The sequence below is a fragment of the Massilia agilis genome, from assembly GCF_024756255.1.
In the GTDB taxonomy this organism is placed as follows: domain Bacteria; phylum Pseudomonadota; class Gammaproteobacteria; order Burkholderiales; family Burkholderiaceae_D; genus Telluria; species Telluria agilis.
Map to the genome: position 1 here is coordinate 568,575 of NZ_JANUHB010000003.1, position 109,864 is coordinate 678,438.

At 66.9% G+C, this 109,864-nt stretch carries 89 protein-coding genes (1 of these 89 running past the window's edge); 55 read left to right on the top strand and 34 right to left on the bottom strand.

Features of this window, described 5'->3' with window-relative positions; all coding sequences use genetic code 11:
• From clsB to NX774_RS16210, 6 genes are all read left to right on the top strand, one after another.
• Nucleotides 1–133, top strand: partial view of a cardiolipin synthase ClsB gene (gene clsB / locus NX774_RS16185; RefSeq protein ID WP_258823262.1) — the end only. It extends 1,028 nt beyond the left edge of the window; only the last 133 of its 1,161 coding nucleotides appear in the window; the start codon falls outside the window, past its left edge; it ends in the stop codon at nt 131–133.
• 18 nt (nt 134–151) lie between these two features.
• A complete protein-coding gene (locus NX774_RS16190) occupies nt 152–529 on the top strand; it encodes an RNA-binding S4 domain-containing protein (RefSeq protein WP_258823263.1) in 378 nt (125 codons plus the stop codon).
• Nucleotides 530–692: 163 nt separating this feature from the next.
• Nucleotides 693–1,571, top strand: coding sequence for a hypothetical protein (locus NX774_RS16195; protein ID WP_258823264.1), 879 nt, complete (start codon nt 693–695; stop codon nt 1,569–1,571).
• 99 nt (nt 1,572–1,670) lie between these two features.
• Complete coding sequence (locus NX774_RS16200; protein WP_258823265.1) at nt 1,671–2,033, top strand: DUF805 domain-containing protein; 363 nt, start codon at nt 1,671–1,673, stop codon at nt 2,031–2,033.
• Between the two features lie 5 nt (nt 2,034–2,038).
• Complete coding sequence (locus NX774_RS16205) at nt 2,039–4,243, top strand: FAD-binding protein (protein ID WP_258823266.1); 2,205 nt, start codon at nt 2,039–2,041, stop codon at nt 4,241–4,243.
• Entirely contained in the window at nt 4,240–5,265 is a 1,026-nt protein-coding gene (locus NX774_RS16210; protein ID WP_258823267.1) for a hypothetical protein, read from the top strand. The genes NX774_RS16205 and NX774_RS16210 overlap by 4 nt, the downstream gene beginning before the upstream one ends.
• Before the next feature lie 28 nt (nt 5,266–5,293).
• Here the strand turns inward: NX774_RS16210 and NX774_RS16215 are convergent, their stop codons facing one another.
• A complete protein-coding gene (locus NX774_RS16215) occupies nt 5,294–6,208 on the bottom strand; it encodes a hypothetical protein (protein ID WP_258823268.1) in 915 nt (304 codons plus the stop codon).
• Nucleotides 6,209–6,514: 306 nt separating this feature from the next.
• Here NX774_RS16215 and NX774_RS16220 point away from each other — a divergent pair, with 306 nt between their 5' ends.
• The 5 genes from NX774_RS16220 to NX774_RS16240 all read left to right on the top strand — a co-directional run bounded on the left by NX774_RS16220 (nt 6,515) and on the right by NX774_RS16240 (nt 13,590).
• Nucleotides 6,515–7,129 carry a TetR/AcrR family transcriptional regulator gene (locus NX774_RS16220; RefSeq protein ID WP_258823269.1) on the top strand — a complete coding sequence of 205 codons (615 nt, stop codon included), beginning with the start codon at nt 6,515–6,517 and terminating at the stop codon, nt 7,127–7,129.
• A gap of 48 nt (nt 7,130–7,177) precedes the next feature.
• The gene (locus NX774_RS16225; RefSeq protein ID WP_258823270.1) at nt 7,178–8,968 is read left to right on the top strand and encodes an acyl-CoA dehydrogenase C-terminal domain-containing protein; all 1,791 of its coding nucleotides are present in this window, start codon (nt 7,178–7,180) and stop codon (nt 8,966–8,968) included.
• Nucleotides 8,969–9,079: 111 nt separating this feature from the next.
• Nucleotides 9,080–11,476: a 3-hydroxyacyl-CoA dehydrogenase/enoyl-CoA hydratase family protein gene (locus tag NX774_RS16230; RefSeq protein ID WP_258823271.1), complete on the top strand. Its 2,397-nt coding sequence runs from the start codon at nt 9,080–9,082 to the stop codon at nt 11,474–11,476.
• A 25-nt stretch (nt 11,477–11,501) separates the two neighbouring features.
• Nucleotides 11,502–12,698 (top strand): acetyl-CoA C-acyltransferase, encoded by a 1,197-nt coding sequence (locus tag NX774_RS16235; protein ID WP_258823272.1) that lies wholly within the window; start codon nt 11,502–11,504, stop codon nt 12,696–12,698.
• A gap of 112 nt (nt 12,699–12,810) precedes the next feature.
• A complete protein-coding gene (locus tag NX774_RS16240; RefSeq protein ID WP_258823273.1) occupies nt 12,811–13,590 on the top strand; it encodes an enoyl-CoA hydratase in 780 nt (259 codons plus the stop codon).
• A gap of 133 nt (nt 13,591–13,723) precedes the next feature.
• Here NX774_RS16240 and NX774_RS16245 read toward each other — a convergent pair whose 3' ends face one another.
• The 4 genes from NX774_RS16245 to NX774_RS16260 all read right to left on the bottom strand — a co-directional run bounded on the left by NX774_RS16245 (nt 13,724) and on the right by NX774_RS16260 (nt 16,483).
• Complete coding sequence (locus NX774_RS16245) at nt 13,724–13,957, bottom strand: hypothetical protein (protein WP_258823274.1); 234 nt, start codon at nt 13,955–13,957, stop codon at nt 13,724–13,726.
• A gap of 114 nt (nt 13,958–14,071) precedes the next feature.
• The gene (locus tag NX774_RS16250; protein WP_258823275.1) at nt 14,072–14,782 is read right to left on the bottom strand and encodes an MOSC domain-containing protein; all 711 of its coding nucleotides are present in this window, start codon (nt 14,780–14,782) and stop codon (nt 14,072–14,074) included.
• Nucleotides 14,783–14,792: 10 nt separating this feature from the next.
• Complete coding sequence (locus NX774_RS16255) at nt 14,793–15,677, bottom strand: dihydrodipicolinate synthase family protein (protein WP_258823276.1); 885 nt, start codon at nt 15,675–15,677, stop codon at nt 14,793–14,795.
• 23 nt (nt 15,678–15,700) lie between these two features.
• Complete coding sequence (locus NX774_RS16260; protein ID WP_258823277.1) at nt 15,701–16,483, bottom strand: aldolase; 783 nt, start codon at nt 16,481–16,483, stop codon at nt 15,701–15,703.
• A 129-nt stretch (nt 16,484–16,612) separates the two neighbouring features.
• Between NX774_RS16260 and NX774_RS16265 the strand changes: the two genes are divergently transcribed.
• The 19 genes from NX774_RS16265 to NX774_RS16355 all read left to right on the top strand — a co-directional run bounded on the left by NX774_RS16265 (nt 16,613) and on the right by NX774_RS16355 (nt 39,667).
• Complete coding sequence (locus NX774_RS16265) at nt 16,613–17,164, top strand: helix-turn-helix domain-containing protein (RefSeq protein ID WP_258823278.1); 552 nt, start codon at nt 16,613–16,615, stop codon at nt 17,162–17,164.
• Nucleotides 17,165–17,348: 184 nt separating this feature from the next.
• Nucleotides 17,349–18,596 (top strand): MFS transporter, encoded by a 1,248-nt coding sequence (locus NX774_RS16270; RefSeq protein ID WP_370660440.1) that lies wholly within the window; start codon nt 17,349–17,351, stop codon nt 18,594–18,596.
• Nucleotides 18,597–18,623: 27 nt separating this feature from the next.
• Nucleotides 18,624–20,009 (top strand): NarK family nitrate/nitrite MFS transporter, encoded by a 1,386-nt coding sequence (locus tag NX774_RS16275; protein WP_258823279.1) that lies wholly within the window; start codon nt 18,624–18,626, stop codon nt 20,007–20,009.
• 18 nt (nt 20,010–20,027) lie between these two features.
• The gene (locus tag NX774_RS16280; protein ID WP_258823280.1) at nt 20,028–20,687 is read left to right on the top strand and encodes a carbonic anhydrase; all 660 of its coding nucleotides are present in this window, start codon (nt 20,028–20,030) and stop codon (nt 20,685–20,687) included.
• Between the two features lie 133 nt (nt 20,688–20,820).
• A complete protein-coding gene (locus NX774_RS16285; RefSeq protein ID WP_258823281.1) occupies nt 20,821–24,516 on the top strand; it encodes a nitrate reductase subunit alpha in 3,696 nt (1,231 codons plus the stop codon).
• 3 nt (nt 24,517–24,519) lie between these two features.
• Nucleotides 24,520–26,076, top strand: coding sequence for a nitrate reductase subunit beta (gene narH / locus NX774_RS16290; protein WP_258823282.1), 1,557 nt, complete (start codon nt 24,520–24,522; stop codon nt 26,074–26,076).
• Nucleotides 26,073–26,741, top strand: a complete 669-nt coding sequence (gene narJ / locus NX774_RS16295) for a nitrate reductase molybdenum cofactor assembly chaperone (protein ID WP_258823283.1) — start codon at nt 26,073–26,075, stop codon at nt 26,739–26,741. Before narH ends, narJ begins: the two co-directional genes overlap by 4 nt.
• Nucleotides 26,742–26,754: 13 nt before the next feature.
• A complete protein-coding gene (narI, locus tag NX774_RS16300; protein WP_258823284.1) occupies nt 26,755–27,438 on the top strand; it encodes a respiratory nitrate reductase subunit gamma in 684 nt (227 codons plus the stop codon).
• 12 nt (nt 27,439–27,450) lie between these two features.
• Nucleotides 27,451–28,197: a peptidylprolyl isomerase gene (locus NX774_RS16305; RefSeq protein ID WP_258823285.1), complete on the top strand. Its 747-nt coding sequence runs from the start codon at nt 27,451–27,453 to the stop codon at nt 28,195–28,197.
• A 17-nt stretch (nt 28,198–28,214) separates the two neighbouring features.
• Nucleotides 28,215–29,189: a GTP 3',8-cyclase MoaA gene (gene moaA / locus NX774_RS16310; protein WP_258823286.1), complete on the top strand. Its 975-nt coding sequence runs from the start codon at nt 28,215–28,217 to the stop codon at nt 29,187–29,189.
• Nucleotides 29,190–29,264: 75 nt separating this feature from the next.
• Nucleotides 29,265–31,211, top strand: coding sequence for a type IV pili methyl-accepting chemotaxis transducer N-terminal domain-containing protein (locus NX774_RS16315; RefSeq protein ID WP_258823287.1), 1,947 nt, complete (start codon nt 29,265–29,267; stop codon nt 31,209–31,211).
• Nucleotides 31,212–31,243: 32 nt separating this feature from the next.
• A complete protein-coding gene (locus NX774_RS16320) occupies nt 31,244–31,900 on the top strand; it encodes a response regulator (protein WP_258823288.1) in 657 nt (218 codons plus the stop codon).
• A gap of 309 nt (nt 31,901–32,209) precedes the next feature.
• Nucleotides 32,210–33,421 (top strand): cytochrome-c peroxidase, encoded by a 1,212-nt coding sequence (locus tag NX774_RS16325; RefSeq protein WP_258823289.1) that lies wholly within the window; start codon nt 32,210–32,212, stop codon nt 33,419–33,421.
• A 19-nt stretch (nt 33,422–33,440) separates the two neighbouring features.
• On the top strand, nt 33,441–34,781 hold the full coding sequence (locus NX774_RS16330; RefSeq protein WP_258823290.1) for a porin: 1,341 nt from the start codon (nt 33,441–33,443) through the stop codon (nt 34,779–34,781).
• 10 nt (nt 34,782–34,791) lie between these two features.
• A complete protein-coding gene (locus NX774_RS16335) occupies nt 34,792–35,328 on the top strand; it encodes an FMN-binding protein (protein ID WP_258823291.1) in 537 nt (178 codons plus the stop codon).
• Nucleotides 35,325–36,140: an FAD:protein FMN transferase gene (locus NX774_RS16340; RefSeq protein ID WP_258823292.1), complete on the top strand. Its 816-nt coding sequence runs from the start codon at nt 35,325–35,327 to the stop codon at nt 36,138–36,140. Before NX774_RS16335 ends, NX774_RS16340 begins: the two co-directional genes overlap by 4 nt.
• 3 nt (nt 36,141–36,143) lie before the next feature.
• Nucleotides 36,144–36,611 carry a DUF4405 domain-containing protein gene (locus NX774_RS16345; RefSeq protein WP_258823293.1) on the top strand — a complete coding sequence of 156 codons (468 nt, stop codon included), beginning with the start codon at nt 36,144–36,146 and terminating at the stop codon, nt 36,609–36,611.
• Between the two features lie 193 nt (nt 36,612–36,804).
• Nucleotides 36,805–38,460 (top strand): acid phosphatase, encoded by a 1,656-nt coding sequence (locus NX774_RS16350; RefSeq protein WP_258823294.1) that lies wholly within the window; start codon nt 36,805–36,807, stop codon nt 38,458–38,460.
• 256 nt (nt 38,461–38,716) lie between these two features.
• Complete coding sequence (locus NX774_RS16355; RefSeq protein WP_258823295.1) at nt 38,717–39,667, top strand: DUF4142 domain-containing protein; 951 nt, start codon at nt 38,717–38,719, stop codon at nt 39,665–39,667.
• Between the two features lie 99 nt (nt 39,668–39,766).
• Here NX774_RS16355 and NX774_RS16360 read toward each other — a convergent pair whose 3' ends face one another.
• Genes NX774_RS16360 through NX774_RS16385 form a run of 6 tightly spaced genes read right to left on the bottom strand, consistent with a single transcriptional unit; the run spans nt 39,767 to nt 45,371 of the window.
• A complete protein-coding gene (locus NX774_RS16360; protein WP_258823296.1) occupies nt 39,767–40,804 on the bottom strand; it encodes an HD domain-containing phosphohydrolase in 1,038 nt (345 codons plus the stop codon).
• Entirely contained in the window at nt 40,797–42,788 is a 1,992-nt protein-coding gene (locus NX774_RS16365) for an ATP-binding protein (protein ID WP_258823297.1), read from the bottom strand. The genes NX774_RS16360 and NX774_RS16365 overlap by 8 nt, the downstream gene beginning before the upstream one ends.
• A complete protein-coding gene (locus NX774_RS16370; RefSeq protein WP_258823298.1) occupies nt 42,785–43,198 on the bottom strand; it encodes a type 2 periplasmic-binding domain-containing protein in 414 nt (137 codons plus the stop codon). Before NX774_RS16370 ends, NX774_RS16365 begins: the two co-directional genes overlap by 4 nt.
• An 8-nt stretch (nt 43,199–43,206) precedes the next feature.
• Nucleotides 43,207–44,247, bottom strand: coding sequence for an outer membrane beta-barrel protein (locus NX774_RS16375; protein ID WP_258823299.1), 1,041 nt, complete (start codon nt 44,245–44,247; stop codon nt 43,207–43,209).
• A gap of 27 nt (nt 44,248–44,274) precedes the next feature.
• Complete coding sequence (locus NX774_RS16380; protein WP_258823300.1) at nt 44,275–44,910, bottom strand: FMN-binding negative transcriptional regulator; 636 nt, start codon at nt 44,908–44,910, stop codon at nt 44,275–44,277.
• Nucleotides 44,910–45,371 carry an OsmC family protein gene (locus NX774_RS16385; RefSeq protein ID WP_258823301.1) on the bottom strand — a complete coding sequence of 154 codons (462 nt, stop codon included), beginning with the start codon at nt 45,369–45,371 and terminating at the stop codon, nt 44,910–44,912. Before NX774_RS16385 ends, NX774_RS16380 begins: the two co-directional genes overlap by 1 nt.
• A gap of 87 nt (nt 45,372–45,458) precedes the next feature.
• Here NX774_RS16385 and NX774_RS16390 point away from each other — a divergent pair, with 87 nt between their 5' ends.
• The 4 genes from NX774_RS16390 to NX774_RS16405 are packed head-to-tail and all read left to right on the top strand — an operon-like array spanning nt 45,459 to nt 50,198.
• On the top strand, nt 45,459–46,022 hold the full coding sequence (locus NX774_RS16390) for a DNA-3-methyladenine glycosylase I (protein ID WP_258823302.1): 564 nt from the start codon (nt 45,459–45,461) through the stop codon (nt 46,020–46,022).
• A gap of 7 nt (nt 46,023–46,029) precedes the next feature.
• On the top strand, nt 46,030–47,700 hold the full coding sequence (gene mnmC1, locus NX774_RS16395) for an FAD-dependent 5-carboxymethylaminomethyl-2-thiouridine(34) oxidoreductase MnmC1 (RefSeq protein WP_258823303.1): 1,671 nt from the start codon (nt 46,030–46,032) through the stop codon (nt 47,698–47,700).
• 45 nt (nt 47,701–47,745) lie between these two features.
• Entirely contained in the window at nt 47,746–48,468 is a 723-nt protein-coding gene (locus tag NX774_RS16400) for a sensor histidine kinase (protein ID WP_258823304.1), read from the top strand.
• Nucleotides 48,465–50,198: a tetratricopeptide repeat-containing response regulator gene (locus tag NX774_RS16405; RefSeq protein WP_258823305.1), complete on the top strand. Its 1,734-nt coding sequence runs from the start codon at nt 48,465–48,467 to the stop codon at nt 50,196–50,198. The genes NX774_RS16400 and NX774_RS16405 overlap by 4 nt, the downstream gene beginning before the upstream one ends.
• Here NX774_RS16405 and NX774_RS16410 read toward each other — a convergent pair.
• Complete coding sequence (locus tag NX774_RS16410) at nt 50,195–53,443, bottom strand: patatin-like phospholipase family protein (protein WP_258823306.1); 3,249 nt, start codon at nt 53,441–53,443, stop codon at nt 50,195–50,197. The two genes, NX774_RS16405 and NX774_RS16410, sit on opposite strands and share 4 nt — an antisense overlap.
• A gap of 259 nt (nt 53,444–53,702) precedes the next feature.
• On the bottom strand, nt 53,703–54,392 hold the full coding sequence (locus NX774_RS16415) for a PhaM family polyhydroxyalkanoate granule multifunctional regulatory protein (RefSeq protein ID WP_258823307.1): 690 nt from the start codon (nt 54,390–54,392) through the stop codon (nt 53,703–53,705).
• Nucleotides 54,393–54,504: 112 nt separating this feature from the next.
• Here NX774_RS16415 and NX774_RS16420 point away from each other — a divergent pair, with 112 nt between their 5' ends.
• Together NX774_RS16420 and NX774_RS16425 are read left to right on the top strand one after the other, a co-directional pair.
• On the top strand, nt 54,505–55,623 hold the full coding sequence (locus NX774_RS16420) for a DUF3108 domain-containing protein (protein ID WP_258823308.1): 1,119 nt from the start codon (nt 54,505–54,507) through the stop codon (nt 55,621–55,623).
• 1 nt (nt 55,624) lies between these two features.
• On the top strand, nt 55,625–56,377 hold the full coding sequence (locus tag NX774_RS16425; RefSeq protein WP_258823309.1) for a DUF3108 domain-containing protein: 753 nt from the start codon (nt 55,625–55,627) through the stop codon (nt 56,375–56,377).
• 339 nt (nt 56,378–56,716) lie between these two features.
• Here NX774_RS16425 and NX774_RS16430 read toward each other — a convergent pair whose 3' ends face one another.
• Entirely contained in the window at nt 56,717–57,895 is a 1,179-nt protein-coding gene (locus tag NX774_RS16430; RefSeq protein ID WP_258823310.1) for a TIGR02391 family protein, read from the bottom strand.
• Nucleotides 57,896–58,378: 483 nt separating this feature from the next.
• Between NX774_RS16430 and NX774_RS16435 the strand changes: the two genes are divergently transcribed.
• From NX774_RS16435 to NX774_RS16445, 3 genes are read left to right on the top strand one after another with little or no spacing between them, the layout of a single operon-like run.
• On the top strand, nt 58,379–59,755 hold the full coding sequence (locus NX774_RS16435; protein ID WP_258823311.1) for a hypothetical protein: 1,377 nt from the start codon (nt 58,379–58,381) through the stop codon (nt 59,753–59,755).
• Nucleotides 59,748–60,458 (top strand): hypothetical protein, encoded by a 711-nt coding sequence (locus tag NX774_RS16440; RefSeq protein ID WP_258823312.1) that lies wholly within the window; start codon nt 59,748–59,750, stop codon nt 60,456–60,458. The genes NX774_RS16435 and NX774_RS16440 overlap by 8 nt, the downstream gene beginning before the upstream one ends.
• A gap of 8 nt (nt 60,459–60,466) precedes the next feature.
• Nucleotides 60,467–63,292, top strand: a complete 2,826-nt coding sequence (locus tag NX774_RS16445) for an ATP-binding protein (RefSeq protein ID WP_258823313.1) — start codon at nt 60,467–60,469, stop codon at nt 63,290–63,292.
• Between the two features lie 141 nt (nt 63,293–63,433).
• Here the strand turns inward: NX774_RS16445 and NX774_RS16450 are convergent, their stop codons facing one another.
• The 4 genes from NX774_RS16450 to NX774_RS16465 all read right to left on the bottom strand — a co-directional run bounded on the left by NX774_RS16450 (nt 63,434) and on the right by NX774_RS16465 (nt 66,288).
• Nucleotides 63,434–64,678: a cytochrome-c peroxidase gene (locus tag NX774_RS16450; protein ID WP_258823314.1), complete on the bottom strand. Its 1,245-nt coding sequence runs from the start codon at nt 64,676–64,678 to the stop codon at nt 63,434–63,436.
• Nucleotides 64,675–65,145 carry a FixH family protein gene (locus NX774_RS16455; protein WP_258823315.1) on the bottom strand — a complete coding sequence of 157 codons (471 nt, stop codon included), beginning with the start codon at nt 65,143–65,145 and terminating at the stop codon, nt 64,675–64,677. Before NX774_RS16455 ends, NX774_RS16450 begins: the two co-directional genes overlap by 4 nt.
• 120 nt (nt 65,146–65,265) lie before the next feature.
• A complete protein-coding gene (locus NX774_RS16460) occupies nt 65,266–65,775 on the bottom strand; it encodes a CcdC protein domain-containing protein (RefSeq protein WP_258823316.1) in 510 nt (169 codons plus the stop codon).
• A 9-nt stretch (nt 65,776–65,784) separates the two neighbouring features.
• On the bottom strand, nt 65,785–66,288 hold the full coding sequence (locus NX774_RS16465; protein WP_258823317.1) for a CcdC protein domain-containing protein: 504 nt from the start codon (nt 66,286–66,288) through the stop codon (nt 65,785–65,787).
• Between the two features lie 105 nt (nt 66,289–66,393).
• Between NX774_RS16465 and NX774_RS16470 the strand changes: the two genes are divergently transcribed.
• Nucleotides 66,394–66,561 (top strand): hypothetical protein, encoded by a 168-nt coding sequence (locus NX774_RS16470; protein ID WP_258823318.1) that lies wholly within the window; start codon nt 66,394–66,396, stop codon nt 66,559–66,561.
• Here the strand turns inward: NX774_RS16470 and NX774_RS16475 are convergent.
• Both NX774_RS16475 and NX774_RS16480 read right to left on the bottom strand, forming a co-directional pair.
• Nucleotides 66,558–70,967, bottom strand: coding sequence for a translocation/assembly module TamB domain-containing protein (locus tag NX774_RS16475; protein ID WP_258823319.1), 4,410 nt, complete (start codon nt 70,965–70,967; stop codon nt 66,558–66,560). The two genes, NX774_RS16470 and NX774_RS16475, sit on opposite strands and share 4 nt — an antisense overlap.
• Entirely contained in the window at nt 70,967–72,742 is a 1,776-nt protein-coding gene (locus NX774_RS16480) for an autotransporter assembly complex protein TamA (RefSeq protein WP_258823320.1), read from the bottom strand. Before NX774_RS16480 ends, NX774_RS16475 begins: the two co-directional genes overlap by 1 nt.
• 140 nt (nt 72,743–72,882) lie before the next feature.
• Here NX774_RS16480 and queC point away from each other — a divergent pair, with 140 nt between their 5' ends.
• Together queC and NX774_RS16490 are read left to right on the top strand one after the other, a co-directional pair.
• The gene (queC, locus tag NX774_RS16485) at nt 72,883–73,593 is read left to right on the top strand and encodes a 7-cyano-7-deazaguanine synthase QueC (RefSeq protein WP_258823321.1); all 711 of its coding nucleotides are present in this window, start codon (nt 72,883–72,885) and stop codon (nt 73,591–73,593) included.
• A gap of 15 nt (nt 73,594–73,608) precedes the next feature.
• A complete protein-coding gene (locus NX774_RS16490; protein ID WP_258823322.1) occupies nt 73,609–74,352 on the top strand; it encodes a metallophosphoesterase family protein in 744 nt (247 codons plus the stop codon).
• 115 nt (nt 74,353–74,467) lie between these two features.
• On the opposite strand, the gene NX774_RS16495 is transcribed toward NX774_RS16490, so the two are convergent.
• A complete protein-coding gene (locus NX774_RS16495; protein ID WP_258823323.1) occupies nt 74,468–74,845 on the bottom strand; it encodes a hypothetical protein in 378 nt (125 codons plus the stop codon).
• Between the two features lie 207 nt (nt 74,846–75,052).
• Here NX774_RS16495 and NX774_RS16500 point away from each other — a divergent pair, with 207 nt between their 5' ends.
• The 3 genes from NX774_RS16500 to NX774_RS16510 all read left to right on the top strand — a co-directional run bounded on the left by NX774_RS16500 (nt 75,053) and on the right by NX774_RS16510 (nt 77,780).
• A complete protein-coding gene (locus NX774_RS16500) occupies nt 75,053–75,292 on the top strand; it encodes a hypothetical protein (protein WP_258823324.1) in 240 nt (79 codons plus the stop codon).
• A 65-nt stretch (nt 75,293–75,357) separates the two neighbouring features.
• Nucleotides 75,358–77,298, top strand: coding sequence for a GAF domain-containing sensor histidine kinase (locus NX774_RS16505; protein ID WP_258823325.1), 1,941 nt, complete (start codon nt 75,358–75,360; stop codon nt 77,296–77,298).
• Between the two features lie 170 nt (nt 77,299–77,468).
• Nucleotides 77,469–77,780 (top strand): hypothetical protein, encoded by a 312-nt coding sequence (locus tag NX774_RS16510; protein WP_258823326.1) that lies wholly within the window; start codon nt 77,469–77,471, stop codon nt 77,778–77,780.
• 13 nt (nt 77,781–77,793) lie between these two features.
• Here NX774_RS16510 and NX774_RS16515 read toward each other — a convergent pair whose 3' ends face one another.
• Together NX774_RS16515 and NX774_RS16520 are read right to left on the bottom strand one after the other, a co-directional pair.
• Entirely contained in the window at nt 77,794–79,296 is a 1,503-nt protein-coding gene (locus NX774_RS16515) for an HD domain-containing phosphohydrolase (protein ID WP_258823327.1), read from the bottom strand.
• 198 nt (nt 79,297–79,494) lie between these two features.
• Nucleotides 79,495–80,247, bottom strand: a complete 753-nt coding sequence (locus NX774_RS16520) for a DNA-formamidopyrimidine glycosylase family protein (protein ID WP_258823328.1) — start codon at nt 80,245–80,247, stop codon at nt 79,495–79,497.
• A gap of 167 nt (nt 80,248–80,414) precedes the next feature.
• On the opposite strand from NX774_RS16520, the gene NX774_RS16525 reads away from it, so the two are divergent.
• Nucleotides 80,415–80,888: a DUF3016 domain-containing protein gene (locus tag NX774_RS16525; RefSeq protein WP_258823329.1), complete on the top strand. Its 474-nt coding sequence runs from the start codon at nt 80,415–80,417 to the stop codon at nt 80,886–80,888.
• Between the two features lie 220 nt (nt 80,889–81,108).
• On the opposite strand, the gene NX774_RS16530 is transcribed toward NX774_RS16525, so the two are convergent.
• The 9 genes from NX774_RS16530 to mepK form a co-directional block, all read right to left on the bottom strand.
• Nucleotides 81,109–82,191, bottom strand: a complete 1,083-nt coding sequence (locus NX774_RS16530) for a hypothetical protein (RefSeq protein WP_258823330.1) — start codon at nt 82,189–82,191, stop codon at nt 81,109–81,111.
• Nucleotides 82,188–82,721 (bottom strand): hypothetical protein, encoded by a 534-nt coding sequence (locus NX774_RS16535; RefSeq protein WP_258823331.1) that lies wholly within the window; start codon nt 82,719–82,721, stop codon nt 82,188–82,190. The genes NX774_RS16530 and NX774_RS16535 overlap by 4 nt, the downstream gene beginning before the upstream one ends.
• A gap of 21 nt (nt 82,722–82,742) precedes the next feature.
• On the bottom strand, nt 82,743–83,336 hold the full coding sequence (locus tag NX774_RS16540) for an RNA polymerase sigma factor (RefSeq protein ID WP_258823332.1): 594 nt from the start codon (nt 83,334–83,336) through the stop codon (nt 82,743–82,745).
• Nucleotides 83,337–83,457: 121 nt separating this feature from the next.
• Entirely contained in the window at nt 83,458–83,898 is a 441-nt protein-coding gene (locus tag NX774_RS16545) for a thioesterase family protein (RefSeq protein ID WP_258823341.1), read from the bottom strand.
• Nucleotides 83,899–83,907: 9 nt separating this feature from the next.
• Nucleotides 83,908–85,380: a PQQ-dependent sugar dehydrogenase gene (locus NX774_RS16550; RefSeq protein ID WP_258823343.1), complete on the bottom strand. Its 1,473-nt coding sequence runs from the start codon at nt 85,378–85,380 to the stop codon at nt 83,908–83,910.
• Nucleotides 85,381–85,459: 79 nt separating this feature from the next.
• On the bottom strand, nt 85,460–86,764 hold the full coding sequence (locus tag NX774_RS16555; protein ID WP_258823345.1) for a M20/M25/M40 family metallo-hydrolase: 1,305 nt from the start codon (nt 86,762–86,764) through the stop codon (nt 85,460–85,462).
• 101 nt (nt 86,765–86,865) lie between these two features.
• A complete protein-coding gene (locus NX774_RS16560) occupies nt 86,866–87,165 on the bottom strand; it encodes a hypothetical protein (protein WP_258823346.1) in 300 nt (99 codons plus the stop codon).
• On the bottom strand, nt 87,162–87,953 hold the full coding sequence (locus tag NX774_RS16565) for a hypothetical protein (RefSeq protein ID WP_258823347.1): 792 nt from the start codon (nt 87,951–87,953) through the stop codon (nt 87,162–87,164). Before NX774_RS16565 ends, NX774_RS16560 begins: the two co-directional genes overlap by 4 nt.
• A 3-nt stretch (nt 87,954–87,956) precedes the next feature.
• Nucleotides 87,957–88,517 (bottom strand): peptidoglycan L,D-endopeptidase MepK, encoded by a 561-nt coding sequence (gene mepK / locus NX774_RS16570; protein WP_258823348.1) that lies wholly within the window; start codon nt 88,515–88,517, stop codon nt 87,957–87,959.
• A gap of 298 nt (nt 88,518–88,815) precedes the next feature.
• Here mepK and NX774_RS16575 point away from each other — a divergent pair, with 298 nt between their 5' ends.
• Nucleotides 88,816–90,552 carry an ArnT family glycosyltransferase gene (locus NX774_RS16575; protein WP_258823349.1) on the top strand — a complete coding sequence of 579 codons (1,737 nt, stop codon included), beginning with the start codon at nt 88,816–88,818 and terminating at the stop codon, nt 90,550–90,552.
• Between the two features lie 157 nt (nt 90,553–90,709).
• A complete protein-coding gene (locus NX774_RS16580; protein ID WP_258823350.1) occupies nt 90,710–93,481 on the top strand; it encodes a M16 family metallopeptidase in 2,772 nt (923 codons plus the stop codon).
• Nucleotides 93,482–93,611: 130 nt separating this feature from the next.
• Here NX774_RS16580 and NX774_RS16585 read toward each other — a convergent pair whose 3' ends face one another.
• The gene (locus NX774_RS16585) at nt 93,612–95,318 is read right to left on the bottom strand and encodes a M1 family metallopeptidase (protein ID WP_258823351.1); all 1,707 of its coding nucleotides are present in this window, start codon (nt 95,316–95,318) and stop codon (nt 93,612–93,614) included.
• A gap of 125 nt (nt 95,319–95,443) precedes the next feature.
• Between NX774_RS16585 and NX774_RS16590 the strand changes: the two genes are divergently transcribed.
• Nucleotides 95,444–96,034, top strand: a complete 591-nt coding sequence (locus NX774_RS16590) for an isochorismatase family protein (protein WP_258823352.1) — start codon at nt 95,444–95,446, stop codon at nt 96,032–96,034.
• A gap of 109 nt (nt 96,035–96,143) precedes the next feature.
• On the opposite strand, the gene NX774_RS16595 is transcribed toward NX774_RS16590, so the two are convergent.
• Nucleotides 96,144–97,133 carry an LLM class flavin-dependent oxidoreductase gene (locus tag NX774_RS16595; protein WP_258823353.1) on the bottom strand — a complete coding sequence of 330 codons (990 nt, stop codon included), beginning with the start codon at nt 97,131–97,133 and terminating at the stop codon, nt 96,144–96,146.
• 118 nt (nt 97,134–97,251) lie between these two features.
• Here NX774_RS16595 and NX774_RS16600 point away from each other — a divergent pair, with 118 nt between their 5' ends.
• The 6 genes from NX774_RS16600 to NX774_RS16625 form a co-directional block, all read left to right on the top strand.
• The gene (locus tag NX774_RS16600) at nt 97,252–98,538 is read left to right on the top strand and encodes a serine hydrolase domain-containing protein (protein ID WP_258823354.1); all 1,287 of its coding nucleotides are present in this window, start codon (nt 97,252–97,254) and stop codon (nt 98,536–98,538) included.
• A 138-nt stretch (nt 98,539–98,676) separates the two neighbouring features.
• On the top strand, nt 98,677–100,356 hold the full coding sequence (locus NX774_RS16605; protein ID WP_258823355.1) for a DUF4214 domain-containing protein: 1,680 nt from the start codon (nt 98,677–98,679) through the stop codon (nt 100,354–100,356).
• A 127-nt stretch (nt 100,357–100,483) separates the two neighbouring features.
• A complete protein-coding gene (locus NX774_RS16610) occupies nt 100,484–101,104 on the top strand; it encodes a hypothetical protein (RefSeq protein WP_258823356.1) in 621 nt (206 codons plus the stop codon).
• Between the two features lie 325 nt (nt 101,105–101,429).
• Nucleotides 101,430–103,073: a TolC family protein gene (locus NX774_RS16615; protein WP_258823357.1), complete on the top strand. Its 1,644-nt coding sequence runs from the start codon at nt 101,430–101,432 to the stop codon at nt 103,071–103,073.
• A 26-nt stretch (nt 103,074–103,099) separates the two neighbouring features.
• Nucleotides 103,100–103,900, top strand: coding sequence for an efflux RND transporter periplasmic adaptor subunit (locus NX774_RS16620; protein WP_258823358.1), 801 nt, complete (start codon nt 103,100–103,102; stop codon nt 103,898–103,900).
• 18 nt (nt 103,901–103,918) lie between these two features.
• A partial coding sequence (locus tag NX774_RS16625) for a DUF4347 domain-containing protein (protein WP_258823359.1) occupies nt 103,919–109,864 on the top strand: 5,946 nt, incomplete at its 3' end.

Here is a 109,864-nt window from a genome sequence, read left to right on the forward strand (position 1 = left end):
CGGCATCCTGGATGGGGTACCGGTCGCGCTGGAAGACATGCGCCAGCTCGGCTGGCTGCGCCGCACCAGCTACGGCCTGGCGTACCGCTTGTACAAGCTCGCGATGCGGCTGTTCTCGGTCGGCTACGCGTAAAGGATCAGGTAACAGGAAATGGAAGACAACGTACGAATCGACAAATGGTTGTGGGCGGCCCGTTTTTTCAAGACGCGCTCGCTGGCCGCCGACGCCGTGGACCGCGGCCGGGTCAAGATCGGCGGCGAGCCGGTCAAGCCGGCCCGTGCAGTCAAGGTGAACGACAAGATTTTCGTGGACAACGGCTCGGACCGATGGGAAGTGGTGGTGCTGGGCGTTTCCGGCGTGCGCGGCTCGGCCACGGTGGCCCGCGCCCTGTACAGCGAAACGGAGGAGAGCATCGTACGGCGCGAGCGCGACAAGGAAGCGCGCCGCCTGTTCCCCGAGCCGGGCAGCTCGATCAAGGGCCGGCCGACCAAGCGCGACCGCAGGGCGATCGAACGGACCCGAAGCTAGGCGTCGCGCAGAGGCGCTTTCCTTTTCCATTTTAGGAGCAGATGAGCCGTGTGACGGTTGGGGAGATTTTCGTTCAAAGTTGCGGTGTACATTACGGCAAGGCCGCGATAATTACTGACGGCTGGATTTGTCGACGAGATCCTCAATAGAAAAATCAGGGCAAATGGCAGAGGCAGCGGGCAAGATTACCTGGCGGCGGGTTTTTTGGTGGTCAGTCATTGCCTACTTCGTGGGAAAACTCGTGGCGCGCTGGCTGTATCCCGATGCGCTCACGATGCCCCAGGTGTGGGGAGTGGTCATCTTGCTGCCCGCGCTTAGGGCGGCAATGGAGCTGAGATACGCGTTGGCCAGGTATCTTGCATGTCGACAAAGGGGCAGAGATGTTCGGTCAAGCCTGCCTGCGCTGCTACCGGTCGGGTTCGCGGGATTCGTGCGTTTCAACTACATCCAACTGTTTGGTTTTTTGCAGCGACGAGCGCCTTGCCCGAACTACGATGACGAATTCGAGCACTATAAGAAGAGCCAGCACTCGACCGTTATTTTGATTGCCCTCATCGCGTGTGCGGTGGAACTACCCATCAGCGCCACAGTTATCGGATTTGTCGCGCACGGTTCCGAGTCGGGGTCTCCGGCACACGTCATTCTTTTATCGTTTAGTCTTTTCGCCGTCCTCTGGCTCGTTGGGGATCGTTATCTGGTCAGCAGGAGCCGACATGGGCTGGCAGGTGACAAGCTCTACCTTAACGTCGGCGCCCGCTTTGAGGCCGAGATTGCGCTAGCGTCGGTCCAGGATGTACGGTTGCTGACCCAAAAAGAAGCGCAAGAGTCTCGGGCCGCCTGGATCAGGCGCAACGGCTGCAATCCGTCGGAAACCATCATGGCGACTCCCTTCGACCAGCCTAATTTGGCCATCAGTCTGGACGTCCTATCCCATCCGCATATCGAGGCGTACGGGATTCCCCGAGAACAGGTTCGGTCACTTCTGGTTTACGTGGACGACCCGCAAAGCTTTGCGAAGAAGGTGCAAGAACGGCTATCGTAGTCGTCAATCAGTCCGGTCTTAGCTTTGGGCCACTGCCAAAACTGATAGGTTTTTCTGAGTATTAACAGGTGCTAGTATCGCGCCAACCTGTTGATACTCATGCAACTACTTACTGCCTATACCGTTCGCTTCGGCCGCATTTCGCGCGCCACCTGGTTCGCGCGCCTGCTCGCGCTGACGCTGTTCTGCACCGCCTTTGGCATGCTCGCCGAATGGTCGGTCGGGAGCGGCGGCGCTGCACTCGTGGCCTTCATGTTCGTGTGGTGCGCGGCTGCTGTCTCGGCCCAGCGCCTGCACGACTGCGGCGTGTCCGGCTGGTGGCTGCTGGCGCTGCTCTTTCCGGTGATCGGCCCGGCTTGGCTTGCATGGCAGCTCCTGCGCCGGGGCGAGGCTGGCACCAACGCATACGGGGACAACCCGGCGGTGCGCGAGGATTACCTCCAGGTGGATATTGCGAGGTAAGGGCCATGGCAACCGTCAACGATGTCACACAGCTCAACCGCATCGACGTGCTGGCCATTGCCACGCCGCGCTCGACCTGCGAATTGCAGGATGTGTTGAGGAACACGACGCTGCCCATTTCGATCGGCGGCGGCCACTTCAGCATGGGCGGCCATACCGCGTCGCCCGGCAGCTTGCACCTGGACCTGCGCCAGATGAATGCCGTGCTGGCTTTCGATCCGCATCTGCGCAAGATCCGCGTACAGGCGGGCATCCGGTGGTGCGACATCCAGCGGCTGATCGATCCGCATGGCCTGGCGGTGAAGATCATGCAGACCTACGCCAACTTCACCGTGGGCGGCGCATTGTCGGTGAACGCGCACGGGCGCTACATGGGGCTTGGGCCGGTCGTGCTGTCGGTGAGGACGATCCTGCTGGTGCTGGCGGATGGGACGGCGAAGCACGCCAGCCCCAGCGAGAACCAGGAACTGTTTTACGCGGCCATCGGCGGCTACGGCGCGATCGGCATCATCTCGGAGGTCGAACTCGAGCTGGTCGAGAACGTGCGGGTGGAACGCACCAACCGGAAGATGGCGACCGGGAACTATCTCGCATGGTTCAAGGCGCAGGTGCGCGACGATCCGGATGCGATTTTCCATAATGCCGACCTGTATCCGCCGCATTACACCGCGGCGCGCGCCGTCACCTGGCGCCGTACCGAACGGCCGGCCACCACCAGCGCGCGCCTGCAGCCGCTGCGCCGCCTGTACGCGCTGGAGAAGTACTTCCTGTGGGCGATTTCGGAAACACCGTTCGGCAAGCTACGGCGCGAATACCTGATCGACCCGCTGCTCTTTTTGCGCAAGAAGGTCCACTGGCGCAATTTCGAGGCGGGCTACGACGTGGCCGAGCTGGAGCCCATGGGGCGCAGCATGCGCACCTACGTCCTGCAGGAGTACTTCGTCCCGTGCGAGCGCCTGATGGATTTCGTGCCGCGCATGGCCGCGATCCTGGGCCGCCACAAGGCCAACATCATCAACATCTCGATCCGGCACGCGCTGGCCGATCCGGGCACGCTGCTGGCGTGGGCGCGTGGCGATACCTTCGCCTTCGTCCTGTACTACAAGCAGCGCACGCGCAACAGCGCCAAGGAACGCGTTGCGGTCTGGACCCGTGAGCTGATCGATGCGGTCATCGAGTGCGGCGGCACCTATTACCTGCCTTATCAGCTGCACGGCACCGACGAGCAGTTCCACCGCGCCTATCCGGGGGCTGCGCAGCTCTTTGCGCTGAAAAAGGAACTCGACCCAAGCTACCGCCTGCGCGGCGCATTGTGGGACAAATACTATATGCCGACCCTTGCCGAACCCGTGGACGATCAGCCATCGCTGTTCCGGTCCGTCTATGGAAATGCCCGGTCCGCCGACCGCTTCTACGCCTTTTTGCAGAACATCTTCCACCTGTACCCGGAGGACCGTTTTCATGCCCTCATCAAGGACGCGGTCGCGAATGGGACGGACGACGAATCGATCTACCGCGACATCCAGGCGCGCCTGCCTTCCATCACGCCGCCCTTGTCGCTGCTGCGCTATGCGCTTCCGGCCCTGGCCGTGCAGAAGAGGGAAATCGGCGGCCAGACCGCACAGCTGGTCGGCACCCGCGCGCTGCGCGGCTATGTCGAAATCGGTTCCACCGGCCGCTATGTCGGCGCGCTGAAAAAGCGGCTGAACCTGTCGGGACCGGTTACGCTGGTGCACGACAAGGCGCCGACCAATTCGCCGGCCGACATCGCCGAGCGTGGCGGACTGCGCAAGGCGGGCAAGTTCGCTGCGCTGGATGACTACGCGCAGCTCGCGCTGCCACCGGAAAGCGCAGACCTCGTTTCCTGCTTCATCGGCCTGCACCACATGAAGCCGGAACGACTGATGCCGTTCCTGCGCTCGATCGCGCAGGTGCTGCGGCCGGGCGGCTATTTCGTGGTGCGGGACCACGACGTGACCAGCGCGCAGATGCACGACTTCGTCTCGCTCGCCCATTGCGTGTTCAATGCGGGGCTGGGCGAGCGCTGGGAAACCAATGCGACGGAGCTGCGCCACTTCGACAGCGCGGACAACTGGATCAGGAAGATCGAGGCCGCCGGCTTCACCCACACCGGCGCGCGCCTGCTGCAGCAGGGCGATCCCTCGGACAACCTGCTGATGGCATTCACCCGCAACAGCGTGCTGGCATGAAGACCCGATTCCTTGCGCTGTTGGTCGCCGTGCTCCTGTGCGCCGCAAGCGCGTTCGCGGCCGACAGCCCTGTCGCCCCAAGCCAGCGGCGCGGCGTCGAACAGACCTTCCTGACCTATCCGGAATGGTTCCTGGTGCACAGCCCCGCCGAGTATGCCGCCTGGGTCGCCGCGCATCCCGCGCACGACTTTCCGTTCGTCGGGCACACGCGCCAGATCTGGTCGAGCTACGCCAGCGTCACCGGCGAACAGCTGCGCCGGCATTACCCGTCCAATCTTGGCTACCACGTCATGATCATGGTGATCGCGGGCAGCACCACACTGGAGTACGCCTTGCGCTCGGCCTACGAGAACACGATAGGTCGCCTGAGCTGGAGCCTGTCGACCGGCGAGCTCACGGCGGAGGACCGCTATGGTGCGCGGGCGGCCCAGGAATATGTGGACTTCATCCGCAAGGAGCCGTGGTACCTGTTCGATTTCACCGCGCGCCTGGAGGGGCTGTGGGCGACGACGCCGGCGCTGGGGCCCAACATAATCCGCAAATGGGAGCGGCGTTATGCGTTGACGAGCGAGTACGCGGTCAAGGCGGTGTACGGCAAGCTGATCGAGCTGGCCACGCGCGCGGCATACGATCCCGCGCTGATGACCACCCAGGTGGTGGTCGACCGCGCGCCATCGCAACTGCCGCGGGACGTCAAGCTGGTGCGCAGCGTGGAGGACGGCCGCGCGGTACTGGACCTGCCGCGCTACTACGGCTTCCGGATCGCGGCAACCGAGCTGGCCAAGGCAGGCGCCACCTTGCAGGATATCGCGGGGAACACGGGCGACATCCTGGTGACGGTCTGGCTCAACGCCGACCAGCCCGTTCCCGCTGGCGGCGCGCGCGTGCTGTTCGAGCAGCCCTTGCTGACCATGCCCGGCAAACGGCGCGTGGCGCTCGTGCTGCCCGTTTCCAGCCTGTCCGCGTTCCTGCTGCGCGCCGACGCATCAGGCGTGAAGGTCGAGCACGTGTACGACTACTGAAGGCGCCACGGTTGCGCGACGCCTGCCGTTAACTCTCCTTGGGTAATGCCGCACTCATTTTCTGGTAGATGAGGTAGGTGAGCGAAGCAACGAAGAATGAGGCGACCCAAAGATATCCGCCGGCGGCCAGGCCGAGCGATGGATCTGGCGTGCCAGGACTCTGGCAGCCGGGAGCGCCAGGAACCAGCGCTGCCAGCGATATGAGCGCGGTCATGATGGGTACCAGTGGACTGAGTCGCACGTTATCGAATGCAAGATGCCAGAGGACAACGAAGAGCGCCAGGTTGAGGTACCACCGGTACTCGTGACCTACGGCGAGAAGCGCGCCGGCCCAGCCAGTGGTCAAGACCTCGAGGCCGGTGGCGCTCCTTGCTGTGGCGCACGTGAATGCAGGAAGCGCGAGGCTCAGGGCATATATTGCCAGAGCCGCAATCAATCCTCCCCACCGTACAAGCCGCAGCCGTCGCTGAAGGTCTTGCGGGGCAACCGGTCCAGCAATGATGGCGCTGAAACAGCGCTGGTTCGCCGAAGCTGGTCGGTGGGCGATGTAAGCAATTGAGGCGATAACGATCGATGCTACCCAAAGATACCCGCCGATTCCCAATCCGGATGACTCGCCCGGCGCGCCGCCTCCGACCAGGCAGCCTGGATGATGGACAAAAGCCGTGGCGAGTGCCGCGAGCGCAGTGAGGCCAGGCAGAAAGCGGTTCTTTCCGACCGAGTTCAAGGCCAACGCGCCGATCATGAAGAAAAATGGAATGTTGACGAACCACCATGGCGAAAGCGCGAGCAAGCCAAACCAGCCTATGAGCAATACATACCAACCGTAAAAGCTGTCGGCCCTGCCACATTGAAACGATGGGGACGCGAGGCTTGCCACATACAGCAGGAGCGCCACCGTCACACATGTCTTGCGGGGAAATCGGGCACCAAACGAAGCCATGGAAAATGTTCGCAATGTTGTCTACCCTTGGTGCAGAATGGATATCGTTTTCGCCTGCTCTGTGGCCTTGCTGGAAAGCAGACGCCTGTAACGGCCCAGTGTACGAGAAGTGTTGCTTCCGTGGCAAGGATGGTTTTCCGCGCCCTGGATTGCCGGGACCTTCACACAGCTTCTCTGTGTTCTATCAATAGAACCGCACCTCTAAATTCCCTGTTTGACATTTCGGCTTCGGTAGATAATAGTACGAGCGTTCGGATTTTTTTCGATCGTTCCTGGGGTACTATTATTAACACTTCGACAAAATTCATGCGCAAGGGCGAAATGACGCGGGCGGCCATCCTGGACGAGGCGCTCCAGCTCGCCAGCCGCGACGGCCTTGAGGGGCTGACCATCGGCGTGCTGGCCGACCGGATGAACATGAGCAAATCCGGCGTGTTCGCGCACTTTGGCTCGCGTGAAGACCTGCAGATGGAGGTGATACGGCTGTACCACCACCGCTTCGAACAGGAAGTGTTCTACCCCAGCATCAGCGAGCCGCGCGGCATGCCGCGCCTGGTCGCGATGTTCGAACGCTGGGTCAAGCGCGTGTCCGTCGAAATCGCCTCCGGCTGCATCTACATCAGCGGCGCGGTCGAGTACGACGACCGTCCCGGCCCGATCCGCGAGCAGCTGGTGTCGATGGTGCAGGCGTGGCAGAACGCGCTGCTGCGCTGCGTGCAGCAGGCGATCGACTGCGGTCACCTCAAGAGCGACACCGACGCCCAGCAGATGGTGTTCGAAATGTACGGCCTGATCCTCGCCTTGCACCACGATGCGCGCTTCCTGCGCATCCCCGGCGCAACCGAGCGGGCCCGCCGCGGCTTCGAGCGGCTGATCGAGAATTACCGCAACACCGACAACCAACCGGGCCAGCAAGCCTGAGCACCGCCCAACGCCACATCCACATATAACATCAGTCAGGAGAACAACATGGGTCAGTACGTCGCGCCAATCCGGGACATGCAGTTTGTGCTGCATGAACTCCTCAACGTCACCGAGGAATTCAAGAACCTGCCGCGCTACCAGGAGATCGACGCCGACATCATCAACCAGGTGCTGGAAGAGGGCGCGAAGTTCACGCAGGAGGTGCTGTTCCCGCTGAACCACAGTGGCGACCGCGAGGGCTGCCACTACGACAAGGAAACCAAGAAGGTCACCACGCCGAAGGGTTTCAAAGAAGCGTATAAACAGTATGTCGAAGGCGGCTGGGCCGCGCTGGCGTGCGACGCGGAGTACGGCGGCCAGGGCCTGCCGGTCTCGCTGAACAACTCGTTCTACGAGATGCTCAACTCGTCCAACCAGGCATGGTCGATGTACCCGGGCCTGTCGCACGGCGCCTACGAGTGCCTGAAGGAGCACGGCACCGATGAGCAGAAAACCGTGTACCTGCCCAAGCTGGCTTCGGGCGAGTGGACCGGCACCATGTGCCTGACCGAGGCGCACTGCGGCACCGACCTGGGCCTGTTGCGCACCAAGGCCGAGCCGCAGGGCGACGGCTCCTACAGCATCACCGGCTCCAAGATCTTCATCTCGGCCGGCGAGCATGACATGTCCGAGAACATCATCCACCTGGTGCTGGCGCGCCTGCCGGACGCGCCCACTGGCTCGAAGGGCATCTCGCTGTTCCTGGTGCCCAAGTTCATTCCGGATGCAAGTGGCCAGCCGGGCGCGCGCAACGGCATCGCCTGCGGCGCGATCGAAGAGAAGATGGGCATCCACGGCAACGCCACCTGCCAGATGAACCTGGACGGCGCAAAAGGCTGGCTGATCGGCCAGCCGAACAAGGGCCTGAACGCGATGTTCGTGTTCATGAACGCAGCGCGCCTGGGCGTGGGCATGCAGGGCCTGGGCCTGACCGAAGTGGCGTACCAGAATGCGCTGGTGTACGCGAAAGACCGCATCCAGATGCGCAGCCTGTCCGGCCCCAAGGCGCCGGACCGCCCGGCCGACCCGATCATCGTGCACCCGGACGTCCGCCGCATGCTGCTGACCGCCAAGGCCTATGCCGAAGGCGCGCGCGCCTTCACCTCGTACGTCGCGCTGCAGATCGACCGCGAACTGAACCACCCGGACGAGGAAGTACGCAAGGAAGCGGCCGACGAGGTGGCGCTGCTGACCCCGATCGTCAAGGCCTTCCTGACCGATAACGCCTGGATCTCGACCTCGGAGGCGCTGCAGGTGTACGGCGGCCACGGCTACATCGCCGAGTGGGGCATGGAGCAGTACGTGCGCGATGCGCGCATTAACATGATCTACGAAGGCACCAACACGGTGCAGTCGCTCGACCTGTTGGGCCGCAAGATCCTGATGGACAACGGCGCCAAGCTGCGCAAGTTCGGCGAGAAGATCAAGTCCTTCGTCGAGGACAACGGCCTGTCCGAGGAGATGAGCGAATTCGTCACCCCGCTGGGCGAACTGGGCGAGAAGGTCACCAAGCTGACCATGGAAATCGGCATGAAGGCCTTCCAGAACCAGGACGAAGTGGGCGCCGCCGCCGTGCCGTACCTGCGCGTGGCCGGCCACCTGGTGTTCAGCTACTTCTTCGCGCAGATGGCGAAGATCGCGCTGGAGAAGAAGGACTCGGGCGACCGCTTCTACGAAGCCAAGCTCGCCACCGCGCGCTTCTACTTTGCGCGCCTGTACCCCGAGACCGCAATGCTGATCCGCCAGGCCCGTTCCGGCGCATCGAACCTGCTGGCGCTCGACGCAGAACTGTTCTAAGACCACCATCACGTCGTTCCGGCGCAAGCCGGAGCCCATGCTGAGCGTGAATGCCAGCTCAGCATGGGTCCCGGCTTCCGCCGGGACGACGGCTAACTCAAGGAAAACAATATGACTAATTTCATCGTCAAGAAAGTGGCTGTCCTGGGCGCCGGCGTGATGGGTGCCCAGATTGCCGCGCAGTGCGTCAACGCCAAGGTGCCTGTGGTGCTGTTCGACCTGCCGGCCAAGGAGGGTGCCAAGAACGGCATCGTCCAGCGCGCCATCGAGAACCTGAAGAAGCTGAGCCCCGCCCCGCTGGGCAACAAGGAAGACGCCGACCTGATCCTGGCCGCCAACTACGAGGACAACCTCGACGTGCTGGCCGGCTGCGACCTGATCATCGAAGCCATCGCCGAGCGCATGGACTGGAAGCACGACCTGTACAAGAAGGTCGCCCCGCACATCGGCCCGAACGCGATCTTCGCGACCAACACTTCGGGCCTGTCGATCGAGAAGCTGTCCGAAGGTTTTGACGCCGAGCTGAAGGCACGCTTCTGCGGCGTGCACTTCTTTAACCCGCCGCGCTACATGCACCTGGTCGAGCTGATCCCGACCGCAGCGACCCGCCCGGAGATCCTCGACCAGCTCGAGACCTTCCTCACCACCACCCTGGGCAAGGGCGTGGTGCGCGCCAAGGACACCCCGAACTTCATCGCCAACCGCGTCGGCATCTTCGGCATGCTGGCCACGATGCACGAAGCAGAGAAGTTCGGCCTGTCGGTGGACGTGGTGGACGACCTGACCGGCGCCAAGCTGGGCCGCGCCAAGTCGGGCACCTTCCGCACCGCCGATGTGGTGGGCCTGGACACGATGGGCCACGTCATCAAGACCATGCAGGACAACCTGGCCGATGACCCGTTCTTCAGCGTGTACAAAACGCCGGACGTGCTGGCCAAGCTGATCGAGAAGGGCGCGCTGGGCCAGAAATCGAAGGCCGGTTTCTACAAGAAGGTCGGCAAGGACATCATGCGCCTAGACTTCGCCAGCGGCGAATACGTGCCGGGCGGCGCCAAGGCTGCCGACATCGTTGGCCGTATCCTGAAGGAGAAGGACCCGGCCAAGAAGATGAAGGCGATGCGCGAATCGACCAACCCGCAGGCGCAGTTCCTGTGGGCGATCTTCCGCGATGCCTTCCACTACATCGCCGTGCACCTGGAGAGCATCGCCGACAACGCGCGCGACATCGACTTTGCGATGCGCTGGGGCTTTGGCTGGAGCACCGGTCCGTTCGAGACCTGGCAGGCGGCTGGCTGGAGCACCATCGCACAGTGGGTCAAGGAAGACATCGACGCGGGCAAGGCGCTGTGCAATGCGCCGCTGCCGGCCTGGGTGTTCGAAGCCCCGGTTGCCGAGAAAGGCGTCCACACCGCGGAAGGCTCGTATTCGCCGAGCCGCAAGACCTACGTGCCGCGCTCGACCCTGCCCGTGTACGAGCGCCAGGAATTCCGCGCGCCCGTGCTTGGCGGCGGCGGCAACGATCCGAAGACCTTTGGCACCACCGTGTTCGAGGATGACTCGGTACGCCTGTGGCACACCGGCGACGATGTGCTGATCTTCTCGAGCAAGACCAAGATGCACGTCATCGGCGATGGCGTCACCAAGGGCCTGAAGCGCGCGATCGCGGAAGCGGAGCAGAACTACAAGGGCCTGGTGATCTGGCAACCGGATTCGGCGGAAGGCGGCGCATTCTCGGCCGGCGCAGACCTGCAATCGGCCCTGCCGGCCTACATGGCCGGTGGCGCCAAGGCGATGGAGCCGCTGGTGCGCGAACTGCAGGACACCTTCATGGCGATGAAGTACTCGAACATCCCCGTGGTGGCGGCCGTGGCCGGCCTGGCGCTGGGTGGCGGCTGCGAAATGGTCCTGCACGCGTCCAAGCGCGTGGCTGCCCTCGAGTCGTACATTGGCCTGGTGGAAGTGGGCGTGGGCCTGGTGCCGGCCGGCGGCGGCCTGAAGGAGTGCGCGGTGCGCGCGGCCAATGAGGCCAAGGGCAACGACATCCTGCAGTTCCTGAAGAACGGCTTCACCAACGCGGCCATGGCCAACGTGTCCAAGTCGGCGCTGGAAGCCAAGGCGATGGGCTACCTGAAGGAAGACGACATCATCGTCTTTAACATCTACGAGCTGCTGCACGTGGCCAAGACGACCGCGCGTTCGATGTTCGACGCCGGCTACCGCGCGCCGCTGCGTCGCCCGGTCCCGGTGACCGGCCGCTACGGCTGGGCGACGATCCGCGGCCAGCTGGTCAACATGCGCGACGGCGGGTTCATCTCGGCGTACGACTACCACCTGGGCGACACCATCGCCGAGATCGTGACCGGCGGCGACATCGACCAGGGCAGCTACGTGTCCGAGCAGTGGCTGCTCGACATGGAGCGCCGCGCCTTCATCGCGCTGCTGTCCAACCCGAAGACCCAGGAACGCATCATGGGCATGATGCAGACCGGTAAGCCGGTGCGCAACTGACGCTGAACAGAACAGGACGACCAACATGAGCAAACAACTTCAAGACGCATACATCGTCGCAGCGACCCGTACCCCGATCGGCAAGGCGCCGCGCGGCGTGTTCAACAAGACCCGTCCGGACGACCTGCTGGTGGCCGCCATCCAGGGCGCAATGAAGCAGGTGCCGAACCTGGACCCGAACGTGATCGTCGACGCCATCGTCGGCTGCTCGTTCCCCGAGGCCGAGCAGGGCTTCAACGTGGCGCGCCAGGCCGTGGTGCTGGCGGGCCTGCCCAAGACCGTGGGCGGCGTCACCGTCAACCGTTACTGCGCATCGGGCATCACCGCGCTGGCCATGGCAGCAGACCGCATCCGCGTGGGCGAGGCCGACGTGCTGATCGCCGGCGGTGTTGAGTCGATGTCGATGGTGCCGATGATGGGCCATCACCCGTCGATCAACATGCGCGTGTTCGAGGACGACAACGTCGGCCTGGCCTACGGCATGGGCCTGACCGCCGAGAAGGTGGCCGAGCAGTGGAAGGTGTCGCGCGAAGACCAGGACGCATTCGGCCTGGAGTCGCACCGCCGCGCCATCGCCGCGCAGCAGGCCGGTCTCTTCAAGGACGAGATCACGCCGGTCGAAGTCGTGAACCGCAAGCCGGACCTGGCCAGCGGCGAGATCAAGATCAGCCGCCGCATGGTGGAGCTGGACGAAGGCCCGCGCGCCGACGCCAGCATGGAATCGATGGCCAAGCTCAAGCCGGTGTTCGCGGCCAAGGGTTCGGTCACGGCCGCGACCTCGTCGCAGATGTCCGACGGCGCCGGTGCGCTGATCGTGGTGAGCGAGAAGATCCTCAAGGAGCACAACCTGACCCCGCTGGCGAAGTTCTCGTCGTTCGCGGTGCGCGGCGTGCCGCCCGAGATCATGGGCATCGGTCCCAAGTTCGCGATTCCGGCGGCCTGCGCCGCGGCGGGCATCAGCCAGGACCAGCTGGACTGGATCGAGCTGAACGAAGCGTTTGCCGCGCAGGCGCTGGCCGTGATCCGCGACCTGGGGCTGGACACCAGCAAGGTCAACCCGATGGGCGGCGCGATTGCGCTGGGCCACCCGCTGGGCGCGACCGGCGCCATCCGCGCCGCGACCGTGGTGCACGCGCTGCGTCGTAACAGCCTGAAGTACGGCATGGTGACGATGTGCGTGGGCGCGGGCATGGGTGCGGCTGGTATCATCGAGCGCGTCTGATCGACTTGTAGCAGACCGCGTGGGCACGGGTGCCCACCCTACAGTGTCAAGGTAGGGTGGGCACTCGTGCCCACGCGGTTTTCACGCGACTAAAAAACTGGGGAGACACTGCATGGAAATTGTGACGACCAAGGCCAACGGCATCCTGGCCATTGAATTCAACCGTCCGGAGCGCAAGAACGCGATCACCGGCGCCATGTACAAGGCCGTGGCAGACGCGCTGCTGGACGGCGACCAGGACAGCGTGGTGCGCGCCGTGCTCATCACCGGCAAGCCGGAGATATTCACCGCCGGGAACGACCTGGACGACTTCCTCAACAACGTGAAGCCGGAAGACGGCTCGATGGGCATCGACCGCCCGGTGTTCCAGTTCATGCGCGCGCTGGCGGGCATGAACAAGCCGGTGGTGGCGGCCGTGTCGGGCGCGGCTGTGGGCATCGGCACCACCATGCTGATGCACTGCGACCTGGTGTACGCGGCCGATAACGCCAAGTTCTCGCTGCCGTTCTCGCAACTGGGTCTTTGCCCGGAATTCGCTTCGTCGATACTGCTGCCGCAGCTGGCAGGCTACCCGCGCGCGGCCGAGAAGCTGCTGCTGGGCGAAGCGTTCGGGGTGCAGGAAGCGTTCGAAATGGGCCTGGTCACGCGCGTGCTGCCGGCCGGCGAATTGGCCGCGTTCGTGCAGCAGCAGATGGCCAAGCTGGTGGCGCTGCCGCCGGCATCGATCCGCGCCACCAAGGCGCTGATGAAGCGGCCGCGCACCGATGCGATCAACGACACCATGGCCGTCGAGAATAAGCAGTTCGGGGCGATGCTGCTGGGCGCCGAGGCGAAGGAAGCGTTCACCGCCTTCTTCGAGAAGCGCAAGCCCGATTTTTCGAAGTTCGACTGAACGCGGTAGGGTGGGCAGGTCTTCCTGCCCACGCGTTCAGCGCACGCTTGTGTGGCCTGAACGCTTGCCCCGGAGTGCTTGCGTCGCTTGAACGCGTGGGCGGGAGACCCGCCCACCCTACGGGAGCTTCCGGTTACTTCTGGGGTGCGGTGGCTTGCAGCCCGTCTTTGAAACCCTGCGTCATGTCGGGCAGGGCGACCAACCACAGATAGCTGCCGGCAGCCAGCGCGATCGCGAGGCCGAACAGCCGTGCGCGCACCGCTTTGTTGCGGCCCTGCCGGGACGGGTCGGGCTCGCCGCATTTTGGACAGGCGGTGGCCTTTGGCGAGACTTCGGAATCGCATTGCCTGCATGAGACGAGTGCCATGATCTCCTCCTTTTACTTTTGACTTATCGTTTCATCATGTTTGCGGATCGGCCAGCGCGTCAATGCCCTAGCGCGGCTCATCCTGACGAATCATCCACCGCAGCAATGCGCAGGTCAATTCGCATCGCATAGGTGCCGCTTGCCGGCGGGGCCGGACAGGCGCTCGGTCCAGTCCTCGGTCTGGCCGCTCGCCAGGCGGCGCGCGAAGAGTTCGCGCCAACTCGAGGGCAGCGCGGCAAGAGCGGCCAGCTCGCCGAGCACCTGCGGGCGAGTGTCCCTGTCGTACAGGGCCGCGATGATGCGCGACAGTGGCCACGCAGGATGCGGGCGCTCCAGCAGCACCAGCGCGTCCCCTGCGGCCACCCAGCCCGGCGCGAGCACGCGGTAGTACCAGCCCGTTCGCCCGCTGCGCTGGACCAGCGCGGCCATCGCAGGTTCGGCGAACCGCAGGTTCAGCTTCCAGCAGGGCTGGCGCGACTGCGATACCTGTACGATGGCGTCACCCAGGGCGAGCACGTCGCCGATGCACAGGTCCGCTTCGGTGCACCCGATGGTGGACAGGTTTTCCCCGAAGGCGCCGGAGCGCGCCAGCGATGCGCGCATACCGATGCGCGAGATCCACCACGCGTAATGCTCCAGTGCGTAGTGGTGCAGCGCTTTTGCGGGGCCGCCGTGGCGCCGAGTGTCGGCCTGGGCATCACCTTCCAGTCCGCTGCGGCCAAGCCAGCAGGGCGCGTCCAGCGCTTGCTTGGCGATGCCGCTGGCAGCAACGGCCCCCAGCGGCGCCACCGGGCCGGCCAGCAGGGTTGTTACCGTCCAGCGCATCGCGGTCCGGTCAGCCGCGCAGGTTGGCCAGGATGGTGGCCAGCTCCGCCGTCTGCATGTCGCCCAGCGGCTGCAGCGGCGCGCGCGGCGCGCCGGCGTCGAAGTCGAGCAGCTTCAGGCCAGCCTTGACAGTGGTGGGCAAGCCGCCCCTGACGATGAACTGCAGCAGCGGCAGCTGGCGATAGAACAGCTGTCGTGCGCGTGGCAGGTCGTTGGCCTGCATCGCCTCGTACAAGGCCAGCGGCAGCTCGGCGTTCAGGTTCGGCGCGGCGGTGCACCAGCCCGTCGCTCCCGCGGCCAGCGCGGCCAGCGCGAGCGGGTTGCTGCCGTTGTAGAACGGGATGGCGCCGTCGGTCAGCTGCGCGAGCCGGTGCATGCGCTGCACGTCACCCGTGCTCTCCTTGACCATGGTGACGTTCGGGACCGCGCGGCAGATGCGGGCGATCAGTTCCGGCGACATGTCCACGCCGCTGGTAGCCGGGTTGTTGTACAACATGATCGGAATCGAGATCGCTTCGGCGATGCGCGCGTAGTGGCCGAGGATCTCGGCCTCGTTCAGCTTCCAGTACGAGACCGGCAGCACCATGACCGCATCCGCGCCGGCCTGCTCGGCAAAGCGGGCGCGGCGGATGGCGTTATCGGTGGTCAGGTCGGAAATGCCCACCACGACGGGCACGCGCCGGCCCACCGCGCGGATCGCGGTGTCGGCCACGCAGTCCCATTCGTGGTCCGACAGGTAGGCGCTTTCTCCTGTGCTGCCGAGCGGGGCGATGGCATGCACGCCGCTGCTGACGAGGCGCTCGACCAGCGCGGCCAGTGCCGGCGCATCCACCTCATTGTTGTGGGTGAACGGCGTGACGGGATAGGCGATGATCCCTTTGAATTGTTTGGTCATGATTGTTCCTTTGTCGTGTGGGCTCAGGCCAGGCAGTCGGCGTGGCGGCGCAGGGCGCGCCGCGCGTAGTAGGCGAAGGTGACGCTGTCGCGCTTGGGCGTGGAGATCCAGTCGTGCGCCTCGCGCGCCAGCGCTTCGGGCAGCGGCTTGATGGCGCCGGCGCTCATGGCCAGCAGCTGCAGGCGCGCGGCGCGTTCGATCAGGATCGCCAGCATGCAGGCTTCCTCGATGGTCTTGCCGACCACCAGCTGGCCGTGGTGGGCCAGCAGGATGGCGCGCTTGTCGCCCAGGGCGCGGGCGATGATCTCGCCTTCCTCGTTACCGACCGGGACCCCGGGCCAGGCTGGCAGGAAGGCGCAGTCGTCGTATAGTGGGCAGGTGTCCATGTGCGAGACGGCCAGCGGTTCTTCGAGCATCGACAGCGCGGCCGCATGGGTCGGGTGGGTGTGGATGATGCAGTTCACGTCCGGCCGCTGGCGATAGATCCAGGTATGGAAGCGGTTGGCGGGGTTGGGAATGCCGCGCCCGGCCAGCACCTTCAGGTCCTGGTCCACGTGGATCAGGTTCGACATCGCGATCTCGTCGAAACCCAGGCCAAGCTGCTGGGTGTAGAAACTGTCGCCGCCTTCGGCGCGGCAGGTGATCTGCCCGGCCAGCCCGGAATCGTGGCCGGCGTCGAACAAGACGCGGCAGGTGAGCGCCAGTTTCTGGCGCGCGCTCCAGCCGCTGTCGCCGAATTCCTGGGCAAGGCGTTGCTGGGCGATGGAGACAAGCTCCTGTTTGGATAGGGTCAAGGTATCAGCCAATTGGTTCTCCTGTTGCTCGATGAATGGCGTTCCCCCGCCCGGCGGGCCCACCCGACTGGAAACGAAGTGAATCATAGGACACGACGTGTCCTACTGTACAATAGATTTTCCATATCGTGGGTGCAGGCTATGACTATCAGGCTGAAACTGCTGCGCAAGCAGAAGGGCTGGTCGCTCGAGGTGCTCGCCGAGCAGACCGGCCTGACCAAGAGTTACCTGTCGAAGGTGGAGCGAGGCGTGAGCGTGCCGTCGATCGCGGTCGCGCTCAAGCTGTCCAAGGCGCTCGGCGTCGAGGTGGGCGACCTGTTCTCCGAGGCGCGCAACCGCGAGGCGGTCGTCATCACGCGCGCGGCGCAGCGCACGCGCATTGGCGACCCAAAATCGAGCGCGCGCAAAGTGGAGGGTATTGCCACCGAGGTGGCTCCCAAGCGCATGCTGCCTTTCGTGGCCTGGCCGTCCGCCGAGTTCTCGGCGTCGGGTTACAAGGAGCATGAAGGCGAGGAGCTGCTGTTCGTCCACCGCGGCGCCATCGAGCTCGAATTTCCCAACGAGACCGTGCGCCTCGACGAAGGCGACTCCGTCTACTTCAATGCGCTGATCCCGCACCGGATGCGCAGTGTCGGCCCGGTGCAAGCGGAGGTGCTCGTCGTCGTCAGCAACGACGAGGAAGACGGGGCCTGACGCCTGCGAAGCACGAACGAACCTTCGCATGCTACGAACGGACTAGTCCCCCTCTTGTCGTACTAGCCCATCCGGCGCATCGGACTAGGCAGCCTGCAGGGTCTCGTGCAGCCCTCTGGCGAATGGTCCGCGCAGCCAGCCACAACTAAGCTTTCTCCATCCGTTATTGGGATTGGAGAAGCACGTGTCTATTCAACGCAAGCCCCTGTCTGTCCTCATCAGCAGTACCTTTGCCTTCACCATCTGTTTTGCGGTCTGGATGATGTTTGCGGTGCTGGGCATCCCCATCAAGACCCAGCTTGGCCTGAACGAAACGCAGTTCGGGCTCCTCGCGGCCACGCCGGTGCTCACCGGCTCGCTGGTGCGCGTCCCGCTTGGGATCTGGACCGACCGCTACGGCGGGCGCATCGTCCTGTTCGTGCTGATGCTGTCCGCCGTGATCCCGGTCGCCCTGATCAGCTACGCCACCGAATACTGGCAGTTCCTGCTGCTGGGCCTTGGCGTGGGCCTGGCTGGCGGCTCGTTCTCGGTCGGCACGCCGTACGTGGCGCGCTGGTTCTCGAAAGAGCGCAAGGGCCTGGCGATGGGCGTCTTCGGCGCCGGTAACTCGGGCTCGGCGCTCACCAAGTTCGTCGCCCCGGCCATCATCGCAGCCTGGGGCTGGCAGGCGGTGCCGCGCGTGTTCGCGATCGCGCTCTTCGCCACCGCCGTCATCTTCTGGCTGTTCTCGTACACCGATCCGTCGCACGTGGGCACCGGGGGCTCCAGCTTTGCCCAGCAGCTCAAGGTGCTCAAGGACCCGCGCGTGCTGCGCTACTGCCAGTACTACTCGGTGGTGTTCGGCGGCTACGTCGGGCTGGCGCTGTGGATGACCAAATACTACGTGGCCGAATACGGCTTCACGATGTCCACTGCCGCGCTGCTTGCCGCCTGCTTTTCGCTGCCGGGCGGCGCTGTGCGCGCGGTTGGCGGCTGGATCTCCGACAAGTACGGCGCCTACAAGGTCACCTGGTACGTGATGTGGGTGATGTGGGTGTGCCTGTTCCTGCTGTCGTACCCGCAGACCAGCATGACCATCAAGACCGTCAACGGCGCGCTGAACCTGAACCTGGCCTTGACCCCGTGGATGTTCACCGCGCTGCTGTTCGTGGTCGGCGTGGCCATGGCGATCGGTAAAGCCTCCGTCTTCAAGTTCATCGGCGACGAATTCACCGACAACATCGGCGCCGTCTCGGGTGTGGTGGGGCTGGCCGGCGGCCTGGGCGGCTTCATCCTGCCGATCATGTTCGGCGCCCTGGTCGACCTGACCGGCGTGCGCTCCAGCGCATTCATGCTGCTGTACGGGACGGTCTGCGTATCGCTGGTCAGCATGCACTTTTCCTTCAAGCCCGCGCGGGCCGGCGCTGCCACGCTCGCGCCCCGCGCGGCTTGAGCCTTGATTCCTTTTGGGGAGTACAACATGAGCAAATACCTGATACAGACCTGGGAACCCGAGTTCCCGGCATTTTGGCGCGACACCGGCAAGAGTACGGCTGACCGCAACCTGTGGATCTCGATCCCGGCCCTGCTGCTGGCCTTCGCCGTGTGGATGGTGTGGAGCGCGGTGGTGGTGCACCTGCCGTCGATCGGCTTCAAGTTCAGCACCAACCAGCTGTTCTGGCTGGCCGCGCTGCCCGGCCTGTCCGGAGCAACGCTGCGCATCTTCTACTCGTTCATGGTGCCCATCTTCGGCGGGCGCAAGTGGACCACGATCTCCACTGCCTCGCTGCTGCTGCCCGCCGCCGGCATCGGCTTTGCGGTGCAGGACCCGAACACCAGCTACCCGACCATGCTGGTGCTGGCGCTGCTGTGCGGCTTCGGCGGCGGCAACTTCGCTTCGTCGATGGCCAACATCAGCTTCTTCTATCCCAAGGCGCAGAAGGGCTACGCGCTCGGCATGAACGCGGGCCTGGGCAACCTGGGCGTATCGGTGGTGCAGTTCGTGGTGCCGCTGGTGATCACGGGCGCGGTGTTCGGCGCCCTCGGCGGCGAGTCGCAGGCCGTGGTCAAGAACGGCGAGACCAGCCAGATGTGGCTGCAGAACGCGGGCTTCATCTGGGTGCCGTTCATCCTGCTCGCTACCCTGGCTGCGTGGTTCGGCATGAACGACCTGGCCCCGGCCAAGGCCTCGTTCAGCGAGCAGGCCGTGATCTTCAAGCGCAAGCACAACTGGCTCATGTGCTGGCTGTACACCGGCACCTTCGGCTCGTTCATCGGCTATTCGGCGGCGTTCCCGCTGCTGATCAAGAGCGAATTCCCGGACGTGAACCCGCTGCAGTATGCGTTCCTGGGCCCGCTCGTGGGCGCGCTGGCGCGCGTGGCCGGCGGCTACATCTCGGACAAGCTGGGCGGCGCACGCGTGACGCTGTGGACCTTCCTGGTGATGATCGGCGCGGTGATGGGCGTGCTGTCGTTCGCGCCGGCGCACGGCGCGGCCGGTAACTTCCACGGCTTCTTCTGGATGTTCATGCTGCTGTTCGCCGCCTCGGGCGTGGGCAACGCATCGACCTTCCGCATGATCCCGGTGATCTTCATGACCGAACGCCAGCGCGAGGCGGCCGGCAAGGACAAGGCGGCGCAGGACCAGGCGATCGTGGACGCCAACAAGGAGAGCGCCGCGGTGCTCGGCTTCACCTCGGCCGTGGCGGCCTATGGCGCCTTCTTCATCCCGAAGAGCTACGGCACCTCGATCGCACTGACCGGCAGCCCGAACGCGGCGCTGTGGGCCTTCATCGCCTATTACGTGACCTGCGTCGTGATCACCTGGTGGCACTACGCGCGGCGCAACGCGCCGATGCCCTGCTGAGGCAGGGCGGGGCTGCCCATGGAAGACATCGAACGCTTCATCGAAGGCTTCGGCCGCTTCCAGAAGCAGTATTTCGGGGCCGGCCACCCGCTGTTCGCGTCCCTGCGCGAGGGGCAGCACCCATCCACGCTGGTGATCGGCTGCTGCGACTCGCGCGTGGACCCGGCGCTGCTCACCGACAGCGCGCCGGGCGACATGTTCGTGGTGCGGAACATCGCCAACCTGGTCCCGCCATGCACGCCGCAAGCCCCGCCGGGCGTGAGCTCGGCGATCGAGTTCGCCGTCTGTAACCTGCAGGTCGAGCGCGTCATCGTGCTCGGCCACGCGCGCTGCGGCGGCATTGCCGCACTGATGGCGCCGCGCCAGCTGGCGCCGGAAACCGATTTCGTCGGGCGCTGGATGAAGATCGCCGAACCGGTGCGGCAAAGGATCGAAAGCGGCTACCAGCACCGCAGCCCCGATGAGCGGCGCCGCCTGCTCGAGCAGGCCAGCATCCTGCAATCGCTGGACAACCTCATGACCTATCCGTGGATCGCCAGCCGCGTGGCGCAGGGCTCGCTCAAGCTGCATGGTTGGTACTTCGACATGGAATGCGGCGCGCTGATGGCCTACTCGGCGCGCCAGCAGTGCTTCCTGCCGATGGTGCCGGCGGCGCAGGCCGGGCCGCGGGCGGCATAGGCATTTAGCGCTAGACGGACTAGTACTTCCAGAAGCGCGCATTCGCCTGTTATGCGAATACCCATCAGACAGGCCGCTGCTTAGACTGCCTACTGACGTTTTGACCCCTACAAGGCGCAAGCCTGGAGAGCAGATGAGTCACTTTTTGGATCGATTGAAGTTCTTTTCCCGCGAGACCTTCGCGGATGGCCACGGCGCCGTCGTGGCCGAGGACCGCACCTGGGAGAAGGCATACCGCCAGCGCTGGCAGCACGACAAGATCGTGCGCTCGACGCATGGCGTGAACTGCACCGGTTCGTGCAGCTGGAAGGTCTACGTGAAGAACGGCCTGATCACCTGGGAGACCCAGCAGACCGACTACCCGCGCACCCGTCCCGACCTGCCCAACCACGAGCCGCGCGGCTGCCCGCGCGGCGCCAGCTATTCGTGGTACGTGTACTCCGCGCAGCGCGTGAAGTACCCAATGGTGCGCGGCCGGCTGATGAAGATGTGGCGCCAGGCGCGCATGTCGATGGACCCGGTGTCGGCCTGGGAGTGGGTGAGCCAGGACCCGGACCGCGCGCGCCAGTACAAGTCGGTGCGCGGCCAGGGCGGTTTCGTGCGCGCCACCTGGGACGAGGTGAACGAGATGATCGCCGCCGCCAACGCGTTCACGGTCAAGCGCTACGGGCCGGACCGCGTGGTCGGCTTTTCGCCGATCCCGGCCATGTCGATGGTGAGCTACGCCGCCGGCACGCGCTACCTGTCGCTGATCGGCGGCGTGGCGCTCAGCTTCTACGACTGGTACTGCGACCTGCCGCCGGCAAGTCCCCAGGTGTGGGGCGAGCAGACCGACGTGCCGGAATCGGCCGACTGGTACAACTCGACCTTCCTGATGGTGTGGGGCTCGAACGTGCCGATGACGAGGACGCCCGACGCCCACTTCTACACCGAGGTGCGCTACAAGGGCACCAAGACCGTGGCGGTGTCGTCCGACTTTGGCGAGATGGCCAAGTTCGGCGACATTTGGCTCGCGCCCAAGCAGGGCACCGACGCTGCGCTGGCGATGGCGATGGGCCACGTGATCCTGTCCGAGTACCATGCCACCGGCAAGTCCGAGTACTTCCGCTCGTACGCCAAGCAGTACACCGACTTCCCGATGCTGGTGCTGCTCAAGGAGCACGAGGGCAAGCTGGTGCCGGACTACTTCCTGCGCGCCTCGCACCTGGCCCGCAACCTGGACGAAACCAACAATCCCGAATGGAAGACGCTCGTGATCGACGAGGCCAGCGGAGACATCGTGGCGCCCACCGGTTCGATCGGCTTCCGTTGGGGCGAGAGCGGCAAGTGGAACCTGGAGCAAAAGAGTGCGAACGGCACGGCCATCGACCCCCTGCTGTCGCTGGCTGGCTGCCGCGACGAGATCGCCGTGGTCGGCTTCCCGTATTTCGGCGGCGATGACCATGACCCGCTCCTGCTGCGTAACGTGCCGGTCAAGCACCTGCAGCTGGCCGACGGCAGCATCGCCAAGGTGGCGACGGTCTACGACCTGACGCTCGCGAACTACGGCGTGGACCGCGGCTTTGGCGGCGCCAACGTGGCGCGCGACTACGGCGACGACGTGCCCTACACGCCCGCCTGGCAAGAGAAGCACACCGGCGTGAAAGCCGCCGACGTGATCACGGTGGCGCGCCAGTTCGCGGACAACGCCGACAAGACCCGTGGCAAGAGCATGGTGATTGTTGGCGCGGCGCTGAACCACTGGTACCACATGGACATGACCTACCGCGGCATCATCAACATGCTGATGATGTGCGGCTGCGTAGGCCAGTCCGGCGGCGGCTGGGCGCACTACGTGGGCCAGGAGAAGCTGCGCCCCCAAACCGGCTGGACGCCGCTGGCGTTCGCCCTCGACTGGCAGCGCCCGTCGCGCCAGATGAACGGCACCTCGTTCTTCTATGCGCACACCAGCCAGTGGCGCCACGAAAAGCTGCCTGCCTCCGCGATCGCCGCGCCGACCGCCGGCAGCGAGGTGGAAAGCATGGCGCTGATCGACTTCAACGCCAAGGCCGAGCGCCTCGGCTGGCTGCCGTCGGCGCCGCAGCTTGAAACCAACCCGCTGGACGTGACCAGCCGGGCGCGCGCCGCCGGGCAGGATCCGGTGCAGTTCGCGGTGGAGCAGATGCGCCAGTCCAAGCTGAGCTTCTCGTGCGACGATCCGGACAACCCGGCCAACTTCCCGCGCAACATGTTCGTCTGGCGCTCGAACATCCTGGGCAGCTCGGGCAAGGGCCACGAGTACTTCCTCAAGTACCTGCTCGGCACGCAGAACGCCGTCAACAGCGACGAATCGGACTGCATCAAGCCGCGCGACGTGAAGGTGCGCCCGGCGGCGGAGGGCAAGCTGGACCTGCTGGTGGTGCTCGACTTCCGCATGTCCACCACTTGCCTGTACGGCGACATCGTGCTGCCCACCGCCACCTGGTACGAGAAGGACGACCTGAACACGTCGGACATGCACCCGTTCATCCACCCGCTGTCCGAAGCCGTGCAGCCGCTGTGGCAGTCGCGCTCGGACTGGGAGATCTACAAGGGCATCGCCAAGAAATTCAGCGAGATTGGCGGCGAACTGCTGGGCAAGTGCGAGGACCTGGTGCTCACGCCGCTGATGCACGACACCCCGGGCGAACTGGGCCAGCCGTTCGATCCGAAGGACTGGCGCGCCGGCGAATGCGAGCCGGTTCCGGGCAAGACCATGCCGGCGATGACCGTCGTCGCGCGTGACTACGCCGACGTGTACCGCAAGTACACCTCGGTCGGCCCGCTGCTCGAGACCGTCGGCAACGGCGGCAAGGGCATCTCGTGGAAGACCGGCCACGAGGTCGAGCTGCTGCGCGGGATTAACCGCACGGTGCAGGAGGAGGGCGTCTCGAAGGGCCAGCCGCGGCTGGACAGCGCGATCGACGCGGCCGAGATGATCCTGGCGCTGGCGCCGGAGACCAACGGCCATGTTGCGGTCAAGGCATGGGAGGCGCTGTCGAAGATCACCGGGCGCGACCACACCCACCTGGCCAAGCCGCGCGAGCACGACACGATTCGCTTCCGCGACGTGCAGGCGCAGCCGCGCAAGATCATCTCCTCGCCCACCTGGTCGGGGCTGGAGTCGGAAGAGGTCAGCTACAACGCCGGCTACACCAACGTGCACGAGCTGATCCCCTGGCGCACGCTCACCGGGCGCCAGCAGTTCTACCAGGACCACCGCTGGATGCGCGACTTTGGCGAGGGCTTTTGCGTGTACAAGCGCGCCATCGACACGCGCACCATCGCGCCGATGCTGGGCGCGCGCCCGAACGGCAACCAGGAGATCGTCCTCAACTGGATCACGCCGCACCAGAAGTGGGGCATCCACTCGACCTACTCGGACAACCTGCGCATGCTCACGCTCTCGCGCGGCGGTCCCCACGTGTGGGTGTCGGAGGCCGACGCCAAGCAGGCCGGAATCGTGGACAACGACTGGATCGAGGTGTTCAACGTGAACGGCACGCTCACCGCGCGCGCCGTGGTCAGCCAGCGCGTGCCGCCCGGGATGACCCTGATGTACCACGCCCAAGAAAAGATCGTCAACGTGCCCGGCGCGGAGACCTCGAAGATGCGCGGCGGTATCCACAACTCGGTGACACGCGCGGTGATTAAGCCGACCCACATGATCGGCGGTTACGCGCAGCTGGCCTGGGGTTTCAATTATTACGGCACCGTCGGTTCGAACCGCGACGAATTCGTCGTGGTCCGCAAGATGGCCAAGATCGACTGGCTCGAGCGTCCGATGCCCGGCGCCGCCACGGGAGAGTAAAGCATGAAAATCAGAGCGCAAATCGGGATGGTGCTCAACCTGGACAAGTGCATCGGTTGCCACACCTGTTCGGTCACCTGCAAGAACGTGTGGACCAGCCGTGACGGCGTCGAGTACGCATGGTTCAACAACGTCGAGACCAAGCCTGGCATCGGCTACCCGAAGGAGTGGGAGAACCAGGACAAATGGCAGGGCGGCTGGAAGCGCAATGCCAACGGGCGCATCGAGCCGCGCCAGGGCAGCCGCATGCGGATCCTGGCAAACATCTTCGCCAACCCGAACCTGCCGTCGATCGACGACTACTACGAGCCCTTCACCTACGACTACGAGCGCCTGCAGAACGCGCCGCTGTCGGAGACGCCGCCCACCGCGCGCCCGGTCTCGGTGATCACCGGGCAGAAGATGGACAAGATCGAGTGGGGCCCGAACTGGGAGGACGACCTGGGCGGCGAGTTTGCCAAGCGCAGCCGCGACAAGCTGTTCGACGACATGCAGAAGGACATGTACGGCAAGTTCGAGAACACCTTCATGATGTACCTGCCGCGCCTGTGCGAGCACTGCCTGAACCCGGCCTGCGTGGCGTCGTGCCCGTCCGGCTCGGTGTACAAGCGCGAGGAGGACGGCATCGTGCTGGTGGACCAGGACAAGTGCCGCGGCTGGCGCATGTGCATCTCGGGCTGCCCGTACAAGAAGATCTACTACAACTGGTCTTCGGGCAAAGCCGAGAAGTGCACCTTCTGCTTCCCGCGCATCGAGGCCGGCCAGCCGACCGTGTGCTCCGAGACCTGCGTGGGCCGTATCCGCTACCTTGGCGTGCTGCTGTACGACGCCGACCAGATCGAGGCCGCGGCATCGGTAGCCGACGAGCGCGACCTGTACCAGGCGCAGCTGTCGATGTTCCTCGACCCGAACGACCCCAAGGTGATCGAGGAAGCGCGCCGCCAGGGCATTCCGGAATCGTGGCTCGAGGCCGCGCGCAAGTCGCCGGTGTACAAGATGGCGGTGGACTGGAAGATCGCCTTCCCGCTGCACCCGGAGTACCGCACCTTGCCGATGGTCTGGTACATCCCGCCGCTCTCGCCGATCCAGGCGGCGGCCGAATCGGGCCTGCTCGGCAAGAACGGCATCCTGCCCGACACCGCCTCGCTGCGCATCCCGGTGCAGTACCTGGCCAACCTGCTCACCGCGGGCGACAAGACGCCGGTGCTGCGCGCGCTCGACCGGATGCTGGCGATGCGCGCCTACATGCGCGGCAAGCACGTGGACAAGCAAGAGGACCTGGACCTGCTGGCCCAGGTCGGCCTGACGCGCGAGACGGTCGAGGACATGTACCACATCATGGCCATTGCCAACTACGAGGACCGCTTCGTCATCCCCAGCAGCCACAAGGAGATGGTCGAGGACAGCTTCAACGACAAGGGCTCGTGCGGCTTCAGCTTCGGCAACGGCTGCTCGGACGGCGTCAGCGAAGCGAGCCTGTTCGGCAAGAAGCAGCAGGGCTCGACGATCTTCGTGTCGATGCCCAAGTCGCGCAAGAAGAAGCAGGAGGAATCAGCGTGAGCGCCTACGCCTTCGACGCGCGCTACTACCGCGCGCTGGCCGCCCTGCTGCAGTATCCGGACGCGGCGCTGGTCGCGGCGCTGCCCGAGATCGCGGCCGCGCTGCATGCCGGTTCGCCCCTGCACGAGAAGGTCGCGCCGCTGCTCGGGCACCTGCGTGACGGCGAGCTGATCGAGCTGCAGCAGGAATACGTCGGCACCTTCGACCGCAACCCGTCGCATTCGCTGCACCTGTTCGAGCACATCCACGGCGAGTCGCGCGACCGTGGCCAGGCGATGGTGGACCTGATGCAGGAATACCAGCGCCACGGCCTGAAGATGGAGGGCGACGACCTGCCCGACTACGTGCCGCTGTTCCTCGAGTTCCTGTCGCTGCTGGACGAAACACAGAGCGCGAACCTGCTGGGCGAGGCGGTGCACGTGCTGGCACACGTCGGCCGCAAGCTCGCGCAGCAGGGCAGTCCGTACGCCGGCGTGTTCGCCGCGCTGGAACTGCTCAGCAGCGTGGCGCCGGCCGAACTGGACGTGCAGCCGGCGCGCGACATGGACGAAGCGCTCGAGACCTTCGGGCCGGGCGCGGACGGCGCCGAACCGCTGCTCGGCAGCGCCGCGGGCGGCGTCCAGCCGATCAATTTCTATCCGCAGCGCCCACGCAAGACAGTCTGACAAAGGAAGGGACATGGACTACCTGCACAACTTCATATTCGGGATTTACCCCTACATTGCGCTCGCCGTGTTCCTGCTCGGCAGCCTGGTCCGCTTCGACCGCGAGCAGTACAGCTGGCGCTCCGAGTCGAGCCAGCTGCTGCACCGGGGCAGCCTGCGCCTGGGCAGCACGCTGTTCCACGTCGGCGTGCTGGGCCTGTTCTTCGGTCACGCCGTGGGCCTGCTCACGCCGGTCGCGGTGTGGGACGCGCTGGGCGTGAGCCACCAGGCCAAGCAGATGGTGGCGATGGTGGCCGGCGGCGCGATGGGCAGCCTGTGCCTGATCGGCATCCTGGTGCTGCTGGCGCGCCGCTTCGGCAGCGAGCGGCTGCGCGCCATCACCACCGCGCGCGACAAGCTGGTGCTCGGCTGGATCCTGGTGGCGCTGTCCCTGGGCCTGGCGTCGATCTTCGTCTCGGCCTCGCACACCGATGGCCATGTGATGGTGCAGCTGATGACCTGGGCGCAGCACGTGGTGACCTTCCGCCAGGATGCCGCCGGCTTCCTCGTTGACGTGCCGCTGGTGTTCAAGCTGCACCTGTTCATGGGCATGTCGCTGTTCCTCATCTTCCCGTTCACCCGGCTGGTGCACGTGTGGAGCGGCTTTGGCGCGGCAGGCTATCTGCGCCGCGCGTGGCAACTGGTGCGCGTGCGCTAAAAAGGAGCGATCATGGGAATCAGCGTCAATGGCGTGGACATCACGGACGAGCGCATCCAGGCCGAACTCGCCTGGCACCAGCAGGCTGCCAATCCGCTCGGCGAGAGCGTGCACGAAGTGGTCCTGCGCACCCTGCTGCTGCAGGAAACGGAGCGGTTGGGTGTGATCGGTAAAACCGAGGACGACCGCATCGAGGCCCTGTTCGCGCGCGAAGTGGCCGTGCCCGAGCCGGACATGGAGAGCTGCCTGCGGTTCTATACGGCCAACCTCGAACGCTTTGCGCCCAGCCCGTTGGTCGAGGCGCGCCACATCCTGTTCCAGGTCACGCCAAACGCGCCGCTGGCGCTGCTGCGCGAGACCGCCGGCGCGGTGTTCGACGAACTGCGCCGCGACCCGGACCGCTTTGGCGAGCTGGCGGTGAGGTATTCCAACTGCCCGTCGGGCGCGCAGGGCGGCAGTCTTGGCCAGCTTTCGCGCGGCCAGTGCGTGCCCGAGTTCGAGCAGGTGCTGTTCCGCCTTGCCGAAGGCCAGTTCGCCCCGCGCCCGGTGGAATCACGCTTCGGCCTGCACATCGTGCAGGTCACGCGCCGGATCGATGGTGCGCCGTGGCCGTTCGAACTGGTCAGGCAGCGCATCGCCGACCACCTGTCCAGCAGCAGCTGGCAGCGCGCGCTGCACCAGTACCTGCGGCTATTGGCCGGACGCGCCGCGATCGAGGGCATCGAACTCGATGGCGCGGCCACGCCGCTGGTCCAGTAGCGCAGAAGGGGGACGGAATGTTACGTGACCGCTTTGGCCGCTCGATCGACTACCTGCGCCTGTCGGTGACCGACCGCTGCGACCTGCGCTGCACTTACTGCCTGCCGGCCGGCTTCAAGGGATTCGAGGAGCCACAGTCCTGGCTCACATTCGACGAGATCGAGCGCGTGGTCGCCGCGTTCGCGCGGCTGGGCACCTCGCGCGTGCGCCTGACCGGCGGCGAGCCGCTGCTGCGCCGTGGCCTGCCGCAGCTCGCCGCGCGGCTGTCGTCCCTGCCGGGCATTCGCGACCTGTCCCTGTCCACCAACGGCACCACGCTTGCGCGGCACGCGCGCGCGCTGCGCCAGGCCGGGGTAGGGCGCATCAACGTCAGCCTCGATTCGCTCGACCGATCCTGCATGGCCAGCATCACCGGGCGCGACAGCCTGCCGCTGGTGCTGGCCGGCCTGCGGGCGGCGCAGGAAGCGGGCTTTGACCCGATCAAGATCAACATGGTCGCGATGCGCGGCGTGAACGAGAGCGAGATCGAGGACATGGCGGCGTTCTGCATCGAGCGCGGCTTCGTGCTGCGCCTGATCGAGGCGATGCCGGTGGGCGACACCGGGCGCGGCGCATCGTTCCTGAGCCTGGCCCAGGTGCAGGCCCGCTTGCGCGAGCGCTTTGCGCTGGTGCCCCAGGCGGTGGAGCTGGGCGGCGGACCGGCGCGCTACCTCGCCACGCCCGATGGGCGCGCCAGCATCGGCTTCATCACGCCGATGTCGCAGCACTTCTGTGCCACCTGCAACCGCGTGCGGCTGGGCGTGGACGGCACGCTCTACCTGTGCCTGGGCCAGGACGACAGCGTTGCGCTGCGCCCGCTGCTGCGCGGCGGCGCCAGCGACGGCGAACTGGAGGCCGCGATCCGCGCCGCGGTACAGCGCAAGCCGCAGCGGCACGAATTTGAAGAAAGGCCGGAAAAGGTAATCCGGTTCATGGCGCAAACGGGTGGCTAGATGGTAGGTTGATGGCATGGACCGCGCGTATATACTGTCGGGAACGGGCGCAGCGCCCTCATGAAAGAAGCGGCAATGTCGGAAACTGAGCGGGTACCGGTACGGCGTTCACTGTCGACGAAGATCGTCGGCGTACTTGTCGGCTTCCTGGCCGTGGCCCTGGTCATGATCGGGACCACGCTCTACCTGTCCTGGCAGCTGCAGGGCAGCGCCGCGGCCATCAACGAAACCGGCAAGCTGCGCATGGCGAGCTACCGGCTGTCGCTGGAACTGGCCCGTTCGGCGCGCGGCGAACGCGTCGAGGCCGCCGACGAGGCGCGCCACCAGCTGGACGCCCTGGGCACGGCCATCTGGCAGCTGCGCAAGGGCGATCCCCAGCGTCCGCTCGTGCTGCCCCCGGCGCAGCCGATCCACGCGCAATTTTCCCGTGTCTCGGCCTACTGGAACGACGCGGTGCGGCCGGCTGCGCTGTCCGTGCTGGCGGCCGCACCAGGCAGCCAGTCGATGCAGGCGCTGGTGCACTGCGAGGCGCTCATCGACGGTTTCGTCAGGGACGTCGATGCGCTGGTGCGCGCCATCGAAACGGACAGCGAGCGCCGCATGTTCTGGCTGCGCGCCTCGCAAATGGCGCTGCTGGCGATGGCGGTGGCCAGCACGGTCACGCTGGTGTACGTGCTGTTCGGCCTGATCGTGGCGCCGGTCATGCGCATCCACCAGGGCATCATGCGCATGAGCGGTGAGGATTTCAGCGTGCGCGTGGCGGTGGACAGCGACGACGAGTTCGGCCAGGTGGCGCACGGCTTCAACCAGATGGCGGCGCGCCTGCAATCGCTGTACGGCGACCTCGAGGGACTGGTGCGCAGCAAGACCGCCGCGCTGGAAGCGCAAAACGGCGAGCTGGCGCTGTTGTACGACAGCGCGGCCTTCCTGCAGCAGCGCCTGCCGGTGGATGCGATGTGCGAGGGCTTCCTGGCGCGCCTGATGGAGTACTTCAAGGCCGATGGCGGCTCGGTGCGCGTGCTCGATCCCACCCGCGGCAACCTGCACATGGTGGCGCACAAGGGCATTCCGGCGCGCCTGGTCGAGGCCGAGCACTGCCTGAAGGTGGGCGAATGCCTGTGCGGCGAAGCGGTCGTGAAGAAGGTGGCGCTGGTGCACGACCTGCGCCAGGCGCCGGCCGGGCCAACGCTCGAATGCCGGCGCGCCGGGTTCCAGACCGTGTCGGTGTTCCACATCTTCGCGCACGAGCAGAACCTGGGCTTTTTCAACCTGCACTTCAAAAGCGCCCGCCAGTTCGACGAGCGCGAGCGCGCGCTGCTCGAATCGATGGGGGCGCAGCTGGGCGTGGCGATCGAGAACGAACGCTATTTCGTGCGCGAGCGCGAGATGGCGATCTCGGAAGAGCGCAACCTGGTCGCGCGCGGCCTGCATGACAGCATTGCGCAGGGCCTGAACTTCCTGAATTTGCAGGTGCAGATGATGGAGCAGTCGCTCGCGGCCAAGCGGCTGGACGAAGCCTGCGACATCGTGCCTGCGCTGCGGGCGGGCGTGGAGGAGAGCTACCAGGACGTGCGCGAGCTGCTGCTGAACTTCCGCAGCCGCCTGCACGAGGGGAACCTGCTGGCGTCGCTGCAAATGACGATCAATAAGTTCCGCCAGCAGGCCGGCATCGTGGTGGAATTGCAGAGCGATGGCGAGGACGGGCCGCCGTTCCCGGGCGAGCAGCAGCTGCAGATCCTGTTCATCGTGCAGGAGGCGCTGTCGAACGTGCGCAAGCACGCCGGCGCAAGCCGGGTGCTGGTGCGCCTGCATGACCGTCACGATTTCGTGCTCTCCATCGAGGACGACGGGGCGGGCTTCGATGCGTCGGCGGTCCTGGAGCGCAAGGACAGCCAGGTCGGGCTGCATATCATGCGCGAGCGCGCCGCGCGCATCGACGCCACGCTGGACATCCAGTCGGCGCCGGGAGAAGGCACCAGGGTGACGCTACGGCTGCCGATGGAAATGCGGCACGCCGCTTGAACAAGGGGGATTTCGTGCAAACCGAAGAGACCGTGAAACCGATCAGCGTGCTGCTGGTGGACGACCACGCGCTGTTTCGCAGCGGGATCCGCTCGCTGCTGCAGCGCCAGGGCGAATTTGCCGTCGTGGGCGAAGCGCCGGACGGCGTGGAAGGGGTCAAGCGCGTGCGCCAGCTGCGGCCGGACGTGGTGCTGCTGGACCTGAACATGCCGGGCATCTCGGGCGTCGAGACGCTGCAGCTGATGCTGCAGGAGTGCCCCAGCTGCAAGGTGCTGATGCTGACGGTGTCCGAAGAGGCGCACGACCTGACGCTGGCGATCCGCGCCGGCGCCAGCGGCTACCTGGTCAAGAACATCGAGACCGACTTCTTGGTGCGCGCGATCCGCCGCGCCGCCGCCGGCGAGAAGGTGGTGGCGGAGTCGATGACCGGCAAGCTGATGGACCAGATCACGGCCGGCGGCGCACCCGCGCGCCCGCCATCGGAGCTGGACAAGCTGACCGTGCGCGAGAAGGAAATCCTGGCCTGCCTGGCACGCGGCGACAGCAACAAGGCGATCGCGCGCGCGCTCGACCTGGCCGAGAGCACGGTCAAGATCCACGTCCAGAACGTGCTGCGCAAGCTCAAGCTGGCCAGCCGTGTGCAGGCGGCGGTGTTTGCCGTTGCAAACCAGGCGCAGCTGCACGACTGAGGGGCACCGCGGCCGGTTTTCTGTGCAGGCCGCCTGCGTAAATTGTTGACGTCGTCCCCGCGCAGGCGGGGACCCATACTGAGTGTCACGCCACGCAGCTGCAGCAAGAGCATGCTCAGCATGGGTTCCCGCCTTCGCGGGAACGACGTGCTGAAGTTTCCACATCACGCAGGCAGCAACATCCCCATTTTTCGCCACAAACGATGACCAATCTCATGGGTCATTGCTTCTATTTCGCAACAAAGTATTGCAATCGGCATGACCGCAAATTAGAATCATTCTCATTTAGATTTGCGCTCATCCCCCAACATGCTCACCACACCACGCCTCTCGCCCCTGCTTGCGGTGCTTACCGCCGTTGCGCTCACTGCCTGTGGCGGGGGAGGCGGCGGCAGTCCGGCCCCGGTGCAGGCGCCGGTTGAATCGGTGTCCTCCTCGCTGAGCCAGGCCGCGGCGCTGGGCGAAAAAATCTTCAGCGACGTGTCGCTGTCGGCCTCGGGCAGGCAGTCGTGCGCGAGCTGCCACAATCCGGCCAACGGGCACGGCCCGACCAGCGGCCTGGCGGTGGAGCTCGGCGGGCCGGACGGTTCGGTGGTCGGGTTCCGTGCCGCGCCGTCGCTGCGCTACATGCAGGCCACGCCCGCCTTCCATTTCGAGGCGGACGGCACGCCGGTGGGCGGCTTCACCTGGGATGGCCGCGCGCAGACGCTGGCCGAGCAGGCCGAGCGCCCCTTCCTGGCGCCGCACGAAATGGCCAATGCCAGCAAGGCCGACGTGGTGGCCAAGCTCAAACAGGCCACCTACGCCGACCAGTTCCGCGCCGTGTTCGGCACGGCCATCTTCGATAACGCGGAACAGGCATTCAGCCGCATCCAGTTCGCGCTGCAGCAGTTCGAGAAGGAAGACCCGCGCTTCACGCCCTTCGATTCGAAGTACGACCAGTTCCTGGCCGGCAAAGTGATGCTCAGCGATGCCGAGCTGCGCGGCCTGGCCTTGTTCAACAACCCGAACAAGGGCAACTGCGCGGCCTGCCATACCAGCGCGCGCGGCGCCGACGGCAGCGCGCCGCTGTTCACCGACTTCAGCTACGACAACCTGGGCGTGCCGCGCAACGCGCGCATTCCGGCCACCAGCAACCCGGCTTACTACGACCTGGGCCTGTGCGGCCCGGACCGTACCGACCTGACGACGCGCACCGACCTGTGCGGCGCGTTCAAGGTGCCGACCTTGCGTAACGTGGCCACCCGCAAGAGCTTCTTCCACAACGGCGCGTTCTCGAACCTGACCGACGTGGTGCGCTTTTACGTGACGCGCGACACCAATCCCGAGCGCTGGTACCCGACCGGGCCGGACGGCGTGGTGCAGAAGTTCAACGATTTGCCGCCGGAGTACCGCAAGAACGTCAACACCAGCGAGGCGCCGTACACCCGCCAGCCGGGCATGGCGCCGGCGCTGGACGAAACTGAGATCGCCGATCTTGTCCAATTCCTGGGCACGCTGACCGACGGCTACCGACCATAAACATTCACGGAGAAGAACAATGAACAAGAAATTGATCGCTGCGGCGCTGGGCGCCGCCTTCCTGGCCCCGATCGGCGCCATGGCGCAGGAAACGGACCTGGCAAAACGGGTGGAACAGCTGGCGGCCGAACTGGAGAAGGTGAAGGCCGAGCTGGCCGCGCAGAAGGCCCAGGCTGCCGCCGCGCCTGCGCCGGCGCCCGCGCCTGCCGCCCCCGCGATCCGGGCCGCCGGCGCGCCGCTGCAGGCCCCATCCAACGCGCCGGCGCCCATCGCGGCCGTCACCGCCACGCCGGCCAGCGCCATGACCCAGGACACCGTGCTGACCGGCTACGGCGAAGTCAACTACAACCACCCGGTGCGTAACGCCAGCGGCTCGCAAACCGACGTGCGCCGCGCCGTGATCGGCTTCCAGCACCGCTTCGACGAGAAGACCAAGCTGGTGTCCGAATTCGAATGGGAGCATGCCGTCGCGTCGGCCGAAGACCAGGGCGAGGCCGAGGTCGAGCAGCTGTATGTGGAACGCGAATTTGCCGGCGGCCTGCGCGCCAAGGCCGGCCTGTTCCTGATGCCGGTGGGCCTGCTCAACCAGAACCACGAGCCGACCGCGTACTACGGCGTGGAGCGCAACTTCGTCGAGACCCGGATCATCCCGACCACCTGGCGCGAGGCCGGCGTGGGCCTGACCGGGGAATTTGGCGAGGGCTACACCTGGGACGCGGGGCTGACCACCGGCTTTGACCTGACCAAGTGGGACCCGGCCTCCAGCGAAGGCCGCGAGTCGCCGCTGGGCTCGATCCACCAGGAAGGCCAGCTTGCCAAGTCGCGCGACCTGGCGCTGCACGGCGCGCTCAACTGGCGCGGCTATCCGGGCCTGCTGGTGGGCGGCTCGGTCTTCACCGGCAAGGCGGGCCACGCAACGGCGGGCTTCCCGGCGCAGGGCGCACGCGTGACGCTGTGGGACCTGCACACCCGCTACACGCCGGGCGCATGGGACCTGTCGGCGCTGTGGGCCTACGGCCGCATCACCGACACCAACGCCCTGAACGCCACCTTCGTCGGCAACCCGACCCCGGTGCCCAGCAGCTTTGCAGGCTGGTACCTGCAGGCCGCGTACAAGCTGTGGCAGAAGAGCGATTTCACCCTCAGCCCGTTCGCGCGCTTCGAGAGCTTCAACACCGCGCGCAGCTACAGCGCGCTGCCGGCGGGCCTGGGCGTGCCGTCCGCAGGGTATGAGCGCGTTGCCACCGTGGGCGCCAATCTCCTGGTCGGGCAGGGCGTGGTGCTCAAGGCCGATTACCAGAAATTCCGTGACGATAAGTCGCAAGACCGGGTGAACCTCGGCGTCGGCTTCTCCTATTGAGGTATCCACTATGCGTTACGTGCCCCTGACCCTGCTCGTCGCCGGCGCCGCCAGCGCGCCGGCGTTCGCCACGCAGTACCTGAGCCCGGAACAGGCGCAAAAGCTGATGTTCCCCGAGGCCGATGCGTTCAAGCCGCACCCGTTGGCGCTGGACGCGGCGCAGATGAAGCAGGTCGAGCAGCTGTCCGGCCTGCCGGCGCGCTCGGTGCAGTGGCGCGTGGTGGGCGCGTACAAGGGCGACGCGCTGCTCGGCTACATGGTGCTGGACGACGTGGTCGGCAAGTTCGAGCTGATCTCGTACGCGGTCGGCATCAATTCCGACGCCAGCGTGCGCCAGGTCGAGATCCTGACCTACCGCGAAAGCCATGGCGGCGAAGTGCGCCTGGCCGCGTGGCGCAAGCAGTTTGTCGGAAAGACTGCCAAGGGCGGCGGCCTGGCGATCGGCGGCGGCATCCAGAACATCAGCGGCGCCACGCTGTCGTGCACCCACATCACCGACGGGGTGCGCCGCATCGCCGCCGTGGCCCAGGTGGCGCTGGCCAAATGATCCGCCGCGCGCAGCCCTGGCTGGGCACGATGGTCGAGGTGACCATCCCCGACGCGCACGACCTTGCGGCGGCCGATGCCGCGTTCGCCGAGGTGGCGCGCGTGCACAGGCTGATGAGCTTTCACGACGCGGCCAGCGACGTGTCGCGCGTGAACCGTGCCGACCCGGGCGATGCGGTCGAAGTGGACGCCGACACCTGGCAGGTGCTGCGCATCGCGCAGGAGCTTGCCGAGCTGTCCGGTGGCGCGTTCGACATCGCCTGCGCGCCGCGACTGGTGGCGTGGGAGGTGCTGCCGCCGCCGGCGCCCGCGCGCCCGCAAGCGCGTCCCGTGCAGGAAGTGATCGCGCTTGAAGAGGGCAAGCGCGTGCGCAAGCTGGCGGCGGGCTGGATCGACCTGGGCGGCATCGCCAAGGGTTACGCCGTGGACGTGGCGGTAGCCGCGCTGCGCCAGGCCGGCATGGCCTCGGGCTGCGTCAACGCCGGTGGCGACTTGCGGGTGTTCGGCCCGTCCCCGATGCCGGTGGCGGTGCGCTCGCCGGCCGCGCCGGGACAGGCCGCATCGCGTATCATGTTGGCCGACGAAGCGCTCGCCACCTCGGCCAGCTATTTTTCGCGCCGCAGCAGCGGTGGCCGGCAGGTCAGCGCGCTGGTCGATGCGCGCGACGGCAGGGCGCTGGTCGCCGACCGCAGCGCCTCGGTGCGCGCGCCGCGCTGCGTGCTGGCCGATGCGCTGGCCAAGGTGGTGCTGGCCACTGGCGACGCCACCCATCCGGCGCTGCAAGCATGCGGCGCCAGTGCTTTTTTGGTGTGAACCATGACGCAAAATCCTCCCGCCGCGGTGCGCCCGCGGCTGTCCTTCAAGCTGGAACGCTGGCACCGGCGCGCCATCTACACCACCGGCGCCGTACTGCTGGCCTCCGGCGCGGCCTGGCTGGTGCTGCGCTATTTCCTGCGTCCGGTGAGCGAGTTTGGCGAAACCGTCAACCCGTTCGAGCCGTGGGCCATGAAACTGCACGGCCTGGCCGCGATGGTGGCGCTGTTCTTCATGGGCAGCCTGATCCACGTGCACATCCGCCGCGCGCTCAAGTCCGGCCGTAACCTGGTGACGGGATGGATGATGATCGCGACGCTGCTGCTGCTGGCGCTGACCGGCTACGGCCTGTACTACGTAGCCGGCGAAGCCGACCGGCCGCTCTGGTCCGCCGTGCACTGGATCGTGGGCCTGGCGGTGGCCGGGCTCTTCGTGCTGCACATCGTGGTGGGACGCAAGAGCGTCCAATAAACTGGTGCCGGTATATTTCCCGACCGCCGACGCCGGTAGGGCGGCCGCCGCCGCCAACCCGCATTGCCGCTGCGAGTGCCGCCATTGTCGCCACCGGATGTGACAGGCATTTGACGACGGTTTGGTTCTTCAAGGCAAAACGCGGATAATCATTGCTCCCTTGGCGCCACGCCAGCAAGAACCAGGAGAGCAAGTGCAAGACCACGATTCCGAGCAGCCGGGCGACGACCTGCCCGACAACCCATCGCGCCGCCGCATTTTCCAGGCCGCCGCCGCAGCCGGCCTGTCGGCCACCTTGCCGGGCGTGGCCGACGCGGCCAGTGCCCATGCCAGCGCGGCCAAGGGCCTGGACGCCAAGCTCAAGGCGCAGGTGAAGAACGTGGTCGTGATCTTCCTCGAGAACCGCAGCTTCAACAACCTGTTCGCCAACTTTCCCGGCACCGCCGCGCCGCTGTCCGGCGTGAGCCGGGAGGCGAGCGTCCAGCGCGACCGCGACGGTTCGGTGCTGCCGGCCTTGCCGAAGGTCTGGGGCGGCATGGTGCCGGAGCGGCAGAACATCGGCGGCAAGGATTACGTGATCGCAGAGAACCAGGTCTCGGGCCTGCCCAACGCGCCGTACAAGCTGAAGGACCTGGAGGGCAATCCGCTGCCCGAAGGACTGGTCACGCGCGACCTGTGGCACCGCTTCTACCAGAACCAGATGCAGATCAACGGCGGCAAGAACGACGGCTTCGCTGCCTGGTCGGATGGCGGCGGGCTGGTGATGGGCTACTACGGCGAGACGCAAAAGAACCTGGGCCTGTGGCAGATCGCGCGCGAATACACCTTGTGCGACAACTTCTTCATGGGCGCCTTCGGCGGCTCCTACCTGAACCACCAGTTCCTGATCGCGGCGCGTCCACCGGAGTACTTCAACGCCGCCTCGACCCCGGCCAGCAAGACCATCGCGGTGCTCGAGGACGGGCCGCTTGGCGTGCGCCTGAAGACGTCGGCCAAGTCGCCGCGCTCGGCGCTGGACGGCCCGCCGCAGTTCGTCAACGACGGCAACATCACCCCGGACGGCTACACGGTCAACACGATGGCGCCGCCGTACCAGCCCAGCTGGGTCAGGCCCGGTCCGGGCGGCGACCCGTCCACGGCCGACCCGCGCGATCCGGACGTGCTGCCGCCGCAAACCTACAAGACCATCGGCGACCTGCTGTCCGAACGCGGCGTGCCGTGGGCATGGTATGCCAGCGCCTGGCAGGCCGCGCTGGAGCACCGGGGCGAGGGCAGCAAGCCGAACTTCCAGTACCACCACCAGCCGTTCAACTACTTCCGCCAGTACGCGCCCGGCACCGCCGCGCGCGCCAGGCACCTGCTCGACGGCGGCCTGGGCGACAGCCCGATCTCGAACCGCTTCCTGGCCGATGCGATCGCGGGCCGCCTGCCGGCGGTCACCTTCTACAAGCCGCAGGGGAACCTGAACTTGCACGCCGGGTACTCGGACATCGAGTCGGGCGATGCGCACGTGGCCAACGTGATCGAGCACCTGAAGAAGTCGCCGCAGTGGAAGAACATGGTGATCGTGGTGACCTTCGACGAGAACGGCGGCTGGTGGGACAACGTGGCGCCGCCCAAGGGCGACCGCTGGGGGCCGGGCTCGCGCGTGCCGGCGATCATCGTGTCCCCGTTCGCGAAGAAGGGGGCGGTGGACCACAATTTCTACGACACCACCTCGATCCTGCGCTTCATCACGCGCCTGCACGACCTGCCGCTGCTCGAAGGGCTCGCCGCGCGCGACGCCGCCTTTGCCCAGCGTGGCGCACGCGGGCCGGGCGACCTGACCGCCGCGCTCAGCTTCCGCTGACCGTTGCCATCGCCGTCAAAGCCAGGCCGCGCGCCTGGCTTTTTTTCGCCCTGCCGTTCATAAACTTTCCTGTTGGCTAACGGGCGCTGTGGAAAAAAGTGTCGGGATACACTGCGACAGCCCGATATTGTGAGCTTGATATCGTCCGTCGCACCGCGGTTCCTTTACGAACTCGCAAGCGATCGTGATTGTCAAAATGAACAGGAGCGGGGCGCCCGGTCGCGCCTGCCCCACCACAAACCTACAGGAGAACATCATGCACAACAATAAAGTGTTGAAGAGACTGCTGACCGTCACCGCCGTCGCGGCAATGTTCAGCACATTCGGTGTGTATGCGCAGACCACCAGCGGCAGCGCAAGCACCTCGGGCAGTGGCCAGGACGCCACCGCCGTGCAGGGCAAGACCACGCGTGAAGGCACTGCCGGCAGCACCGACAGCCGCGGCAAGGACGAGCAGATGCGCGGCACCAGCGGCGCCCAGGGCAGCACCAGCGCCGGCAGCCAGGGCGGCATGACCGGGGTGCAGGACACCACAGGCGCCGGCGCGTCGTCCACCGCCACCGGCAAGACCACGCGCGAGGGCACGGTCGGCAACACCGACAGCCAGGGCATGGAAAAACGCCAGGGCAAGAGCAGCTCCCACAGCAGCAAAGGCTCCAGCGGCAGCCAGGGCAACTCGGGCAGCAGCGCCACCACCGGCGGCGCCGCGGCGGCGGGTGCAACGGCGGCCGGCACCACGGGCAAGAGCACGCTGGCCAAGGGCGACGAGACCATCCTGAAGAACATGGCGCAGGCCAACATTTCCGAGATCGAGGCCGGCAAGCTGGCCCAGAGCAAGAGCTCGAACGACCAGGTGAAAAGCTTCGCCCAGCAGATGATCGACGATCACACCAAGGCGCTGAACGACGTGCAGCAGCTCGCGCAGCAGAAGGGCGTCACCCTGCCCACCGAGCCGGACGCCAAGCACAAGGCGATGGCGACCAAGCTGCAGGCCATGAGCGGCGACGCCTTTGACAAGGCCTACATGGCGCAGGCCGGCGTGGCCGACCATAAAAAGGTGCACAGCATGCTGCTGAGCGATGAGAAAAAAGCCAAGGACCCGGACGTGAAAGCGCTGGCGTCGAAGATGGCGCCGGTGGTCGAGCAGCACCTGAAGTCGGCCCAGCAGATGCCGGCGCCCAAGTCGGGGACGACCTCGGGCAAGTAAGCGTCGTTCCGGCCACAAGCATCGGCACGTCGTGCCGAGAAGGTGCTGCGAATGCGCACGCCCGGCACGGGTCCCTGCCTTCGCCGGGACGACTGTGCGCTAGCGCTCCCCTGAAGCTGCGGCGGCGGCCGCTTCCGGGCTGTATTCACGCATGATGGCCGCGATCGCGCCACGTTCGGCCAGACGTCCGAGCGCATCGACCACTTCCGGATCGAGGATGGACCCGGCCTGGGAGCGCAGCAGCTCCAGCGCCGCCGCCACGCTCCACGGCTCCTTGTAAGGGCGGCGCGAGGTCAGCGCGTCGAACATGTCCGCGACCCGCACGATGCGTGCCGACAGCGGGATCTGCTCGCCTTTCAGGCCCTTCGGGTAGCCGCTGCCGTCGATGCTCTCGTGGTGGCACACCGCGATGTCGCGCGCCATCTCATAGAACGGGTTTTCGCCGAGGATGCGCAGGCCGTATTCGGGATGGCGCTTCATGACCGCCCACTCGCCGGTGTCGAGCTTGCCCGGCTTCTTGAGGATCTCGTCCGGGATGTACAGCTTGCCCACGTCGTGCAGGATGCTCATCACGCCCATATGGCGCGCCGCCTCCGGTTCCAGCCCCAGCTCGATGGCCAGCGCCTGCGTGAAGTACTGCACCCGCTGCACGTGAAAGCCGGTGTCGAGGTCCTTGCCCTCGCAGGCCACCGACAGCATGGACACCGCATCGAGGTAGGCGCGTTCAAGGTTGCGGTTGGCGTCCTGCAGGCGCCGCCCCAGGCTCAGGCTCTCGAGCGCGCGCACGACGGTCAGGCGCAGGTTCTCCGGCTCCCACGGCTTGGTGATGTACTTGTAGATGCCCGCTTCGTTCACGCAGCGCACCAGCGACTCCATGTCGGAATAGCCGGTCAGCAGGATGCGGATCGCCTCCGGCTGCTGTTCCATCGCGAACTTGAGCACCGCGTCGCCGGTCACGTCCGGCATGCGCTGGTCCGAGATCACGAGGTCGATTTTTTCCGTGCGCAGCAGTTCGATCCCGGCCGCGCCGGAAGCGGCGGTGAAGATGCGGTATTCGCGGCGGAAGGCGCGCGACAGGCTGTCGAGAATGTCCGGTTCGTCGTCGACGAACAGCAGTTTGAACTTGTCGTTATCCATGGCTCGCGGTCTCCTGTTGAATCGTTGCGGTCGTCAAAGGCCGCATGCGGATCGCCACCGTGAACGTGGCGCCCTTGCCCGGCTCGCTGCGCACGTCGATGCGCCCGCCGTGCTTCTCGACGATGCCATACGAAATGGACAAGCCGAGCCCCGTGCCTTCGCCGACCTTCTTGGTGGTGAAGAAGGGGTCGAAGATCTTGTCGATCACGTCCGGCGGTATGCCCTTGCCGCTGTCGGTAATGCTGACCTGCGCGAACTCGCCATCGCGCCGGGTGGCGATCTGCAGCGTGCCCGGGCCGTCCATGGCCTGCAAGGCGTTGTAGATGATGTTCATGAACACCTGGTTGATCTGGCCCGCGAAGCACACCACCGGTTCGTTGAGTCGATAGTCCTTGCTGACCGTGATGCGGTTCTTGATCTGGTGATGCAGCAGCGCCAGCGTGTCGTCGATCCCGTCCTCCAGCCGCACGCTTTTCAGTTCGGCCTCGTCCAGCCGCGAGAAGCTGCGCAGGGAGCTGACGATCTCCTTGATGCGCGCGGCGCCGGATTTGCCGCTGCGGATGATCTTGACGGTGTCTTCCTTGATGAAGTCCAGGTCGATCGCCCTGATCCGCTCTTCGATCGCGGCCTTCTGCGCCGGGTCCACGGCTGCCAGGCGCATCGTGTCGATCAGTTCCAGCAGCTCGTTGGTGTATTCCTCCAGGTGCGGGAAGTTCGCATAGATAAAGCCGATCGGGTTGTTCAGCTCGTGCGCCACGCCGGCCACCAGCTGGCCCAGCGACGCCATCTTCTCCGATTGCACCAGCTGCCCCTGCGTCGCCTTCAGGTTGGCGAGCGCGCCGGTCAGCTCCCGGTTGGCTGCTTCCAGTGCGGCGGTGCGGTCGCTGACGCGCTGTTCCAGCGTCTTGTTCAGCATGCCCAGCTCGCCGAGGGCGCGTTCGCGCTCGCTGGAGATGCGCTGCAGGTTGCCGGCCATGGCGTTGAAGGAGACCGCCAGCGTGCCCAGCTCGTCGCGCCCGCTCACCTGCGCTCGCGCCGACAGGTCGCCCGAACTGGTGATTTGCGAGACGACGCTGGTGAGCGACTGGACCGGTTCGGTGAGGCGGCGCGACAGCCAGCGCACCGCCAGCAAAATCGGCAATGCCAGCAACACGCCGAGCGCGACCAGCTTGACCGCGACGGCGCGGATGGGCTGCTCGGCGACGCGCGCGTCCTTGAGCGCGGCGACGCGCCAGTCGCCCAGCAGAGCGCTCGCTTTGGACGAGTGGCCGGCCACATAGCGCGCGGCGCCAGCTTCCAGCTGCGCCGGCCGCTGCGCCAGGCGCGCCAGCGCTGCTTGGTCGAGCGCCAGTCCGCCGGAGAACAGCAGCGCCGGCGGCGCCGCCTTGTAGAGCACGATGCTCTGGTCGCTGGCCGCGAGCATCGTTTCGATGGCGGACCATGGCAGGGTCACCACCAGAGTGCCAAGCTTGAAGCCGGATGCGAAGCTGGCCTTGATCGCCACGCTCAGCGCCAGCACCTTGCCGCGCCCCAGCGGATCGCTGTGCGCGTCGATCAGCGCCGGTTCTGCGCCGCGCGGCCGCCATACCCGGGGCAGGGCTACCTCGCCGCGGACGGGGGCAGAAGTGGCCACCAGCCGGTCCTGCGCGTCGAACGCGTAGATGTCGCCGGCCAGGCCGTATTGCGACTTGAGGCTTTCGAGGGTGCGCGCGACGCGCTTGTCCACGTCGCCGGAGACGAGATCGTTCATCACCTCGAGGTGGGACCACGCCTGCAGGTTGGTCGCCACGGCCTGCAGGTGGTTGGCCGCCAGCTCCACCTTCTGGTCCGCCAGGCGCGTCAGGGCCGCGGCTTCGGCCTGCATCATCGCCGTGCGCACGCTGGTGAATACGACGACGGCAGTCAGCAGGTAAGTGACGAAGAAGATGCCGGCAAAGGAGGCCAGCAGCTTGCGCCCGATCGATTGGGAGAGCCAGTTCCTCATGGGACGCGCGCCAGCACCTTGACGTTCTTCGGCGCCACGGTCGCGCTGATGTAGCCGACCGCGCCCGGCACCTTCTGCACGAAAGCGAGGACGGCCTGGTCGGACTCCTGCACGATCGGCGGCACCTTGCCCTTGAAGTGCATCTGGTTCCAGAACGCCGCCAGCGCGTTCGGGCTCTGGCGCAGGACGGTGGCGGAGAACTGCATGCGCTCGGCGCTTTGCGCCTCGCGGTTGACCGGGACGATCATGTCGCCGCCGCGCCACTCGGGTGTCTTGAGCAGGTAGATCGCGGACAGCGCATCGAAGCTCAGGCTCGACACCGGCACGTTCGGATGCGCGATCACCAGCAGTTCGTCGGCGCCGGCGCCAGTGCTGAGCAGCGCGAGCAGGAAGCAGAAAATGCGTCGCATCGCGCCTCCTAGAACAGTACCGCCAACGATGCGTACACCCCGGTGCGCATGTCGAGCACCGCGCCGGACTGCTTGACGTACTCGAGCTTCCACACCACGGCCGGGTGCTGGCGGAACGAGATGCCGGCCAGCGCGTTGCGCGACCCGGCGCGCGCGTTGCGGTCGGCGAAGTGCTCGTAACGCGCCAGCACCGACCAGCGTTCGCCCAGCGCATAGCTGCCCAGCAGGTAGGCGCCCCACTCGCGATCGCGCACACGCGCCGGGTTGGCGCCGTCGATCCGGATGTGGGTCGCCTCGGTTTCGAGCTGGAGCGGGCCGACGGTGCGGCGCGCGTTCAGGCCGACCAGCCACTGCGCATCGCTCGTGTTGCGCACGCGCGCATGCTGCACCGACAGGCCGATCTTGTCGGTCAGCCCGGTCGCCCAATTGAGGTGGGCGCCGGCGACGTCCTGGTATTCGCGCTCGACGGGGCGCGGGCGCAGCTCGCCGCCGGGCTGCCAGTAGAGGCTGACCTCGGGCTTGCGGTCGTCAGTGGGGGCGTACTGGAGCGCCGCGCCGGACGTGTACTCGGGAAAACCGCGGTGCGTGGTCAACGGCCGCGTCACCGTGGACACGAGCGGGGCCGCGTGGATGGTGTTCCACTCGCCGACCGGGCTTAACATCTTACCGGCGCGCAGCGTCAGCTCCGGGCTCAGGTGCACGTCGTTGTAGAGGCGCTCCAGCACAAAGCGCGGATGGTTATCACCCAGCAGGTGGCCGTGCTCCTTCCACAGCGTCGCGCCGCTGAATTCGGCTTCGAAGAAGGGGTTGAGGTAACGGTTCAGGCGCGCGCCCATGAACAGGCTGATGTCGTCCACGACCAGCTGGCGCTCGGCGCCGCGCGGCTGCTCCGCCACCAGGTTGAGATACCCGGCGATATTGACCGGGCCGGCCGTGTAGCCTTCGCCAAGGCTGTAATTGCCGGCGTGCGCCGCGCCCCCTGCCGATGCAGCGATCCAGATGCACGCCGCCAAAAACGTCTTGCTCGCCTTCATACCCTTGACTTTCACTCTCCACATTTGAAGCCGCATGGCGGCTCAGGCCGCGCTGTGCCACTGCTCCATCAGCCGCGCCAGCGGCGCGCCGCCCTCGGTTCCTGCCAGCCCGGCCGCCATGCGCGCGTAATCCTGCGCGCTGCGGTTCTGGCTGATCTTCCATTTTCCTTCCAGCCGCGCGATCGGGATCTCGATGCCGACGATCGCCTTGAGCAGCGTGTCGACGTACTCCTGTGGCGCGTCCGACACCTGCCACGGCGTGGCGCGCCCGCCTTCGTGGCGGTTGGTCAGCCGCTGCACCAGATCGAGCACCCACTGTGGGTCGTCGATGGTGCGCAGCTTGCCGTGCGCATGCACCACCGCGTAGTTCCAGGTCGGCACCACCTTGCCGCTGCGTGCCTTTTCTTCGTACAGCTCGGGTGTGATGTAGAACGCCGGTCCCTGGAACAGCACCATGACCTGGGCGCCGTCCTCGCGCCAGAGCGGGTTGCCGCGTGCAACGTGCGCACGCAGCACGCCAAACGGCGCATCCGGCGTGGGCGCGGCGATCTCGAACGGAATGTGGTCGGCATCCAGCCCGTTGTCACCGACCCGCACCAGGGCCCCGAGCGGATGCTCGGCCACCAGCGCGTGCATGACGTCGATCCGGGTTTCCTCGTTCGCGCGTGGCATGTACATCAGCGCGCCTCCTCGACCACCACCTCGCCCTTGAGCGAGCTGGCGATGTAGCACTTCTCGTGCGCGATGTGATGGATCTGCGCCAGCGCCGCGGCATCCGGCGCTTCTCCGGCCCAGGTCACCCGTGGCCGCAGCACGATCTTCGTCATCGACAGCTTGCCGTCGCGGTCGGTGTCGAGCGTGCCGACTGCATGGTCGTGGTAGGTGTCCACCACAAAGCCGCGCTGCGCCGCGAGCGACAGGAAGAACAGCATGTGGCAGCTCGATGCGGCGGCCACCAGCGCCTCTTCGGGATCGACGCAGCTCGGGTCCGACATCGGCACCGGCACCGACAGCGGCGAGGAGGAGGCGCGCACCGTGATGCCGCCGTCGAAGCTCCAGTCGTGCGCGCGGCTGTAGCGCTGGTCAAGGAATGGCTGGCTGCCACGGTGCCACGCCAGTTGCGCTTCGAACTGCTTCATCGCCCCTCCTGTGCCTATCAAAATAGCAATATTAACCTATCCCATGGGCAACTCCCGGGCGAGCCGCCGGGGGGTATACTGCCGCCCATGAACAATATCCGCTGCACCTGGGCCAACCCGGCCAACCCGCGCTACCTGGCATACCACGACACCGAATGGGGCGTTCCCTGCCACGACGAGCTGCGCCTGTTCGAGATGCTCAACCTCGAAGGCGCGCAGGCCGGCCTGTCCTGGGAGACCATCCTGAACAAGCGCGAGAATTACCGCGCCGCTTTCGACCAGTGGGACGCGCGCAAGATCGCGCATTACGACGATGCCAAGGTGGCCGAGCTGCTGGCCAATCCTGGCATCGTGCGCAACCGGCTCAAGGTGGCGGCCACCATCACCAACGCCCGCGCCTACCTGTCGATGCTCGATGGCGGCCTGACGCTGGACCAGTACCTGTGGTCGCACGTGGGCGACAAGCCGATCGTGAACCGCTGGGCCAAGGGCGAGCGCCCGGCGCGCACCGAACTGTCGGACCGCATCTCCAAGGACCTGTCCAAGCGCGGCTTCAAGTTCGTCGGCTCCACCATCATCTATGCCTACATGCAGGGCATCGGCATGGTGGACGACCATGATCCCGACTGCTTCTGCCACTCGGGGCGCTGAAGTGGACATGCTGCTGCACTGGCGCGGCCGCGAGCGCTACACCGTGTTCGACGCCGATTACGGCGACGGCAGCGGCGTGCGCGCCCTGGTGCAGGCGTGGCGCGACGATCCGCTGCGGCCCGCGCGCCTGCATGTGGTCGCGCGCGCAGGTGGCCTCATGCCCGGCTTTCACCGCATTGCGCAGGCCGAAACCGGGGTGACGCTGGACCTGCTGTCGGCGCCGCTCGATGCGGCGCTGGCCCAGCTGGTCGCGCGGCTCGACTTCATCCGCCTGCATGGCATCGCGTGCGAGGGGACGGCGTTCGCGCGGCCGCTGGCGCGCATCGCGGCGGCGGACGCGCAGTTACAGGCTTGGGGCCTGAATGCCGCGCAAGCGGCGGCGCTGGCCGGCGAAGGCTTCGCGTTCGAGGACGCCAGCCCGGGCGAGGCGCATTTCGCCAGCCGCAAGCCGCGCCTGCCCGTGCCGCCCACGCCGCAGCGCCGCGCCATCGTGATCGGCGCCGGCATCGCCGGTTCGGCCGCCTGCGAGCGACTGTGCGCGCGCGGCTGGGAAGTCACCCTCATCGAGCGCCATGCGCGGCCGGCGATGGAAGCGTCGGGCAACCACGCGGGCATCTTCATGCCGCTGGTGTCGAAGGACGACAACATCCCCACGCGCCTGGTGCGTTCGGCCTTTTTGTACGCGCTGCGCTACTGGGAAGCGCTGGGCGGGATCGGCCGCGCGATGGACGGCGCGGCCTGCGGCGTGCTGCAGCTCGCGCGCGACGCTGCACATGCCCGGGTACAGCGAGCAATCGCGGCATCGGGACACTATCCGGCGCAGTTCGCGAGCTGGCTGGAGCAGCCCGAGGCCGAGGCGCTGCTTGGGCGGCCAGCGCCCGATGGCGGCTGGCTGTTCCCGCAGGGCGGCTGGGCACGCCCGGGCAGCGTGTGCGAAGCGATGCTGGCCGCCTGCGGCGACCGGCTGCGGGCACATTTCGGCGCAGGCAGCGTGCGGCTCGAACGTGCGGGCGGCGAATGGGCCGTCATCGACGAACGCGGCCAGGTGCTGGCGCGCGCCGCGACCGTGATCCTGGCGTCCGGCGCGGGCGCGGCGCAGTTCCCGCAGGCGGCGCAACTGCCGCTGGCGGCGCTGCGCGGCCAGGTGTCGCACATCGACGCCGCCGCCTTGCCGGCACTGCCGCTGGTGTTGTGCCGCGAGGCCTATGTGACGCCCGCTTCGCACGGCATCTGCTGCGCCGGCGCGACCTACGATACCGACCCCGACCCCGCCTTGTGGCAGTCCAGCCACGACGACAACCTGGCCAAGCTGCGCGCGCTGCTGTCCGACCCGCACGCGGCCACCGGCGCGCCGCTCGAGGGGCGGGTGGGCTTTCGCACGGTGGCGCCGGACCGGCTGCCGCTGGTGGGCCGCCTGCCCGACTTTGACGCGGCCGGCGGCACCGAGCGGCTGCGCGAGGTGCCGCGCCACCCGGGCCTGTACGGCCTGCTCGGCTATGCCTCGCGCGGGATCACCTGGGCGCCGCTGGCGGCCGAGCTGCTGGCGGCCGGGCTGGAAGGCGAACCGCTGCCGCTGGAGGCTTCCCTGGCCGATGCACTCGATCCGGCGCGCTTCGTGTTGCGCGCACGCCGCGCCCCGCGCGGGCCACATCGCATTCCGACTGATCCAGAACAATAAGAACCTGCCAACGCGGTTATAATTTTCCATACGGAAATTACCGCCATGCAACCACGCCAACCGATGGACGACCAATCTCGCCCGCAAGAGCTGTTCCTGTTCCTCGCCTCGACCGCGCACGACATGAAGAATTCGCTCAGCGTGCTGTCCGGGACGCTGGAGCGGCTGCTGGCCGAGGCGCCGCAGGCCGAGCCGGCCTATCCGCAGATGGCGCACATGCTGCACCAGACGCGGCGCCTGAACAACCAGCTGATGCAGCTCCTGGCCCTGTACAAGCAGGTGGGCACGCCGGAGTACCCGTTCGACATGCGCGCGCTCGAAATGGGCGAGCTGACCGGGCAGGTGGCGGCCAGCGAAAAGGTGCTGCTGCAGTCGCGCGGTGTCACGCTCGACATCGACTGCGACCCGCAGCTGGTCTGGCACTTCGACGAAGACCTGATCCTGGGCGTGCTTTCGCACGCGATCCACAACGCCACCAATTACACGCGCGACCGGGTGCGCCTGGCGATCGCCGAGGTGGACGGCTGGCTCGAGATCCGCGTCGAGGACAACGGCAACGGCTATCCCCAATCGATGCTCGAGGCCGGCGTGGCGGCGATGAACGGCGCCACCAGCGGCGTGAACTTCCTGACCAACAGCGCCGGCCTGGGCCTGTACTTTACGAGCGAGGTGGCCAAGATGCACCGCCACCGCGGCCGCCACGGCAGCCTGCGGCTTGAAAACGGCGGGGCCTATGGCGGCGGCTGCTTCATCCTGAGGCTGCCATGAACGCGGTGCCGCTCGTTGCCGCCGTGGGCGCGGACGACCAGGTCGACTGGGCTTCCAAGAACTACCTGATCGTGGACGATTTCGCCGGCGTGCGCCAGCTGCTGCGCGAGAGCCTGCGCAGCCTGGGCGCGCGGGCCATCGACCAGGCCACCAGCGGCGGCGAGGCGATGGGCCAGCTCATGCGCACGCGTTACGACGTGGTGCTGTGCGACTACTACCTTGGCGAGGGCAAGAACGGCCAGCAGGTGCTGGAGGAGGCGCGCATGCGCAACCTGATCAACCCGAGCACGGTGTGGATCATGGTTTCGGCCGAAAAGAGCGTGGAGTCGGTGATGGGCGCGGCCGAGCACCAGCCCGACGCCTACCTGATCAAGCCGATCACCGAAGGGGTGCTGCTCACGCGCCTGAACCGCGTATGGCACAAGAAGCAGGTGTTCCGCGCGATCGACCAGGCCTATGCCGAGAAGGACTACCTGCGCGCCGCGCGCCTGTGCGACGAGCAGATCGAATCGAACAAGGCGCACGAGATCGAACTGCTGCGCATGAAGGCGCGGCTGATGGAAAAAAGCGGCCAGCCAGACAAGGCGCGCGCCGCCTACGAGCAGGTGCTGGCGCAGCGCGAATACCAGTGGGCGCGCGCGGGCCTGGCCCGGATCCGCATGCTGAACGGCGAATATGAGCAGGCGCGCCAGATGTTCCTGGGCGTGATCGCGGAGAACCGCTACTACATCGACGCCTACGACCAGCTGGCCGCGGCCTATCAGGCGATGGGCCAGCTCGACGAAGCGGCCGACATCCTCGAGCGCGCGACCAAGCTGTCGCCCAACTCGGTGCCGCGCCAGCGCAACCTCGGCATGGCCTGCCTCAAGCTGGGCAACATGGCGATGGCGGAGAAGTCGTTCCGCAAGTGCGTGGCGATCGGCGAGTACTCGATCCGCAAGACGCCCGACGCCTACCTGGGCCTGGCGCGCGTGTGCGGCCTGAAGAACGACCCCAAGGAAGCGTTGCAGTGGCTGGCCGCGGCCCAGCGCGAGTTCGGCGGCGAGCATGCCAACATCGAGCTGCGCACCAAGATCACCGAGGGGCTGGTGTACCACGAAAGCGGCGACTACCGCCGCGCGCGCAAGGCCGGCGACGAACTCGAAACCCTGCTGCGCGAACGCACCGAGCGCCCGGACGTACCCACCTGCCTGGAAATGGCCACGCTGCTGTTTGCCGTGGGTGTGAAGGACGCGCCGGTGGACCTGCTGTGCTACGTGATCCGCAACAACCACGACCAGGCCGTGCTGCTGGACGAGGTGCGCAAGCTGTTCGAGAAGGCGCGCATGGCGGAAGAAGGCGAGGTGCTGATCAAGGCGTCGCGCAAGGAAGCGTCGGACCTGATGAACCAGGGCGTGATGCTGTGGCGTAGCGGGAAGCTGCGCGAGGCGGTCGAGTGGATGCGCAACGCCCGCGCCGCGCTGCCGAACAACCAGCGCATCCTGTTCAACGCCGCCCAGGTGCTGATCTCGCACATGCAGCAGTACGGCTACGACGAGGCGCTGGCGCAGGAGGCGAGCGATGTGCTCAACCACGTGGACCACCTGCAGCCCGGCCAGCAGCGCTTCGCGCAGCTGATGGAGCAGCTCGCGGCGCTGATGCCGCAGCCGGAACCGGAGGAAGAAGAGGAAGAAGAGGAAGCCGCAGCGCAAGCCGGCACCGAGGCGGAAGGCGAGAGCGCCGCCGGCTAGCCGTGAACCGAGGCGGGCGCAGCATCGGCGCGCACCGGGCCTGTGTGCTGCTTCATCAGCTCCTCGCACAGTTTGCCCACGTCGCGCCGCTGGCCCGGCACCTTCGACACCTCGGCCGCGCGCGCCAGCGCGTGCCTGGCGATGTGGTAGCCGAGCGCGCGGTAGCTCTCGAACTGCGCCTCGTCGAACCACTGGTCGGCGGTGCTCTGGTGCGGGTAGTCGGGATGCGCCTTGCGGTAGTTGATCACGTCCGCGTTCTCGTCGCCGACGATTGCCGGCTTGATGTACAAGAGCGTGCCGTCCACGCCTTCGGCATCGACGTGGCTGTAGCGGATCGTGCCGGCGGCGCAGCTCGCGCCGGCCAGGTCGGTGCCCTTGACCAGCTCCATGCGCGACACATCCAGCTCGATCGCCACGTGCAGGTCGGTGGCGCATTTGCGGATCGCGTTGCCAAGATCCTCGAACGCCAGCTCGCGGTCGCTGGCCACGTCCACCGCCACGATCAGCCGGCAGCGCCGCCGCACCAGCTCGTAGATGCCCAGGTTCTCAAAGTGGCCGCCGTCGGACAGGTACACGTAGTTGGCGTCGGCGTTGGTCATGCCGAACAGCTCGGCGATGAGGCTGAACAGCCCGATTGGCGGCGAGCTGCGCTTCCACACCGCCTTGCGCGGATTCGGGCACCAGCGCCCCAGGCGCACGTTGAACATCGTCATGAGGAAGTTCAGCGGCGGCGACGAGTGCGCGCCCATGTTGGGGCTCGCAGCCGCGCCGGACAGCGCCACCGCCATCCCGAGCCGCACCTTGGCGTCGTCGTCCACTCCCTTGCCCGCGCGCGAGGCGTACTGGCGCGTGGGCCGGTAGGTGCCGCGCTGGGCGTCGTGCTGCGCGCAGTTGGCGCCCTGCGCCGGCATCAACGGCGTCTCGAAACCGCAAAAGCGCGGCGTGAAGGCGAACGAGGCGGCCTTGCGGGTCTGCCATGCCAGCTCCTCGCCGCGCACCAGGTTGAGCGAGGTGTTGACGATGTGGTAGGGCAGCTGGTCCTGCAGGTCGGCCAGTTGCGGGTCGTCGTCCGGATCGAAACCGGTGAACGGGTGCGGTTTGCGATGCGCGTTGCTGGCGCCGAAGTAGGCGCGCACCAGCCGGTTCCGGTACAGCATGTAGAGCGAGAACTTGTTGATGTCCACCCGCCAGCCGAGCAGCAGCGCCGCGCCCAGGCACAGCGAAAAGGCGGTGGCGAGCGTGGCCCCGCTGGTGGCCAGGCTGGCGTTGGCGTGCGAGGCGTACACGCAGGCCAGGGTCGGGCTGTCGCAGCGCAGGTCGGGCGGGGCGACCGCGGCCTGCACCAGCGTGGCCAGCACGGCGAAGATCCCGAGCGTGAACACGTAGGGCGCCAGCCGCGCCAGCAGCTCCAGCCGGTTGAAGCGCACGCCGAACAGCGTGGTGGTGCCGCCGCTGCCTGCCTTCACGCCCAGCCAGGTCATGGCCAGCCAGCCGATCGCGGTGCCGGCGTTGGCCAGCGGGTCGTAGGTGATCCAGGCCCAGTGCAGCAGCGGCGGCAGGAAGAACGCGGCGCAGAACATCATCAGCCAGGCGATGGTGAAGATCGAGGTCCAGGCGCCCTGGCGGCTCCACCACTCGCGGCTGGCGTCGCTGTACAGGGTGCCGATCAGGCCGATCATCAGCGTCATCGTCACCGAGAACAGCGTCATCATCAGCGGCATGCCGAAGGTGGTGAGCGCCACCGCATTGTTCAGGATCGGGTGCTCGGCCGGGTTGGGCAGCCAGGACAGGCCAAGCAGGAGCAGCAGGGTGCCGATGGTGAGCGCGAACATGGCGGACAGGAAGTGCGACAGGCCTTCGTGCACGTCGGTGCGCGAAACGTCGCGCCGCACGCGCTGCCTGCGCTTGAGCGGCGGCACCGCCAGGCCCACGGCAAGCAGCAGGAATGCGCCGGCCAGGCCCGGCACCCAGCACCGGGCGACGCGCAGCGCGGTGTCATGCGCGACCGCGTGTTCGACCAGGCCCGGCGCGAATTCGAGCGTCCCGGCCAGCATGAGCGCCAGGACGCCGGCAAAGAACGCCGCGCACACCGCGTAGCCGGAGCGCCGGTACGGACTGGTGCGGTCGTGCGCCAGGTACCAGCCGCAGGCCCAGACGATGAAGTACACCAGCCCCGGCACCAGCACCCAGCCCATGCGCCACTCGTACCTGCCCGACAGCGCTGCGTGCAGCATCGACGGCATCACGCCGCCGTGCCGCCACAGGCCGATGCTGACCAAAAAGCCGGACAGCAGCAGCGGGAAGTTGATGAACCAGAGGACCGCGCCCTGGTTCACCGGGAACCAGCGCTGCCCGCGCGAGGCTTCCGGTTTGCTCGAGATCGACAGCGCAATGCAGAAGACCGCAATCAGGAAGGATGCGGTGCCAAGCATCCAGGCCGGGTCGGACCAGTCGGCCCAGGGCGCGTCCTTGCCCACGATGCGGTTGACGGCCCACACCGCAAAGCGCGGCAGCAGGAGCAGGGCGCACAGCCAGGCCAGCAGCATGGCCAGGTTCAGGCCCGTGTTGCGCACGTAGGTGCCGATCAGGGTCCAGGCGTCGGCGCTGAACACCCCGGAGCGCGGCGACAGGTAATTGCTGTACTGGCGCAGGAACTGGATCTCGACCGCTTCGGAATCGACCGGCTCGCCGGCTGCGCCGGGCGTGAGCATGGCTTCCACCGCGCGCACGTCGCCGTGGCGCTCGCGGATGCACTTGGACAGCCAGCCGCCGATGAAGCCGCCGCCGGACACGGTGGACAGGTAGTCGAAGTCGCGCAGCAGCTGCTGCTCGCCCAGCGCCTGCAGCACGCCCAGGTTGAAGGTTGCGCTGCGCACGCCGCCGCCGGACAGCGCGAGCCCGGTGAGCCCGGCGGCGTGGGCGCGGCGCAGCAGTTCGGCACGCGACGCCGGAAGCACCTGGTCGGGGCCGGCGCTGCCGTCCGGGCGCGGGCGCAGCAGGTCCAGCTCGTTCTGGAGGACTTCGGCGAACACGCTGCCGGCCAGCGCGTTCAGGCGCCGCCAGGTCACCTGGTCGAGCGCGCCGTCGGCGACAATGCCCTCGCGCTCGCGAAAGGCGTCGATCGCGCCAGCCAGTTCGGCAAGCGTGTGCGCGGCCGGCGGCACCTCGATGCCGGCGCTTTCGAGCTTGCGCCGCACGTCGGCCACCTGGTCGGGCGTGAGGCTGGTGTAGTCGATGTACGGCAAGCGCGCCCTCCACGACGGGATCCTGGCGCGGCACGGGACGGACAGGCGGCGAAACGCCCCGGCCGCACAGTGCAGTTCAGCACGCTTTTTGCCTTGGTGCAGCGGGCAGGATCAAAGGACGCGCATTTCTTCCGTATGGCAGCTTAGCAGGAAGAAATATTCTGCTTGGCAATCGTAGGGTGGGCAGGTCTTCCTGCCCACGCGTCCAGCCAGCTCCAGCATGGCCCAGGTGCTGGCCGTGCCGGCGTTACCGGTGGGATCAGCTCTTCTTGTCGCCCGACTTGGACGGCTGCGGGTTGGGCGTGCCCGGCTGGGCGAAACCGCCGCCTTTCTGCTGCGTGTCGGCCTTGCCGGGCTCGGGCGGCATGGCCGCGGCGGCAAACTTCGCGGCCGCATCTTGCGCCGTCATGGCACTCTCGACGGCCTGCTTGAACTGGTCCTGCAGCAGGTTCCACCATACCATCGCGGCCGGCATGCCGGGTGTGGCTTGCGCGTCGGCGCTGCCGGCCTGGCCGCCCTGGGCACCCTGTGCCTTGGATTGCCCGGCGGCGGGAGGTGCAGAGCCGGTTGCGGCCGGCGATGCGGCGCCGGGCTGGGTGAAGAACTGGGCAAACGGCGCCGCCATGGCGGCTGCCTGCTCGCCGGTCTGGTTCATCGCCTGCGCCATGCTCGCGCTCATCGACTTGAGCGTGGCCAGGGTGCCGCGCTGGACCTCGAGCGCCTGGATGGTCCCGCGCAGCATGGTCATGTTCATGTTGAGCCAGGCCTCGACCGCCTTGAGGTCGGCGATGCGCTTGTCCAGGTCGTCGATCGACACGGTGGCGCCCGGCATGGCGGCGGCCGGCGGGGTGCCGGTGCCGGGCACGTTCATTCCGCCCCACAGGTTCTTGACGAACTCGAGCGTGTCCGTCATTCCGGGAATGGGCGGCACGGGCGGCGGATTGGGCATGGCGGTTCTCCGTAAATGGTCAGGCTAGCGTAGCAGAATACCAAGCCCGGTTCAAAGCACTGTGTGCGCGAACACGTCAGTGCGGCCCGGCGGGACAGGCTACACTAGGGGAATGAGCTCCGCATTCTTCCAAGCCCGACGGCGCCGCGCGCTGCTGCTGGGCTCGGTCACCTTCCTGCTGCACTGGACCGTGCTGGGCTGGCTCAACGGCCAGCTCGGGCGGCAGTCCTTGCCGCGTGCTGCGGACGAGGTGACGGCGGTGGCCCGGCTGCTTCCCGATGATGCGCCGCACCCGGTGGTGCCGCCGCCTGCGCTGCTGCCGCTGCGTAGCGAACCCTTGCCTCCACCACCGCCGCCCCCGCCACCGGCGCAGCTGGCCGACGCGGTGCCGGCCGGGCTGCCGGTGGCAGCGGGCGCGTCTTCCGCCGATACGGCGGCCACGGACGGCACTGCGGCAGGGCAAGTTGGCGCGCCCCTTGCCGGACCCGGCGTAGAATCGGTGGCGCAGGCCGTTCCGGCGCCGGCACCCGCCGCTGCGCCACCGGCGCCGCCCGTGCGCAGCTACCGGGTCGATTTGCCACCCTCGGCCGACATGACGCTCGACGTGGACCGGGTGGACGCCGACGGCACGCACTGGAGCGGAGAAGCCACGCTCGGCTGGCGCCTGCAGAGCGGCGGTTACCGGGCCAAGGTCGAGGTCGGCATCCGGCTGCTGTTCGCGCGCGTGAACCTGCTCGAACTGACGAGCGAGGGCGCCACCGGCGAGAACGGCTTTGCGCCCGCCGTGATGACGGAAAAGCGGCGCGGCCGCGCGCTGACGGCCACCCATTTCAACCGGCAGGACGGCACGATCACGTTCTCGGCCTCGCAGAACAAATACCCGCTGGCCGCCGGCGCGCAGGACAAGGCAAGCGTGCCGCTGCAGCTGGCCGCGATCGCCCGTGCCGACCCGGGCCAGCTGAATGACAGCATCGACATGCAGGTTGGCGAGGACCGCGACGCGACCGTGTTCCATTTCGTGCTGGTGGGGCAGGAGGACATCGACACCCGGCTGGGCAAACTGCGTGCCTGGCATTTGTCGCGTCCGCCCAAGCCGGGATCGTACAATTCGCGGCTGGACATCTGGCTGGCGCCCGAGCGCGGCTGGTACCCGGTCAAGATCCGCAACACCGAAGCAAGCGGCGCGGTGACCACGCAGACCGCGAACAACATTGTAATGACAGGAAGCTGATATGCGACGAGATTTGTTGAAACAGGCTGGCGTGGCAACGCTGCTGGCGTTGGCGCTGGGGTGCGCCTGGGCACAGGACGAGCATCCGTCAGTCAAGCGCCCGTTCGACCTGCCGCCGCCGGCCGACCTGACCTACGACCTCACTGCGCGCCAGAGCGGCTTTTCGCTGACCGGCAAGGCGGTGATCACCTGGCGCTGGAACGAGGCCAAGTACGCCGTCACGGCCGAGTCGCGCGTATCGCTGTTCGGAAAAATCACGGAGAACCGTAGCACCGGCACGATCGACAGTTTTGGCCTGGCCCCAACCGAGTTCTACGAAAAGCGGGTCCGCAAGGATCCGACCACGGCCAAGTTCGACCGTGCCGGCAAAACGCTCAGTTTCGCGGATGGCAAGCAGACCTATCCGCTCAAGGGCGGCGAGCAGGACCGCGCATCGGTGACCTGGCAGCTGGTGGCGCAGGCACGCGCGGCGGGCGAAAGCCTGAAGCCGGGCACGCGCTGGTCCTACTTCGTGGCGGGCCGGCATGACGCCGACCCGTGGACCTTCCGCGTCGGCAAGCGCGAAAAGGTGAGCACCCCCGCCGGCGAGTTCGACGCCGTGCACATCGTGCGCGAGGAAACGGCGGCGGTCAAAGGCCAGAACCTCGACATCTGGCTGGCCCCCTCCAAGGACTGGTATCCAGTCAAGCTGCGCTTTTCCGATGACGACAAGGATTTCGTCGAGCAGTCGCTGGAGCAGGTGGTCAAGAAGTAGGAGACGCCCCCGTGTCAGACGCCGCGTCGGCAACAGTTGGAGGAAAAGGCGTGCTAGAAGCTGGAGGACTAAGGAATGCCTCAATTGCCGGTCCGTTCTCAACGTGAACTGTCATGTGCACCGCCCGGGCTCAGGGACGGAGCCGACGTTCGCTTACGCGCTGCATCTGACCGGTTGTGGGCATCACACATGATATGCTTCCGCATGGACCGTACCTGTCGATTGTAGCCTTACCTAGAAAGGCAGCTCTCAACCTGAACTCGTCATCTTGCGCAAGCTCTGGAAAATGTTTGGCAACAGGCAAGTGTTCGAGCCCCGCAGCTATTGCTTAATTATCTTCTAGAAAGGTATGTCATCATCGAATTCATCCTTTGATGGCGCGGATAAGAATGGGGTACCGTCAGCCAAGTGCACAGCCGGATTTTCTTCGTCCGTCATGTCGTGTAATTCTTCAGCTAATTTCTGCTGCCACTCAACTGGATACGACAGAACTGCTCCAATCAGCTTTGATCGGACATTTGCGTCGTCATCGCGCACCGCTGCGACGATTGCCCGAATGCATCTTGTGGTTTGGGCGGGCGTGCTCATTACATCTGGCAAGTATCGCATGAAAAATTTTGCCACGTAATGTCTGGCATCTGGATCTTGGTCCTCTAACCTGTTTAATAGGGCGCTAGCAGCTTCGGAGCGAGTAGTGAACGCTTTCAAGAAATTATTTGACCAAGTCGCCAGGGCTTGAATCGTTTTCCCTGATGGGAGAACTTCACCTTGCCTTATACCTTGGACAAGCTTGTTCTCGATTCGAAGACGAGGTAGTTCAGAGATGCCCGACCAAACCTCCGGTGTGAGCATCTGCAATGACGTACGGATAGTTGAATCCTCCGTTGCTGTCCTGAGTTCCTCTGAAACCACGCTCAGATACGACGCGAGTTGCGTTGGCGTCATCGCACTCAACAGGGCCGGGATCAGGTAACGTAGTTTCCTCAATTCGGTCTTCTTGCGCTCTCGGTAAATTCCGATCAAACAATCTGAAAGTCGAAGCTTCGGCACTTCGGCCACGAGTAGCTCAGCGTAGCGAGTTGACTCCACGAACTCACTGTCAAGGACACGTGCCAGGAAACTTTCAATTGTGAACGCCTCTTTGGATGCGTTCAGACGCTTCAGGAGATAGCCGAGAAAGTGAATAATTGCGTCTGCGGTCTCCTTATCATCGGTTGTTTGTTCATGGCTACGAGGGTTTCTTATTCCCAGGTACACACCTCGCAACATCTGCTCAAACCCTTTCTGCTCGTTCCTCTCGGATTCCGACTGGAAGGCGTTGAGCTTTAACTTCGGGTCGTCACCGCCCAGTGCTTGACCTACAAGAGAAGCCCCATCGCCGTCAACGCCTGCGCGCTCGCGAAGGACACCGCTTATATGGTACGTGGCATCTAAGATGGCATGCGAATAATTTTGCGTCTCGTATGCGCTCTGCACCGCCGTCCATAGAGAGGACGGAATTGCGAGTTGAAGATTCATTGCGCCCTCTGACCGTTACCGAGTCCGAACATCTAATTGATCGGCTGACTAAGATGATAAGAATAACTTGCAGTTTAAGCATCAAGCGAAATTGTGTCCACAAGCAAATATCAGTGGCAATGGCGAGCTAGACGGCATTTCATAGCATTGTAGACCCGCAATTTTCCTGACTCTACTTGAACTAATCTCGAATGGGCTAATGGCCGCCTCGCTCCACAGTTCGCGGCACACGGGGCGGCTTCGAAGCAATGCACTGGCACCAGTACCGCGGTTTGTCCGCTTTCAGTCCCGCCTCCTTTCTTTTGTCAGACTGGCAAGTTATTATTGCATCTAGGAAACGTTGTGGAACAACCGACGCGCCCTGCCGGTCCCGGCTTTTGGTACTAGTTGCCGGGTCTTAACTGGTATACTGGCGCCCCCGCGGACGAGTCTGGCCCGCCTTACGGCAGCGCGGCACGTCGCCCCAGCAACTACCGGAACACGATGATCGACACACTGGCAGGCGCGGCCCTGGCCGCAGAACCCTTGACCCCGGCACAGGACGACGATCCGCTGCAGGCGCATTTCCACGCCGGCGTGATCCCCGACGAGATCGAGCAGGTCTTCCACCTGAAGCGCGCGCAGCCGACGCTGCAGGCGTTCACCGCGCTGTTCCACGGCGGCCAGGACAGCGTGACGCTGCGCCTCCTGGTGCTGCGCGAGCTCGCTTCGGACAGCGCCAGCTCGGCCTTCTCGCGCGCCGACATCAACCTGAAGTTCGCCTACCTGGTCCCGGAAAGCCTGGAAACGGTGATCAACCGCCTGCGCACCCATGGCCTCCTGGCGTGGGACGCGCCGGCCGCCGTGTACCGCATCACGCCGATGGCGCGCAACGTGCTGGCCGCGCTGGACACGCTGCTGTCCGTGGGCAGCCAGTCCGACGAGGACGACGCCGACATGGGCTTCCTGCTGTCGCAGGTGGCCGGCGCGCAGGCCGTGGGCGGCGTGACGGTGGACCAGCTCAAGCACCTGATGGGGCGCCTGAACGCGCTCACCGAGGAGTTCCGCGACGCGATCGCCTCCGGTTCCGAATTCCAGCTGCGTACCTCGCAGGAGAAGTGGCACACGGCCTGCGACTGGGTCGAGAAGGGCTCCGAGATCCTGCGCGCGATCACGACCGACGAACGGGCCGACGCCGCCACCCACCGCGCCGCGCAGGCGATCGGCCGGGCGCAAAGCGCGCTGCTCAACATGCAGGGCATGTTCTCGCGCGCGCTCAACCAGATCGAGCGCCAGCGGGTGCACCTGGGCCAGTCGGGCCTGTCGACCACCGACGTGAAGCTGTGGCTGCTCGCGCACGAAGACCTGGCTAGCCTGGCCGAGGACGCGATCGACCGCCCGGTGGTCCCGATCTTCATCACGCCGGCCGAGATGATCGACGTGGCCGAAACCGAACTGCTGGCCGAGCGCGCCCCCCATACCGGCCCGGCGGGCCTGCCCAGCGGCGAAGACGCGCCGCTCACGATCAACGACAACCCGCAGATCCAGCGCGAACTGGATACGTGGATCTCGCGCCTGTCCAGCTTTGCCAACCTCGATACCTTCCCGGAGGTCGCCGCCGGCAGCCCCAAGCAGGTGCCGATCCAGGACTCGCTGCTGCCGGCCAGCTTTGCGGTGGCCTCGTACCGCGCGTCGCTGCTGCCGCTGCTTGGCGACGCGGCCGAGGCCAGCCTGCAGGGCGCAACGGCGCAGCTGGCGCGCCTGCCGGTGCGCTTCGACGCATCGGACGCGATGCTCGAGCTGGACGACCCCGAAGTGGCCGCGATGTCGGTCGCTACCCTCTCACTGATTCAAGAAAGCGGCTCGCAAGAAGATGAATGACGACGCACAAATCCTGATCGCGCGCCTGCTCACGCACCAGACCCTGCGCCGCGACGACAAGATGGTCAAGCGCGCGCTGTCGGACGACCAGTTCCGCGCCGAGCTGGACAAGCGCCTGCTCGAATCGGGCCTCAAGCTGCTCGACAACGTGTACGCCGACCACGTGACGCTGGCGCTGCACCGCGCGGTGGAGCCCAAGATCTTCGGCGCCAAGGACATCTGGCAGAACAATAACTTCGGCCTCACGCGCGACGGCGTGGCGCTCCTGGTGGTGCTGTGGGCGCAGATCATCCTGCCCAAGCGCGAGCGCCAGGAGACCCACCACGTCGACGTCGACCAGACCGATATGTTCGACAAGGACAACCCGATCCCGCGCGCGGAAGACGCCTCGATCGGCATTTCGTACACGGCGCTGCTGGCCGACTTCGGCGACAAGCTGGGCAAGAAGACGCGCATGGACATGAACCTGGGCGTGCTGGCCAAGCTTGGCTTCATCGAACGGCGCGGCGACGTGATCCTGGAAGGCCCGCTGCTGGACCTGATGATGGACACCGACCTGCTCAAGGAGCGCATCGTCAACGGCGCGCTGGCCGACGTGTTCAAGCGCGCGCCGCTGGCGGTGGCGCCGGCGCGCAAGAGCGCCAATGACCCGGTGCTCGATGCGTCGAGCGAAGCCGACGCCGCACCCGACATCCAGAACTAGAGGCCCCGATGTTCCACATTAAATCACTTGAACTGGTCCACTGGGATTACTGGCAGCGGATCAAGAACATCCCGCTGGACGCCAAGATCATCACGATCGCCGGCCAGAACGGCTCGGGCAAGACCACGCTGCTGGACGCGCTGCGCACGCTGTTTGGCCTGGACTGCTCGATGGGCCGCACCTACAAGCACTACGCGCGCCACTCCGGCCAGCAAAGCGCCTGGATCCGCGCGGTGGTGGACAACCAGCCGGCTGGGCGCCAGCTGTCGAACCGGCCGTTCCGCCATTCGGGCTTTTTCAGCGACGACGAGGTGACGCTGTTCTGCCAGGTGCAGAAGAATGGCGGCGACTGGAAGCGCATGTACCTGATGCGACCCGGGAATATCGACATCGAGGAAGTGACCGAAGCGACCGACTGGCTCGGCGTGGAAAACTACAAAAAGCGCCTGGCGCAGGCCGGCCTGTCGCCGGCAATGGCCAAGGTGCTGGCGCTGGAGCAGGGCGAAACCGACAAGCTGTGCGAGTACGCGCCGCGCCAGTTGCTGGACCTGGTGTTCCAGGTGTTCGGCGACAAGGAGGTGCTCGACGCCTATGACGAAGCCAAGCGCCACCAGCGCGACACCGAAACGGAGCTCAAGCGCTTCGAAGCGGAGCTGGAGACTTCCCGCACCAACCTGGAAGGCCTGCGCCTGCGCGTGGCCAACTACCACCAGTGGGAAGACCTGCACAAGGAACGCCGCAACCTGACGGAAGAGGTGCTGCCGAGCCTGGAGTACCACGAAGCGCGCGAGAAGGCCGCGCTGATGAGCCGCCAGCTGCGCGAAGCGCGCAAGCCCATGGCGCAGGCCGACAGCCAGCTCGAGGACAAGCGCCGCGCGCTGGTCGCGCAGCAGCGCGCGCTGACCGAGGCGCAGCAGCAGGAGGCGCTGCTGGAGCAGGAAGCGACCAACCTGGCCAGCAAGCTCTCGCAAGTGAACACCAAGCTCAAGCCGCTGGAAAGCCTGCTGGAGCAGAAGGAACGCCTGCAGAAGCTGGCGGCGGACGCCGGCGCGGACCTGGCCGACGTGGCCAAGCAGATCGAGGAAAAAGAGATCGAGCTGGCCCGCCAGCGCCAGTCGCGCGATTCGATCTCGGCCAAGATCATGGGCGAGCGCGCCACCATCTCGGCCCTGCAGGGCAAGAGCGCGATGCCGGAGCCGGAAGCGCAGCGCCTGATGCGCCGCGCGCTCAACGACGAAGGCATCGCCCACGCCATGCTGTCGGATATCGTCGAAGTGACGGACCCGAAATGGCAGGGCGCGGTCGAGGGCGTGCTGGGCGGTTACGCGTCGGTGGTGCTGCTCGAACGCGCCAAGGACGCGCCGAGCGCCTACAAACTGGCGGAGAAGGAGCGCTATCGCCACTTCATCGTCCCCGACTGCATCGAGGCGCCCAACGTCAAGGATTCGAGCCTGCTGTCGGTGGTACGCTTTACCGGCAAGGCACCCTCGTGGCTGATCGACCAGCTGGCACGCATCGAGCGCGTCGATTCGGTCGATGACGGCTTCAAGAGCCGGTCGGAAGAGTGGATCACGCCTGACGCCTACCACCGCGAACGGCGCGGCGGACGCTCGCTGTTCGTCGAGCCGTCGCGCTACCGCTTCGGTTCGGCCGGCCGCATCCAGCGCCTGGAAGCGATCCAGCGCTCGCTGCCGGCACTGGAAGAGCAGGAAGACAAGCTCACGCTCTCGATCAGCAAGCTGGCGGCCGAAGTGGGCGGCCTGCGCGCGCGCATCGCGGGTGTGGACGCGGCCAAGGAACTGGACGCGCGCCAGGCCGAGTTCGAGGAAGCGACCCGCAACATCGGCCCGCTCAAGGCCGAGCGCCTGGAAGTGGGCGGCCGCCTGGGCGAGCTGCAAACCCTCATCAAGAACGCCACGGTGGCGCGCACCCGTGCCGACACCGTGTGGCAGAACGCGCGCATGGCCCTGTCGGAAGCGGAAGCGGGCATGCGCCTGAACCACCGCCGCCAGATCGAGCAGCGCGCCGAGCACGCCAAGGCCCTGCGCGACCTGCGCCGCTCGTGGCGCCACCTGCCGATGTCGTGGCGGCGTGCCGCGCGCCGTGCGGCGCTGGTGGCCGAGCACCAGAACGTGCACCAGGTGAACCTGCGCGTGCACTGGCTGGACAACGCGCTGGCGCGCGACGACTGGGAGCTGGACGCGACCGTGATCGACCAGTACCAGCGCCTGAACGACCAGCTGCACAGCCGCCAGTCCGAGACCGAGGAGCGGCGCTACCAGAACAACCGCGCGATCGAGGCGACCGCCAACGCGCGCGGCGCCTACATCGAGCGGCTGCGCTACACGATCAAGACCTACAGCAAAAACATCAAGGAGCTGGGCGCGCTGGCGGGCATCGACGTGCAGGCCGATCCGGTGCGGCTGGAGAACGACGACGTGCAGCTGGCGCAGGCGGGCCTGCATGTGCGCTTCAAGTTCGACGGCAAGGACCAGATCGGCATGAACGACGGCGAGGCGTCCGGCGGCCAGCAGGTGATGAAGTCGCTGGTGCTGCTGATCGGCCTGCTCAAGTCCGAGGACGGCTCGGGCGGCTTCGTGTTTATCGACGAACCGTTTGCGCACCTGGACATCCGCAACATCCAGCTGGTGGGCGAGTTCCTGAAGAACACCGACGCGCAGTACCTGATGACCACCCCGCTGACGCACAACACCGACGTGTACGATCCTTCGGAGCTGACGCTCATCACGAGCAAAAAGAAGAAGGACATGCAGTGGGCGCAGCCGATCTTCGTGCTGCAGCGTCGGCAGGCGGAGGCGGCCAAGGCCGCGTAAAGACAAAGGGGCCGCCCGCCCCTTTTTTTATTGTTGACCCCAACCCGTCGTTCCCGCGCAGGCGGGAACCCATGCTGAGCGAGCAGGCAAGCGGCCTATGGGTTCCCGCCTGCGCGGGAACGACGTGTCACAGCCTGTGGCCTAGTGTTCGGTCACCGGGCTGTCCAGCGTGCGCAGGAACGCCACCAGGTACTGCGCGTCCTCGTCGCTCAGGCGGGGCCTGGCCAGCTCGGATTTCCCCACCTGCGCCCGTGGCGCCTTGCGGTAGTGCGCGACCACGTCTTCCAGCGTTGCCAGCTGCCCCGCATGCATGTACGGCGCGCGCGTCGCCACGCCGCGCAGGCCCGGCGTCTTGAAGGCGCCCACCAGCAGCGGGTCGTCCTTGGCCATGAACGCAAGCTCCTCGCACTGGCCCGGCTGCGCGTCGCTGAACTTGCCCAGGCAGTTGAATTCGTCGTTCGCGACCACGCTCGTCGCTGCCGAACGGCCCAGGTCAGGGTGCGCCGGATCCTGGCGCGGCACCCCGGTGTTGTGGAAGTGCTGGTCGGTGAACAGCGGGCCGTTGTGGCAGGTTGCGCAGCGCCCCTCGCCGATGAAGATGCGCAGCCCGCGTTTTTCGGCGTCCGTCAGCAGGCGCGGCGCATCCGGGTCGCCACGCAGCGTCGCGCCCACGTAGGCGTCGAAGCGCGACTGGCCAAAGCGCAGCGTCTTTTCGTACGCGGCGATAGCCTTGCCCATGTTGGCATAGATGCGCGAGACAGCCTCGCGCGTGGCCGGGTCCAGCGCCTGCCAGGCCTGGCGCTGCGCCTCGGAGCCGTTGGGGCTGGCGTCTTCCGGCAGCGCCGGGAGTGCGGGCATGGCGCCGAACGTTTTTTCGTAGCCCTCGCGGTAGTACGCCTGCATCAGGCGCGCGTAGCGGGCACGCGTGCCGCCGTGTTCGGCCGGATTTTCGAGCGGGCCGAGCGCCTGGGCCCACAGGCTGTCGGCGCGACCGTCCCAGAACAGCCACGGGCTGTAACCTGCGCCGGCCACCGGCATCGTGCGGCGATTGCCCAGCCCTGTGCCGCGCCCGCGCGGCAAGCCGTCCTGGTAACCCTTGGCCGGGTCGTGGCAGCTTGCGCACGACACGGCGCCGTTGCTGCTCAGGCGCTTGTCGAAGAACAGCTGCTTGCCCAGGGCGACCGCATCGGGCTTGCCGTCAACCGCGTTGGACGGGTCCGGCTGCGCCGGCGGCAGCTGGCCGATGTGCATCGATGACAGCACCACCTGCTGTTCCGGCGTCCAGTGGTCGGTATAAGACAAGGTGGCTGCGATCGACCACGCGGCCGCCGTCGCGGCGATGCCAAGCGCTGCCATCCAGCCGACGACGCGTGCGGGACGGCTCATGCTTTCCCCGCTGGCGCGAGGAGCGCGGACTGGCGCGGCGTGCCGCGGCCGACGACGACGTTGAAGGTAGCGGCATCCGGGCCGTTGGTGCTCGAGTCGATTTTCAGCTTCAGTTCCCACCAGCCGCTCATGCTGAACTTCACGCCGCCGATGACGTAGCGGCCGCCTTCCAGCTCGCGCGTCACTGCGGGGCGGGTCGGCAGGCCGTGCCCATGTTGCGGCATGCCGCCGCCCACTTCGATGCGTGCGCCCGGTACCGGGTTGCCGTCGACGGTGGCGACGCTGGCCTCCCACGACTGCATCTGGCCGATCTTGTCCGGATCGCCCAGCGGCTGCAGTTTGACCACGTATTTGTGCCCGTCGGTGGGCTTGGCAAGGGACAGGTCCAGCCCTTCGGGCACGGACATGCAGCCGGTGAGCAGGGTAGTGACCGCGAGCGCGGCCAGGACGAGAAATCGTTTGAACATGTTGCGAGCCTCCTGTAAAAGTAAGTCAAAGAGAAGAGAGGCGCGCAGGTTAAAGCTTGACATCATGGGAAGGTCAAGCGGTCCACAACAAAAAAAAGGGACCTCGAAGGTCCCCTTGGCTCAGAACTTGCCGATCTGTTTGCGCAGCTTCATCCGCCACTTCAGCAGTCCCGCCGAATACATCCAGAAGTACCCGGCTGTCAGCCCCACGGTCAGCATGGTGAGCGGGCTGTCGGTGATTTTCGGCGTGGGCAGGTTGCTGCCCTTGTTGGCGTAGATGAGCGCACCCAGGTACAGCAGGCGCGCCACCAGCGCCATCGCGACCAGGATGCCAAGGCGCGCGTTGGGCGTGAAGAAGCAGCCTTCGCCGGTCTCCTCGAAGCGCGTGATGCGCAGCCCGTACACGCCCAGCGCCAGGCCCGCCACCAGGCCGGCGCCGAGCGCGGCCAGCGTGAGCGGGTCGGACAGCTCGGTGGCCGGCACCGCCACCATCGCGAAAAAGGCCAGCAGCCCCGTGTAGTGGCGCGAGACGATCGAGCGCTGGCGCTCCATGCGCGAGGCCACGCGCGAATACACGCGCCATACCAGCACCGGCACCAGGATGATCAGGGCAAGGGTAGTCAGGTCCATCGCGCCCTTTCAGTCCTTGGCGGGGGCGGTGAGCTTACGCCAGCGCAGCAGGCCGATCGCGTAGGTCATGTAATAGCCGGACAGGATGCCGAAGATCGTCACCGTCAGCGGGCTTTTCATGAAGTCGTTCTGGTGCATGCCGCCGTTGACGTAGAACTCCCAGGCGCGCCAGCCCATGCGGCCGATGAACAGCAGCGCCACCACCAGGCCGATGTGCGCATGCGGCGTGAAGTAGAACTGATCGCCGACCTGCTCGAACTGCGTCTTTTTCAACGCAACCGCGCCCAGCACGGAACCGGCGACCAGGCCGCCCGCCAGGCCAAGCAGGATCAGCGGGTTGCCGATGCCGGCCAGGCTGACCAGCACCAGCAGCAGCGGGAAGAACACCAGCGTGGTGCGGTGGCGCCAGGTGCGCGAAAGCTGGCGGGTGGTCAGGCGCTTGATGCGGCTGTACAGGCGCCACGCCACCAGCGGTGCAAGGGCGACGGCGATGATCGGGGCAGGGATGGCCATGTCGGATTCCTTATGTCGAATCCGGCATTGTAATGCAGCCGGGCGGCGAACCGGTCCAGCTCATGATAAGGTTGGTGGTGCATTTTTTGAAAGGAGAACGAGGCCATGAAGCCAACGCCTGCCCTGGCACACCGCGCGCCGGACCCGGAGCCCATTGAAGAGCCCAGCCCGGATACCTTCGACAACCCGCACCCGCACCACAATCCGGTGCGCACCCCGCAAGAGGACGACGAGGACATCCCGCCCGACCACAACCCGAGCGTGCGCGTCTAGTCGAAGGCCCACGAGTACAGCACGTCCAGTGCCGTATTCGTGCCGGTCTGCAGCTGCAGGGTAATGCGCGGGTTGAGCTTGTAGCGCAGCCGCACCACGCTCGACGCCGTGCTCGCACCCTGCTCGAAGCTCAGGTAGGTGCGCGACGAGAGCCGCTTGCCGACCGTGACCACGGTGCTTTCGAGCCCCTTGGCCGAGGCGCCCGACACCCCGATCTCGTCCAGCCCGAGCGAGCCGGCCACCTTGGACGGGAAGCCACCGCCGGACCCGGAGAGCAGGGCGCTGGCCGCCGCCCCCAGCACGTCGGCCTCGGTGCCGGTGGTGCCCTGCATGCCGTGCCCCAGCACCAGCCAGGACAGCTTTTCGCTGTCCGACACCGTCGGCGTGGACACCAGCTTGGCCACCGGCGCCTGCGCCGTGCCGCGCACTTCCACGCCGGCCTCGACGTTCGTTTCGCTGGGCTGGCCGCCGCCAGGCGTCTTGCGCACGGCGAGGATGTCGAGCGAGGGATTGTCGTACGGGCCGCTGAAGGTCAAGAGGCCGCGGTCGATCGTCAGCTTCTGCCCGTAGGCCGAGTAGGTGCCGCTGGCCACGCGGATGGTGCCGTTCACGCGCGGCGCCCGGCTGCCGGTGCGGCGCAGGTGCAGGCTGCCGCCGAGCGTGGCGTCGATGCCCTTGCCGCGCAGGCGGAAGTCGTCGCCCAGCTCGGCGGTGAGGTCCACCACCAGCGGCTGGGCCGCTTCGGGCTTGGCCTGCTGCTGCGGCGCGGTTCGACCCAGCACCACGACATCGTCCGACATGGTCGGGCGGCCCTGCGGCGCCAGTTCGATCAGCGCGCGGTCGGCGCGAAAGCTCCCCTCCAGCGCAAAGCGGCTGGCGTCGCGCACCAGCGTGGCCTGGCCGCTCACGACCACCGTGCGGTCCGGCCGCGACAGCGCCTCCAGCTTGTCGGCCACCAGCTTGAGCTGGACATTGGATGCGCTGCCGGCCAGCCGCATCGTGCCTTCGGCCGTGGCGGTGCCGTGCGGGCCGTTGAACGAGAGCCGCTGCAGGCGCAGCTCGTCGCCGGCGACCTGTGCGCGCAACTGGCCACCGCGCAGGTTCAGCCCCTGTTCGGTCCAGCGCGCCGCGAGGTTGTCGCCGCTGACGGTACCGTCCAGGCCCGGCGCGCCGATGGTGCCGGTGCCGGCCAGCGCCAGTTTGAGCGTGCCGTCCAGGTCCAGGCCCGGCTGGCCGGCGAGCGGGGCGAGCCAGGCGATCGACGGGATGTCGGCGTTGGCCGCCAGGCGCAGCGGGCTGGCGTCGCTCAGCAGCCCCTGCACCAGCTGGGCGGTCGCTTCCAGGTGGGTGCGACCGGGCTTTACGCCTTCCATGTCCAGCTGCGCGCGCAGCGTTCCGGCCGCGACGTCGGCGCGCGCGTCGAGCTGGCGCAGGCCGAGCGTGACCGGGATCTCGGTGCCCACGGTCAGGTCGCCGCGTTCGCGGAACAGGTGCGCCATGCCGTCCAGGGCCGGCGCGCCGCCGGTTGCCGCCGCCGTGCGCAGGTCGAGCGACCACTCTCCGCCCAGCGTCAGGTCGCCGCTGACGGTGTCGGCCAGGTCGGGCGCCACCTGGGTCAGGTAGTTGAGGGGAATGCCGGTGGCGCTGCCGCGGCTGTTCCAGCGCGGCCCGAGCTTGACCAGCGACTCCACGGTCACGGTGCCGGCCGGCAGGCGGATCACCGCGCCGTTGAATGCAAGCTGGTCCGGATGCGCGAGCCCGGCCAGGCCCGCGCCAGGCAGCGTGGCGATCCGCAGCGGCACCGGCGCCTGCAGTTCAAAGGCGTAGCGGCCGCGGTTGCGCAGCACGCCAACCGTGCCGTTCCAGGCGTTGCCGGTCCAGCCTCCGCGCAGGTCGAGCGCGGCGTCGAAGCCGTCGCCGCGCGCGGCCAGGGCAAGGGTGTGCGCTGCGCGCGTGCCGCTCGACTGCAGGCGCAGCGCGGCCACGCGGGCGGTGCCGGCGGCCAGGTCGGTCAATTGCACGTCGGCCGCCACCGGGTCCATGGGGCCGCGGCCGGTACCAAGGCTGGCAGTGGCGTGCAGCGTGCGCACGGCGTAGCGGCCCAGGAAGGCCAGGCCCTGGCCGTCGAGCGTGGTGGTGAGCGCAGGCGCGTCGATGGTTCCCGACAGCGTGCCGGCCCCGCGCAGCGCGCCGGCGTAACCCGGCCCCAGCGCGGCCAGGCGCGGTGCGTCGATGCGCCAGTCGAGCGTGTCGCGCGCGGTGCCGAAAGCGCCGCGCGCGCTCACCAGGTTCGGTCCAAGGTGCAGCTCGACGTCGGTGTTCGAGATGCGCGCGCGGTCGGCGTCAAAGCGGGCGCGGCCCGACAGGGGCGAGCCGGACAGGGTCGATTGCGGTTGCACGGCCAGGTCCAGCGCGCCGCGCCACGCCGCGCCAAAGCGCGCGTTGGCGTCGAAAGTGGCGTCGATGCTGCCGGCAAGCGGCGAACCGAATGCGGCCGGGTTGAAGCGCTGCGCCGAGCCGCTGGCCTTCACCGCGGCGACGCGCTTGCCGCCTTCGCTGGCCAGCAACGCCTCGCCGCGCGCCTGCACGATGCCGTTGGCGGCCTTGCCGTGGTCGGCCGCCCAGCCCAGGCCATTGGCATTGACCTCGAAACTCGTGCGCGGCGCGGCCATGGTGCCGGTCAGCTCGCCGCTGGCGACCACGCTGCCGTACAGGCCGGCGCGCAACACCTCGAGCTGGCGGCCCTCGACGCGCCAGCGCAAATGCTCGCCGGGCGCGCCGAAGCTGCCGCTCAGCTGCGCCGCGTTCTGGCCCAGCGCGAGCGATGCGTCCACGCTGCTCACGTGCTGCGCGTCGGCGTCCAGCTTGCCCTTGCCGGACAGCGGCTGCCCGAACAGCCGGCTGGGCGTCACCGTAAAGTCCATCGTCGTGGCCCACGCCGGGGCCAGCTTGCCGCGCGCCTGCAAGGCCGCGTTCAGGTCGGCCTGCGGCAGGTCGCCCAGCGCGGCCGGGTTGAAGTGGGCGACATTGCCCTTGACGTTGAACGCCTGGTCGCCTGCCAGGCTGGCCTTGCCGGCAAGGTCGACGGTGCCGCTGCCCACGATGAGGCGCGCCTGCTTCAGGTCGAGCGCGGTGCCGGACAGCGCCGCGTCCAGGTCCAGCCGCAGGTTCTTTTCCGCGAACCGGCCGCGCAGCGCCTGCGTCTTCTCGGCGCCCGCCAGCTCAAGATTGCCGGCAATGGCGGTCTTGCGAATGCGGCTGTGAATTTCGTGCAGGTCCAGGCGCTCGGTGCGCAGCACGAAGTCGGCCTGGCCCAGCCCCGTTTCGCCAGGTGCCCGGTGCACGCTGCCGTTGCCCGTGAACTGTCCGGCAGCGCCCAGGTCGATCAGCACGCCGGAGACCGACAGCGCCGCCAGGTCGCCGCCCAGCCGCGCCCGTAGCGCGCGCAGCGGCAGCCGCTGCTGGTCGATGGTGCCGGCCGGCCCGTCGTTGGTGATGTCCAGGTTGCCGCTGACGGCATTGCCGGCGCCAATGCGCGCGGCCACCGAGAAGGTCAGGTCCGCGGTCGGCAGGCCGGGACTGAAAAAGCCGGGATCGACATTGCGGCCGTTGATCGTGAACGCATGCAGAGGAATTGCTTCGTACGGCGCCAGCTCGACATGCCCGGTGCCGCTCGCGCGGCCGGCCTGGCCTTGCGCATCGATAACGGTGGTGGCCAGGTTGCCGCCCGCGTGCAGGGCCAGGCGTGCGGGATGCGGTGTGCTCGCGGCGTCCTGCGCCAGGCTGGCATTGGCATCGAGCTTGTAGGGCCTGGTGCCGTCGATGGTGCCGCTCGCGGCAAGCGCACCCCACGGCGTGGCTGCGGTCGCGCTGCGCAGCCGCCATCCGCTTGCGCCGCCCGAAACGCTTACGCGCACGTTGTCGATTTCGGTGGCGGCGCCCTTGCTGACGAAGACCGCTTTTGCCAGCCGCGCGTCGCGCACGTCCAGCCCGAACGGCGGCGCCAGCGTGGCGGGCATCGGCTGGGGCGGCGTTTCGCGCAGCGTTTCGGAACGCAGCGCGCCGGCATACAGTTTGTCGATCGCAAGGCTGCCGCCAATGAGGCCGGAGGGCGACCACACGATGTCCACGTTGTCGATGGTGAGCAGTTGGTCCGGCGTGCGGTACACGATGCGCGCGATGTGCATCGGCCCGTACAGCGAGCCGGAGATGCCCGACAAGGTGAGCTTGCCGCCGGTGGCGTTGGCGACCCTTTGCGCCAGCGACTGCAGCGTCGCCGGCCGGCCCAGGTACCAGGCGCCGGCGGCGGCCAGCGCGGCCACGATGGCTACGCCCGCGGCCAGGCGGCGCGGCCAGCGCCGCGGTGCCGGCGACGGGGTGGCGGGGGCGGGCGTTGGCGTATCCATCAGAAGGTGAACCCCAGCGAGAAGTGCAGGCGCACCTGGCGCGCGGCCTGGCCGTATGCGATATCGACGTTGATCGGCCCGGCCGGGCTGCGCCAGCGCGCGCCCACGCCGTAGCCGGACTTGGGCCGCAGGTCGGCGATGCGGTCGGCCGCGTTGCCGGCGTCGTAGAACACCGCCGCGCCCCACGGCGGCTTGAACCAGTACTGCAGCTCGGCGCTGCCGGTGGCCAGGTAGCGCCCGCCGACGGTCGCGCCGTCCTCCTTCACGCCCAGCTCCTGGTAGGCGTAGCCGCGCACCGACTGGTCACCGCCGGCACGGAACAGGAAGGTGCTCGGCACGCCGGTCTTGGCCCTGGAGCCGACCGCGCCGGCCTCGGCGCGCAGCACCAGCGAGACCTTGGTCGACAAGGGCTTGAGCAGGAAGGCGCGGCCCCAGGCGCGGATGAACTGGCGGTCGGTCATCACCGGCAGCAAGGCGCCGCCGAGTTGGCCGGTCAGCACATAGCCGCGCGTGGGCGTGATCAGGTTGTCGAGCTCGCGCTTGGTGACGGCATACGTGAGCGGCAGGCTCTTGCTGCGCGTGGACGGCTGGCTGTCGATCGTGCGCAGCTCGGTCAGCGCTTCGAGCGTCACGCTTTGCTCGAGCCGCGGCGAGCCCCAGGCGCGCCGTCCCGAGATGCTGGACACGTTGGTGATCTCGCCCTGTACATCGGTGCGTTCGACGCCGCCGCCGATGCTGTCGTCAAAGCCGCTTGGGGTGGTCGGCCAGTAGAAGTCGGCGCGCCCGGTCTGGCGCTTCTGCTCGACGATCAGGCGGCTTTTCAGGCGCGTGCCATGCACGTTCAGGTCGTTGTAGTTCAGCTGGACGCGCCCGCCGGTGTTGGTCGACAGGCCGGCGCCGGCCTCCACGCTGCGCTGCTTGTTTTCGGTGACCTGCACCAGCACAGGCAGCACCAGCGGCACGTTGTCCGGCGTGGCCGCCGCTTCCTCCTGCCCGGCCGTGTCCAGGCTCACCTGCACGCTGCTGAAGTAGCCGGTGTCCTGCAGGCGGGTCTGGAAGGCCTGCATCGCCGCCTCGCTGTACGGATCGCCCGGGCTGATCCGGTTCAGGTTGGTGACCACCGTCCGTGGATAGCGGTACAGGCCGACCACGTGCAGCGCGCCGAAATGCACGTCCGGGCCGCTGTCCACCACGATGTGAAGCAGCGCCTTGTGCGCGGCGGGATCGACGGTGGCGCGGGTTTCGGCCAGCTGCGCGCGCGCGAAGCGGTTGCGCGTGACCTGGCGCAGGAAGTCGCGCTTGGCGCTCTCCCAGTCGGCCTGGCGGAACTGGCGCCCGGCCGGCAGCGTCCAGTCGCTGCGCAGCGCTTTCTCGTCGAAGGGCAGGCCGCTGCCGGTGGTGCCAAAGCCGCGCAGTTCGATCTCGACCTGGCCGACCGTGACCGGCGGCCCCGGATCGACACTGATGCGCGCGACCGGTTCGGTGCCGCTGGTGTCCAGCCGGGCCTCGATCTTCGGCGTGTAGTAACCCTCGGTTTCGACCAGCGTGCGCGCCTGCGCCGGCGCCTCGCGCACCAGCCTTTGCAGGAGCGGCAGGTCCACGCGCGGGTTGCCGCGCCAGCGCATCAGGTCCAGGTTATTGGTGAGCAGTTCGTCGAGTGCGCCGGGCGCGTCCACCTGCACCGTGTAGCTGATGCCCCCCACGCTGGGGGTATCCTGGGCCAGGGCCACCTGGACCAGCAGCAGGGCGTACACGGCCGACACGATTTGTGCCAAAATTCGAGGTCGCCGCCGCGCCGTCGTCAGGTGATCAAGGCCCACAAAGAACATGTCGCTCCATTCGCACTTATTGCAGAGAACATCTTAACGGATCGGCAAACAGACTGGCGAACGTTTATCTTCAGAAATTATTCAGCATGCATCCTACCGACACTGCGCTGGTCCTGTTCAGCGGCGGACAAGACTCCACCACCTGCCTGGCCTGGGCCCTGCAGCGCTTTGCGCGCGTGGAGACCATCGGCTTCGATTACGGCCAGCGCCATGCCATCGAGCTGTCGGTGCGCCCCACCGTGCTGGCGCAGGTGCGCGCGCTGTCGCCAAGCTGGAACGAGCGGCTGGGCGAAGACCACATGATCGACCTGTCGCTGATCTCGAAGATCTCCGACACGGCGCTCACCAGCAATGTCGAAATCGCGATGCAGGAAAACGGCCTGCCCAACACCTTCGTCCCGGGCCGCAACCTGCTGTTCATGACCGTGGCCGCGACCGTGGCCTACCGCCGGGGCCTCTCGGTGCTGGTGGGCGGCATGTGCGAGACCGATTTTTCCGGCTACCCCGACTGCCGCGACGACACGATGAAGGCGCTGCAGGTCGCGCTCAATTTGGGCATGGCCACGCGCCAGCGCATCGAAACGCCGCTCATGTGGATCGACAAGAAGCAGACCTGGGAACTGGCCTATGAGGCCGGCGGCCAGCCGCTGGTGGACCTGATCCGCTTCGAGACCCACACCTGCTACCTGGGCGAGCGCGGCGAGCGGCACGAGTGGGGCTACGGCTGCGGCAAGTGCCCGGCCTGCGAGCTGCGCGCGCGCGGCTACGCCCAGTTCGCCGCCAGCCGCGGCGCCTGATCCGGGCACCCAGCGATGCGCCTGGCCCTGCTGACCGACCTGCACGCAAACCGCGAGGCGCTGGCCGCGTGCCTGGCGCATGCGGCGCAGCAGAAGGCCGACCAGTATGCGTTCATGGGCGACTTCGTCGGCTATGGCGCCGACCCGGCATGGGTGGTGCAGACCGTGATGGATTACGTGGCGCGCGGCGCAATCGCGGTGCAGGGCAACCATGACTATTCGGTGACGCGGCCGGCCAGGCCCCAGATGCACGCCGAGGCGCGCGAAGTGATCGAATGGACGCGCGGCCAGCTCGCGCCGGCGCAGCTCGACTTCCTGGCCACGCTGCCGCTCACGCGCCAGCTCGGCAACATGCTGTTCGTGCATGCCAGTGCCTACGATCCGATCAAGTGGGAATACGTGACCGGCGTCGAGCAGGCCGAGCGTTCGCTGCGCGCGACCGCGAGCAAGCTGGTGTTCTCGGGCCATGTGCACGCGCCGGCGCTGTTCCGGCGTGCCGATGACGGGCGGGTCGGCAAGCACCAGCCGTCGCCCAACTCGCGCCTGGTGCTGCAGCCGCAGCACCAGTACCTGGCCATTCCCGGCGCGGTGGGCCAGCCGCGCGACGCCAACAACGCGGCCTGCTATGCGCTGTACGACGATGCGACGCGGGAGCTGTGCTACTTCAGGGTGCCCTACGACCACGGCGCCGCGGCGCGGCGGGTGATCGGGGCCGGGTTGCCGATCGTGTTCGCGATGCGGCTGGTGGAAGGGATCTGAGGGGCTGTGTGGATTATGTAGGGTGGGCAGGTTCTCCTGCCCACGCGTTCAAGTAACGCTCGCGCCGCCTGGACGCGTGGGCAGGAGACCTGCCCACCCTACAAGTGAAGACGTATCAGACTGCCTGCTCGCGCAGCATGCGCTGCTTCTTCGAGCGCTTGGTGAAGAACCAGATGATCGCAAGCGGCAGCAAGAGGGGCAGCAGCAGCGGCGAGATCATGGCGGCCAGCGCCAGCGCGCCCACGCCCAGCACGCCAAGCAGGATCACGCCCACGCCGGCGAACACGACCGCCAGCACGGCGCCCACCACCAGCATCACGAATCCCGCGATCAGGGTGCCGCCGCCGGCGAACACCAGGCCAAGCAGCGCGCCCAGCGGACCGTCGATGCGTTCGCCGTCGATGTCGACAGTCCAGATGTCGGCATGCGCGAACAGGGCCCAGGACGCGGCGGCGACCAGCAGCAGGATGATCCAGGGAGCGTACTTTTTCATGGCTTACCTCGTTGTGTGGTTGTTCGGTATGGTTGTACTGTAGGCGCGCGCGCCGCGTGCGGCCATCGGAATGCGACAGGCTGCAGCTTTTGCGGACCAGGCGTGCGCAAGCGCCGACGAACGTGTTGGCGCGCCGCCCGGCCCTGGCCTTGAAATGCGGCTGTCCTTGCCTATACTGACAGTCCGCGCTGCCGTCCGGGGGATGCCATGCACAATAACGAGCACAAGATGAACGCGCGCCGGGCCCATGCTGCTCCGGTGTTGTTCAACAGCGGGCCGAAAGGGCCGCCGTCGGCCCCGCCGACGATCCCGCCGATCATCATCAACCCCTTCCCGCGCGAGGCGCCCAGCCCGGCCATCGACCCGCGCCCGCGCCCGCTGCGCCCGCCGGTGGCGCCGCCGCGCACGCCGGGCCTGCGCGCCCGCAGGCCGCCGCGCGCCTCCTGAAATCGCCCGCTGCCGGGGGCAAGCTGGTACTATTTCCCTAGTGCATTATCTATGCAAGGGAAATCATGGAAAGCCGCCTCCGCCGCCTTGAAGCGGTCCAGTCGATGCTGCTCGAAATCGGGCAGATGACCACCAGCTGCAACGACATCACCGAATTCATCCGCCTGGTGCACCGCGAACTTGGCCGCATCATGTTTGCCGCCAACTTCTATGTGGCGCTGTCGGACCGCGAAGATGGCACAGTGCGCTTCGTGTACTTCGTGGACGAGCAGGACGCCTCGCCCGACCCCGGCGAGCGCGTGCGCCTGGCCTCGCCCGAGCAGTCGCCGACCGCCTGGGTCATCCTGAACAAGCGCACGCTGGTGATCACGCGCGACGACTTCGACGAGCGTGGCCAGTGGGGCGCCGGCAGTGCGGCCGAGCACTGGATCGGCTGCCCGCTGCTGGACCAGCAGCACCAGGCGCTGGGCGCGATCGTCATCCAGAGCTACACGCCGGCGCACCGCTACAGCGACGAAGACCAGGCGCTGTTCGCGCTGATCGCCAACCACGTGTCGATCGCGCTGCAGGGCCTGCAGAGCATGGACCGGCTCGAGCGCGCGGTGCAGGAGCGCACCGCGGCGCTGGCGATCGAGGTGGCCGAGCGGCGCCGCGCCGAGCAGCTGCAGCACGCGCTGTTCCAGATCGCGAACCTGTCGGCGCGCGCGGTCGAACCCGAGGACCTGCCGGGCAGCCTGCACCGCATCATCAGCGAACTGATCACCGCCGATAACTTCCTGATCGCGCTGTACCATCCCGACACCCAGGAAATGAGCGTGCCGTACTTCGTGGACCAGAAGGATGCCGTGGCGCCGGTCAAGCGTTTTCGCTACGGCGTGGGAATGAGCTCGTACGTGCTGGCGTCCAAGCACGCGCAGCTGCACGACGCGGGCAGCTTTGCGCGGCTGCAGGCGAGCGGCCAGGTCACCGAACCGCTGGGCAGCCAGGACATCGCCAGCTGGATGGGCGCGCCAATGCTGTTCAACGACGAGCCCTACGGCGTGATCATCGTGCAGAGCTATGACCCGGCAATCGTGTACAGCAAGGCCGAACTCGACCTGCTGGCGTTCATGGCCAGCCACGCCGCGGTGGCGATCGCGCGCATGGAGGCGGACCACCGGATCCGGCGCGCCAACGACAGGCTGGAACACCAGAACGCGGCGCTGAACCATGCGCTGAACCAGCTGCAGCAGGCGCAGTCCGAGCTGGTGCGGCAGGAGAAGCTGGCCTCGCTCGGGCGCCTGGTGGCCGGCGTGGCGCACGAGATCAACACCCCGCTGGGCATCTGCGTGACCGCGACCAGCCACCTGGTGCAGGAGCTCAAGCTCACGCGCGAGGAGCTGGAAGCGGGCGAGATGACCGAGGAAAGCCTGCGGGCATTCTTCGACGTGGTGGACCAGTCGCTGCGCATCATGACCACCAACACCCAGCGCGCGGCGGCGCTGGTGCGCAGCTTCAAGCAGGTGGCGGTGGACCAGTCGTCGGACGACCTGCGCAGCTTCAACCTGGGGGCCTACCTGCACGAAGTGCTGCTGTCGCTGCAGCCGAAGCTGAAGGGGCGCCCGGTCAAGGTGGACGTGCAATGCCCGCCCGACCTGGTGCTCGACAGCTTTCCGGGTGCGGTGTCGCAGATCGTGACCAACATGCTGGTGAACTCGCTGGTGCATGGCTACGAGCGCGACCAGGCCGGCACGATCAGCATCCGCGCACGGCGCGACGGCGAGACCGTCACGCTCGACTATGCCGATGACGGCGCGGGCATGGACCAGGATACGCTGGCCAAGCTGTTCGATCCGTTCTTCACGACCAAGCGCGGCAGCGGCGGCAGCGGGCTCGGGGCCCACATCCTGTACAACCTGGCCACCGGGCCGCTGGGCGGCACCGTGCGCGCCGAGAGCGAACCGGGCAAGGGACTACGCTACCAGCTCAAGTTCCCGCGCAGCCGGCGCGAGCAGAAGGCGGCCTGAGTGGCGCATCCGCCGCCGCCGCCCGCGAATTGCCGTACGGAATTTGTCTTAATTTCTGCAGTGTGAAGATATAACTTTGTTGTGACAATTCAATAGCTTATCGTATTTCCTGCGCATATATGATCTCCGGCTCATACAGATACGGAGTGACGATGTTCAGGAAACTTGGTATGGCTGCGGGCTGCGCCGTCTTTTGCGCCGGATGTTCCACCGCGCTGCCGGCGGGCGACCATGGACCGGTCCAGATGGACGGCATGCGCGTGAACGCCGACTTGGTCGACCTGACCCAGCTGAAAGTGTACGTGAACGGCGAGAAGGTGATCGATGATGGCCTTTCCTTGCCCAAGGGCGAAGGCAGCTTTCGCGGCAGCTACGCCGGCAAGCCGGTGCTGGCCAGCTGCTCGACCCGGCGCGTGCTGGCGAGCGGCGCGACCTCGTGCGTGATCACGGTCGGCAGCACCAGCCGCAGCATGTTGTTCTGAGCGGCGCTGCCGCTCAGTCCGGCCAGTTGCGGTTGATCTGGACCGCCTGGTCGATATTCTTGATCAACAGGTCGACGAAGCGCGGGTCGAGGTGGTGGCCGGCCGCTTCGCGCAGGTATTCGGTCACTTTCTCCACCGGCCAGGCATCCTTGTAGCAGCGCTTGTGGCTGAGGGCGTCGAACACGTCGGCCACCGCCACGATGCGCGCGTAGGGGTGGATCTGCTCGCCCGACAGTCCCTGCGGATAGCCGCTGCCGTCGTACTTCTCGTGGTGCTGGTGGGCGATCACCGCGGCCGCCTTCAGGATCGGCCGTTGCGAGCCCTGCAGGATCGACAGGCCCACGGCCGGGTGCTGCTTCATGATTTCCCACTCTTCCGGCGTGAGCTTGCCGGGCTTGAGCAGCACCGAGTCGGGCGTGGCGATCTTGCCGATGTCGTGCATCGGCGCGGCGTGCATCAGCACCGCCGTTTCATCTTCCGGCAGGCCGGCTTCGCGCGCCAGCAGCTGGCACACCTGGGCCATGCGGCGCACGTGGTTGCCGGCCTCGTTCGAGCGCGATTCGACCACGTCGCCCAGGCGCAGGATCAGCTCGGCCTGGGTGTCGGTGATTTCCTGGTTGAGCAGGATGTTGTCGAAGGCGATCGCGACCCCGGAGCAGAACACCTCCAGCAGCTGGGCGTCGATCTCGGAAATTTCCTCGACCCCGCGCAGCACCAGCAGCGAGGCCTTGCCGCTGCTGTTGGGGAAGTAGCCGACATAGGTGTCGCCGTGCAGCTTGGAGATGCGGTTGGCGCGCGCCTCGTCGAGCTGGGCCACCAGCTCGGGGCCGATGATCTCGCCGCCAAGGTCGCCGATCTGGGCCAGGATCTCGTAGCGGCTTTCGCCCGTGATCAGGCTGGCGCCGGCCACGCGCAGCAGCATGCTCTGCTCCAGGCGCAACAGCGCCACCACCTGCTGCAGCAGGCCGCTGGCAAAGTCTTTCAGGTTGCGCTGCTTGAAGATGTGGGCCGAGGCCGCGATCACGCGTTCCAGGCCCTCGCGGTAGTTGGCCTGCGTGCGGCGCGCCTCCTCGACCTTCATGATGTCGCGGTAGGCGCGCAGCGCGGCGAAGGTGGTGGTGAACAGCTTGGTCCGGTCGAGCTCGGTCTTTTCCTTGTAATCGTTGATGTCGTAGTCAACGATCACGCGCTCTTCCGGCGCCTGGCCGGGCTGGCCGGTGCGCAGCACGATGCGGGTGAACTGGTTGCCCAGGTCCTGGCGCATCCAGCGCGCGATTTCCAGGCCGCTGTCCTCGCGCTCCATCACCACGTCGAGGAACACGAGGGCGATGTCCTTTTCGCGCGCCAGCACTTCCTTCGCTTCCGGCCCGCTGTAGGCGTGCAGGAAGGTCAGGGGGCGGCCGTCGAGGCGAAAGCGCGACAGCGTCAGCTTGGTGATGTCATGGACGTCGGGCTCGTCATCGACCAGCAGGACCTTCCAGGGTGCAACTTTGGGCGCGGCGGACAAAAAAGCCATAGTACTTTCCGATACCGTTTTATTGTGGGCCGCAGGCCGGCGCATGATGCAGCCTGCATGAGTGCCGCGTAACAATTTGATTGTAGTATGACCAGATATCATTAACAACAGGAAACACTGTTGCATTTTTGCAGAATCGCGTCACGCCACACCGCCACCGCGCTTCGATGGTATTTGTTCAATATCTTTTTATAATTTTCAGTCTACCCGGGGCGGGTTATAGCGCTTCTGGCAGCGTTCGCAATAGAAGCTGCGCCGCCGGCTGTGGCCGAGGTTGGCCTTGTGGAAAGGGATGTGGCAGCGCGGGCAGATCGATTTGGTGTGCGCCAGCCAGTGCTGCTTGAGCACGAATTGTTTCTTCCACTCGAGGAACTCGAAGCTGTAGGTGCGGGCCTGCTCGACCAGCGCGCGCAGCTTGGGCGCGGGCAGGGCGCCCACGGTCGAGAGCGGGTGGACGCGGATGCGGAACAGCACCTCGTTCTTGATGATGTTGCCCACCCCGGAAAAGATGTCCTGGTCGAGCAAGGCGTCGCAGGCCAGCATGCCGGGCGCCGCGCGCAGCTTCTTGCGGGCGCCCGCCGGGTCCCACTGGTCGGACATCACGTCCGCGCTCCAGTCGTACAGCTGGTCGAGCTCGCCCTCCAGCACCTTCACCGAGCAGGCGTAAAAGTTCAGCTCGCCGCCATCCTCCATTGCCAGGCCCAGGCGCGCGGGCCGGTCACGCCGTTCGTCCACGCGGTAACTGCCGAACAGCAGGAAATGGATGCGCAGCACCAGCTCGGGCAGCTCGATCAGGAAATGCTTGCCCCAGGTGCGCAGCGACACGATCGGCTGGCCGACCAGGCGTGTCTTGTCGATCGCCCAGGTGTTGCCCTCGGCATGCACGATGCGCTGGCCGACGAAGCGGCGCGACTGTTCCTTCAAAATCACCAGCGACGGACCTTCCGGCACGGCTCACCTCCCTTGGCCCGATTGTGGCGCGCTCCTGCCGAAAATCATGTTCGGAGACTAACATTTCGATACAAAAGTGGACGGCGGGGCAGCAGACGGCGGTGGCCAAAGCGGCGTATATTTGTCATGAGATCAGGAACAGAAAGGACTCCACCATGAAACCGCTGATGCGACAGCTTGCTCTCGCGGGCCTCTGCCTGCTTTCTGCCGGCGGCGCGCTGGCCGCCGAGGTGACAGTGAACTACATCGAACCGGGCAAGTTCGCCGACATGCCGTTCGAGCCGTGGGAACGGGAGAACGTGCTCAAGGACCTGACCGAGCACTTCCAGAAGCTGGGCAAGCAACTGCCGGCGGACCAGAACCTGACGATCGAAGTGCTGGATATCGACCTGGCCGGCCGCATCTATCCGAACATGCGCGGGCAGAATTTGCGCGTGCTCCGGGGCGGCGCCGACTGGCCGCGCATGCGCCTGCGCTACCGGCTCGAAGCGGGCGGGCAGGTGCTGGCCAGCGGCGACGCCGAGTTGTCCGACATGATGTACATGCAGCGCGCCAACCGGTTCTCGGACGGCGATACGCTGCGCTTCGAAAAACAGATGCTGGACGACTGGTTCAACAAGACCTTCCTGCCCAAGCGCTGAGCGGGGCCAGCCTGGCGGGCGCGGGCGTGTAGGGTGGGCGGGTTTCCCGCCCACGCGTTCAAGCCACGCCGGCGCCGTGGTAACCCTTGCTTTCCCTGGACGCGTGGGCAGACGAGCTGCCCACCCTACGTGCAATCCACGAAAAAAAGCCCGGCACCAGGTGCCGGGCTGTCAAAAGCGGGACAGGCCCGCACGCTCCCTTAGGGTTCACTGGTGTCGCCTACGGCGCCTTCGGCTGCGCGCCCGGTTTGCCCGGCTGGCTGAGATCCTTGACGGTGTAGTCGGCCGGCACGCTGAACAGGGCGGCGGCCGGCTCTTCACGCTTGATTTTGTCGAGGTGGAACAGTACCTCGCCCGAACGCGGATCGCTGTGGCGGGTCGAGACCGTCACCTGCAGGTCTTGGGCGTACCAGGTCTCGTCCGAGACGACGATGGGTTTGCTGTTGCCGATCGCGCCGGCCGGAATCTCGTAGCTGCGCAGCTTGCCCTGCGCCTTGACGCCGTCGAAGTCGCGCGTGCCCAGGTCCTTGCTGCTGGCGTTGGCCGACCAGCTGCGGTCCGAGAACGCTTCCACCAGGGCGGGCGTGACCTGGATGTGGACCGGGCTGGCGCCGGCCGCCTTGCCCTCGTGGCCGGGCACCTCGAAGCGCCGTACCGTGACCGCATGGCCGCCGGCCTGGCCTTCGGGCAGCACGCCGTCCTTGCGCAGCTCGTCGACGCGTACCCGTGCCGCCTCCGCCGCGGCGCGCCCGGCCTCGGCCCCGGCCCGCGCAGCCTCGGCAGCCGCACGGTTGGCTTCGGCGGAAGCACGGTGGGCCTGGGCCGCGCTGCGGGCCGCTTCGGCCGCAATGCGGGCGGCGATCGCGCCCGGGTCCATGCCGGCGGTCCTGAACCTGGTGGCGGTCTTGTCACGCGGGTTCAGTGCCCAGGTCACGCCTTCGACCGGGTCGTGGATCGACACGCTGGCCAGCTCGCCCCTGGCGTCGCGCGTTTCGTAACGGGCACGCCCGGCGCTGTCGCGGTAGCTCATCGTGACGCTCTTTTGCGTGATCTGGTTACCGTCCGCCAGCATCCGGATGCGCTCGGTGACCATCTCGGCGCTGTACGGCGCGTTCTTGACGGTCCTGCGCGGGCTTTCGCGCATGACGTCGATCTGCATGCGCTGGGCGCCGGCCAGCGCCGGTGCGGCTTTGGCGGCCGGGGCTGGCTGGGACGCCTGGCCCGCGTCCTCCAGCTCGGCCGACAGGGCGGGCAGGCACAGGCCGGCCAGGCTGGCAGCCAGGATCAGTTTGTTCGTGTTCATGGGGCTCCTCGTGTTTCGTCGTCTAGTGAAGTCAGGCGCAGGGCGAGCGGCTCGCCGTCCGCGCTCACCAGCATTTCGGCCTTGACCGAGTCGCCGGCGTTTTCCGGGGTGATCGCCACGCCGAGCGGGGCCAGCGTGGTGCGCGGCACCTGCGTCTGGACCAGCCGCGGCGCCGGTTCGCGCTGGATCCGTTCCAGCGAGTCGAGCGCGATGAAGGCGCGGTCGTCGCGGCTGGCCTGGGCCAGCGTGCCGGCGGCCTGGGGCAGGGCCGCCGCACCGTCCACCGGCACGCCGCCCGGCGACAGGGTGAACACCAGTACCACCAGCGCCACGCTGGCCAGGCTGCCGGCGATGCCAAAGCGTGGCTCGTGCAGGCGCTGGTACCAGCGGCGGCGCGGCGGGAAGGTGTGCGCAAAGGCTTGCATCAGTTCCTGCTCCACCCCGGCCGGGGTGTCGTGGCGGGCCAGTTCGGCGCGCAGGGCGGCCAGCGGTGAAGCCAGGATCGAATTGTTCATGTCCTCGTCAGTCATTTTCTTTCTCCACGGCCGCCCTCAGGCGGCGTTGACGGCCGGCCGCAGCGCGGCCAGGCGTTTTGCCAGCGCGGCGCGGCCACGCGACAGGCGTGAGCGCACGGTGCCGATGTCGACCTGGCAGACGTTGGCAATTTCCACGTAAGACAGGTCGTGCAATTCATACAAGATGACCACGTCGCGGTAGTGCGGGGCCAGCTGGGCCAGCGCGCGCCGCACCTCCTCGGCCGCCTCGTTCTCCAGCAGGCGGGCGAGCGGCTCGGCGTCCTCGCTGGCCATCTCGAAGCCGTCCTCGCCGTCCTCGTCGTCCGGCGCCACCAGCGACAGCAGGCGCGAGCGCCCCGGGTCCTGCTTCAGGGCCAGCATCCGCGCCACCCCGAACAGGAAGTGCTGCAACTGGCCGCGCAGCGGGTCGAACTGCAGCCGCCCCGTCAACAATCCCATGAAAGCCTCCTGCACGATGTCGGCGGCCGTGTCCGGCGAGCCGCAGCGCAGCAGGGCGTAGCGGTACAGCGGCCCCTGGTGGCGCCGGTACAGGGCGGCGAAGGCCTCGGCGGTGCCGTTCCTGGCCTGGCGCAGCAGGTCGCTGTCCGAATGAGTGTTGGCGGTGGTCATGGTTGTCATCTTTAACCATATTCCACCGCCGCGTTCAAAAAGTTCCAGATTTTTTGAACGCGAGGGGGCGCCACCGGGGACGGCGGCGCACAGGACGGGGAGGGAGGGCTGGACCGCCTGGTCAGAGCCAGTTCACGCGGTCGAACTTGGCGCGGAAGTCGTCGGGCATGGCGACAACCTGGCAGGTCTTGTAGTTGTAGAAGACGAAACCGGACTTGGCCATGGCGACCAGCGTCTTGTCGCGCGGGCGGGTAACGCGAAAGATGATATCGCCGCCGTACTTGTTGAAGTCCATCACGCCGACCTCGAACAGCAGCTGGTCGCGCGCGTGCGCCTCGGCCCGGTAGGTGGTGGCCAGGTCGGTCACGATGATGCCGGTGCCGTCACGCTCGGTTTCGGCCACGCCGTATTCGAACAGGAAGCGCGCCCGCGCCTCGGAAATCATCGAGATCATCGAATCGTTGCCGAGGTGGTTGGCGGCATTGATGTCAGTTACCCGCACCGTCAGCGGTGTCGAGTAATACCATTGGTCTTCGGGGAAGTCGAGTTGTAAACGTGCCATGCCCAAATTCTAACTCTTCGGGGCGAAGCTGCGCCCGATTTTGTAGATGCTGCCGCTGGCCGCCACCAGGTACAGCTCGCCCTGGCCGTCGCGCCCGAACGACACCACGGCGCCAATCGCCGGCAGCGGCCAGCTGCGCTGCTCGATCACGGCGCCGCCGGCAAAGTACAGGCTCTTGAGGAAGCCGGCGCAGTAGTCGGAGTAGAAGTAGCGCCCGGCCAGCTCGGCCAGTGCCGCGCCGCGGTACACGAAGCCGCCGACGATGGCGCAGGCCCCGCCGGCCGCGTCGCCATGGCCGTACTCGAGCGCCGGCAGCGTCAGCCCGCTGCGGTCGCAGCCGTCCTTGACGCACAGCGTGCCTTCCATGAGGTTCCAGCCGAAGTCGAGCCCGCCCTGGGCGGTGTCGGCGATATCGACTTCCTCGCGCCGGTCCTGGCCCACGTCGGCAATGTAGATTTGGGCGCCGTCCAGTGCGAAGCGCCATGGATTGCGCAGGCCGCTGGCCCAGATTTCGGCGCGCTTGTGCGCCTGCCCGACGAACGGGTTGGACGGGGGAATCGCGTACGGGGCGCCTACGCCGGCGTGCCTCACGTCGATGCGCAGCATCTTGGCCAGCAGGGAATCGGCGTTGCGCCCGTTGCCCAGCGGATCGCCCTCGCCGCCGCCGTCGCCGGTGCCGATGTACAGCAGCGCGTCCGCGCCGAAGGCGAGCAGCCCGCCATAGTGGTTGGCATACTGCTGGTGGGCCACGCGCAGGATCACGAGGCCGGACGCCGGGTCGGCCACGCTCGCCCCCGGCTGGGCATGGAATCGTTCGACGACGATGTTCTGCTGCTGGTCGGTATAGTAGATGTAGAAGTAGCCGTTGCCGGCGTAGCCCGGGTCGAACGCGACCGAGAGCAGGCCGCCTTCGCCGGCGGTGGAGACGCTGGCGCCGATGTCGAGGAAGGGCTGCGGCAGCAGCGCCCCACCCTGCATGACGAGGATGCGCCCGCCGCGCAGCACGATGAACTGGCGGCTGTCGCCGTCGGGCGCGGCAAGGAACACGGGGCGGTCCAGCCCGCTTGCCACCTCGGTCAGGCCGAGCGACAGCGCGCGCGCCGCGTAGCTGACCGTGGCGGTGGCGATGGCGCCGGCCGCGACCGTGACCGTCTGGCTGGCCGGCAGCGGCACGTACTGCGTGGCGCCGACCGCGATGCCGGCCGCGGCAATGGTGTAGTTGCCCGGAGCCAGCCCGGCCAGCGTGGCCGACTGGGTGAGGGCGCGCGTGAAATTGTTGGGGCCGGTTACCTGAAGGCTGCCGGCCACGCCGCCGGGCGTGCTGATGACCACCGCCAGCGTGCCGGTGGCGGCGGGCGCGCCGCCGCTGCTGCCGCTGGTGAGGCCCGGGCTGCCGCCACCGCCGCCGCAGCCTGCCGCAAGCACGGCGGCGCACAGCGCGACGCACAGCAGCACCCACAGGCGCAAGCGGCCGGCCAGCATGGCAACCCCTCCTTTCGAATCGAGGCGCCATTGTGCCAGCCGGGGCCGCGCGCACGGCTGGCCGGCGGTTTGATGCGGGTCAGCGAGTCAGGCGATAGATCAGGATTGCGCTGCGGATCGCCGCGCGCTCGATCGAGCCCACGTCCAGCCTTTCCTCCGGCGAGTGGGCACCGGCGCCGCTTGCGCCCAGGCCGTCCAGGCTGTCCACCAGCGGCGCCACGAACTGGATGTCGCCCGCGCCGCGCGCCTCGGGCGGCACCGCGCCCACGCTGCCCAGGCCGGCGTCGCTGCTGGCCTGCGAGTACGCGTCGAGCAGTTTCAGGTTGCCCGGCGTGACGGCCATCGGCGGATAGGAATCGCGGAAATGGATGCTGGCGCTGGCGCCCGGCAGGCTCTGGGTGACGATCTCGCGCATTTTGGCCTGCGCCCGGTCGCGCTGGCCGTAGTCGAGGTAGCGCAGGTCGCCCTTGACGGTCACCGTGTTGGCGATCACGTTGGTCTTGCCGAAGGCGCTGCCGCGCGAATTGGCCTCGTCGAAGGCGACCTCGGTGCCGCCCAGGATCACGCCCGGGTTGAAGGTCAGGCCCGTTTCGACGACCTGCTGGCGGAAGCCGTCCAGGATGCGGGCGGCCTCGTACACGGCGCCGTAGCCGCCCGTGCCGAACACGCTGGAGGAGTGGCCCTGGCGTCCCTTGACCTCCAGCTCGAACGAGGCGGTGGCGCGGCGCCCGACGGTGGCGCGCGGCTGGCCGCTGCTGCCGCCCACCATGCCCTCGTAGCCCAGCGCAATGTCGCTGCGCCTGGCCAGCGCCACCATGTCGCGGCGCGAGATTTCCTTCGGGTTGCCGGCCTCTTCCTCGTCGCCGGTGAACATCACCGAGATCGTGGTGTTGTCCAGCGCGCCGACCTGCTTGAGCGCGCGCAGCGCCTCGATGATGGCCACGTCGCCGCCCTTCATGTCGGACACGCCCTGGCCGCGCACCACCTCGGCGCTCTCCGGCTGCCAGGTGGGCACCTTGCTGTCCGGCTCGAACACCGTGTCCAGGTGGCCGAGCAGCAGCACGCGCTTGCCCTGGGTGCCGCTGCGGGTGGCCACCAGGTGGCCGGCGCGGCCCATCTCGGGCGGCATCTCGATCCATTCCGTCCTGAAGCCGAGCTCGTCGAACTGGCGGCGGAACACGGCGCCCACCTCGCGCACGCCTTTCAGGTTCAGGGTGCCGCTGTTGATGCTCGCGGCTTGCCGCAGGAGGTCCAGCGCCTGCGGGCTGTGGGCCTTGATTTCGGCAACGATGCGCTGTTCGACCGGCGACAGCTCGGCGGCTGCCGCGAGCTGGGTGCAGAGAATCGCCGCGGCGGCGAGCGCCAGGCCAGGCTTGACGTGCATAGTGGACTCTTGTCGTGAAAGGTGAAGAGTGCACTTTACTACTTCATTGCAAATTGGAAAAAGATTACCGGCGGGGATGTGGGTTCCCGGCGTAATGACAGCTATTGCGCCGGGCCGGTCGGCCCGCGCCGCGTTTTCCGGACCACGCCCTGCGGGTCGAGCAGGACCACGAATTCGGTGTAACGCCCCGCACCGGCCGGGATCTCATACAGCCAGGCCTCGAACCGGCTGTCGAACACCACGGCCCTGGTCTTGCCCAGCGTGGCCAGCAGTTCGGACTTGGTGGTCTGCCCCGGCACCACCCGCGCGGCCAGGTCCTCGCGCGCCACGGATCCGGGGAGGGGGGCGCTGGCGCAGCCGGCCAGCAACACAGCTGCCGCCAAGGCAAACAGGCGTGTCATGGGCGCGCTCCCGGCGGGTCGTCCATGTACGCGAACTCGACCAGCGTGTCGTCGGGCCAGCCGCGGTCCCAGATCGGGACGTAATACGTGCGGTCCACCAGTACCTGGCAATCGCAATAAGGGAGCATGTCGCGCGTCTGCTCGCCGCCCGCGTACAGCATCTTGAACGGCAGCACCTCGGTGCGCGCACCGGCACGCAGCGTCACCGAAAACAGCGGCCGCTCGGCAAAGAACAGGTAGTTGCCTTCCGGGCTGTTGCACACGCGCTCGGTCCCGGTGATCGCGTTCGCCAGCCAGCCGAACAGTGGCGAACTGTTCGACACCAGGCCGGCGTCCATGCCGACCAGGCATTCCAGGCGCAGGTCGCCCAGCCGGCGCGTGCCCGGCGGCAGGCCAGGGGTCTCGATACGCGCGCGCCAGGTCATGCTGGTGGTCTTGCGGTTGGCGATGACGGCGGCATCCTCGCCCAGCGCCTGCGCGTTGCGCGGCAAGATGAAGGTATTGTCCGGCGCCACCGGCACCGGGATCGTGATGTGGTCGCCCACCACGCGCAGCGTGATGCCGTGCATGTCCACGGTCGGCGAGCGTGGCAACAGCTGGAAACGCAGCGTGGCCCGGGGCGCCAGCGCATGGTCGCGCGCGAAGCGTTCCATGCCAGCGATCATTTTTCGGTAGGACTTGTCGACTGGGTCACGCGTCTGCGTGACGGTGACGACCGGCGCAGGTGTTTCCTGCGCGCCCGCGGGCGCGGCCAGGAACAGGGGAATCAGGCAGGCCAGCCTGCGCATGGCTTACCAGTAGCGGACCCGGCCGGTATCCATGTGGACGAACTGCGAGTCCGGGTAATAGCCAACGCCGCCACCGCGCAGCGACATGGCGGCCTTGCGCAGGTGCGCCAGGTCCTGGCCCGGCATGCGGATGTCGATGGCCCGGCCTTCCATGTGCATGCTGTGCTTGGCCACGCCGTTGCTGTGTTCGTGCAGCATCGCGTTGGTGGCCGGCGAGCGATAACCGGAAATAACGTGCAGCACGTTTTGCGAGCCGAACTGGGCGCTGACCTTGTCGAGCAGGAGCAGCAGCTGCGGGTCGATCTGGGCGATCTGGTTGTTGCGGTGGTCGCGCAGCAGCTTGTTAATGTCTTGCAAGGCATCAGGGATGAACTGGCCCTCTGCCCAGAAAATGGTACGCAGGCTTTCGCCGGTGTGCGTGTTGTAGAAACGAAGCGTGCGCTCGTTCTCGGCGGCAGTGGCTGCGGCGGCAGCGGTGACGTCGGCCGCGCGCGACAGGGCCGGCAGGCCCAGCGCGGACGCCATCACGACAGAACTTTTCAAAAAGGAACGGCGTTGATTCATAGTACTTCCTCACGCGGGTTCAGCAATCTCCCATGATACGCCTCGCAGCCAAATTCTGCAGGCGGCGCTTTTGTTTTTCTTCAGTAACGGCGGGCGTTCTCCGCTGCTAGTCGTTCAGGAAACGTCGTGCGAATCGCACGGAATCGCAGCCGCCCGCCGGCCCTCGGTACGCCTTGCGGCAGATGTCGAGGGCGTTTGATCTAGCTCTGCTGACTTGCTCGCCCCCACGCCGATGATGAGGCAGTCCGCGCCGTCGACGTGCCCCGTCCGCGTGCGGAGCAGGCGAACGGGAGCGACCATGTTTCGCAAGTGGATGCTGAAAATGTTTACGGCCTCGCAGCGGCTGCGCACGCGCGAGGGCGGGGCGGTCGCGCTGCCGGCCACGTTCGCGCTGCCGGGCCTTTCCGCCGGCAGCGCCTATGTGGCCGTGGCCTTGCTGCTGCCCGCGTTCTTCTTCCTGTACGGGCTGGACGCGTTCCCGCTGCGCGACAACAACGAAGGCCTGTACGCCGAGATCGCGCGCGAAATGCTGGAGACGGGCAACTACGTCGTGCCGCACCTGAACGGCGTGCCCTACATCGAAAAGCCGCCGCTGCTCTACTGGCTGTGCGCCCTGTCCATGAAGCTGCTGGGGCCAACGCCGGCGGCGGCGCGCCTGGTGTCGGCCGGGTCGATGCTGGCGCTCTCCGTGGGCCTGTTCCAGTTTGCCCGGATGCACGGCAACGCGCGCGCCGGCGTGTTTGCCAGCGTCGGCGCGGCCAGCGCATTGCCGGTGGCGCTGGTGGCACACGTCGTGCTGTTCGACCCGCTGCTCACGGCATTGCTGGGCGGCTGCCTCCTGTGCTACCTGCACAGCTACCTGGTGCACAGCCGCAAGGCGCTGCGCTGGGCGGCCTTCCTGCTGGCATTGGCCGTGCTGGACAAGGGCGGAGTGGCGCTGGCGCTGGCCGGCGGGACGGTGGCCCTGTTCCTGTTGCTCGTGCGCGACCGCCAGGGCTGGCGCCGCCTGTTCGACCCGGCCGCAATCGCCGTCCTGCTGCTCGTTGCCGGGGTGTGGCACCTTGCCGCCGCGTTGATGCAGCCGGGGTTTGCCTGGTTCTATTTCATCAACGAACACGTGCTGCGCTTCCTCGGCCAGCGCCAGCCCGACGACTACCACCACGGCCCGCTCTGGTTCTACCTGCCGCGCCTGCTGCTGATGCTGGCGCCGTGGACCCCGTTCCTGCTGCTGCTCGCGCCGGCGCGGGGCGCCAGTCCCGGCACCAGCGGCACCATCGTGCGCTTTTGCCAGGCGGCGACGCTGTTCCCGCTGCTGTTCTTCTCGTTGTCCGCCGCCAAGGCCGACTATTACCTCATGGTTGCGCTGCCGGGGCTGGCGCTGTGGCTGGGCATCGAGCTGGCGCAGCGCCTGGCCGCGCCGGACCGGCTGGTGGCCGCCTGCTGGGGCGTATCGCTCGGGCTTGCCGCGCTGGCGTTGTTTGCCGCGCCGGGCGCGTTCAGCGGCAGCGTGCCGTTGCCGGTGCTGGCCATGCTGGGCGCCGCCGCGCTGGGCCTGGCGATCTTCGGGCGCAGCCTGTTCCTGCGGCAGCGCACCACCCGCGCGCGCGAACTGGCGCTGCTCGCCGTTGCCCTGCTGTCGGCGGCCGCGCTGGTGCCGCTGTGCCAGGTGGCGGGCGAGCGCGGCGCGCGCGACAGCAGCGTGTACGTCGCACGCATCCTGGCCGGCCACGAGGGCGGGTCGCGGTCGGTGTTCATCTACCGCGATTTCGAGGACACCTTCTCCACCTTGCCGTTCTACCTGGGGCAGCCGGTGCCGCTGGTGGACAGTGCCAGCCGCGACTTGCAGTTCGGCTGCGCCCGCCATGGCGTGGCGCGCTGCCTGACCATCGACGAGTTCCGGCACGCGCGCGCGCGCGGCCCGGTGGCGGTGGTGGTGCAGGCCGCGCGCGCCGACGAATTCCTGGCCCTTGCCGGGCCCGGCCGCTGGCGCGCGGAATGGGTCGGCGAGAAGATGGTGCTGTTCGATGCGCGCTAGCGTATGCGTGGCGCATCAGAGTGTTGCGTCACTTTAACGGGAGCATCACGAGCGGGCGATTGTTGTTGGGTTTCCAAAAAGTTAGTTGCAATAATGATCATCCGGCAGGCGGCACCGCGCCGCCGACGGTTCATTGGCGACTTCAACTGGAGGAGACATGCACTTTCCCGTCAGCCGCGCGCTCGCGGCCCTTGCCCTGGCCCTGGCCTGTGCAGCCCAGCCGGCCTGCGGCGCCGCGGCTGCCAGGCCCGCTTCGAACGACATCCCGATCCCCGACATTGCCTACACCAGGTTCGTGCTCAAGAACGGCCTGACGGTGCTGGTGCACGAGGACCACAAATCGCCGGTGGTGGCGGTCAACACCTGGTACCACGTCGGGTCCAAGAACGAAAAGCCGGGCAAGACCGGCTTTGCGCACCTGTTCGAGCACCTGATGTTTTCCGGCAGCGAGCACTTCAACAAGACCTACATCACGGCGATGGAGCACATCGGCGCCACCGACCTGAACGGCACGACGAATACCGACCGCACCAACTATTTCGAGAACGTGCCGACCTCGATGCTCGACTATGCGCTGTTTGCCGAAAGCGACCGCATGGGCAGCCTCTTGGGCGTGCTCGACCAGAAGAAGCTCGACCTGCAGCGCGGCGTGGTGCAGAACGAAAAACGCCAGCGCGAGAACTTGCCCTACGGCGTGGCCTACCAGCTGCTGACCGAGAACACCTGGCCTGCCGGACACCCGTATTCGTGGACCGTGATCGGCTCGATGGCCGACCTCGATGCCGCGTCGATGACCGACGTGACCGACTGGTTCAAGACCAACTACGGCCCCAACAACGTGGTGCTGGTGCTGGCCGGCGACATCACGCCCGAGGTGGCGCGCCAGAAGGTCGAAAAGTACTTCGGTGACATCCCGGCCGGCCCGCCGCTGGCGCGCCAGCAGGCCTGGGTGGCCAAGCGCAGCGGCAGCCACCGCAGCGTGGTGCAGGACCGCGTGCCGCAAGCGCGCATCTACCGCGTCTGGAACGTCCCCGGCGCGAACACGCCGGAAGAACCGCTGCTCGACCTGGCCGCGCATGTGCTGGGCGGCGGCAAGACCAGCCGCCTGTACAAGCGTCTGGTGTACAAGGACCAGACCGCCACCTCGGCCAGCGCCAGCGACGACTCGAGCGAGATCGCCGGCCAGTTCGACATGACGCTGACCGCGCGCCCCGGCGCCGACGTGCGCAAGATGGAAGAGGCCGCCGACGAGGAACTGCGCGCGCTGCTCAAGTCCGGCCCGAGCGACAGCGAGCTGCAGCTGGCCAAGACCGCGATCCTGGCGCGCTACACCCGCATCGTCGAGCGCGTCGGCGGCTTCGGCGGCAAGAGCGACCTGCTGGCCAGCTGCACCACCTTCACCGGCAATCCCGAGTGCTACAAGACCTATCTCCAGCGCATCAAGGCGGCCACTCCGGCGCAGGTGAAGAAGGCGATGAACGACTGGCTCGCCGACGGCGACTACGTGCTGCAGGTGGACCCGTACCCGGCCAACCTGGCCACCACCGGCAAGCTCGACCGCAGCAAGGAGCCGGCGCTGGGTCAACCCGAGTCGCTGCGCCTGCCGCCGATGCAAAAGACCACCCTGTCCAATGGCCTGAAGGTGGTGGTGGCCGAGCGCCACACCGCGCCGGTGGTCAATTTCTCGCTGCTGGTTGACAGCGGCTATGCCTCCGACGCGCCGTCGATGCCCGGCGTGGCCAGCCTCGCGCTGCGCATGCTGGAAGAGGGCACGCCGACCCGCTCGTCGCTGAAAATCAGCGAGGAACTCGAATCGCTGGGCGCGAGCTTCAACACCGGCACCAACCTGGACGGCGCTTTTGTGAACATGAACGCGCTCAAGGCGACCATGCCCCGCGCGCTCGACCTGTACGCCGACCTGCTGTTGCACCCGGCCTTCCCGCAGAACGAGTTCGCGCGCCTGCAGAAGGACCGGCTGGCCACCATCGCGCGCGAGAAGGCCAACCCGCAGCAGATGGCGCTGCGTGTGCTGCCCTCGCTCCTGTACGGCAAGGGCCACGCCTACGCGCTGCCGTTCACCGGTACCGGCACCGAAGACGCCGTGCGGCGCATGACGCGCGAGGACATGGTCAAGTACCACCAGACCTGGTTCCGCCCCAACAACGCCACGCTGCTGGTGGTCGGCGACACCACGCTGGCCGAGCTCAAGCCCATGCTGGAGAAGTCCTTGGCCAGCTGGAAGCCGGCCGAGGTGCCGAAGAAGAACGTGGCGCAAGTCGGCCAGCCGACCAAAACGGTGGTGTACCTGATGGACCGGCCCGGCGCGCTGCAAAGCGTGATCATCGGCGCCCAGCTCGCGCCGCCGCGCAACAACCCGGAAGCCGTGCCGCTGCAGCTCGTCAACAACGTGTTCGGCGGCACCTTCAGCGCGCGCCTGAACATGAACCTGCGCGAGGACAAGCACTGGTCCTACGGCGTGGGCACGCAGATCGCGTCCGCGGTCGGCCAGCGCCCGTTCCTGAGCGTGTCGCCGGTGCAGACCGACAAAACGCGTGACGCGCTGCAGGAGCTGGTCAAGGAATACACCGGCATTGCCGGCGCCAAACCGATCACGGCGGCCGAGCTCAAGGCCGCGCAGGACAACGAAACGCTGCGCCTGCCCGGATCGTTCGAAACCACCAGCCAGCTGGCCGGCGCCTACCAGACCATCCTGCAGTACCAGCTGCCCGAGGACTACTACAACACGCTGACCGAGAAGGCACTGGCGCTCACGCCCGAGCAGGCCAACGCGCTGGCGGTGCGCTCGGTGATGCCGAACCGGCTGATCTGGGTGGTGGTGGGCGACCTGTCCAAGATCGAGCCGGGCATCCGCGAGCTCAACCTGGGTGAGGTGCACCAGATCGATGTGGATGGCAACCTGGTGAAGTAAGTCAGACACGCACCCCACGCACGTCGTCCCCGCGCAGGCGGGGACCCATAGACCGCCGCCACAGGCTGCGGTCGCGGCATGACCAGCTCAGCATGGGTCCCGGCTTTCGTCGGGACGACGTGGGTGTGGCCTAGCTGCCGGTTTTGCCCTTCGCCTGCGCCTTCTTCCACGCCTGGAACGCCTCGATGTGCTCCTCGCGCCGCAGGATTTTCGAATGCGGGTCCAGCGTGTAGGTCGCCCCTTCCGGCAGTTCCACGCTGCCTTTCCCGTCGTCCATCGGCACCGTCACCAGTTGCTTGCCAACCCGCACCTCGACCGGCATCGGGAACGGCGTGCCGCCAGCCGTCTTCCACGCCAGATCGAGCCGTGCACCTTGCCGTTGCGCCTGCAGTTCCGGCAGTCCCGCCTGGTACAAATAGGCCTGGAAGAACCAGCCCAGGTCGCGCCCGGCCGCCTGGTTCGCTGCTGCGATGAATTCCGCGGTCGTGCCAAAGCGCGGCTGGAAGTTGCCGGGCCGCGGCTCGGCGGTGCCGTACACCACGCTGCGCACGGTGCGGAAAAACGCCGCGTCGCCGATCAGGTTGCGCAGCGTGTGCATCACCAGCGAACCCTTGTAATAGATGTCCAGGCCCGGGCCGCCGCGCTTCTCGTCGTACACATCCTCCTCGGTCTTGTGCTTGCCGGCCACGATCGGCGCCTTGTTCGTGATCTGTTTGCGCTGGTCCATCAGGCTCGCGAAATATTCCTGGTCGCCGCGCAAGTACTGCAGGTACAGCGGCTGCATGTAGCTGCCCAGGCCTTCGTGCAGCCACATGTCGTCCCAGTCCTGGTTGGTGACCTGGTTGCCGAACCACTCGTGCGCGAACTCGTGCTGCAGCAGCCAGTCGTAGCCGTACTCGCTCTTCGCGTACTTGTTGCCGTAGGCATTGATGGTCTGGTGCTCCATGCCCAGGTGCGGCGTCTCGGCCACGCCCATCTTTTCGTCGCCGAAGGGGTAGGGCCCGATCATGCTCTCGAAGAAATCCAGCATCAGCGGAAACTCGCGGAACAGTTCGCGCGCCTTGGTTTCGTTCTGCGGCAGGTAATAGAAAGCCAGCGGAATCTTGTTGCCATAGCGGCTAGCATATTCGCCGCTCAGCAGCGCGTACGGCGCCACGTTCACCGAGATGCCGTAGGTGCTCGGGTTCTTCGCACGCCAGTGGTATGTGCGCCAGCCGTCGGCTTCATCCATGCCCAGCGGCGTGCCGTTGCCCGCCACCACCAGCGGCGCCGGCACCGTGAAGTGTTCCTCGACGACTTTGGCCTTGCCCATCGGGTGGTCGATGCAGGGCCAGAACAGGTCGCAGCCCTCGCCCTCGACGGCGCTGGCGACCCAAGGCTGCCCGTCCGGCGTTTTCGACCACACGAAGCCACCGTCCCACGGCGCGCGCTTGGCCACGTGCGGCCGCCCGTGGTAGAGCACGCGTACCTTGACCTGCGCGCCGGCTTTTACCGGGTGCGGCAGCTGCACCGCCAGCCGCCCCTCGGGATTGCCGTAGCTGGCGGCCGGCAGTGCTTGCCCGTCCACCTCTACTGCGTCAACCGGCAGGTTGCGGTCCAGGTCCAGCACGATGCGCGCGAGCGGCTCGCGCGCGGTGAAGCTCAAGCTGGCGTCGCCGCGGATGCTGCGCGTGTCCGGCTCGATGCGCAGCTTCAAGTCGGCTTTGTCGAACACGACGGCAAGCTGTTCAGGCGGGCGCGCCAGGCCGGATTCGACCGTGATGGCGGACAACGGCGGCTGCTGCGTGGCGCAGCCCGCCAGCAGCAGGCAGGCGCAGGCGATAAGGCTCTTGTTCATGGTGTATTGACGGCGTGGCCGGTCCCCTAATAATGTAGCGGGGAAATTTATCACAACGGCAAGGAAGAACGCGCGTGCGCCAGGCCCTGTGCGGATCGGGAATACTGCGCGCGAGGGAGGATGCAATGGAAGACATCTCGTTCGACCTGGCGCGCACCGCGCTGGTCATGATCGACCTTCAGCACAGCACGGTGGAACGCGCGCTGGCGCCGTATTCAGGCGAGCAGGTGGTGGGCAACTGCGTGCTGCTCGCGCAGGAGATGCGCAACCGTGGCGGCCTGGTCGTGTACGTGCACGTGCTGGTGAACGAAATGCTGGCGCGGCCGGCCGACGCGCCGCTGCGCCCGGCCGGCACGCCCGCACCGCCGCCGGAAGCGTCGCATTTGGTGCCCGAGGCCGGTGTGGAAGCGACCGACATCGTGATCGCCAAGCGCCAGTGGGGTGCGTTCTACGGAACCGGGCTCGACCAGTTGTTGCGGCGGCGCCAGGTCAGGACCATCATCATGGCCGGCATCGCCACCAACTACGGGGTGGAATCGACCGCGCGCGAGGCGTTCGACCGCGGCTATGAGCTGGTGTTTGCCGAAGACGCGATGAGCAGCATGAACGCGGATCTGCACAACTTTGCGTGCCAAAACGTGTTTCGCGCGATGGGGCGGGTGCGCTCGACCGAACACCTCATCAACGCGTTGCAAGCCGGGACCGGTGAAGCCTAGCGCTTGTTGAACGCGTGGGGTGAGGCTGGGCAGTGTCGAGCCGAACGAGCTGCCCACCCTACGTTAACTTGCGCCGCCGGTAGGGTGGGCAGCTCGTCTGCCCACGCGTTCAACCCCGGCTTGAATGGATCTCGGCGGTGATCTCGTACGAGCGCAGCCGCTTGGCGTGGTCGAAGATCTGGGAAGTGATCATCAGCTCGTCCGCACCGGTGCGCTCGATGAAGGCCTTGACCTGGGCCGCAACCGTATCGCGCGCGCCGATGGCCGAGCACGACAGCACCTGGTCCAGCATCGCCCGCTCGGCCGGAGCGGCCTCTTGGAGGTAGCCGTGCACCGGCGGCTTGAGCCGCGTTGGCCGCCCGCTGCGCAGGTTGACGAACGCCTGCTGCATCGAGCTTGCCAGGAACTGCGCCTCGTCGTCAGTTTCGCCGGCAAACACATTAAAGCCCAGCATCACATACGGCTTGTCCAGCTGCGCTGACGGCCGGAAGGTCGCGCGGTAGAGGTCGATCGCCTGCATCATCATTTGCGGCGCAAAGTGCGAGGCGAACGCATACGGCAGGCCAAGCGCGGCGGCCAGCTGCGCGCCGAACAGGCTCGAGCCGAGTATCCACACCGGCACCTGCAGCCCCGCGCCCGGCACCGCGCGCACCTGGCGGCGCGGCGAGTCGGCGAAGTAATCCATCAGCTCCATCACGTCCTGCGGGAACTCGTCGGCGTCGGACGCGAGATTGCGGCGCAGCGCGCGCGCCGTCACGTGGTCGGACCCCGGCGCGCGTCCCAGCCCCAGGTCGATGCGGCCGGGGAACAGCGATTCGAGCGTGCCGAACTGTTCGGCGATGACCAGCGGCGAGTGGTTCGGCAGCATGATGCCGCCGGCGCCCACGCGGATGCGCGAGGTGTGGCCGGCCACATGGGCAATCAGCACCGCGGTGGCGGCGCTGGCGATGCCCGGCATGCCGTGGTGTTCGGCCAGCCAGAAGCGGTGGAAGCCCCAGCGTTCGCCATGCTGGGCAAGGTCAACGGAGTTGCGGAAGGATTGCGCGGCGTCGCTGCCCTCGGTAATTGGGGCAAGGTCAAGTATCGAAAATGGAATCATGGCCGCATGATACGCCGAACCTTTTTTTCGCGTGCGCACCCGTCCCCGACCGTAAAGATTGACCCGTCAGTACGGCTTCCCTATTATTGCTCGACGTTAATTTTGACCGGATCAGTTCATGCGCCCATCCCACCTGACCGCGCTGCTGCAGCGCAACACCACGTTCGCCGCCGTCGCGGTCGCGCTGCTGGCCGGCTGCGCCCAGGTGCCGGGCTCCGCACCCGTCGTTCCGGCCGTCTCGCAAACCGAACTCGATACCGCGCGCTTCGCCCAGATCGACAGCGCGATCAACGCCGCCATTGCCGAGCACAAGCTGCCCGGCGCGGTGTTCCACCTGGAGCGCAACGGTGCCGTGTACGAACAAGGCTATGGCACGCTGAGCTACGAGCCGGGCGCGGCCAACGTGACGCCCGATACCGTGTTCGACGCAGCCTCGCTGACCAAGGTGATCGCCACCGCGCCGTCGGTGATGCTGCTGGCCGAACAGGGCAAGATCGATTTGGACGCGCGCCTGGTCCAGTACTTCCCCGAGTGCGCCAACGGCGGCAAGCAGGAGATCACGATCCGCCACCTGCTCACGCACACGTCGGGCCTGCCGTCGGGGATTCCGGCCACGCCTGCCTGGCACGGTTCGGCGGCCGGCCACGCGCTGGCCTGCTCGCTGCCGGTGACCAACAAGCCGGGCACGTTCTTCCGCTACTCCGACGTCAACTACGTGCTGCTGGGCCAACTGGTCGAAAAGCTGTCCGGCATGCCGCTCAATGAATTCGCGCAGCAGCACATCTACACGCCGCTGCGCATGCGCGACACGGGCTACCTGCCGCTCAAGCGGGTGGCGAGAGAGAAGATCGCGCCGACCCACAAGTCGCCGCTTGACCCGTCGCAACGCGAGTTGCACGGCGACGTGGCCGGCGGCCAGTTGCTGCAGGGCGTGGTGCACGACCCGACCGCGCGCCGCATGGATGGCGTGGCCGGTTCCGCCGGCTTGTTCAGCACCGCCCGCGACCTGGCCCGCTATGCCCGCATGCTGCTCAACGGCGGCGAACTCGATGGCGTGCGTGTGCTGAGCAAAGAGAGCGTGCGCCTGATGACCACCGCGCAGTCGCCGGCCGGCATCGAGGCGCTGCGGGGCATGGGCATGGACATCAATTCACCGTACGCCGTGCGCCCGCGCGGCACCGTGTTCCCGGTCGGCAGCTTCGGCCACACCGGCTTCACCGGTTGCATCGTGTGGATCGACCCGAACTCGCGCACCTTCTACGTGTTCCTGTCCAACCGCGTGTATCCGGACGACAAGAGCAATGTGCTGCCGCTGTACACCCAGCTGGGTACGCTCGCGGCCCAGTCCGCGCGCGGGTTCGACTACGCGTCGGTCAAGCCGCTCGCCGTCGCCGCCGCGCGTTGAGCCCGGCGGGCGCCCGCCCGCCACGGGTTTCCTCAAGAACACCGCACGGACACGCTGCAAGCCTTGACTTGCAGCAGTTCCCTCTAGCCCTTCCTCTCCAATAATTGCCATGCAGCCACTTCCCCAAAGGAGCACAGCATGGCAATCGTATTCGGCCAGGACCAGCAGTTCACGCTGACCAACGGCGGCAGCGCCAATTACCAGCTCGAGGTCACCAGCAAGGGCGGGGCGATCGCCATCAAATTCACCGATCCGGCCGGTTCCGGCAGTGGTGGTGAGCAGGTCTGGGTCACGCTCAAGGACGCCGCGCAGAACGTCGTCTTTTCACAGGCGACCTCGACCAGCCAGTTGTTCAAGACGACGGTGCCGTCCGCGGGCACCTACCAGCTGACGATCGAGGACCGCGACCCGACTGACGCGCACGACGCGCGCTCCTACACCATCAACGCCTCGCTCGACGCCGCGCCCGGCACCGTGTACGACGGTCCGATCAACGACACCATGGCCACCGCGCTGCCGGCGCTGCTCACCGACCGCATCGTCGGCACCCTGGGCAACGGCGACGTGGACGTCTTCAAGGTCTCGGCCGGGCCGGGCCAGCTGAAGGCGGTATTCGGCCATCCGTCGGGCACCGCCGGCGGAGCGCCGATCAAGGTGGACCTGCTGGACGACCAGGGCCGCCTGCTGACCACCAAGACCCTGGGGCAGGACGCGAGCTTCGACGCGACGATGAGCGCGCCGGGCGACTTCTACCTGCGCGTGCTCGATCCCGACGCGGCCGACCACCGCGACGGTGGCTATTACACGTTCAGCTCCTCGCTCAGCTACGAAACCGGCACCGTGTACGACGGCGCCTCGGACACCGACGCCGCGCACGCCCAGGCCCTGCCGCTCTCGCGCGTGGTCGAAGCCGAGATGCACCACGGCGACCAGGACTTCTACCGCCTCGACGTGCCGGCCGCGGGCAAGCTCACCTTCAACTTCGTCCACACCGGCGGCAACGGCGTTGCGGTGGGCATGGAACTGCTCGACGCCAGTGGCAGCGTGGTGTTCCGGCAGACCGTGGCGAGCGATACCGACTTCACGGTCAACCTGGCGGCGGGCGGGGCGTACACGGTCCGGGCCTTCGACGCCGACCCCTCAGGGGGCGACGCCGGCATCTACTGCTTCATGACCGGCTTTTCCAGCGCCGGCGGCGACACCATGCGCGGCGCCCCGGGCGTCGATGCCCGGTTCACCTCATCGGCCGGCAACGACACCTTCATCGGCTACAGCGGCCGCGACGCGGTCACCTTCCGCGATGCGCGCGCCAGCTACGAGCTGCTGCGCACCGACGCCGGCGTGGCCGTGGCCAACAGCTCGGGCAAGGACGGCAACGACACGCTGTTCGGCATCGACCGCCTTTACTTCAGCGACAAGGTCGCCGTGGCCTACGACTGGCAAGGCAATGCCGGCGAGGTGTACCGCCTGTACCAAGCCGCGTTCGATCGCAAGCCGGACGCCGGGGGCCTCGGTTTCTGGATCGGCCAGCATGACGGCGGCAGCACGCTCCAGTCCATCGCGGACGGCTTCGTGCATTCGGACGAATTCCGGCAAGCCTACGGGCCAACGCCCACCAACACCGAGCTGGTGACCAAGATGTACGAGCACGTGCTGCACCGCGCGCCGGACGCCGGCGGCATCGACTTCTGGGTCAAGGCGCTGGACGAGGGCCGTGCCACCGTGGCCGGCGTGCTGCTTGGTTTCAGCGAGAGCCAGGAGAATTTCACCGCGCTGGTCGGCGTTGCGGCAGGCTTCGAATACAAGATCTGGGCTTGATGAGCGTGCTGGATTTTTCTGCAAGGCTATCGCGCGCTGTCTTTATATCGACCGTTCTAAACTCGGCGTCCTCGATTTTATCGGCTTGATATTGTTGAGATTGCCCCGAAACTATTAGGAGATCGATATGAATATGAACAAAGTCTTGAAGGCCCTGCTCGGTGCGTCTGTCGTCGCCGCGATGTTCGGTTCGGTGAACGTGCAAGCACAGTCGAGCAGCACTTCGGGCCAAAGCGCGAGCGGCCAAAGCGCAGGCGGCAGCCAGCAGAGCGCAACGGGCGCCGGGGACCAGGGCACCAGCACTACCAGCACCACCACCACCACCAAAAAGCACCAAAAGAAAAAGAAATCCAAGAAGCACGCAGGTACGTCCACCGGCAGCGAGGCTAGCGGCACCAGCGGCAGCATGGGCGGCACCAGCGGTTCCAGCGGAACGACCGGCGGTACCAGCGGCACCTCGGGCAGCATGGGCGGCGCCAGCGGTACCTCGGGTGGCACCAGTGGCACCTCCGGTTCGAGCGGCAGCATGGGCGGCACCAGCGGCAGCTCGGGCACCAGCGGCACCAGCGGCATGAGCGGCAGCTCGGGCACCAGCGGAACCGGCAGCATGGGCGGCACGAGCGGCACCTCTGGCGGCACCAGCGGCACCAGCGGCACCACCGGCACCAGCGGCACCGGCACCAGCGGTACCGGGACCAGCGGCACCGGCACCAGCGGGACCAGCACCGGCGGTGGCCGCGGCTACTGATCGGCAGCAGTCGTCGTGACGGAACGCCAGCCTGCGGGCTGGCTTTTTTCTATCCAATTATTGCGTTTCTCTTGCCACGCAGAATCATTGTTTCCATTGATTTCGCGGGGCTTAAAGCTTTGTCGTCTTGTTGCGACGGATTTGCCGAAGATGTCGGCAAGAAGAGCCGCTTCTTAACCTGCATCAACTAGAATTCTCTGCGTACCTCCCCTTGATTCCCACGAGTTAAACAACTTGCCGAGCGGCAACTGATGACTCATGTTGCCGCACCGGCGCATGGTCCTTAGCCCGGCGCATATTTCATTTACGTGTAACGGACCAACTTGTGACATCCCATCCATCTGCAACCAGCACTGTCCCGCATTCCACACCGTCCCCCAAGAAGATCGCCGGCGCCGTCGCGATCGCGCTGGCCGCCGCATTGCTCACCGGCTGCGGCACCGTCCAGGTGCATCCGCTGTCGGCCGACGAGATCAAGAAGCAGACTGCGCTCGACCGCGCGGCGGCCTTCCAGGACGTGCCGCCGGTAAGCGGGAAGCTGACGATGGAAGAGGCGATCGCGCGCGCGCTCAAGTACAACCTGGACCGCCGCACCCGCCTGATGGAAGAGGCGCTGGCGATGAACCAGCTCGACGCGTCCAACCTCGACATGCTGCCGCGCGTGCTCGCCAACGCCGGCTACACCTGGCGCAATTCGGACCTGATCACGCGCAGCGTGGACTCGGTGACCGGCGAGCCCTCGCTGGCCCACCCGTTCATCTCGTCCGAGCGCAGCAAGCCGGCGTATGACCTTGGCCTGACCTGGAACATGCTCGACTTCGGCCTGTCGTACATCACCGCCAAGCAGGCAGCCGACCGCGTGAACATCGCCGCCGAGCGCCGCCGCAAGGCCATGCACGTGCTGATCCAGGACGTGAAGAGCGCGTTCTGGCGCACCGTGAGCGCGCAAAAGCTGCGCGACGACGTACGCCGCACCATCGACCTGGCCGAGGCCGCGCTGGACGACGCGCGCAAGGCCGAGAGCGAGCGCCTGCGCTCGCCCGTAGACAGCCTGCGCTACCAGCGCCAGTTGCTGGAGAACCTGCGCCTGCTCGAGAGCATCGAGCAGGAGCTGTCGTCCGGCCGCATCGAGCTGGCCAGCCTGATCAACATGCCGCTCGACGTACCCCTCGAGGTGGCCGAGCCGGCCGGCCAGGCGGACACCTCGGTGCTGGACATCCCCGTGCAGCGCATGGAGGAGTTGGCCGTCACCCAGAACGCCGACATCCGCGAGCAGTTCTACAACAGCCGCATCGCGGTCGAGGAAACCCGTCGCACGCTGGTCAAGCTGTTCCCGAACCTGGCCTTCAACTACGACCTGCGCTACGACACCGACAAGTACCTGATCAACAACCGCTGGAATGACGCCGGCCTGCACCTGTCGTACAACCTGATGAACCTGTTCTCGGGACCGTCGCAAAAGCGCCTGGCCGACGCCGGCGTCAAGCTGGCCGACCAGCGCCGCGTCGCGGCCCAGATGACCGTGCTGACCCAGGTGCACCTGGCGCGCCTGCAGTACCAGATCGCGTATCGCCAGTACGTGCGCGCCGACCAGATCTGGCAGGCCGACGCCAGGATCGCCGAGCACATGAAGAACCGCGAACTGGCCGAGGCGCAGAGCAAGCTGGAGCAGGTGGCCAACAGCACCACCGCCATCCTCTCGCTGCTGCGCCGCTACCAGTCGCTCGCGCAGCTGCAGGGCGCGGCCGGCAAAGTGCAGGCGACCATGGGCATGGAGCCGGTGATCGGCAGCGTGACCTCGATGTCGCTCGAGCAGCTGACCCGTGAAGTGGCCGCCTCGCTCGACAGCATGAAGAAGGAAGTCCCGGCCGCCGCGCCGGCCCAGCCGGCCCAGCCGGCGCCTGCGGCCCCGGTCAAGACCGCGCGCAGCGCCAGGCCCGGCAAGCAAATCAAGGTCGCCTCCAACTGAAGGCGCCCGGTAACAAAGGAAGTTTCATGAGCAGTCACCAGAACGGTCGCAGCCGCGCGCTGCGCATCGCCGCCATGTTGTCGATGCTGGCCGGCGCCGCGCAGGCCGCGTCCGTCCAGCCGCCGGCGCCGCGCGCGGCCGACCGTCCCGCACTGGAAAAGCAGGACATTCGCGCGCAGCTGGCGCCGCGCCGCTACACCACCATCGCCGCGGAGATCGGCGCCAAGATCAGCCGCATCGGCGTGCCCGAGGGCGCCAGCTTTCGCGCCGGGCAGACCCTGGTTGCGCTCGACTGCTCGATCCAGCAAGCGCAGCTGCAGAAGGCCAGGGCCGTGCTGGCCGCGGCCGAGAAGACGTACGCCGCCAACAAGCGCCTGGACGAGCTGAACTCGGTCGGCAAGGTGGAGCTGCAGGTGTCCGAGGCCGAGGTGTCCAAGGCCAAAGCCGACGTGGCCAGCACCAGCGTGGTGCTGTCCAAGTGCGTGATCCCGGCGCCGTTCGCGGGCAGGGTGGCCGAGCAGAAGGCGCGCGAGCAGCAGTACGTGCAGCCCGGCCAGCCGCTGCTGGACATCCTCGACGACTCCGTGCTCGAGCTCGAATTCATCGTGCCCTCGCGCTGGCTGGCCTGGCTCAAGCCGGGCTACGCCTTCCAGGTGCACATCGACGAAACCAACAAGACCTACCCGGCCAAGGTGCAGCGCATCGGCGCCAAGGTCGATCCGGTGAGCCAGTCGGTGAAGCTGTCCGCCGCCATCAGCGGCCGCTTCCCGGAACTCATCGCAGGCATGAGCGGCCGCGTCGCGCTGCAACCGCCGTCCACCCAATAACAACGACAAACCACCACCATGAACAAGCCCCTGCCTCCCGCTCCCGTCCTGAACGCCATCGAGCAGCCTGCCCGGCGCAGCCGGCGGCCCCTGAGCGGGCGGGGGCCCGCGCCGCTCGCGCTCGAACCGCGCGTGATGTTCGACGGCGCGACCGGGGATGCGGTGCTGGCGGCCAAGGCAGCGGCCGAGCGTGGTGCCGCGCAGGCGGCCGAGCGCGCCGTGGACGCGGACCGGGCCGGCATCGACAAGCTGGCGCTGCAGGCGCCGGTCGCGGTGGCTGGGCCGCTCGACGCCACGCGCCACGAGATCGTTTTCATCGAGGACAACGTCGAGAACTACCAGCAGCTGGTGGCCGGGGTGAAGCCGGGCCTGGAGGTGGTGGTGCTGGACCACACGCGCGACGGCCTGCAGCAGATGCTGGCAGCGCTCGACGGTCACGCGCCGGTGGATGCGATCCATCTCGTCACGCACGGCAGTGAAGCCAGCATCCGGCTTGGCAGCACCGAGGTATCGCTGGCCAATCTCGAAGGTTTCGACAAGCAGTTCGCCAGGCTGGGCAGCGCGCTCACGGCCAACGGCGACTTCCTGATTTACGGTTGCGACGTGGCGGCCGGCGCCGATGGCCAGCAGTTCGTCAGCCGGCTGTCGCAGTTGACCGGCGCCGACGTCGCTGCGTCCGTGGACCTGACCGGTGCGGCAGCGCGCGGCGGCAACTGGACGCTCGAGACGCAGACCGGCACCGTCGAAACTGCGGCGCTCACCGGCGACCATTACGACGGCCTGCTCGGCGCGGCCAACGTGAAGGTCAGCACGGACAATGTCGTCAACACGAGCGACACCCTGACCACGGTCGTCATCAGTGGCACCGTCGATAACGGTACCGGCAGGGACATCAACGTGACGGTCACCGGGGCAGGCGGGACGCCATCCGTGACATCGACCATCACGGGGATCACCAAGACGCAGGGCGGCACCTGGAGCGGAACGATCAACCTGAGCAGTTTTGCCGACGGCACCCTCAACGTCTATGTGACGCAGGGCGGCACGGCCGGCCCGAGCGCCACCAACGACCAGACCTTCACCATCGTCAAGGACACCACCGCGCCCACGGTGGCCACCACCAATACCAGCACCGCGTCCACCTCCAGCTTCAGCCTGACGGCCAGCGATGCGTCCAAGGTGTCCACGCTCGAGTACCAGGTCGACTCGGGACAATGGAATTCACTGACGATTACTCCCGCCACGAGCGTGAGCTCGACGGTGACGCTGAGCGCGCAGTCGGTCGGATCGCACCGGCTGAACGTGCGTGCGACCGACGCCAACGGCAACGTGACGGTCAGCGGGACCGATTTCACGGTCGCGGCTACGCCGGTCAACCACGCGCCGACGGCATCGGGCGACGCGACCCTGGCGAGTATCCCCGATACCAACACCGACCCGGCTGGTGCGACCGTTTCGGCGCTGTTCCTGTCGAAGTACAGCGATAGCGACAACGATGCATTCAAGGGTATCGCCATCGTCTCGTACACGCGCGATGCCAGCGCCGGCGAATGGCAGTACAACAGTGGATCGGGCTGGGTCAACATCAGTGCCGTGACGTCTGCCTCGTCGGCGATCACCTTTGGGGTCAACGACCAGCTGCGCTTCAAGCCCGCCAGCGGTTTCTCGGGTGCCGCGCCAGCGCTGTCGGTCAAGCTGGTTGACGCGGGCGGCACGGTCAGCACCAACGGCGTGGTCAACGCGTCGGTTTCCGGCGGCAGCAGCGACTTCAGCGCGGCCACCGTCTTGCTGAAGACCTCGGTGACGACCACCTACACCCTGTCTTCGCCGGACAGCAAATTCGTCACGCTCCTGTCGGGGAATAACTACGACCCCTACAACGACACCCAGTCGCACGCCGCTGACACCGACCTGGTCGGCAATTCGAGCGCGCCGCTGCTGCAGGGCGGCTACGACACCAATACGCAGACGCTGTACTACCGCGTCCGCATCGGCAACCCGACCCTGTCGAAGGGCGTGCCGGTGTTCACCGGCGTGGTGCTGCTCGGCGTGGACGTCAACAACGACGGCAAGCTGGACATCTTCATCGGCGTGGACGGCCGCAACAACGGTCTGGGCGTGGTGACGTTTGCGCCGGGCTCCGACCTGAACGTGAGCCCGAGCACCACCTCGATCACCGCGCCGGTCGCGGCCAGCGGCAGCTACTCCTACACGTCCGTCACCACCGGCACGACCGACATCGGCGGCGACGGCAAGACCGACGCTTACCTGACGTTCTCGCTGCCGTTCAGCGCACTGCAGTCGCGCGTCGCGGCACTGGGCAAGTCGATATCGACCAACACGTCGCTGGGTTTCGTGCTGATGACGCTGACCCAGAATAACTCGATCAACGGCGATATCGGCGGCATCGGCACCATGAGCAAGGGCGACAAGGACAAGACCTGGCGCGACCTTGGCCTGCTCCAGCCGATCAACCTGACCGCGCCGACCCTGGCCGGCATCTCGGGCAATTACCAGTTCGTCGAGAACGGCGCCGCGGTGACCCTGGCCCCGAACGCGACGTTCAGCGACTTCGATACCCGGAACTTCAGCGGCGGCAAGCTCGAGGTCACGATCAGCGGCAACCCCGAGAGCGGCAAGGACCAGCTGTCGCTGGGCGCAAGCGGGGTTTCGCTTGTCGGCGGCGTGGTCAGCGTGAACGGCACGCAGGTCGGCACCGCCACCTTTGCCAGCAACGTCCTGACCGTCAGCTTCACCGGCTCCAACGTGACTGCCGACCAGGTGAACGCCGTCGTGCGCGCGGTGAACTTCTCGAACACGAGCGATGCGCCTTCCACGCTCAATCGCACCGTGCAGTTCAAGATCACCGACCCGGACAGCAACGCAAGCGATCCCACGGTGGCGGCGGTTACCGTACTGGTCCAGGCGGTCAACGATGCGCCGGCGGTCAGCGGCGCGGCGACCTCGCTCAACCGGACCGTCACCAGCGGCGCCAGCTACGCCGTCGGCAGCGCCACCATCAGCGACGGGTTGATTCTTGGCCGCGGCGTGAACTCGGGCATTTCGGTGTCCGACGTGGACGCGGCCAGCGGCACGGTCCGCGTCACCCTGACCGTGGATCTCGGCATCCTGGAGCTGTACAACGCCGGGACGCGGGTGACCACCGCGACCACCATCGATAACGTGACGTTCAGCGGCTCGCGCACCGGCACGCTCGTCCTCACCGGCACCCTCGCCAACATCAACGCGATCCTCACGGGGACCAACACCAGCGACACCAAGGTGCTGTACCAGCCGGGGCTGAGCGAGGTCGGCACGGCCAAGCTCACCCTGGCGGTCAACGACCAGGGCAACACCGGCTACGGCGGCCCGCTTTCCGCTTCCGCCACCGTGGGCACGATCACGATTTCGGCGCCGGCTCCGACCGGCACCCTGATTGGCACCGTGATCGAGGATAATGCGGTCACCAGCGGCAACCTGTCGGCAAGCGGAACGCTGAGCCAGAACATCACCGGATCGACCTGGCTCGGGAACACCCTGGGTTCGTCCGCGCTCGGCACGCTGGCCGCGTCCGGCGCCACCTGGACCTACACGGTGAACAACAGCGCGCCGGAAGTGCAGGCCCTGGTCGCAGGGCAGTCGATCGAAGAGAGCTTCCAGGTTGCCACGGCGGGCGGCAACGTGTTCGTGCGCGTCACCATCAAGGGCACCAACGATGCGCCGACCCTGACAGTGACCAATGGCGCCTCCGGCTATACCGAGAAGGGATCGGCGACGACCCTGTTTTCCTCCGCCACCGCCACGCTCGGCGGCAGCGGTGCGTCGGCTGAGAGCGGGCAGTCGATCACCAGCCTCACCCTCGATGTCACCAACGTGTTCGACGGCGACCAGATCGTCATCGATGGCACCACGCTCTACCTCGACCATTCCAGCACCGGCACGCTGACGGCCAGCGGCTACCGCGTCAATGTCAGCCTGTCCGGTTCGACCGCGACGCTGACGGTGGACACCGCACAGGCGTCGCCATCGTCGATCCAGTCGCTGGTGACAGGGCTTGCCTACCAGTCGAGCAGCAACAACCCGACCAACTACGGCAACAACGCAACCCGTACGTTCACGATCCGCAGCATGCGGGACTCGGGCGGCACTGCTTCGGGTGGCAGCGATACCGCGGCGATCAACTGGTCGCGCACGGTAACGCTCACTGCGGTGAACGATACGCCGGTGGTCAACGTTGCGCCGATTACGGTCAACCAGAACACGTCGATCGTGTTGTCGAGCGCCTACCTGCTGGCCAACGACCCGGACACCCAGTCCAGCGGCCTGACCTACAGGATCACGAGCGATCCGACCAAGGGCGTGGTGAAGTTCAACGGCACGGTGGTGACGGGCGCCGTCACCTTCACCCAGCAGGACCTCGACGCTGGCAGCGTGACTTATACCGCCAATCCGTCTGGCAGCGCCACCAGCGACGCGTTCTCGGTGACGGTTTCGGATGGCACCAATACGACCGCCGCCAAGCAGGTGGACGTGAGCATCATCACGACCAATTATGCGCCGACCACGGTCGACAACACGGTGACGACGACCGAGGACAACTCCTACGTGTTCGGCACGGCGGATTTCCTCTTCAGCGATTTCAACACCGGCGACAGCATGTCCAAGGTGGAGATTTTCACGTTGCCTGGAACGGGCAAGCTGCAGACCTACGTCAGTGGCGCCTGGCAGGATGTGACCGGCGCCAGCACCATGGTCAGCACTTCCGAAATCACGGCCGGACATCTGCGTTTCATGCCGGTCGCGAATGCGTACGGCAGCCCGTACGCGACCTTTAATTTCAAGGTGTACGACCAGTCGAACGTCGCATCCAGCGATGCACAGATGACGGTCATCGTCACCCCGGTCAACGATGCCCCGGTGCTGACGGTAGCGCCGCTTTCGCTCGCCCAGGGCGCAACGGTCACGCTCACCACGAGCTACCTGAACGCGACCGACGTCGATACCGGCAACGGCAGCCTGACGTACACCGTCACCAGCGCCCCGGGCAAGGGCACCATCAAGGTCAGCGGCACGGCCGCGACCTCGTTCACGCAGCAGGACGTCATTGACGGCAAGGTGAGCTACACCGCCAACACGGCGGGCAGCGACACGTTCACGGTCTCGGTCTCGGATGGTGCATTGTCCGACGCGAAGTCGGTTGGGGTGACGATCACCTCGACCAACGCGGCGCCCACCAGCACCGGGGGCACGGTGACCACGCTTGAGGACACGAACTACGTGTTCGGTGCGAGCGATTTCAACTTCAGCGACACCAACGCCGGCGACTCGCTGAGCAAGGTCGAGATCTCGGCACTGCCGGGCTCGGGCAAGCTGCAGGCCTACGTGAGCGGTGCATGGCAGGACGTCGGCGCCAGCGCCAGCGTGACCGTGGCTGAGATCAATGCGAGCCACCTGCGCTTCGTCCCGGTGGCGGACGCCTCCGGCAATCCGTACACCACGTTCACGTACAAGGTGTATGACCAGTCCAACGCCGCTTCCGCAGACGCGACGATGACGGTCAAGGTCACGCCGGTGAACGATGCGCCGGTGCTGGCGGTTTCGCCGGTGACCGTGGCGCAGGGTGCGACCATCACGCTTGGCACGAGCTACTTGAGCGCGAGCGACGTCGACACCGGTAACGGCAGCCTGACGTACACCGTCACCAGCGCGCCGGGCAAGGGCACCATCACGGTCAACGGTACGGCTGCGACCTCGTTCACGCAGCAGGACGTCATCGACGGCAAGGTGAGCTACACGGCCAACAGCTACGGCAGCGACCAGAGCGACAGCTTCAGTGTGTCGGTTTCGGATGGCTCCCTGACGGATGCGAAGGCGGTTGGCGTGACCATCACCTCGGCCAACGTGGCCCCCACCAGCACTGGTGGCGCAGTCACTACGGCCGAGGACACCAACTACGTCTTCAGT

Bases quoted from the DNA above. Each gene is read 5' to 3' on its own strand.
- NX774_RS16250 (WP_258823275.1), bottom strand. From the start codon at position 14,782: ATGCGCTGGACGGTAACAACCCTGCTGGCCGGCCCGGTGGCGCCGCTG.
- NX774_RS16245 (WP_258823274.1), bottom strand. From the start codon at position 13,957: ATGGCACTCGTCTCATGCAGGCAATGCGATTCCGAAGTCTCGCCAAAG.
- NX774_RS16325 (WP_258823289.1), top strand. From the start codon at position 32,210: ATGCTCACCACACCACGCCTCTCGCCCCTGCTTGCGGTGCTTACCGCC.
- moaA (WP_258823286.1), top strand. From the start codon at position 28,215: ATGTTACGTGACCGCTTTGGCCGCTCGATCGACTACCTGCGCCTGTCG.
- NX774_RS16540 (WP_258823332.1), bottom strand. From the start codon at position 83,336: ATGACCACCGCCAACACTCATTCGGACAGCGACCTGCTGCGCCAGGCC.
- narI (WP_258823284.1), top strand. From the start codon at position 26,755: ATGGACTACCTGCACAACTTCATATTCGGGATTTACCCCTACATTGCG.
- NX774_RS16470 (WP_258823318.1), top strand. From the start codon at position 66,394: ATGAAGCCAACGCCTGCCCTGGCACACCGCGCGCCGGACCCGGAGCCC.
- NX774_RS16220 (WP_258823269.1), top strand. From the start codon at position 6,515: ATGCGCAAGGGCGAAATGACGCGGGCGGCCATCCTGGACGAGGCGCTC.
- NX774_RS16465 (WP_258823317.1), bottom strand. From the start codon at position 66,288: ATGGCCATCCCTGCCCCGATCATCGCCGTCGCCCTTGCACCGCTGGTG.
- NX774_RS16430 (WP_258823310.1), bottom strand. From the start codon at position 57,895: ATGAATCTTCAACTCGCAATTCCGTCCTCTCTATGGACGGCGGTGCAG.
- NX774_RS16425 (WP_258823309.1), top strand. From the start codon at position 55,625: ATGCGACGAGATTTGTTGAAACAGGCTGGCGTGGCAACGCTGCTGGCG.
- NX774_RS16390 (WP_258823302.1), top strand. From the start codon at position 45,459: ATGAACAATATCCGCTGCACCTGGGCCAACCCGGCCAACCCGCGCTAC.
- NX774_RS16550 (WP_258823343.1), bottom strand. From the start codon at position 85,380: ATGCTGGCCGGCCGCTTGCGCCTGTGGGTGCTGCTGTGCGTCGCGCTG.
- NX774_RS16620 (WP_258823358.1), top strand. From the start codon at position 103,100: ATGAGCAGTCACCAGAACGGTCGCAGCCGCGCGCTGCGCATCGCCGCC.
- NX774_RS16555 (WP_258823345.1), bottom strand. From the start codon at position 86,764: ATGCACGTCAAGCCTGGCCTGGCGCTCGCCGCCGCGGCGATTCTCTGC.
- NX774_RS16505 (WP_258823325.1), top strand. From the start codon at position 75,358: ATGGAAAGCCGCCTCCGCCGCCTTGAAGCGGTCCAGTCGATGCTGCTC.
- narH (WP_258823282.1), top strand. From the start codon at position 24,520: ATGAAAATCAGAGCGCAAATCGGGATGGTGCTCAACCTGGACAAGTGC.
- NX774_RS16530 (WP_258823330.1), bottom strand. From the start codon at position 82,191: ATGAACACGAACAAACTGATCCTGGCTGCCAGCCTGGCCGGCCTGTGC.
- NX774_RS16490 (WP_258823322.1), top strand. From the start codon at position 73,609: ATGCGCCTGGCCCTGCTGACCGACCTGCACGCAAACCGCGAGGCGCTG.
- NX774_RS16225 (WP_258823270.1), top strand. From the start codon at position 7,178: ATGGGTCAGTACGTCGCGCCAATCCGGGACATGCAGTTTGTGCTGCAT.
- NX774_RS16195 (WP_258823264.1), top strand. From the start codon at position 693: ATGGCAGAGGCAGCGGGCAAGATTACCTGGCGGCGGGTTTTTTGGTGG.
- NX774_RS16495 (WP_258823323.1), bottom strand. From the start codon at position 74,845: ATGAAAAAGTACGCTCCCTGGATCATCCTGCTGCTGGTCGCCGCCGCG.
- NX774_RS16315 (WP_258823287.1), top strand. From the start codon at position 29,265: ATGTCGGAAACTGAGCGGGTACCGGTACGGCGTTCACTGTCGACGAAG.
- NX774_RS16275 (WP_258823279.1), top strand. From the start codon at position 18,624: ATGAGCAAATACCTGATACAGACCTGGGAACCCGAGTTCCCGGCATTT.
- NX774_RS16565 (WP_258823347.1), bottom strand. From the start codon at position 87,953: ATGCGCAGGCTGGCCTGCCTGATTCCCCTGTTCCTGGCCGCGCCCGCG.
- NX774_RS16575 (WP_258823349.1), top strand. From the start codon at position 88,816: ATGTTTCGCAAGTGGATGCTGAAAATGTTTACGGCCTCGCAGCGGCTG.
- NX774_RS16355 (WP_258823295.1), top strand. From the start codon at position 38,717: ATGCACAACAATAAAGTGTTGAAGAGACTGCTGACCGTCACCGCCGTC.
- NX774_RS16365 (WP_258823297.1), bottom strand. From the start codon at position 42,788: ATGAGGAACTGGCTCTCCCAATCGATCGGGCGCAAGCTGCTGGCCTCC.
- mepK (WP_258823348.1), bottom strand. From the start codon at position 88,517: ATGAATCAACGCCGTTCCTTTTTGAAAAGTTCTGTCGTGATGGCGTCC.
- NX774_RS16510 (WP_258823326.1), top strand. From the start codon at position 77,469: ATGGCTGCGGGCTGCGCCGTCTTTTGCGCCGGATGTTCCACCGCGCTG.
- NX774_RS16515 (WP_258823327.1), bottom strand. From the start codon at position 79,296: ATGGCTTTTTTGTCCGCCGCGCCCAAAGTTGCACCCTGGAAGGTCCTG.
- NX774_RS16475 (WP_258823319.1), bottom strand. From the start codon at position 70,967: ATGGATACGCCAACGCCCGCCCCCGCCACCCCGTCGCCGGCACCGCGG.
- NX774_RS16595 (WP_258823353.1), bottom strand. From the start codon at position 97,133: ATGATTCCATTTTCGATACTTGACCTTGCCCCAATTACCGAGGGCAGC.
- NX774_RS16255 (WP_258823276.1), bottom strand. From the start codon at position 15,677: ATGACCAAACAATTCAAAGGGATCATCGCCTATCCCGTCACGCCGTTC.
- NX774_RS16335 (WP_258823291.1), top strand. From the start codon at position 34,792: ATGCGTTACGTGCCCCTGACCCTGCTCGTCGCCGGCGCCGCCAGCGCG.
- NX774_RS16380 (WP_258823300.1), bottom strand. From the start codon at position 44,910: ATGTACATGCCACGCGCGAACGAGGAAACCCGGATCGACGTCATGCAC.
- NX774_RS16545 (WP_258823341.1), bottom strand. From the start codon at position 83,898: ATGGCACGTTTACAACTCGACTTCCCCGAAGACCAATGGTATTACTCG.
- NX774_RS16205 (WP_258823266.1), top strand. From the start codon at position 2,039: ATGGCAACCGTCAACGATGTCACACAGCTCAACCGCATCGACGTGCTG.
- NX774_RS16370 (WP_258823298.1), bottom strand. From the start codon at position 43,198: ATGCGACGCATTTTCTGCTTCCTGCTCGCGCTGCTCAGCACTGGCGCC.
- NX774_RS16200 (WP_258823265.1), top strand. From the start codon at position 1,671: ATGCAACTACTTACTGCCTATACCGTTCGCTTCGGCCGCATTTCGCGC.
- NX774_RS16405 (WP_258823305.1), top strand. From the start codon at position 48,465: ATGAACGCGGTGCCGCTCGTTGCCGCCGTGGGCGCGGACGACCAGGTC.
- NX774_RS16435 (WP_258823311.1), top strand. From the start codon at position 58,379: ATGATCGACACACTGGCAGGCGCGGCCCTGGCCGCAGAACCCTTGACC.
- NX774_RS16440 (WP_258823312.1), top strand. From the start codon at position 59,748: ATGAATGACGACGCACAAATCCTGATCGCGCGCCTGCTCACGCACCAG.
- NX774_RS16500 (WP_258823324.1), top strand. From the start codon at position 75,053: ATGCACAATAACGAGCACAAGATGAACGCGCGCCGGGCCCATGCTGCT.
- NX774_RS16345 (WP_258823293.1), top strand. From the start codon at position 36,144: ATGACGCAAAATCCTCCCGCCGCGGTGCGCCCGCGGCTGTCCTTCAAG.
- NX774_RS16385 (WP_258823301.1), bottom strand. From the start codon at position 45,371: ATGAAGCAGTTCGAAGCGCAACTGGCGTGGCACCGTGGCAGCCAGCCA.
- NX774_RS16330 (WP_258823290.1), top strand. From the start codon at position 33,441: ATGAACAAGAAATTGATCGCTGCGGCGCTGGGCGCCGCCTTCCTGGCC.
- NX774_RS16280 (WP_258823280.1), top strand. From the start codon at position 20,028: ATGGAAGACATCGAACGCTTCATCGAAGGCTTCGGCCGCTTCCAGAAG.
- NX774_RS16215 (WP_258823268.1), bottom strand. From the start codon at position 6,208: ATGGCTTCGTTTGGTGCCCGATTTCCCCGCAAGACATGTGTGACGGTG.
- NX774_RS16455 (WP_258823315.1), bottom strand. From the start codon at position 65,145: ATGTTCAAACGATTTCTCGTCCTGGCCGCGCTCGCGGTCACTACCCTG.
- NX774_RS16535 (WP_258823331.1), bottom strand. From the start codon at position 82,721: ATGACTGACGAGGACATGAACAATTCGATCCTGGCTTCACCGCTGGCC.
- NX774_RS16585 (WP_258823351.1), bottom strand. From the start codon at position 95,318: ATGAACAAGAGCCTTATCGCCTGCGCCTGCCTGCTGCTGGCGGGCTGC.
- NX774_RS16450 (WP_258823314.1), bottom strand. From the start codon at position 64,678: ATGAGCCGTCCCGCACGCGTCGTCGGCTGGATGGCAGCGCTTGGCATC.
- NX774_RS16190 (WP_258823263.1), top strand. From the start codon at position 152: ATGGAAGACAACGTACGAATCGACAAATGGTTGTGGGCGGCCCGTTTT.
- NX774_RS16340 (WP_258823292.1), top strand. From the start codon at position 35,325: ATGATCCGCCGCGCGCAGCCCTGGCTGGGCACGATGGTCGAGGTGACC.
- NX774_RS16610 (WP_258823356.1), top strand. From the start codon at position 100,484: ATGAATATGAACAAAGTCTTGAAGGCCCTGCTCGGTGCGTCTGTCGTC.
- NX774_RS16210 (WP_258823267.1), top strand. From the start codon at position 4,240: ATGAAGACCCGATTCCTTGCGCTGTTGGTCGCCGTGCTCCTGTGCGCC.
- NX774_RS16230 (WP_258823271.1), top strand. From the start codon at position 9,080: ATGACTAATTTCATCGTCAAGAAAGTGGCTGTCCTGGGCGCCGGCGTG.
- NX774_RS16525 (WP_258823329.1), top strand. From the start codon at position 80,415: ATGCGACAGCTTGCTCTCGCGGGCCTCTGCCTGCTTTCTGCCGGCGGC.
- NX774_RS16590 (WP_258823352.1), top strand. From the start codon at position 95,444: ATGGAAGACATCTCGTTCGACCTGGCGCGCACCGCGCTGGTCATGATC.
- NX774_RS16285 (WP_258823281.1), top strand. From the start codon at position 20,821: ATGAGTCACTTTTTGGATCGATTGAAGTTCTTTTCCCGCGAGACCTTC.
- NX774_RS16605 (WP_258823355.1), top strand. From the start codon at position 98,677: ATGGCAATCGTATTCGGCCAGGACCAGCAGTTCACGCTGACCAACGGC.
- NX774_RS16415 (WP_258823307.1), bottom strand. From the start codon at position 54,392: ATGCCCAATCCGCCGCCCGTGCCGCCCATTCCCGGAATGACGGACACG.
- NX774_RS16305 (WP_258823285.1), top strand. From the start codon at position 27,451: ATGGGAATCAGCGTCAATGGCGTGGACATCACGGACGAGCGCATCCAG.
- queC (WP_258823321.1), top strand. From the start codon at position 72,883: ATGCATCCTACCGACACTGCGCTGGTCCTGTTCAGCGGCGGACAAGAC.
- NX774_RS16240 (WP_258823273.1), top strand. From the start codon at position 12,811: ATGGAAATTGTGACGACCAAGGCCAACGGCATCCTGGCCATTGAATTC.
- NX774_RS16460 (WP_258823316.1), bottom strand. From the start codon at position 65,775: ATGGACCTGACTACCCTTGCCCTGATCATCCTGGTGCCGGTGCTGGTA.
- NX774_RS16360 (WP_258823296.1), bottom strand. From the start codon at position 40,804: ATGGATAACGACAAGTTCAAACTGCTGTTCGTCGACGACGAACCGGAC.
- NX774_RS16400 (WP_258823304.1), top strand. From the start codon at position 47,746: ATGCAACCACGCCAACCGATGGACGACCAATCTCGCCCGCAAGAGCTG.
- mnmC1 (WP_258823303.1), top strand. From the start codon at position 46,030: ATGCTGCTGCACTGGCGCGGCCGCGAGCGCTACACCGTGTTCGACGCC.
- NX774_RS16445 (WP_258823313.1), top strand. From the start codon at position 60,467: ATGTTCCACATTAAATCACTTGAACTGGTCCACTGGGATTACTGGCAG.
- NX774_RS16560 (WP_258823346.1), bottom strand. From the start codon at position 87,165: ATGACACGCCTGTTTGCCTTGGCGGCAGCTGTGTTGCTGGCCGGCTGC.
- NX774_RS16265 (WP_258823278.1), top strand. From the start codon at position 16,613: ATGACTATCAGGCTGAAACTGCTGCGCAAGCAGAAGGGCTGGTCGCTC.
- NX774_RS16580 (WP_258823350.1), top strand. From the start codon at position 90,710: ATGCACTTTCCCGTCAGCCGCGCGCTCGCGGCCCTTGCCCTGGCCCTG.
- NX774_RS16235 (WP_258823272.1), top strand. From the start codon at position 11,502: ATGAGCAAACAACTTCAAGACGCATACATCGTCGCAGCGACCCGTACC.
- NX774_RS16420 (WP_258823308.1), top strand. From the start codon at position 54,505: ATGAGCTCCGCATTCTTCCAAGCCCGACGGCGCCGCGCGCTGCTGCTG.
- NX774_RS16600 (WP_258823354.1), top strand. From the start codon at position 97,252: ATGCGCCCATCCCACCTGACCGCGCTGCTGCAGCGCAACACCACGTTC.